Source organism: Pseudomonas sp. yb_9 (genome assembly GCF_043103635.1).
GTDB classification, from domain to species: Bacteria; Pseudomonadota; Gammaproteobacteria; order Pseudomonadales; family Pseudomonadaceae; genus Aquipseudomonas; species Aquipseudomonas monteilii.
In genome coordinates this window covers 1-115,343 of sequence record NZ_JBICKA010000006.1, presented here as the reverse complement: position 1 = coordinate 115,343, position 115,343 = coordinate 1, and the positions used below count along the sequence as shown (strand labels likewise).

Annotated in this window: 83 protein-coding genes, 1 tRNA gene and 3 pseudogenes (1 of these 87 running past the window's edge); 18 read left to right on the top strand and 69 right to left on the bottom strand. The window is 58.1% G+C overall.

The window, feature by feature from the left end; all coding sequences use genetic code 11:
• A protein-coding gene (gene mobH, locus ACF8MI_RS00780) for a MobH family relaxase (protein ID WP_012205994.1) crosses the window boundary here: on the top strand, positions 1-360 show its 3' portion. The gene continues 1,494 nt to the left of window position 1, outside the view; only the last 360 of its 1,854 coding nucleotides appear in the window; its start codon lies beyond the left edge, outside the window; its stop codon occupies positions 358-360.
• 30 nt (positions 361-390) lie between these two features.
• Here mobH and ACF8MI_RS00775 read toward each other — a convergent pair whose 3' ends face one another.
• The 20 genes from ACF8MI_RS00775 to ACF8MI_RS00680 all read right to left on the bottom strand — a co-directional run bounded on the left by ACF8MI_RS00775 (position 391) and on the right by ACF8MI_RS00680 (position 33,405).
• The gene (locus tag ACF8MI_RS00775) at positions 391-3,726 is read right to left on the bottom strand and encodes a cold shock domain-containing protein (RefSeq protein WP_012205995.1); all 3,336 of its coding nucleotides are present in this window, start codon (positions 3,724-3,726) and stop codon (positions 391-393) included.
• On the bottom strand, positions 3,723-6,359 hold the full coding sequence (locus ACF8MI_RS00770) for a chromosome segregation ATPase (protein ID WP_008265595.1): 2,637 nt from the start codon (positions 6,357-6,359) through the stop codon (positions 3,723-3,725). Before ACF8MI_RS00770 ends, ACF8MI_RS00775 begins: the two co-directional genes overlap by 4 nt.
• 2 nt (positions 6,360-6,361) lie before the next feature.
• Entirely contained in the window at positions 6,362-8,302 is a 1,941-nt protein-coding gene (locus ACF8MI_RS00765; RefSeq protein WP_392517305.1) for a hypothetical protein, read from the bottom strand.
• On the bottom strand, positions 8,296-11,676 hold the full coding sequence (locus tag ACF8MI_RS00760; RefSeq protein WP_012251131.1) for a DEAD/DEAH box helicase: 3,381 nt from the start codon (positions 11,674-11,676) through the stop codon (positions 8,296-8,298). The genes ACF8MI_RS00765 and ACF8MI_RS00760 overlap by 7 nt, the downstream gene beginning before the upstream one ends.
• Positions 11,673-13,016 carry a serine/threonine protein kinase gene (locus ACF8MI_RS00755; protein ID WP_012205999.1) on the bottom strand — a complete coding sequence of 448 codons (1,344 nt, stop codon included), beginning with the start codon at positions 13,014-13,016 and terminating at the stop codon, positions 11,673-11,675. Before ACF8MI_RS00755 ends, ACF8MI_RS00760 begins: the two co-directional genes overlap by 4 nt.
• On the bottom strand, positions 13,009-13,725 hold the full coding sequence (locus ACF8MI_RS00750; protein WP_012206000.1) for a PP2C family serine/threonine-protein phosphatase: 717 nt from the start codon (positions 13,723-13,725) through the stop codon (positions 13,009-13,011). Before ACF8MI_RS00750 ends, ACF8MI_RS00755 begins: the two co-directional genes overlap by 8 nt.
• Positions 13,722-14,210 (bottom strand): hypothetical protein, encoded by a 489-nt coding sequence (locus ACF8MI_RS00745; RefSeq protein WP_012206001.1) that lies wholly within the window; start codon positions 14,208-14,210, stop codon positions 13,722-13,724. The genes ACF8MI_RS00750 and ACF8MI_RS00745 overlap by 4 nt, the downstream gene beginning before the upstream one ends.
• On the bottom strand, positions 14,207-15,970 hold the full coding sequence (locus tag ACF8MI_RS00740; protein WP_392517304.1) for a Card1-like endonuclease domain-containing protein: 1,764 nt from the start codon (positions 15,968-15,970) through the stop codon (positions 14,207-14,209). Before ACF8MI_RS00740 ends, ACF8MI_RS00745 begins: the two co-directional genes overlap by 4 nt.
• Positions 15,967-18,642 (bottom strand): FtsK/SpoIIIE domain-containing protein, encoded by a 2,676-nt coding sequence (locus tag ACF8MI_RS00735; RefSeq protein ID WP_153425799.1) that lies wholly within the window; start codon positions 18,640-18,642, stop codon positions 15,967-15,969. Before ACF8MI_RS00735 ends, ACF8MI_RS00740 begins: the two co-directional genes overlap by 4 nt.
• Positions 18,639-18,869 (bottom strand): hypothetical protein, encoded by a 231-nt coding sequence (locus ACF8MI_RS00730; RefSeq protein WP_223919892.1) that lies wholly within the window; start codon positions 18,867-18,869, stop codon positions 18,639-18,641. The genes ACF8MI_RS00735 and ACF8MI_RS00730 overlap by 4 nt, the downstream gene beginning before the upstream one ends.
• Entirely contained in the window at positions 18,862-19,206 is a 345-nt protein-coding gene (locus ACF8MI_RS00725; protein WP_012251128.1) for a hypothetical protein, read from the bottom strand. The genes ACF8MI_RS00730 and ACF8MI_RS00725 overlap by 8 nt, the downstream gene beginning before the upstream one ends.
• Positions 19,203-20,513, bottom strand: a complete 1,311-nt coding sequence (locus ACF8MI_RS00720; RefSeq protein ID WP_223919893.1) for a hypothetical protein — start codon at positions 20,511-20,513, stop codon at positions 19,203-19,205. Before ACF8MI_RS00720 ends, ACF8MI_RS00725 begins: the two co-directional genes overlap by 4 nt.
• Before the next feature lie 16 nt (positions 20,514-20,529).
• Positions 20,530-20,799 carry a WXG100 family type VII secretion target gene (locus ACF8MI_RS00715; RefSeq protein ID WP_012206006.1) on the bottom strand — a complete coding sequence of 90 codons (270 nt, stop codon included), beginning with the start codon at positions 20,797-20,799 and terminating at the stop codon, positions 20,530-20,532.
• Positions 20,799-21,533 carry a VWA domain-containing protein gene (locus ACF8MI_RS00710; protein ID WP_012206007.1) on the bottom strand — a complete coding sequence of 245 codons (735 nt, stop codon included), beginning with the start codon at positions 21,531-21,533 and terminating at the stop codon, positions 20,799-20,801. Before ACF8MI_RS00710 ends, ACF8MI_RS00715 begins: the two co-directional genes overlap by 1 nt.
• Before the next feature lie 80 nt (positions 21,534-21,613).
• Positions 21,614-24,619, bottom strand: coding sequence for a type III restriction-modification system endonuclease (locus tag ACF8MI_RS00705; RefSeq protein WP_008266576.1), 3,006 nt, complete (start codon positions 24,617-24,619; stop codon positions 21,614-21,616).
• An 11-nt stretch (positions 24,620-24,630) separates the two neighbouring features.
• Positions 24,631-26,616 (bottom strand): site-specific DNA-methyltransferase, encoded by a 1,986-nt coding sequence (locus ACF8MI_RS00700; protein ID WP_392517303.1) that lies wholly within the window; start codon positions 26,614-26,616, stop codon positions 24,631-24,633.
• A gap of 26 nt (positions 26,617-26,642) precedes the next feature.
• Positions 26,643-27,452 (bottom strand): DUF4391 domain-containing protein, encoded by an 810-nt coding sequence (locus tag ACF8MI_RS00695; RefSeq protein WP_223920386.1) that lies wholly within the window; start codon positions 27,450-27,452, stop codon positions 26,643-26,645.
• Positions 27,449-29,236: a DUF262 domain-containing protein gene (locus tag ACF8MI_RS00690; RefSeq protein ID WP_034079881.1), complete on the bottom strand. Its 1,788-nt coding sequence runs from the start codon at positions 29,234-29,236 to the stop codon at positions 27,449-27,451. The genes ACF8MI_RS00695 and ACF8MI_RS00690 overlap by 4 nt, the downstream gene beginning before the upstream one ends.
• A gap of 14 nt (positions 29,237-29,250) precedes the next feature.
• Positions 29,251-32,484 (bottom strand): helicase-related protein, encoded by a 3,234-nt coding sequence (locus ACF8MI_RS00685; protein ID WP_392517302.1) that lies wholly within the window; start codon positions 32,482-32,484, stop codon positions 29,251-29,253.
• Between the two features lie 12 nt (positions 32,485-32,496).
• A complete protein-coding gene (locus tag ACF8MI_RS00680; RefSeq protein WP_008267281.1) occupies positions 32,497-33,405 on the bottom strand; it encodes a WYL domain-containing protein in 909 nt (302 codons plus the stop codon).
• Positions 33,406-33,683: 278 nt separating this feature from the next.
• Here ACF8MI_RS00680 and ACF8MI_RS00675 point away from each other — a divergent pair, with 278 nt between their 5' ends.
• Positions 33,684-34,574 (top strand): LysR family transcriptional regulator, encoded by an 891-nt coding sequence (locus ACF8MI_RS00675; RefSeq protein ID WP_392517301.1) that lies wholly within the window; start codon positions 33,684-33,686, stop codon positions 34,572-34,574.
• A 37-nt stretch (positions 34,575-34,611) separates the two neighbouring features.
• Here ACF8MI_RS00675 and ACF8MI_RS00670 read toward each other — a convergent pair whose 3' ends face one another.
• Positions 34,612-34,917: a helix-turn-helix domain-containing protein gene (locus ACF8MI_RS00670; RefSeq protein ID WP_012251119.1), complete on the bottom strand. Its 306-nt coding sequence runs from the start codon at positions 34,915-34,917 to the stop codon at positions 34,612-34,614.
• 121 nt (positions 34,918-35,038) lie between these two features.
• Here ACF8MI_RS00670 and ACF8MI_RS00665 point away from each other — a divergent pair, with 121 nt between their 5' ends.
• The gene (locus ACF8MI_RS00665; protein WP_392517300.1) at positions 35,039-35,680 is read left to right on the top strand and encodes a substrate-binding domain-containing protein; all 642 of its coding nucleotides are present in this window, start codon (positions 35,039-35,041) and stop codon (positions 35,678-35,680) included.
• Between the two features lie 606 nt (positions 35,681-36,286).
• Here the strand turns inward: ACF8MI_RS00665 and ACF8MI_RS00660 are convergent.
• From ACF8MI_RS00660 to ACF8MI_RS00645, 4 genes and pseudogenes are all read right to left on the bottom strand, one after another.
• Positions 36,287-36,460 carry a hypothetical protein gene (locus ACF8MI_RS00660; protein ID WP_392517299.1) on the bottom strand — a complete coding sequence of 58 codons (174 nt, stop codon included), beginning with the start codon at positions 36,458-36,460 and terminating at the stop codon, positions 36,287-36,289.
• A gap of 251 nt (positions 36,461-36,711) precedes the next feature.
• Positions 36,712-37,200: pseudogene (locus tag ACF8MI_RS00655) on the bottom strand (DUF3732 domain-containing protein); the annotation flags it as partial.
• 496 nt (positions 37,201-37,696) lie between these two features.
• Positions 37,697-38,050, bottom strand: coding sequence for a hypothetical protein (locus ACF8MI_RS00650; protein ID WP_264309589.1), 354 nt, complete (start codon positions 38,048-38,050; stop codon positions 37,697-37,699).
• A gap of 178 nt (positions 38,051-38,228) precedes the next feature.
• Positions 38,229-38,717 carry a hypothetical protein gene (locus tag ACF8MI_RS00645; RefSeq protein WP_392517298.1) on the bottom strand — a complete coding sequence of 163 codons (489 nt, stop codon included), beginning with the start codon at positions 38,715-38,717 and terminating at the stop codon, positions 38,229-38,231.
• 245 nt (positions 38,718-38,962) lie between these two features.
• Between ACF8MI_RS00645 and ACF8MI_RS00640 the strand changes: the two genes are divergently transcribed.
• A complete protein-coding gene (locus tag ACF8MI_RS00640) occupies positions 38,963-39,439 on the top strand; it encodes a helix-turn-helix domain-containing protein (protein ID WP_392517297.1) in 477 nt (158 codons plus the stop codon).
• 748 nt (positions 39,440-40,187) lie between these two features.
• Here ACF8MI_RS00640 and ACF8MI_RS00635 read toward each other — a convergent pair.
• On the bottom strand, positions 40,188-41,738 hold the full coding sequence (locus ACF8MI_RS00635) for a sensor histidine kinase (protein ID WP_392517296.1): 1,551 nt from the start codon (positions 41,736-41,738) through the stop codon (positions 40,188-40,190).
• 177 nt (positions 41,739-41,915) lie between these two features.
• Between ACF8MI_RS00635 and ACF8MI_RS00630 the strand changes: the two genes are divergently transcribed.
• Entirely contained in the window at positions 41,916-42,275 is a 360-nt protein-coding gene (locus ACF8MI_RS00630; RefSeq protein ID WP_392517295.1) for a response regulator, read from the top strand.
• A 236-nt stretch (positions 42,276-42,511) separates the two neighbouring features.
• Here the strand turns inward: ACF8MI_RS00630 and ACF8MI_RS00625 are convergent, their stop codons facing one another.
• The 3 genes from ACF8MI_RS00625 to ACF8MI_RS00615 form a co-directional block, all read right to left on the bottom strand.
• Entirely contained in the window at positions 42,512-42,976 is a 465-nt protein-coding gene (locus ACF8MI_RS00625) for a DUF6957 family protein (protein WP_392517294.1), read from the bottom strand.
• 17 nt (positions 42,977-42,993) lie between these two features.
• Entirely contained in the window at positions 42,994-43,257 is a 264-nt protein-coding gene (locus ACF8MI_RS00620; RefSeq protein ID WP_392517293.1) for a hypothetical protein, read from the bottom strand.
• A 175-nt stretch (positions 43,258-43,432) separates the two neighbouring features.
• On the bottom strand, positions 43,433-44,161 hold the full coding sequence (locus ACF8MI_RS00615) for a metallophosphoesterase family protein (RefSeq protein WP_392517292.1): 729 nt from the start codon (positions 44,159-44,161) through the stop codon (positions 43,433-43,435).
• 160 nt (positions 44,162-44,321) lie between these two features.
• On the opposite strand from ACF8MI_RS00615, the gene ACF8MI_RS00610 reads away from it, so the two are divergent.
• Complete coding sequence (locus tag ACF8MI_RS00610) at positions 44,322-44,861, top strand: helix-turn-helix domain-containing protein (RefSeq protein ID WP_392517291.1); 540 nt, start codon at positions 44,322-44,324, stop codon at positions 44,859-44,861.
• Between the two features lie 233 nt (positions 44,862-45,094).
• On the opposite strand, the gene ACF8MI_RS00605 is transcribed toward ACF8MI_RS00610, so the two are convergent.
• From ACF8MI_RS00605 to ACF8MI_RS00580, 6 genes are all read right to left on the bottom strand, one after another.
• Entirely contained in the window at positions 45,095-46,042 is a 948-nt protein-coding gene (locus tag ACF8MI_RS00605; RefSeq protein WP_392517290.1) for an aliphatic sulfonate ABC transporter substrate-binding protein, read from the bottom strand.
• Positions 46,035-46,925, bottom strand: a complete 891-nt coding sequence (locus ACF8MI_RS00600) for an ABC transporter substrate-binding protein (RefSeq protein WP_392517289.1) — start codon at positions 46,923-46,925, stop codon at positions 46,035-46,037. Before ACF8MI_RS00600 ends, ACF8MI_RS00605 begins: the two co-directional genes overlap by 8 nt.
• A complete protein-coding gene (locus ACF8MI_RS00595) occupies positions 46,925-48,067 on the bottom strand; it encodes an LLM class flavin-dependent oxidoreductase (protein WP_392517288.1) in 1,143 nt (380 codons plus the stop codon). The genes ACF8MI_RS00600 and ACF8MI_RS00595 overlap by 1 nt, the downstream gene beginning before the upstream one ends.
• Positions 48,068-48,087: 20 nt before the next feature.
• Complete coding sequence (locus ACF8MI_RS00590; protein ID WP_392517287.1) at positions 48,088-50,607, bottom strand: TonB-dependent receptor domain-containing protein; 2,520 nt, start codon at positions 50,605-50,607, stop codon at positions 48,088-48,090.
• An 86-nt stretch (positions 50,608-50,693) separates the two neighbouring features.
• Positions 50,694-51,641: a FecR family protein gene (locus ACF8MI_RS00585; protein ID WP_392517286.1), complete on the bottom strand. Its 948-nt coding sequence runs from the start codon at positions 51,639-51,641 to the stop codon at positions 50,694-50,696.
• The gene (locus tag ACF8MI_RS00580; protein ID WP_392517285.1) at positions 51,634-52,134 is read right to left on the bottom strand and encodes a sigma-70 family RNA polymerase sigma factor; all 501 of its coding nucleotides are present in this window, start codon (positions 52,132-52,134) and stop codon (positions 51,634-51,636) included. Before ACF8MI_RS00580 ends, ACF8MI_RS00585 begins: the two co-directional genes overlap by 8 nt.
• 480 nt (positions 52,135-52,614) lie before the next feature.
• Between ACF8MI_RS00580 and ACF8MI_RS00575 the strand changes: the two genes are divergently transcribed.
• Positions 52,615-52,902 (top strand): hypothetical protein, encoded by a 288-nt coding sequence (locus ACF8MI_RS00575; RefSeq protein WP_392517284.1) that lies wholly within the window; start codon positions 52,615-52,617, stop codon positions 52,900-52,902.
• Positions 52,903-53,391: 489 nt separating this feature from the next.
• Positions 53,392-55,410: a hypothetical protein gene (locus ACF8MI_RS00570; RefSeq protein WP_392517283.1), complete on the top strand. Its 2,019-nt coding sequence runs from the start codon at positions 53,392-53,394 to the stop codon at positions 55,408-55,410.
• Positions 55,411-55,571: 161 nt separating this feature from the next.
• Here ACF8MI_RS00570 and ACF8MI_RS00565 read toward each other — a convergent pair whose 3' ends face one another.
• The 11 genes and pseudogenes from ACF8MI_RS00565 to ACF8MI_RS00515 form a co-directional block, all read right to left on the bottom strand.
• Positions 55,572-56,144 (bottom strand): hypothetical protein, encoded by a 573-nt coding sequence (locus ACF8MI_RS00565; protein WP_392517282.1) that lies wholly within the window; start codon positions 56,142-56,144, stop codon positions 55,572-55,574.
• 461 nt (positions 56,145-56,605) lie between these two features.
• A pseudogene (gene tmk / locus ACF8MI_RS00560) lies at positions 56,606-56,947 on the bottom strand (dTMP kinase); the annotation flags it as partial.
• Between the two features lie 9 nt (positions 56,948-56,956).
• Complete coding sequence (mltG, locus tag ACF8MI_RS00555; RefSeq protein ID WP_060498758.1) at positions 56,957-58,147, bottom strand: endolytic transglycosylase MltG; 1,191 nt, start codon at positions 58,145-58,147, stop codon at positions 56,957-56,959.
• Positions 58,148-58,151: 4 nt separating this feature from the next.
• A complete protein-coding gene (pabC, locus tag ACF8MI_RS00550) occupies positions 58,152-58,967 on the bottom strand; it encodes an aminodeoxychorismate lyase (protein WP_060498757.1) in 816 nt (271 codons plus the stop codon).
• A complete protein-coding gene (gene fabF / locus ACF8MI_RS00545) occupies positions 58,967-60,211 on the bottom strand; it encodes a beta-ketoacyl-ACP synthase II (protein WP_060498756.1) in 1,245 nt (414 codons plus the stop codon). The genes pabC and fabF overlap by 1 nt, the downstream gene beginning before the upstream one ends.
• 187 nt (positions 60,212-60,398) lie before the next feature.
• A complete protein-coding gene (gene acpP / locus ACF8MI_RS00540; RefSeq protein ID WP_016715141.1) occupies positions 60,399-60,635 on the bottom strand; it encodes an acyl carrier protein in 237 nt (78 codons plus the stop codon).
• Positions 60,636-60,837: 202 nt separating this feature from the next.
• Complete coding sequence (gene fabG / locus ACF8MI_RS00535) at positions 60,838-61,578, bottom strand: 3-oxoacyl-ACP reductase FabG (protein ID WP_016715140.1); 741 nt, start codon at positions 61,576-61,578, stop codon at positions 60,838-60,840.
• 15 nt (positions 61,579-61,593) lie between these two features.
• Positions 61,594-62,532, bottom strand: a complete 939-nt coding sequence (fabD, locus tag ACF8MI_RS00530; protein WP_082426376.1) for an ACP S-malonyltransferase — start codon at positions 62,530-62,532, stop codon at positions 61,594-61,596.
• 127 nt (positions 62,533-62,659) lie between these two features.
• Positions 62,660-63,670, bottom strand: coding sequence for a phosphate acyltransferase PlsX (gene plsX, locus ACF8MI_RS00525; RefSeq protein WP_016715138.1), 1,011 nt, complete (start codon positions 63,668-63,670; stop codon positions 62,660-62,662).
• Positions 63,671-63,673: 3 nt separating this feature from the next.
• Positions 63,674-63,856: a 50S ribosomal protein L32 gene (gene rpmF, locus ACF8MI_RS00520; RefSeq protein ID WP_003247154.1), complete on the bottom strand. Its 183-nt coding sequence runs from the start codon at positions 63,854-63,856 to the stop codon at positions 63,674-63,676.
• Positions 63,857-63,869: 13 nt separating this feature from the next.
• Complete coding sequence (locus ACF8MI_RS00515; RefSeq protein WP_012313431.1) at positions 63,870-64,397, bottom strand: YceD family protein; 528 nt, start codon at positions 64,395-64,397, stop codon at positions 63,870-63,872.
• A 96-nt stretch (positions 64,398-64,493) separates the two neighbouring features.
• On the opposite strand from ACF8MI_RS00515, the gene ACF8MI_RS00510 reads away from it, so the two are divergent.
• A complete protein-coding gene (locus ACF8MI_RS00510) occupies positions 64,494-65,072 on the top strand; it encodes a nucleoside triphosphate pyrophosphatase (RefSeq protein ID WP_060498753.1) in 579 nt (192 codons plus the stop codon).
• 128 nt (positions 65,073-65,200) lie between these two features.
• On the opposite strand, the gene ACF8MI_RS00505 is transcribed toward ACF8MI_RS00510, so the two are convergent.
• Genes ACF8MI_RS00505 through rluC form a run of 3 tightly spaced genes read right to left on the bottom strand, consistent with a single transcriptional unit; the run spans position 65,201 to position 67,831 of the window.
• Positions 65,201-66,190 (bottom strand): S49 family peptidase, encoded by a 990-nt coding sequence (locus ACF8MI_RS00505; RefSeq protein WP_060498752.1) that lies wholly within the window; start codon positions 66,188-66,190, stop codon positions 65,201-65,203.
• 6 nt (positions 66,191-66,196) lie between these two features.
• Positions 66,197-66,871, bottom strand: a complete 675-nt coding sequence (locus tag ACF8MI_RS00500; RefSeq protein WP_060498751.1) for an HAD family hydrolase — start codon at positions 66,869-66,871, stop codon at positions 66,197-66,199.
• Between the two features lie 3 nt (positions 66,872-66,874).
• The gene (rluC, locus tag ACF8MI_RS00495) at positions 66,875-67,831 is read right to left on the bottom strand and encodes a 23S rRNA pseudouridine(955/2504/2580) synthase RluC (protein ID WP_025754829.1); all 957 of its coding nucleotides are present in this window, start codon (positions 67,829-67,831) and stop codon (positions 66,875-66,877) included.
• A gap of 796 nt (positions 67,832-68,627) precedes the next feature.
• Here rluC and rne point away from each other — a divergent pair.
• Positions 68,628-71,846 carry a ribonuclease E gene (gene rne, locus ACF8MI_RS00490; protein ID WP_392517281.1) on the top strand — a complete coding sequence of 1,073 codons (3,219 nt, stop codon included), beginning with the start codon at positions 68,628-68,630 and terminating at the stop codon, positions 71,844-71,846.
• A 122-nt stretch (positions 71,847-71,968) separates the two neighbouring features.
• On the opposite strand, the gene murB is transcribed toward rne, so the two are convergent.
• The 8 genes from murB to ACF8MI_RS00450 all read right to left on the bottom strand — a co-directional run bounded on the left by murB (position 71,969) and on the right by ACF8MI_RS00450 (position 79,110).
• Complete coding sequence (gene murB, locus ACF8MI_RS00485; RefSeq protein WP_060498749.1) at positions 71,969-72,988, bottom strand: UDP-N-acetylmuramate dehydrogenase; 1,020 nt, start codon at positions 72,986-72,988, stop codon at positions 71,969-71,971.
• Positions 72,985-73,449 (bottom strand): low molecular weight protein-tyrosine-phosphatase, encoded by a 465-nt coding sequence (locus tag ACF8MI_RS00480; protein WP_104835338.1) that lies wholly within the window; start codon positions 73,447-73,449, stop codon positions 72,985-72,987. The genes murB and ACF8MI_RS00480 overlap by 4 nt, the downstream gene beginning before the upstream one ends.
• A complete protein-coding gene (kdsB, locus tag ACF8MI_RS00475; RefSeq protein ID WP_060498747.1) occupies positions 73,449-74,213 on the bottom strand; it encodes a 3-deoxy-manno-octulosonate cytidylyltransferase in 765 nt (254 codons plus the stop codon). Before kdsB ends, ACF8MI_RS00480 begins: the two co-directional genes overlap by 1 nt.
• Positions 74,210-74,395, bottom strand: coding sequence for a Trm112 family protein (locus ACF8MI_RS00470; protein WP_003247142.1), 186 nt, complete (start codon positions 74,393-74,395; stop codon positions 74,210-74,212). The genes kdsB and ACF8MI_RS00470 overlap by 4 nt, the downstream gene beginning before the upstream one ends.
• Positions 74,396-74,439: 44 nt before the next feature.
• Positions 74,440-75,441 carry a tetraacyldisaccharide 4'-kinase gene (gene lpxK / locus ACF8MI_RS00465; protein ID WP_060498746.1) on the bottom strand — a complete coding sequence of 334 codons (1,002 nt, stop codon included), beginning with the start codon at positions 75,439-75,441 and terminating at the stop codon, positions 74,440-74,442.
• Complete coding sequence (locus tag ACF8MI_RS00460; RefSeq protein ID WP_104835340.1) at positions 75,441-75,875, bottom strand: biopolymer transporter ExbD; 435 nt, start codon at positions 75,873-75,875, stop codon at positions 75,441-75,443. Before ACF8MI_RS00460 ends, lpxK begins: the two co-directional genes overlap by 1 nt.
• Positions 75,872-76,507, bottom strand: a complete 636-nt coding sequence (locus ACF8MI_RS00455) for a MotA/TolQ/ExbB proton channel family protein (protein ID WP_016391244.1) — start codon at positions 76,505-76,507, stop codon at positions 75,872-75,874. Before ACF8MI_RS00455 ends, ACF8MI_RS00460 begins: the two co-directional genes overlap by 4 nt.
• A 389-nt stretch (positions 76,508-76,896) precedes the next feature.
• Positions 76,897-79,110: a DNA internalization-related competence protein ComEC/Rec2 gene (locus ACF8MI_RS00450; RefSeq protein WP_060498743.1), complete on the bottom strand. Its 2,214-nt coding sequence runs from the start codon at positions 79,108-79,110 to the stop codon at positions 76,897-76,899.
• 142 nt (positions 79,111-79,252) lie between these two features.
• Here ACF8MI_RS00450 and ACF8MI_RS00445 point away from each other — a divergent pair.
• Positions 79,253-79,759: pseudogene (locus ACF8MI_RS00445) on the top strand (DUF2062 domain-containing protein); the annotation flags it as partial.
• Between the two features lie 9 nt (positions 79,760-79,768).
• Here ACF8MI_RS00445 and ACF8MI_RS00440 read toward each other — a convergent pair.
• The 4 genes from ACF8MI_RS00440 to ACF8MI_RS00425 form a co-directional block, all read right to left on the bottom strand.
• A complete protein-coding gene (locus tag ACF8MI_RS00440) occupies positions 79,769-80,548 on the bottom strand; it encodes an ABC transporter permease (RefSeq protein ID WP_060498742.1) in 780 nt (259 codons plus the stop codon).
• Positions 80,545-81,477 (bottom strand): ABC transporter ATP-binding protein, encoded by a 933-nt coding sequence (locus ACF8MI_RS00435; RefSeq protein WP_016715124.1) that lies wholly within the window; start codon positions 81,475-81,477, stop codon positions 80,545-80,547. Before ACF8MI_RS00435 ends, ACF8MI_RS00440 begins: the two co-directional genes overlap by 4 nt.
• A gap of 133 nt (positions 81,478-81,610) precedes the next feature.
• Entirely contained in the window at positions 81,611-82,234 is a 624-nt protein-coding gene (locus tag ACF8MI_RS00430; RefSeq protein ID WP_104835342.1) for a glutathione S-transferase, read from the bottom strand.
• Positions 82,235-82,385: 151 nt separating this feature from the next.
• Entirely contained in the window at positions 82,386-82,796 is a 411-nt protein-coding gene (locus ACF8MI_RS00425) for a hypothetical protein (protein ID WP_200929183.1), read from the bottom strand.
• 213 nt (positions 82,797-83,009) lie between these two features.
• On the opposite strand from ACF8MI_RS00425, the gene ACF8MI_RS00420 reads away from it, so the two are divergent.
• The 4 genes from ACF8MI_RS00420 to ACF8MI_RS00405 all read left to right on the top strand — a co-directional run bounded on the left by ACF8MI_RS00420 (position 83,010) and on the right by ACF8MI_RS00405 (position 87,506).
• Positions 83,010-85,457 (top strand): acyl-CoA dehydrogenase, encoded by a 2,448-nt coding sequence (locus ACF8MI_RS00420; RefSeq protein WP_060498739.1) that lies wholly within the window; start codon positions 83,010-83,012, stop codon positions 85,455-85,457.
• A 97-nt stretch (positions 85,458-85,554) separates the two neighbouring features.
• Positions 85,555-85,965, top strand: coding sequence for a PA2817 family protein (locus ACF8MI_RS00415; RefSeq protein ID WP_060498738.1), 411 nt, complete (start codon positions 85,555-85,557; stop codon positions 85,963-85,965).
• Positions 85,966-86,162: 197 nt separating this feature from the next.
• Positions 86,163-86,702, top strand: coding sequence for a fimbrial protein (locus tag ACF8MI_RS00410; protein WP_060498737.1), 540 nt, complete (start codon positions 86,163-86,165; stop codon positions 86,700-86,702).
• Positions 86,703-86,768: 66 nt separating this feature from the next.
• Positions 86,769-87,506, top strand: coding sequence for a molecular chaperone (locus ACF8MI_RS00405; protein ID WP_082426373.1), 738 nt, complete (start codon positions 86,769-86,771; stop codon positions 87,504-87,506).
• A gap of 6 nt (positions 87,507-87,512) precedes the next feature.
• Here the strand turns inward: ACF8MI_RS00405 and ACF8MI_RS00400 are convergent, their stop codons facing one another.
• The 7 genes from ACF8MI_RS00400 to ACF8MI_RS00370 all read right to left on the bottom strand — a co-directional run bounded on the left by ACF8MI_RS00400 (position 87,513) and on the right by ACF8MI_RS00370 (position 105,065).
• Positions 87,513-89,036 (bottom strand): hypothetical protein, encoded by a 1,524-nt coding sequence (locus ACF8MI_RS00400; protein WP_125474450.1) that lies wholly within the window; start codon positions 89,034-89,036, stop codon positions 87,513-87,515.
• A gap of 51 nt (positions 89,037-89,087) precedes the next feature.
• Positions 89,088-91,277, bottom strand: coding sequence for an autotransporter outer membrane beta-barrel domain-containing protein (locus ACF8MI_RS00395; protein WP_200929182.1), 2,190 nt, complete (start codon positions 91,275-91,277; stop codon positions 89,088-89,090).
• A gap of 143 nt (positions 91,278-91,420) precedes the next feature.
• Entirely contained in the window at positions 91,421-93,430 is a 2,010-nt protein-coding gene (locus ACF8MI_RS00390; RefSeq protein ID WP_200929181.1) for a hypothetical protein, read from the bottom strand.
• 402 nt (positions 93,431-93,832) lie between these two features.
• Positions 93,833-97,621 carry a sugar-binding protein gene (locus ACF8MI_RS00385; RefSeq protein ID WP_223624223.1) on the bottom strand — a complete coding sequence of 1,263 codons (3,789 nt, stop codon included), beginning with the start codon at positions 97,619-97,621 and terminating at the stop codon, positions 93,833-93,835.
• A 93-nt stretch (positions 97,622-97,714) separates the two neighbouring features.
• The gene (locus tag ACF8MI_RS00380; RefSeq protein ID WP_200929180.1) at positions 97,715-100,660 is read right to left on the bottom strand and encodes a hypothetical protein; all 2,946 of its coding nucleotides are present in this window, start codon (positions 100,658-100,660) and stop codon (positions 97,715-97,717) included.
• 2 nt (positions 100,661-100,662) lie between these two features.
• Positions 100,663-103,161, bottom strand: coding sequence for a hypothetical protein (locus ACF8MI_RS00375; protein WP_200929179.1), 2,499 nt, complete (start codon positions 103,159-103,161; stop codon positions 100,663-100,665).
• Positions 103,162-103,232: 71 nt separating this feature from the next.
• Complete coding sequence (locus tag ACF8MI_RS00370) at positions 103,233-105,065, bottom strand: hypothetical protein (protein WP_156342122.1); 1,833 nt, start codon at positions 105,063-105,065, stop codon at positions 103,233-103,235.
• A 376-nt stretch (positions 105,066-105,441) separates the two neighbouring features.
• Between ACF8MI_RS00370 and ACF8MI_RS00365 the strand changes: the two genes are divergently transcribed.
• From ACF8MI_RS00365 to ACF8MI_RS00355, 3 genes are all read left to right on the top strand, one after another.
• On the top strand, positions 105,442-110,547 hold the full coding sequence (locus tag ACF8MI_RS00365) for an RHS repeat-associated core domain-containing protein (RefSeq protein ID WP_392517278.1): 5,106 nt from the start codon (positions 105,442-105,444) through the stop codon (positions 110,545-110,547).
• A gap of 250 nt (positions 110,548-110,797) precedes the next feature.
• Positions 110,798-113,371, top strand: a complete 2,574-nt coding sequence (locus tag ACF8MI_RS00360) for a fimbria/pilus outer membrane usher protein (protein ID WP_200929178.1) — start codon at positions 110,798-110,800, stop codon at positions 113,369-113,371.
• On the top strand, positions 113,371-114,453 hold the full coding sequence (locus tag ACF8MI_RS00355; protein WP_104835350.1) for a fimbrial protein: 1,083 nt from the start codon (positions 113,371-113,373) through the stop codon (positions 114,451-114,453). The genes ACF8MI_RS00360 and ACF8MI_RS00355 overlap by 1 nt, the downstream gene beginning before the upstream one ends.
• A 733-nt stretch (positions 114,454-115,186) precedes the next feature.
• Here ACF8MI_RS00355 and ACF8MI_RS00350 read toward each other — a convergent pair.
• A tRNA-Gly gene (locus ACF8MI_RS00350) sits at positions 115,187-115,262 on the bottom strand.
• Positions 115,263-115,343: the final 81 nt, after the last annotated feature.

Sequence of the window (115,343 nt, the reverse complement as noted above, 5' to 3'; positions counted from 1 at the left end):
GGCATCGCCACGCGGCGGCTCATTATCAACGATGCGAAAGCGCTGGTGCATACCGTGAGCGACACCGCCTACCTGGTCAGCCCTGGCGTGTTCCAGCGCTATGCGCAGGAACACCCGCAGGTAGGCAAACTGGCCAAACAGGAGAACCTGCAGGATTGGCAGTGGGTGCAGAAGCGCTTCGAGCGACTGCAATTGCATCGCAAGCAACCAAGTGGCCTGAACATCTGGACTTGCGAAGTCACAGGCGCCAGAAAATCGAGGAAGCTACATGGCTATTTACTTATCAAACCAGAAATGGTTTTCGAATTTACGCCTCCAAATAACCCATATCTATTTTCAATGAAATTTCCCGGCCTATGAAGATCAAGATATGAAAATCATCTATCAAAATTAAATGGTCTCATCAGTATTTCCATCAGAAACACTAGATATGTGAATAGCGTTCGCACCATCGTCACCAGTGAGGTACAGGCGCAGCGCGTAGAGCAGATCGGGGGTGCGGTCGCCTGAGGGTTTCTGGATGTTGATTTTCACACGGGAGAAGAGCTTGATGTTGGACAGTGTGACAATTTCTGTCACTCGCTCGATTTTCTTGGCCAATTCCTTGGTGATTTTTTGATGCGGCTGAAGGAGAATCTTGATTTCGGGGGTGGATGATGCACGGGTGCGAAGCAGGCCGAGCAGAAGTTCAAGCGGTTCTGTCGTGGCGCGAATCCAGTTGCGAGCAGTCCACTCGTCTTTCCGGGGCGGATATTGCTTGATGTTGAGCATGATGTTCAGAGCATTCAGAATGGACTGCAAGTTGGCGAGGCTGAATTTCTCAACAAACTGCTGCTCTCGCCAGATGGCATAGGCCAAAATACTGAGCGCATCATTTGACGGATTCGCAACGAGCTGGGATAGCAAATCTTTCTGCCATTGCTGCGAAACATCACCAAGCGCGAAGCCGACGGCTCGCAGGTCACGAATTTTCTGACCCTCAACCTGCCCGGTTATCCACTGAACGCAATTTTCAGGCGCATCCTTGTGCATACAGGCCATTAGAAATCGAATTTCATTCTTTACTTGCTCAGGAATGCCACTCTCGTTCAGCAGGGCAACGAGGTGTTCTCCTCTGGCCTTCATTGCGTCGGCAAACCCTTTCGGACATTCACGGTCTCCAGTCGAGCGCCCATCGCGCCAAACCTGAATGACAGGAAAGTAAAGTCTCTTGCGTATACTGGCAACCAGATTTTTTGCTGATTCTTCGTCAAAGTTTTTCAGACGCACTTCATCTTTGTATCTCGGCCCTGCCACTTTCCAGCCAGAGAATTTCCCATCGCGCTCCTGAAGCTCGAATGAAATTTCTGCCCCCTCAGTGAAGTCGGCGTAGCTCAGTTCATGAACAAAACTGTTCTGATGAATGAATACAGACTCATCGGTGGATTTACATGTAGCAAAGGTAAACTGCCCGCCTATTTTGTCGGTCAGCCACTTTCTGTTTACCGTGCCAGTCGTCCTCTGTTTGGGGCGGATGTAAAAATCACGGTCAAGCTGTTCAATTGCCCTTTCCACCCAGTCCAACAGATCAGAGGTTTTATTACTGTCTTGCTTCGGAAACCGCTGCAACTCCGCCCAAGTCATTGGCTGCGGATATTCCGGCGCAGGGGCATCGGTAATTTCTTCCGTGCGTCGCCAGGTAGCGCGGATGGGTGGGAAAGATTTGTCGCGCGGTGTGAAGACGAGTTTATAGGGATCATCCGCGCCGTATTCAAAGGTCAGGTTCAACTCGCAGTCAACCTTGTTTTCCAATGGGAAGGCGGGTGAATCGAGACGAGCAGAGAAACCGAAGTCGTCACCCTTATCGCCGACATAGAGCGGAAACGAGTAATGCGGCCTGCCAGCGGGCAGTGTGAAGAATTCATCAACCGGGATGGTGACGGGTTTACCCCGAATGGGTTTGACTGTCGTTCCGCGCAAAACCAGGTGGAATCGTTGCTGATGTCCATCCTTCATCACTTTGACTGAAAGCTCAGGAATCTGGTCGCGCCAAAGTGGAATATCAGCCACCTGTTGTTGTAAAGCATGTAGATGGATTCCGCCCATAACGGGGCTTTCCATCAAATTGATGCAGAACGCGAAATTCCCGATGTTTGGAATACGCTTCAGGTGTGCTGCCTCAATGAATGGGGGCTTTGCCGGGCGGATCGCATCGTGCCACCGCCCGTTGGCATCCAGCGTGATGATGTCGTAGCCGCTGCCACCTAGCCTTTCTGCTTCCTCGCCAGGGATAACAACCGGCGGGCAACGCTCCCAATAAAAGCCTTTGGTGATGGGAAGACGTTTCGCCAGGTCTTTGTCGCGCTTGGCGATGAGCTTGGTGGCGGTCGTCTTGCCGCCAATGGAATCAACGACGATGATGGCGTAACCCTCGCCCGTGATTTTGGCCGGGTCAGCTTGAGCGAACACGGCCGCCACACTTCGCGGCAACGGCTCGGCATTCGGGAAACGCGCGTTGAGGTTGCGACGGATGACTTCAAGCTCGAAATCGTTGAGAAAGTCAGGCGCAAGCCAGATGAGTGTATCGTTCTTGAACTCTTCGCGTAGCCGAGTAGTGAACGCGCGGGCGGCGGGGTCAAAAAGCTCAGTGGCGTTGTCTTTGGCGAAAAACAGATCTGGCGCAGAAATGGTGGTCGCATCGGGATTCAGCCAAACGGCATCGGAACCAAAGAGTTCGATGTCAACGGTTTCATTTTCGCGCTGCCACCTCTGCCAAAGAAAGGGGGCCGCCAGCGACTGCGCTCCTTTTCCGTCACCACTGGCATAGCGGGGATGCAGGGCTGTGATATCAACACAAATTGGTTCGGCACTCGCGCTTTGTCGCAAATGCCGGGGCATCTTGTACTTCACTTCCTTGAACAAAGGTGGCTTGGAAGTCCACGGAAGAATCTCAAACTTTTCATAATCGAATAGTAACGGTATCTCAGCAAAAAGATGCTTTCCATCAAGCCACATTTGCGCGCATTGCTGCCAAAGGCGCATGGTTTTCTCGCGGACATCCAGTTGAGAAAGGTCGCTGGTGATGTCCTCATCGAGGGTTTGCAGCCAGCGCCATGCATCCCACACGTGACGGTAATCTCGGTGTGCTAGTAGCGTGTTGTTAGGTGGCAGATTTTCCCAATTGCCGATGGCTTGCGCCTCATCAGAACGCAACCATAAGTAGATTTTTGATAGAAGCTCATCCTCTTGACCGAGACAATCACCGCGTAAATCAAGCATTTCCGCAAGGCGAATGGCAAAGGCTTTCAGCAAGCGATTTTCCGGCAGGTCGACGGATTGAAAACGACGCACAGCCTGTATGTAGGGGTTACCTGCCAGTTTTTCCCGAATGGTACGACCCGGACGATTACTCAGCTTAATAAAACTGTTGGCATCCAGTTCACGCACAGCATGAACAGGCAGTAGAGCGTGTTCGCGGCGAGGACTTTCGTTGAGAGAATGAAATAATCGCTCGACAGAAGCGCGGCAGTGTTCCGTTATGCGCCAAAGGCGGTCACGGGTTATCTCACTCGCTTCTGGCTGTGCGACTTTGGCGAGGAACCCTGACAAGGATTTCGGCAGAGCCGCGCCGGTCTTAGGATCGAAATCCGTGATTGAACCAAACCAATTCATTTGCTCAAGCAGTTTTTTGGCAAGTTTTTCTTTGGCACGGAAGTCGGTATAGATTTTTTCCAGAGTAATACTCATTGCTTGGCGTGAATCCTTCCTGCTCTGGCATTTTCTTCAAGTTTCACGCGCAGCTCATCTCGTTGCTCTGGTGTCTTTAAGTTCCACATTTTATGACGCTTGTCTGAATCTGGTTCATCTTTCATAAAAAGGGAGTGTGGCAATTCAGCATTGTCCGAGTCTCGACTGGCCGTGGATCTATCATTGGTTTCCGTGTCACCGACGTTTAGGTAATTTGCCGACTGCCAAATAAACTGACCATAGCCAAGATCACAGGCAAGGTCGAAATCCTCTGTCAGATTGAATGAGTTACTGCCGATTCCTGTAACGAGTTGTCCACGAATCCTGTCCAGGCACTCTGTCTTGCTCTTGCCGCGTGTATCAATACCCCGCAATTTGGGCATGACCTTCTGCACGAGTTGATCCTCGAAGGCGACATGCATAGCTCTGGCAAGCGCATCTTTATCGCGTGCAGCACGGACATCCGGGTAATTGGCCATGTAGTATTCAATGGATTGCCAAACGCGGTGACCGAGGGCACGGCCTGTAACCGCTAAAGAAGCATTGATTGCTTCAATGAATTTTTTGAACGGGCTGACTTGATCGTCGGAGAAGTTGCTGCCCTGTGCTAGCCAACTCTGCCACGACGTTTTGTGTAGCGCCGGGCCTCGATTTTTGTCATCAAGTGGAGCAAGCTTCAGGCGGCGTTTGAGTTCCGTCGGGCGCGGAAAGTTGATGATGATGGAACGGTCAAGCACCTTGTCCGAAAGGGACTTGGTGGTTTCGTCCTGGTTCATCGTCCCTGTCCAGAGTACATTACGACCGAGGGGAAGCTTATAGGGTTCCATGCCGGCGCCAATTTTCACCGGTATGAACGGAACATCATCACCCTTTCTGCCACGCCGCAGTTCTAGCTTGCTCAAAAACTCTGCAAAATAAAGCTCAGGGTGTGCCAGATTCATCTCATCAAGCAGAACAAGACACACTGCGTCCTGCAATCCTGGATAATCTGCTTGTTTCAACGCTTCAATCAGCTCTTTGTCCTTCTCAGGGTCAAGTGCTATTTGCTGATCTGGCGACATACTCTGCCAACGTCTAATGCGCTGTTCATATTGTTCGCGGCCTGATATCTGACTTTGCGCGAGAAAACGCAGCACCGGCTGTGCATCGAATTTATTGTCTATGGAATTGAAAAAGCCCAGCATGGATTCCTGCGAATCCCAATTAGGCTGGACAGACAGCGGCTCGAAATAAATTCCGCCAAAGTGCGAGTAGAGGCGCGGCAGTTCGGATTTTCCGGTTCCGGAAACCCCTGCCAGGACAGTGAGCGGCGACCATTCCGCTGTTTTGAGAGCTGTATGAAAAGCTTTCAAAATACGTGGATTGAAATGTAGTCCGTATGTATCGCAAGCATTACCAATCCCAGTGAGCCAAGTTAGCTCATCGATCTCGTGCTGCACCGGCTGCTTGACCTTATCCACACTGATGTGCGGCATCTCAATTTCTTTGTAGCGAGCGGTAACTTCAGCAGGGCGCTCATAAGCTGCACGCAAACGCTTGAGTTCGGCTTGCGCTTCGTTGGCTGCTCCCTCGAAGATGGATGCCCTTTGCGCCAGAGATTTGTTTTCGGCGTTGAGCTCCGAGCCTTGACGGCGCAGCTCGCCAATTTCAGCGACCGCAGCCTCATTGGTGGAAAGTTGCCGTTCTAACTGGTCTGCCCGTGTTTTCTGATTTTTGGCTTCTGATTCAAGGGCTTGATACCGCTCGCGCATTTCCTCAGTAGGTCGGGTAGCAAGCTCCTCTCGTAGGCGTTTGAGTTCGTCGGCCTGGCTGTTCAGCGCACGCAGAATTTCAGCAGGGTCTTTGCCACCAAGTTGCAACTTTAACTGTTCGAACGCGCCGAGAAGTTCGTCTTGAGTTTTAAACGCCTCGCGCAGTCGAATGTTTTCCTCTTTGGCAGATTGCAGAGCAGCCTCTAGCGATTTTCGGCGATCCTCAACACGCCTCTCAACCTCATCGTCCAGTTGCTCGCTGCGCCTCTGGTTCTGCTGTTCCAGCCGTTGTTCTTTGCGTTCGAGTGTCCGCTCTGAAGTCTCAAGCTCTGCCTGTCTTCCTTCGACTTCGCTTTGCAAGGCGGAGAGTGCGCCTTTTTGTTTCTCAAATTCCGTGCGCTCTGCATTCAACTGCTTTCGAGCGTCACCCTGTTGTTTTGTCCATGCATCGCGCTCTTGGGCGATTTCTGTCCGAATGCGCTCCCGTTCGGCGTTTTCGGCATGGGCAACCGCACCCAGTCGCTTTGCTTTCAGCTCGGAAATTTCAACCTCCAACGCTGAAAGGTTTTTCTCTCGCATCTCGGCAATTGCTCTTTCGCCCTGGGCGCGCTTTTCACGCAGCTCATCATTCAGCGCGGCTCGTTCATCGGCAAAACCTGCATCACACTTTTGCTCAGCCTGCGTGACGGCCTGCTCGCGCTGCGCCAGCTTGGCCTTGTCTTGCTCGATGACTTGACGCTCTGCAGTCGCATCCCTTTCACGTGTAGCCACGGCGGTTTCACGGCTGGCGATTTCGCTTTCCTTGGTGTTTATCCAGCTCTCACGCGCGTTCAAATCGGCAAGCCGCTGGGCTTCGGTGTCGGGTTGGACGGGGCTGTTCATTTTCAAGATTCCATAAGTGTTCTGATAGTTGTGAAAGCAGCTTTGCGAAGCTGTGCGATGTTCTCTTTGGGCAATGGCAGCGGCTCGTTGCCATGCCCACGCCGAGCGATAAGGTTTGCCATATCGCCGATCAAGGACGGCTGCGTGTCATGAATTGCGGCAAGTTCATCAGCATCGCTCACCAGCAGCCATGCAAGAACGCAAGCCCCGAGCGTTTGGCTGCCGCCTTGCAATGCCTGGCGCACAGCCGATGTTTTGACGGTTCGCAGGCTCTCCGACAAGCCTTCGCAGAAACCAGCCTCAACAGCCTTGCGTTCAGCCGTGTCTTTGAGCTGCGCGTCACTGGTATCGGACGGCAGCCTGCCTGTCAAAGCTCTCTCAAATGATGACTGGATTGCGGCATAAAGGTCGCGGACATAGGCCAAAGCGTCATCCCCGTCATGGCAAGACTGGAAAAAACGTTCCGCGTGAACCAGCCGGTCTTGCAAGTTTGCGCCCAGGCGGTTGAACAACTGGTGGCCGAACTCCTCCTGAATGCTAGTGCGGGCATCCAGCAGTGCATCACCCTGCTCGTCCTTGTCCGGCGCGGTAGGAGGCGTGTCGGTAAACACGATGCCTGGCACAAGCGCATGAACGACTTCGCGCATGAACGAATCGTCAGTTAGTGCCTGCTGCGGTGCGTCTGCGCCGCCCTTGCCGTGGCCCTTCTCGTTGCGTTTGGCGTTGATAGCGAACAGGCGAGTGATGAGGTCTGAATACGCGGCCGCAACACGGCGCAAGGGATGCAAAGCGTCGTCTTGCGCTTGAAGCAAAGCTATGGCAAGAACCGTCTCTTGGAACGCGCCGCCGTCCTCAAATTCCCGCAGCTTACCTTCCCGAATCGGCCTGAAGCCAATCGGCGGCTGCTCAAGACAGAGGGCTTTCGCGGCCTGCTCAAGCAGGGCTGCGTGTTGGTCTTGCGTAGTGAATTTCAGCCTTGCAATAACGGAATCAACCGGTCTGCGGCAGCAGGTATAGAACAGCGCCCATTCGATTGCGGCATGGATTTGGGCGATGGAGCGGAACGGGCTATTCCGCAAGGGGCGCAAATTGGCGACGAGCTTCGGGTAGCGTTGCCGGTTGGCATCGTTGTCGAACGGCTCTTTTGGCGTGGCATCCTGCTTTTCTGGACGAGGAGTGCTTAATGACTGTTTCCAACCATGCAGCCACTTGCTGAGGCTTTCATCCTGCTCCAAAAGTTTCTCGAACGCATTTTCGAGAATCAAGGAGAAACCGTTGCCGAACGGGTCAGCTATACGGAACTCGCCATCGCTTTTCTGGATGGCGATAGGGCAGTCAAGGTGAAGCAGCTCGGGCTCGGCGACTATCGTGATCTGTTGGACTGCGGGCATCTTGCTGTCCTGGCCGAACGCAGACGAACGCTTTTTCATGGCGCGCAAAGTTCTGATTACATCACGCGGCGCTGGTATCGCTTTTCTGCGGTCACCATCCCAGCGGATTACCCGGAAGTCTTTGTCCTCGCATTCCTTTTTCCGCATGGGGTTTGTGTCGTCCAGCCGATGCAGAAAAGGCAGAATTCTCCCGGTGGCGAGTTCGCGAAAGACCAGCGCAGTGACAAACACCGGCGCGCGCTCATCTTCACGCTCCCGCTCAATGACGGCATTGTGTTCGTCAATCAAGTCCTTGTCTTGCAAACGAAGCAGAACGCTCTTGACCAAATCGAGTGGGATGCGGGTTTCAGCCGCCAGCGCATCGGCATCCATACGACCGGCAGCGTCGAGTAGTTTCAGGATGACACGCTCAAATGCGTTCAAGCCATTGCCATCGTCAAGAACTCTGGGCAAGGTCACGCGGTATGCGTTCAGCGGCCACGCAAGGTGGCGCGGCCTACCGATGGTCTCACCGAAGGGGGCAGGTTTGCCGTAATCAAGGAGCCTCAACATGGCAGCATCACCCCTTGCTCGCGGCATATCTGAAGGAAATCCACCAGTCCAGGCACGAACTCCTTCGCGAGTTCACTTTGCAGCAACCCCGTATCTCCAACGACCACCAGCAGCTTCTTCTGACGGCTCATGGCGACATTCAGACGGTTGTAAAGACAGAGATGGCCAAACAGCGCTCTAGCTTGTTTGTCGCGGTCATCATCCTTTGGCTGCCAGTTTTGCGGCAAGGTTCGCACCATTGAGAGGAAGACGACATCGAATTCCATGCCTTGGAAAGAGTCCACCGTTCCAACACGCAGTTGCTTGTCATCGTTCACGATCCCGCCGAATTTCCTTTTGAGTTGTTCCCTGATGCTGTCGGCCTGCGCCTTATAAAATGAAATAACACCGAAGGAGAGATCTTTCCCTGCATCCGAACTCATCCACGCCTGTAACTGGCGAGCGATGACAGTGACTTCTGCGGGGCGCGTCCAACTGGTTCCGTCCTTTTGATGTTTTCCTCTTTGTGCTGGTACATCCATCCAAACGGCAGACTTGCCGTTCGTGCCTGGCAGATCATGGGCGAAATCGCTTGCTGGTCGCCCGGAGCCAAATTGCTCCTCCGGGTCGAAGCGTTCATAGAAATTTCTACTGATAAAGCTGCCCAGCAGCGGATGCATGCGGTATTGCTTGTCCAGCGTGATGCAACGTGGTGTAACGCGGCCAGTGGTGCTGTCGATAATTGGGAAGTTCTTGTCCAGTGTTTTTAAACGCTCGGAGAACAAATACTGAAACATGGATTTTTTTAGCCAGTCATTTTCGTCCTCACCCGTTTCGCCTTCCTCCATCTGGCGAGCCACCTCTTCGTCAATGATGTGCGGCAATTGTCGATGGTCGCCGACCAGAATAATGCGCTTGCCTTGCGCCATAGCCACCATCAAATCACGAGGCGAGACACGGGCGGCTTCGTCCACGATGACATATTCGTATTCCATGCCTTTCTGGTTTTGATTGACATCGCGCCCGACAAGCCCTTTGCGTTTTTGCATTGCACGATTGACGCTCTGCTGGCTGGTGGCGGCAAAGGCAAAACTGTATTCGGACAGGGCATCTACCATGCCATAGGGGTTGCCTTCCAGTTCGGCTAGAAACTCGGCCAGCGCAGCAGATTTTTTATCCTTAGCCGAATACTCGGCGTTTTTGATGCGTTGTATGGCGAATTCTGCCAATGCAAGCACTGCGTCGTTCTGCTTTTCCACGCGAAGAATCGGTGGAGCGGTGAACCGGGCGAGGAGCCTCTTTTTCAACGCGACCAGGTTGTCCAAAAATGGCGCTGGGCCATCTTCATTGCGCCACAGACTGGCTTTGTCCAGCAGTTTGCGTTCGTCTTCTTCAAGCACATCACGCAGGTCATCCAGTGCGTCCATCGCCCTTTCTGGCCCGTCGTCAGAAAAGCTTTCATGGCGAACGCGCAGACGGCGCGCTGCATCAAGCCATTGGGTGGAGCCATCGTTGAGGTTTTCCTCGTGCGCGAGCTTTTTCGCCAAATTCGTCGACCGTCGAGCGCCGTCTTCGCCAAGAATTACACTGCCGAGCGCTGCGATTTTCCTAGCAAGGCTGGCGGCCAGCACGCGTGACGGGGCTTGGACATATTGCAGGCACAGGTTTTTTATTTCCCGTTCCTGCTCAACTTCGGCAATCTGTGGGTTTCGTTCACGTAGTTCGGCGGCCAACTTTGAACACCAATCCTCAAGATTGCGCTCGAAGGTGCTGAGATCGTCTTCCGTCGCGCCAGACCGTTTGCCGAATTTCGGCACGGGCAGGCTATTGAGCGAGAGCCGCTCGATCATGTTTTCCACCGCATCGTGCTGAAAGCCTGTCAACAGAATTTGGCCTTTGATGCTCGCGCCGCGCTTGTCGGCCATCTCGTTCAGGCGCTCCAGAATGGCAGCGATGACGGTGGTCTTGCCGGTACCGGGCGGGCCTTGGATCAACGCTATATCTGGCGTTTTTAGGGCGGCCTCGATGGCCTTTTCCTGCATGACGGTGGGCGGATTGCGAAAGACCTTGTTGCGAACGAAGGCCGTGAGCGGTTGAACTTTTTGCGATGGCCGGATCTGTGTGATTCGCCCCTGCGCCTCAATCAACAGCCCAAGCTGGGGGTTGGCGGCACGGCCTTCCAGAATGGCTTGACGGGCGGCCATGCGGCGCTTGATCTGAGCAGATTCGCCCGCCAGCGACAGGATGAGCGTGCCGAATTCCTTGGGTAGAGCCTCGGCTTTAAGCGTGAGTACGCGAGTTTCCTCGTCAAACTCTGCGACACTGAAATAGGTATTTTTCTCGCGCAGCTCGCGTTTTTCACCGAGCTTGCTGTGTTCCCCCTCCTTTTTTTCGATCCCTCTCGCAAAATCCGTGAAGCTCAGGTTTTCATCCTGCAAGTAGTCCGGCAACTCGTCCACCAGTTCAACTTCAGGTACTGCGCCTTGTCTCAGTGCGCCCCACGCAGAATCTGATGCCTGCGCAATACGAACTCCGACAGTTCCATCCCGTTTCGGCACCATCTCCGTGAATTGCAAAGCACCCACTTCGCGTGCTTGCTTGAGCAGCAGTTCACCTTCAACCTCACCAAACTCGTCCCACTTTTTCAGATAGCTTCCATCGTCCTGAGTGAGTGCTGTCATTTGCGCTTTGGCAAGAATTTGCACTTGTCCCGCCTGTGTCCAGTCCACAAAACGCAGCCGACCTTTGGCCAGGCGTAAGGTGCGGTCAGGTTCCTTCTTTGGCTTGGTTAGACGGGTGGCGATGTAGATAGTTTGGCCGCCTGGCATTGCTTTTTCGGTGGCAATGAAGCGGATACCTTCGCCAGTAACACAGAAAGCGTTTATTCGGGTCGGCTCCGCAGCTGCATCGCGTGGCGTGTCCTCGCCGACAGGTTTCAGTTCTTCATCAATCGCCGGGCCAGCAGTCAGGAAGAAAAATGCGTCGTTTCCCTGTTGGAAGCAGCAAAGTTCGCCCAGCCTCTTGTAAAGTGCCTCACCCTTCGTCCGCATCTTTTCTTGCACATACTCATCCACACCGATTTCAACATCGCCCATTTCCAGGCAGACGCCGGTGAAAAAACCGATCTTCAGCTCGATGCTGCCATCGGCGGCAGGGTTTTCAAGTTGTGCAAGCAGGGAACGCCCACTGGCAAGTTCAGCGTTGAGGCGGCGGATGTCAACAGCCGCGACGGGGCGAACGAAAACAACCGCGTCTCTCAGGCGGATTTCAAATTCATCTGCGCGGGATAGGCTGGCCTCTACCGAGAATACTGGCTGCTCTTGCAGGGCTTCGACATTGTCAGACCGCTTGATGCGGACAGTTATGATGTTGACAGGAATGTCCTGAAACTTCATTTGCAGCCCTCCACGAACTCAAAGGTGAGGTTGTCCGGGAAAGGCAGCGTGCCCCGCACGGGGACTGCGGTTTTGGCCGCGCAGTTCAGCATGGCTTCGTATGCTGTGTTATCGAAATACTCGAATGAAAACGGGTGAAAAAGCCGCTGCGGCAATCTGAACTCCGTGGCACCACCAGGAATCAGGATTTCCCAACGTGGCGTTTTGACGCGAATGAAAGCCGGGCGCGCCGCGCCACAATACGGGCATTGCGCGTATTCATCGGCGAAATGGCTCATGCCACATTCGAGGCAATCCAGCGACTGATCCGCCGCCCTCGCAAGCTCCAATGTCCAGAACGCCATTGTCGGGCGGCGGTGCGGCAGTTCACGTCCTGCACCGAAAGTTTCCTGAAACAGGCGGCGTAATCCTTCTGTTGCGACTAATACACGGGGCAGGCCTCCAACTCCTTCGTTGGAATCGTCATCTTCGTCATCCACGAAAGGCAAGAAACCAGCGAATGCCTGTTCGTTCAGATCGGTGGCAGTGCCATTGGGCGCAGGGTCGGCATCCCAGCCGTCTTCTTCATCTTCGGGCTCCAGTACTTTCTTGCCAATGAAAGGGTGGCAAAGCGCCAGTAGCTTGAATGTCATCACAGCGAAAGCCCAGCAGTCGGTTCGCGGGCGGGATTGGTCACGGCCCTGCACTACCTCCGGTGCACCGTAGCCCGGCGTATAGACGGACACACCGCCGCTGGGTAACTCCAGGCGCATATTGTCGGCATCTATGAGCCAGACATCGGTGGTGTCGTCTTCGCCAATGAAAGCGTTGTTGGTGGAAATGTCGCCATAGACCAGTCCAGCGCTGTGCAGGCGGGCGAGGATGGCAGCGCACTTGGCAAGCGCGAGCGAACGGCGGCGGGTGGAGCCAGTTTGTGCGTAATGCAGTAGTCGCAGCGCCAGGTCCTTGTCAGGAATCTTCGTCAGCCATTGGGGCAAGGCTTGGCTTTGATCTTCCAGCTTCTTTTTGCTTCTGCCGTCCAAATCGAAACTGGCGAAGGGCTTCATGCCGTTCAACAGACGCATCACATAGCCCGGCTCGTCGCGCAGGATGGCGAGTGGCAGGGAAACGGGGATGCGCCGTGGTATGGGCAACAGGCGGACGTGCTGGAAGCGCTCGCGCAGATTGGCGTTTTTGTCCGGCTGGCCGGCAGCGTCCAGCGGCTGCTTGACGGCCAAATCCGCATCCTTGGTGCGATAGACCACGCCTTGTCCACCGCGCGCAAGCTCATCGGCCATCTGATGAACATTGTTGTATTCATCCACAAGTGGCTTCAGAGCCTGGTGTTCGGCGTTACTCATCTGCAACCTCCTCACTGCACAGGCAGGCGAGGGTTTTATCGTCGCTGTGCTTGGGCGTGGGCCAGTTTTCGAGCATCTCGTGGATGCGCCGGTTGGCACTTACCGGTGCGAGGGTTCGATGCGTTTCGGCGAAACTGCTCACAAACCCGTCAGCGTTATCCAAATCGTCAGCCACCCCATCGGTGCAGAGCAATACTGCGATGCACTGCTCCCCCGGCAGCGACAAATACTGCCAGTCTTTGGCGGAGACCTTGGAGGACAGCGCAGTAGTGATATTGGAGAAGCCTTGCGTCTTGTTTTCCGACAGCGAAACCACTGATCCATCGGACTTGGCAATAGCGGCAAGTCCGTCGCCAAGCATCCCTAGGTGGATTACGCCATCCAGGTGTAGTGCGAAGAGACAGGTGGCCGCGCAATCGCGAGGTTCCAGCGGAGCGACAAGCCTCAGCCAGTTAGCTTGGATGTTGCTAAACAGCGCGTTGTGTTCGATTTCACCACCGGTGCAACAAGCCCGGGCTGCGAACTCGACGGCGAGACAGGCAGCATGGCTGCCGAAGCTGGAGAAGGGCTTGGAGCCAACTCCGTCGGACACGACGATGCCATCACCCCAAACATGGTGAAACTTCGCCCATGCATCCTGATTTGGCAAACCTTCGGCGATATGGCTCGGGCCGCGAACGCTTGCCCCAAAACTTTTCCAAAGCGTCATGCCCATTCCTCATCCGCCTGCAGCCAGTTATCGAGTACGGCGAGCACTTCTTCTGCGGCAAACACCTTTGCGCCTTTGAGCCCCTTGGAAAGATGTGGGTTGGCATCCGCGCCGATTTGGATGACGCGCAGCGTGTCCGGCGGTAGACCTTCCTGCCAGCGGCTCAGGGTCTTCACGTCGTCTCTTGTCCAGAATCCATCCGTGAGGATCAGAACCTTTCCATCCGGCTCGTTACCCAGCAGTTGAACCAGCGCCTGGCCATTGGTGCTTCCATGGCAAACCAGCATTTCGACCGGGAGATCGTCCGTGACGCTCCAGTCCGGGATGCTGCGTGCCTCGCTGCTCCAAGCACAAAGGCGGATTTCCGCCTTTCCATACCCTTGCCGCACCCATTGCGCCACGGTCGTGGCCAAGGTTCGCAGGATGAAGGGCTTGCCTCCTTCACTCATGCTGCCGGAGATGTCGCAAACCAAATGGAGCATCATGGCGTTGCCTCACTCGCTTCAGCCCGCTCAGTGATGCTGTTCATCATTGCCGTTATCTGCTCAGAAAGTGATGCACCACTCCAAAGCATCAGTCTGGCATCTTTTATTTTTTTCTTGGCCGACTCAGTATTTGGGGGAACACAGCAGGCAACGATACCGCGACCTTCAATTCCTCCGTAGAAGCGCACAAGGTTCTGCAGCTTCATAATCTGCTCTTGCGTTACATTGCCCGCCTTGCATTCCACGATATAAAGCGAATAACCGTCGGTGAATGTGATGTCCAGCTCGTTGTATTCAACACCGAAGCTCGAATAGCCTTTTGACTCTTCTAAATTCAAGTTCAGCTTGACATTGATGCGCAAGTCTTGAATGACGCCAGCATCCTCGTAGGGTTTGCACTGCAAATAAACAAACTCCTCGAACCAGCCGCCAGATAGGTATTTGGCGAAATCAGGCCATTTCTCAAATCTCAGATCCAATCCGTAGCCCTGGACGGATACTGCCTCCATGTCATCCAGCTTGAAATTGAAGCCGTCACGACAAATCTCGAATGGCCTGAATGCATTGTTATAGTCGGTAAGTTCTCTATAAAATCTACGCACCTTGTCACGATGCAACCAAAGAGCCTTGGTCAGAAGTTGGCGACTTGGCGATATATCCTTCATAAAGGAACTGCCTGCAATCTCCAATCCGTCGCTATTCAGGCGCAAAAATGTTTCGATTGAATCAATCTGCCTGATTTTTTCGCGCCGAACACTGTCAATGAATGTGACGTGACGATTCTTGCTATCAAAATAAAACGGAACAGCGCCCAGTTGACGCGCAGCAGAGAGCGCGCCAGCAAACATCAGTTTTGTGCCGCCAGTTAAATTGATTCCAATTTGTGTTTTTTCTGGAAATTGCTTTGCCAGCTTGGTGATTTGTTCGTGAACAGCGCGATCATCCCAGGGGTCAACGGTAAGTTCATGCAGGTCCCGAGAGCCAATAAAGGTTCGCATACATGCAGCAGGGAAGTCTTTTGAGTTGACAAAAATGTGATGCGCCGACTCAAATTGCCGGATGCTCAACAAGGCAGGCATCCGTTGCTCACCAAAAAGATGGAATGTCACATCGAACCCGTTGGAGATGCCTCGGATCGCAGCCTGTTTTGAGCTGTGTCGCTCAAGCCACTCGGCAGGCAACGCTATGACTTCGGGTGCTTTGCCAATGATGGACGATGCTATGAGTCTTTTTTTGAGTTCAGGGTAGCTCAGCGCCGCGAGCGCCCAGACAAAGGCCATCACCGGAGTTCCTGGGCTGAGATAGAGCGTGACGAGCTTTTCACCTGGCTCCTGTTCAACCCCATCCAGCGCCCGCATTGCACTAGCGTAAATACCTTCGGTGTCGTTGAGCTGGTAAAGTTTCTCGCTATTTAAACGGATCCTTGCGTTGCAGCCCAGGGCGGCGGTTTTCTTTTTCAGCCAGGCTTCAAAATGTTCATGTGCGACAGAGGTATTAGCGAACCTGGAGACAAACTGATTAGTAAGCTTCCAGTCTTTCTCTTGCCCCATGCTTCGTATTGACGCCAATTCAAGCGTGAACGTCTTCTGCGCCTCGATCAATTCGCAGGCATCATTATCCGTCCGGGTGTAACCCAGGATAATGATGTCCGAGTAGGACGCACCCGCAAGGGCGCTCGCAATAGGGCCGTCGGTATTCTCAAACCCCAGAGACGCGCGAAAATCGGTGATTCCATACCACGTGAGCAGAAACCTCTTCATTGAGTGCTTTCCTGAACATATGGCCGGAACCATGTGATGTCATTCGTCATTTTGTTTACGAATACAGCTCGGCTCGGTTTTTCAATACCTTTGAACTTACCAACACCGCCACTCACAAGCGATCCGGCATCGTCTTCGTTCATGCAGTACGCCACGCGCAATTCGAAAAAGGAGAAAAGGTCTTTGCTGGCACTGGCACAGCGCTGCCAACGGTCAACAAAAATAAATACAAACGTCCCCTTTCTTGGGCCGTCCTCGGCGAGACGCTTTAACAAGTCAGCCGGGGTAGGTGGTTCGCCAGGCTTGAGCGATCTAAACGCTGGGGCTGGCTGTAGTGCTTTCTCGGAATCCAGGCCATCGATAATCAATGCTACGCGGCGATTCCCAATATCGTCTGATATCGCTTGAAGTGGTAGCTCGGATATATCGTCGAATATCTTGAGGCGTGCACCGAGCATCTGCGCTGCGGCTGAGAATCCTCCTCCTGGGGGGACCCCGCGCGCGTTGAAGTACACGATTTCATCAAAGCCATCGACGAAAGTCAGACTAAAAAGCGTAGCGGACAGGAGTCCATCGTGAATGTGGTCATTGTAGCCGCTGAATAGAACATTGAACGCGGATCGACGAGGAAGTGGTACCGTCAACGGTTTTGAATCGAATGCGAGGTTTTCGCCCAAAAGAAGAGCTTCTTCATGCGCACAAGCTGTCTGATATTCAAAGGGAGACGGTATCTGCGGAAGGAATGCACCGCTGAAGATTTTGGTTTTTTCAGCCACCCCAGAAAGAGATGTACGCGCTATCAACTTCGTCAACAAATCACGTCGATGCTCACTTTCTCCGGCGAATGGAATCATGAACTTCACATTGCCGGATTTGGCACCATTAGCATTGTTGATGATGCCTTCAGGTGGGCTGCGCAGCTCTGCGGCTGCCCAATTCCCGCCCCCGAGGATCATTGCGGAGTCTTCCTGCCCACAAGCCAGTGCAATACGGCATCCCAACTGGGTGATGATGCTTCCGATTGACTGTGCGTTGATGCCTTTCAAAGTCTGAGTAGCCAGGAGGATGTGAATACCGAACGAGCGCCCCTGTTTCAAGAGCTTCGACAGCAGCTGCTCAGCAGCTTCTGCCACCTGGCGACTTTCTGAGAACAGAATTTGGAACTCATCTATGACTAGCAGAACGCGGGGCAACCGTACCCCGCTTGATTTACGGTATTCGCTGAAATCGTTGACATTTTTTGACTTGAATATGCGTGCACGCGTTTCCAGTTCATCCACAAGATGCCTTAATACAGTGACGCCATATTCAGGGTCACTTTCCGTAGCGACAAGGCGGGCCTGTGGGACTGGGGGCGTTGCGTAAATATTGAACTCAGTCGATTCCTTGTAATCCAGTAGATAAAGATCAAGCTCCTCGGTCGGATATTTCTCGCATAACGTGTGAATCAAAACATGGAGCAGATTGGATTTTCCCGAGCCTGTCTTCCCCGCAAGCAGTACATGATGCTCGGAGTCCGTCGCGCCCAGTCTCAGGGTCGCGAAGTCGCCTGCGGTCGTCCAGCCAATGGGAATATCAAAGCCACCAAGAGTCGTCTCCCCCTTGCCGAAGCTCGTCCAGAGATCAGGCATCGTTTTCTTGAAGCGCGTCTTGGCAGCACAATCTTCAACGAGCTTTGCGAGAAAGCCATCCAGCACATCCTGTCGCGGCCATTGCTCCGGCTGGTATGTGAATGACAGCTCGCCAGCCCCAGCGCGTTGCAACAGATCATTCAGTTGCGTGGTTGAGTTTTTCAGCGTGGCGTTGAGCTTTTCATATCGCCGGTCTTCCATGCGCTGCTCATCAATTGCAATGATGGGCAGCACACCGCAGCGTGGACCGTTTTCGCAAATGCGTCCAAGGAACCAAAGAGATTTTTCCGATATTTGCTCTGGCACATCAAAGAGCAGTACTACCTTGTAAGGCAACGGGGCATCGGGTTGAACTGCGTTGTATTGTGACCAGTTGGATGCCTTGTCATTGAACCGCTGCTGGATCAACTCCTCGATTTCGTCCGTCAGCTTGCCGAGCGCGGCTTCGATTTCGTCCGAACGAGTAAGAACATGACCTTGCGGCACCAATTGCTCAACCTTCAGCAATGGCAGGAATGGCTCGACCGATTGCCCCTGCTGCAGGGGGTCAATCAGTGTCAACTCTATTTGACCTACTGGCAAAGCCTGCAGCAACCGTAACAAGAGACAATGCACGAGGTGTTTCTGCTCTGCATCGCCTTGTGGAAAAATAAGAGCGCTGGAGAAGGGAAATGAGATGACTTTTGAGGCATGACAAGAGAGCTTCTCAAAAGAGACTTGCTCCGAGCCAAGCACAAGACCTGCTGGAATTTCCGATGCCATCAATGGCTTGTCTACGACAAAATCCACGAAGGCAGGCTGATGTTGTCTAAGCTGCGAACTTGCGTTCGCTATAGCAGTTGCATTTCTTTCCCACTCTTTGGCAAAGCCTGCCTGCCAATTCGACTTCCTTATGCTCCGATTGCGCTCCTGATCTTCGTTTAATGCTTTTTTAGTGGTATCGAATTCGCGGTCGATGCGCGCACAACCTTCTTGATAGTCCGCAATTGCCTTGTGTAGCTTGGAAATTACGCTCTGAATATCCTTCGCGCTTCGACTCATTGATTCCACCCACTGTCTTTGAACTGCAGCTCGCGCGCATCATTCAAGGTTCGATCAATGGCGAACGCTTGCTGCTTGAAAGCAGCATTGAGAATGCGGAGTGAATCGACTTCCTTGAGAATCGGATCAAGTACATCGGCAACAATGGATGCGCCGAACGTATCACGCACTCCCTCGCGAAATTTTCCAGTACACATCGCAGCCATTCCAAAGGCCTCATCAAACATTAGCTTCCTCCTCTTCCATATCACCATCGATTGGAAGTTCGAGAACATAGTCGTCAGCTACCGAGAGGTTTGGAAACAGGGGCGCGCAAATAGTCCCAGGCAACAAGTAGCTCGACTCGAACTCAGGGTTCTTGGCCCTGATTTCGCTTAGAAATGCGCGCCACTCTTCCTCGGACAACTCAATCGATCTGCAATCAACTGTCAGCTCCAAGAGGCGTGCGGTGGACGCATCCACGCCATCCATATCTCCGACATTGACTGCATGCAGGAGGACATCAACTTCAGCCCGGACTTGTGCGAGAAGGTCATGGCTAATAATTGCGAAACGTATTTTCATGGTTGCTCCTCCTCGTTTTGGCGGATGAAATCAAGACAGGACTGATCTATTTCATTTTTCCTTGGCAACATTCCCACCATTGGTGAGCCAGCTTCGCGCAAGGCATCGCGCAGTTCTTTCTGTTTTTCTTCTGGCAAATCGTGGATGTCTCGCGAGCAAAGAGTGCACTGCGCATCGGCTTGCTTGTGCCCTTCGGCCTGAAAAATCATGTGATCTTTCTGCGAATAGAGGTATTCCGCCTTGCCGCATTTCACTTCGAATGCCATCGAGCCGCCCACCGGAGCCCCCATGCCCTCACCACGCCCCAGAATGACCGGAACCCGCAAGTCAGTGACTATCAAATCTGTTTTTGTGTAGCGTCCGTTGTCGCCCACAAAGGTTCGCCCTTGCGTCTCGATCCGGCCGCCAAGTGGCGCAAGTGCGTGCCGAACTATCTGTTCGCCGAATTCACCACTCAGGTGTATCCGTGCCTTACGTGCGACGATGTTTCGCTCTGCATCACCCTTGGCGGCTACCCATTGGTTACGAAATTTATCGACCTGCTTGCGATACGCTGGATCACGGTCGTAAAGATATTCCTGAAGCAATCGTCTCTGCTCTGACGATAGGTTCATGCGGTCTCGCAATATATCTGGCGTCACGGGACGGCCATCTTTGGTTGGATCCCATTTCAACCAAGCATGGAATTGCGCAGCGGACGGGTTTGTCGCGAGATAAGCATCCAGTGCTTGTTGCGCGGATATCAAGCGTGCAGTGCCAGCTTCAATCGCCTGATCGACAGTTGCCAAGTGCGCATTGCATGCTTGTAGGGTCTGCTCCAGGGTATGTTCCGCCATCGCCTCGGCCTGATTCGCAAGATCCACGCGCTGCTCCATGGATATGCGATCTCCTTTCGCCACCTCAAGCTCTGCTCTTGCTTGCTCCAGCATGCTCTGAGCCTGCTCAACAGCGGCTTCTGCTTCAGCCACGGCAGAGTCCTCGCCGGAGCAGTCCGGGCAACGTCCATCGTCATCGTGCGGCTGAGCAAGGCAAGCAGATAGCGCAGACTCGGCGGAAGAAAGCGAGCTCTGACTGCTATCGAGCGCTTGCTCAGCGCCGTCAACATTTTGCGTGGCGGCTTGCTCCTGCTGGATGGCGCTTTCCAACATGCTTGCGCTGTTCTGCGCTTCTTCACGAGCCTCTGCGCATTTCTGCTCCGCAACAGCAATTTGTTCGCGGCATGCGGCCTCTAGCGCCTCGCGCACTGACTGCAGATCGCGCACGAGGTCTTCCAAATTCTCCACTTGCCCAATTGAAACTTGTGCCATTGCGACCTCGCTGCCCTTAGCTTTGCAAATAATCCCGCAGCCGCGCCGCGAGCGCTGCCAGATATGGAACCTGCTCGGACGCGTTGTCGTTGAAGTGTTGCAACTGCTGAACGAGCGCGTTGTAATCCTCCTCAAATCGCGCCCGCTTTTCGTCTTGCCAGGTGTCTCCGAGTGAAGCAAAGGCACCGTTAAGATTGCCGACAGCATCGTTGAGCGAATCAATAAATTGTTGTAACGAATATGCGAAGCGCTCAAGTTCTTCTGGATCGCCGATTGCTTGTGCCATTACCAATACCCTCCATCTTCTGTCGAAGAACTTTGTGTCACAGAGTTCTGTTTATCCTGGCGTGCTTCGATTGTGGCCGGCTGGATGTCAATGGTGCTCGCTTCAGGTACATTATTTGGCGTCTGTGACTTCGTGCGAATGGTCACCGACATGGTGACAAACTTGAAGAAGTCACGTAGCTGCTTGGCGTTCTCTGCGTAGAAGAGGCGATTAGAGGTGCCTTCGATAAATTTCCCAAGTACCGCCTCGTCAGCATCAGCGCCTATCGCCATTGCCAAACGGTCACATTTTGCAGAGCGTCCGTCGCTAATAAACGCGTTCAGAGGTTTTTCCCACGCATCATTAGGCCCACCATCAGAGACCAATACGACCGTTGGACGATACGCACGCGAAGGAATGACATCTTTGTCTTCGATCATCGCTTTGGCCATTTGCAATGCCGTGCCAAGCGGAGTCATGCCGCCAGCTGAAAGGTCCTGCCAATGAATATCGCTGGCGCTGGCAAGCGGCTGATGCAGCGCTACCTGAGAACCGAAAGTGATGATCGCAACATGGATTTCAGTTTCACCGTTCTCGGTGTCGCTGAACGTATCCAACATATCGCGAACGGCATCATTCACATTGCGGATTTTCTCTCCGCTCATGCTGCCGCTGACATCGAGAAGAAGCACGACGGGTAGAGGCTTCGCTTTCGGTGCCGTGAATTTCGACGGGTCGAATGGGATATTGCTCATATAAAAACTCCTTTATTCAAAGCTACGGTGTCCGCTCGTGTGCATGACGAAAACTTATCGTGCCGTCGCGACGGCAGAACCTACCCCTTTGCCGCCTCGGTCAAAAGATCACCAACCGAGCGCGCAACCACATACCGGGCTGGGTTCTCGCCGCCCTCCAGCGCAGTGAAATGCGCCTTGCCGCATTCGATCTTGGCGCTTTCCTTGTCGCGCATATCGTCGGTGAACAGGCTGCTCTTGGTTTCCACCACAAAATACAGGTGCTGAGTGCCGTCTTCTTCCACCAACACGGCCCAGTCGGGGTTGTAGGTGCCCAGCGGCGTGGGCACTTTGAACCAGCCTGGCAACTTGGCGTAGAGCTTGATGGCGTCGTTCTTCTCCAGCCCATCGGCGAAATCCCGCTCAGTGGTCGAGTCGTACACCACGTGCTCGTAGATCGACTTCTGGGTATCCAGCAGCATGTTCTTGAGATAGCCGGTGAGCTCTTCCTTCTCGAACAGCTCCTGCGCATAGACATGCTGGTCACCCAGCTTCTGGTACTTGATGCCATCGACCAGGGCCAAGCGCTTGCAGCGGTTGATGGTTTCGGCAGTCAATTCGATGAACTGCTGCGGATTGCGTTTGAAGTCGTTCAGGCGACCGCTTCCCGTCAGGATGCTGACGATGGTGCGCCGGGTGAGCTGGGTGCGATCCTGAAGGTCGGTCAGCAAATCCGGCAGCTCAATATCCGCCTCGTCCAGCACCACGGTCGCCGCGCCCGCTTTCTCCGTCGCGGCGACACCCGCCTTGCCGATAGAGATGTCGGCCTTGCGCCATTGCAGTCGTGCTTTGGCAATCACCGGGGCCTTCTGCAACGCTGCGATGCAATCCGTCACCAACTTGGCGTTATCGAACTGCACGCGGTACGTTGTTTGGTGCTTGATGCGGTCCCACAGTGCCTTGAACTCGTCACTCAGATAAACGGCCTTGCCATCCTTGCCCTTGCGCAGCGGCACTTGCCTGCGTTCATCGGCATTTTTGATATCGAGCCGGCCCGACACCTTGCGCAGCACTTCAGCAATCTGGGCCTTTTGCGCATCAAACTCGTCCGGCAGTTCCAAGGTGCCGTTCTTCAGCGCCGTTTTCAGTGAATCCTGCACCTTGCCTTTGGCATCTATATGGCCGGCGGCTTTCAGGTGCTCCCACAGTGCCTTTGATTGCTCGATGCCCAGCGGTGCGGCGTGCCCATCAGCGCCAGTCACGGCAATGGCGGCAAATTGGTGCTGCTCCACGATGCCAAAGCGGATGCCTGTGTCTTTCTCGATTTCCTTCTGCAGGTTTTCGGCAAACTGTTCGTAGTTTTCCGTGGCCACCACGGTCAGGGTGTTGACCTCAAAGCCGCGTACCCGCTCGCCATCCTGGTTGACGCACAGACGCAGGCCACGGCCAATGGTCTGGCGGCGCTCGCGCTCGGTCTGGATGTCGCGCAAGGTGCAAATCTGGAACACGTTGGGGTTGTCCCAGCCTTCCTTGAGGGCGGAGTGGGAGAAGATGAACTTCAGCGGCGTACCGAAGGACAGCAGCTTCTCCTTCTCCTTCATGATCAGGTTGTAGGCGCGTTCGGCATTCTCCCGGTTACCCGCATTGTTCTCGGCGGTGTCAGTCCAGCCGCCTTTCTTGTCGATGGAGAAATAACCGTTGTGCACTTCTTCGGCGGCGGACTCCAGGTCGATCTCGGCAAACAAACTCTGGTAAGCCGGCAACTTGGCGGCACGGCGATATTCCTCCTCGAACATCTGCGCATACACACCCTTGACCGGCTGGCCGTCCGCATCGTACTGACGATATTTGTCCACCGCGTCGATGAAGAACAGGCTCAACACCTTGATGCCCAGCGGGCGCAGGTGCTTCTCCTTGTCCAGGTGTTCCTTGATCGTGCGGCGGATCATCTCGCGTTGCACGGCAAGCGCATCCACATCACCGTGGGCTTGGCCAGGTTGCAAAAACACCTCGCCACCGGGGTAGCGCAGCTCCATGAACGCTTCGCCCTTGGCCGTGTTGATCTCGCCGACGCGAAAATCGGCATAGATCGCGCGGCCATCGGCGCTCTGCTGGAGGTCGTCGCCGTCGCTGACCGTCACTTCAGCCCGCTGCACACCAGTGGCGGTCTGTTTATCTAGCTCGACCTTGGCGCTGATGCGGCCGCGCTTGTTTTCCACCTTCACCAGGCGCACAAAGGGCCTGTTGTGCGCGTCCTCTACCGTGGCCGACGCCACCTCGATCTGCTTGACCAGTTTGCGCTCGTAGGCATCGACGGCATCGAGGCGAAATACCATGTGGTGCTTGTCCACATGGGTAGCGGAGTAGCGCAGCGTGCAGAGCGGGTTCATGGCGTCCAGTGCTTCCTTGCCACGGCCTTCCATGCCGCCGTCCACGCTTTGCGGCTCATCCACGATGATTATCGGCCGGGTTGCCTTGATCAGGTCGATGGGCTTCTCGCCGCCGGTTTTCTCGCTCTCTTTGTAGAGGTTGTTCACATCCTTCTTGTTGATGGCGCCCACCGTCACCACCATGATCTGGATGTTGGAGCTCGTGGCGAAATTGCGCACCGGCCCCGGCTTACCGGAGTCGTATAGGAAGTAATCGAAGGGTACGCCCGCGTAGAGCCCCTTGAAGTGTTCCTCGGTGATCTGCAGGGTTTTATAAACACCCTCCTTGATCGCCACTGAAGGCACCACGATCACGAACTTGGTGAAGCCGTAGCGTTTGTTCAGCTCGAAAATCGAGCGCAGATACACATAGGTCTTGCCGGTGCCGGTCTCCATTTCCACAGTGAAGTCGCCCGAAGTCAGCGAACTGGAAGGCGGCAAGCCACCGCGCAACTGGATGTCAGCCAGATTCTTGAGCAGCTCGTCATCGAGCAGGGTCAAGCGGTTGCCAACGCCAAGGTCGGACTGCGCCACGCCCAGTGACATCTGCACGTCATCGGGCAATTTCATGGTCACCGTGAATTCGGTGCGGCAGACCTCCTGACCACGGAAAAGATCGCATACAGCCTCGATGGCCTGCATCTGGTAGTCGAGGTTGGGCTCGAAGTGCAGTTTCATGGCAAGCCCCCTTACAAGCTGCGCACGTTCTGGATGCCGTGTTGCTCCAGAATGGCTGCGAGATTGGTTTTGGCCACGTCATCGGCAAAGGCGCTGTCGCGGAACACGCAGGTGGTGTCACCGGCAGGGGCCAACGCCTTGTGCCAGCCGATGATGCCCTGGGCGAGCGGCTCTACCTGTTCGCGGGTGATGGTCTCAGCCAGGCACGCCAGCAGCACGCCGCCGCCAATGGCATGGACGTGAAGGCCTTCGATATTGCGCTGTTCGATGGGCACACACAGATCCAGCCCCAACTTGAGCAGCAGTTCGTAAAGCACATCAGCCTCGCTGCGACCTTCGAGCAGATGATCCTGATGGTCGAATAGTGTGGCTTCCAGATCGTCTGGTTTGGGATTCCAGACGCGGATATTGGAGGTGTCGAGCTTGAAGACGCGGAAGCCGGTGTCGCCCTGCCAGCCAGAGCTTTCAGCCTTAATCTTGGTGCCTGCGCGGCGTAAGCGCTCTTTAGTGAGTTCTGCGATAGAACGAGGCTTGGTGATCTGGTCGCAGAATTCGGCTGCATTTTTCTGCCCCTTATCCTCCGGATCGAGATACTGGGGGAGTTGAACAAGAATAAATCTACGGTTTCCTTCATCTAAGAAATTCTGTGCCATTACTGCATGACCAGTTGTTCCAGTTCCAGCAAAGAAATCAAGAATGATGTCCTGAGGAGACGTACCAATTGTTACAAAGTCACGAATTAATGAGCGAGGTTTTGGAGGGCTATCGAACACATTGCTTCCCAGCAACGATGAAATTTCGGCCGTTCCATTACTACTACTGTACTCAGGCTTGTAGAGAATCGATTTGGGCTTGCTGGTTGGGAGGTCGCCGAGAGTGGCTCGTTGTTTTTTGTAGATATTCTTTCCTGACCTACCTTCAACAACAATCAAGTTAAAGTTTTCATCGTTTATTTTCTTTTTGCTCCACGTCCAAGAGAGCTCTTCGCCTGCCTCTGAAACTGGCCATAGAGTTAAATCTGAACCTGAGCGAGGCTCATCATCAAGCGTCGCGTAGACTTCACCCTTTTCGTCAATAAAGACTGGAAACCACCCGTTAGGACGGCGCTCCCTCGATGCATCCTGCCCTGTCCGCCTTAAAGTGTCAGCGCGCTTGTAGAGGCCACGCTCATCTTCCAGCCAATCATCTAGCGATTCCTCTGACACTGGAAGTTGAAAAACCACACATTTTTCTTTATTCCGAGCATAAACAACTGTAAATTCATGAGTATCCGCGAAAGCGAAGGCATCGTTATTGCCTTTCAGATTCATGATAGTCGGCAGTAAGCCGATGAAGTTCTCTTGACCAAAAACTTCGTCCATAATTAGCCGCAAGTTAGTGGCTTCAGAAGAGTCAATGGAGATAATTATTAATCCACTATCGAGAAGAAGATTTTTTGCCAGCTTAAGTCGTGGATACATCATATTCAGCCAGTCGGTATGGAAACGCCCGCTGGCTTCGGTATTGCTGCTGATCTTCTGCCCGCCTTCCACCTGTCCGGTCAGTTCCAGATAGTTCTTGATGTTGTCCTGGAAGTTGTCCGGGTACACAAAGTCCTTGCCGGTGTTGTAAGGCGGATCGATATAGATCAGCTTGACCTTGCCGGCATAGCTCTTTTGCAGCAGCTTGAGTACCTCAAGGTTGTCGCCCTCGATCATCAGGTTTTGGGTGGTGTCCCAATCCACACTGTCTTCCGGGCAGGGGCGCAGGGTGCCGGTGCTGGGCGTGAGCGCCAGTTGCCGCGCGCGGCGTTTGCCGTGCCAGTTAAGGCCGTACTTCTCGTCGGCATCGGTGACGGTGGCATCGCCCACCAAAGCTTTCAGCACGTCCACATTCACGGCCACGCCGTTCGCGCCCTCGGTGATCAGTTCCGGGAACAGCGCCTTGAGTTGTTCGATATTGCCCGCTACCAGGTCGGCGGATTGGGCTTCTGGGCTGGCTGCCGTGAGTTTTTCCATGGTCTTCCCCGTCATTCGTTTAATCTTCAAAGCTGTTGTTGTGCTGCGGCCAGTTCGGACTGGATGCGCTTGAGCGTCAGGTTCAGCTCCACCTGACGCGCCAATTGTTTTTCTTTGGTCGCCTCGGCCCGCAGGCGACTGATTTCGCCTTCCAGCCGCTGGCAATCGGCCAATGCTTGCCGGCGTGCCGCAGCCTGTTCCGGCGTTGCGGCGGCTTGATAGCTTCCTGTGCGTCGCGCTGCGTGCAGGGACTGCACGCATTCGATCCAGCCTTGATAAAGGGCATGAAGCGAGGCCTGGGGCTGACGCGCAATTGCGAGGGATTGCACGAAGGCATGTTCGGCTTCGGGACGTGCCTTCGTATCAGCCTCGGTTGTGCCACTGGCCGTGCGGGATAAAGAGGCCGACACCAGATCGCCGTCGAGCACGATTTTTTCTGCCTCGTTCTGCGCCCAGCGTTTATGCGCCAGCGAGAGGGTCAGCGTGGGCCCTTCAGCCCGCTTTTCATCCAGCAGCAACAGCACCGGGTAAGGCACGGCCCGATGCACCAATTGGGCAAGGCGTGAAAGGCTGGCTGGCTTAATGGCTCCGCGCAAGGTGACGGCCAGCACCGCGACCTCCAGGTATTCGCGCTGCGTATCGCGGTACTCGGGCACGCCGATGGTGTTGGGCTTGAGGGCGGCCAGCCACTGAATGTCTTCAATTGCATCGGTGATCAAGCGCTTGTCAGACGCGGTGGGCGCACCGTTCTCCAGCAACAGCTTTTTGGGCACGCGCTGGTCCACCCGTGCGCTATCCGGGAGATTCAGGGCACTGACGACATCCGACCTGTTCATGACGAGAGTGCCGCCCCAAATGCCTTGACCGTTTCTTCGCTGTCGCGCCCGGCGATGGTTTTGCCCATGGCCTGCTCGATCAGCTTCAACAGTGCGGCGGCGCGTTGGCGGATAAACGCATCGAAGTCGTCAGAGCGCAGCGCGGTCACCGGGATCACGTGGGAGAGCAGAAACTCGTCCAGGCTATCGGGGGCCACCTGCTTGGCTTTCTGGATGCGGGCGAGGTACATGCTGGGCGCATCCCCGCTGATGAAACGGTTGGTGCCAGCGGCCAGAGGGGCCTTGTTGACCACGCTGTTCCATTTCTCCTTGGGCAATTTCTGCTTTTCGCACCAGGCACGGGGGAACACATGGTGGATGTCGATGGCGTTGTTGAAGTAGGTGTTGAGGTCAATCGGCGTGCCGCTGACGAAATCCCGACCACCGTGTTTCATGAGCAAGGCGGCCAGCCCCTTGTAGGCGGCTGCGAGGCGGCTTTGCAGAGACAGCAGGCGCGTCGGCGCGAAGTTGGCGTCGCGCACCGTGCGCGGTTCGCTGCCGCTTTCGACCCAGGCGACCACATCCTGGATGTCCATGCCAAAACGGGTTTCGTTGGCGCCACCGTACAGTTCACCCAGAACACCGCTCCAGTACCAGCGCAGCAGCTTTTGTTTGACGCCATGTTGCGTGGTGCGGTCTGCCAAATGAGCGCAGATGGCCGACAACGGAATGAGTTGCGTGGCATAAGGCAGGCTTCGGTCGTCGAAGATTTTTTCCTCCGCCAGCAACTCGGCTGCCCGCTTGAAGCCTTTCTCCAAATCAGATTCCAGCGCCTTGAAGTCCGCCAGCGGCAACTTCAGCACGTCGGCACGCTTGCAACTGACGGATGTGCCATGCGTTTTGTGTCGACGGTAGCTGGCCAACAGGGTCACTGCGGTGAGAAAGCTGGTGCCGTCCACCGCCGTGAGCACGTCGTGCTTGGCCGTCAGTCGCTCCTGCCGAGCTTCCCAGTCATCGCGCAGGTTGAATTCATCGGCCGCGAAGGTTGCCGTCATTAGCTCGAAGACGGTGAGCGTCACGCCACCGGTATTGACCTTCTCGAAGACTTGGCACACGGCTTCGCGCGGCGTGTCCTGGGTCAGTTCGATGGCGGGCACCTTGAACTGTTGGAAGCGCAGCCAGATTTCGTTGCGAAACCGCTGCATGAACTGCATGGCTTCCGCTGCGAACTGATGGTGTGCGCTGAAGCCGCTTTCCCAGGCCATGAACCCTTGGATGTCGAACAACAATGCCACGGGAAAGAGCCGCTGGCTGTACTGCTGGTCAGGCGTACTGACGTCCAAATCGACCTTTCGGCCGAAATCCGACGTGACTTGCAGCGTCTCTGGCACCGAGAGTACGGCATCTTCACGGTCCGCCGATTCATCCAGGCATTTGCTCATGTCGAGGAAATAAAGACGACGAATATCCGCGCCTTTCTCCGTGCGTGTCTGCACTGGCTGGCCGCTGCGCAGCGCCAGGTACATGGAGGTCAGGCGTTGCTGACCATCAAGCACGAGGGTCTTAGGAGCAGGCGCAGGCTGCAGGTTTACACCGGCAAACAAGCGGGGCTTGAATGGCACGCCGCCTGCTTCCAGAAACATGACTGCGCCAATCGGGTAGGAGAGCGAGAGGCTTGCGATCAATGACCGAATATGGTTGTCATCCCACACCCAACCGCGTTGGAAGTCAGGAAGCTGGATTTGTCCCGATGCAATTCCATCGAGGACATCTTTCAATGCGGGTTCGGCGGTGCGAAAGCTCATGCTGGTCCTTGTAATCAAATACTTGGCTGATCGGGCAACACAACGAGGAATGCCACCACCTCAAAGTCGCCGCTGCCGGCGAACTCGCCTTTCATGGCGTGCGTGCCACCGGGCGTGAAAAGGCTGGCCACGGCCCGTTCCTCTTGCTTCCCGGCGACGGAGGCCACCGCCGCAGCGAGCAGCTTCTGGGCGTGGCGCATGTCTTCGCCGCCTTTGGTTGCCTTGTCGAAACGTGCGCAGGCACTGTCATCTGGCCGTTCGCGCCCGAGCGCCAGGCGCTTGAGGCGATCCAGGATGCGCTTGGCCTGCGGGTACGGCAGCAACACGGTGCTGTCATCGCCGACATGCACCAGGTAGTGCGGCGCCAGCGGGTAGTCGGACGTTGTTGCGGACTTTGCTGCCGGGCCGCAGGCTTGCAGGCAGAAGATCACGCCGGGCGGAATGTCGGCATCCAGCGTGGTGGTGACCGCATAAGCACCCAGCGGCTGGGTGTCCAGCTTGCCAGGGTGTGCTTTCAGGAACTGCGCCAGGTCGATGCGGAAGTCGGTCAGGGTGAGGTCGGTGATCGCCACGCCAGTCGACAGGTCTTCCATGTCGATCACCGTGTCCTGCAACTTGAGCAGTTGCTTGCGCCGGTACTCCAGGTCGTTCATGGCGTTGCCGGACTGTTGCTCGATCAGGTTCTCTTCGCCGGTGGCCGAGACATCGAGCAGCACCATGCGGCCGCTGACGCGCTGTTCCAGGTTGATGTATTCCTCCAGCTCCATGTTGGGCCAGAAGTTCACCAACTGGATGCGCTGGTTGGGCGAGCCGATGCGATCGATACGCCCGAAGCGTTGGATGATGCGCACCGGGTTCCAGTGAATGTCGTAGTTGATCAGCCAGTCGCAGTCTTGCAGATTCTGCCCTTCGGAGATGCAATCGGTGGCGATCAGCAAGTCGATCTCGCCTTCACCCGCCATGTCTTGCGGGCGCTCCTTGGCGCGCGGGGCGAAGGCCGAAAGCACATTGCCCATGCTTTTGCGCAGGCCCGGCAACGTGACCTGGATGCCGGCGCTGCCGGTGACGACCGCCGCATGCATGCCCAGCGTATCCCTGGCCCAGGGGGCGAGCTGGGCGTAGAGGTAGTGCGCCGTGTCCGAGAAGGCGGTGAACACGATGATCTTGCGGTTGGCTTTGCCATCGTGGCTGTTGATGGGCTGGGCGCATTTGCGGGCAATCATGTCGCGCAAGGCTGCCAGCTTGGCATCGCGAGCGGCATCCACTTGGCGCGCTGCCGCCAGCAGGGTCGCCAGACGGTTGCGGTCTTCCAGCAGGTCCTGCTTCCAGCGAATCAGATCCACATCGCCCAGCAGCACCTTGACCTTGCGCCCGACCAACAAGGTCTCGAATGCCGGGTCGTCGATATCGACGTCGGCAATGTCGATTTCCTCCAGCGCTTCGGCATGGGATTCGATGCGTGTCAGGGTGTTCTCTACATCCTTGAGTTGGCGCTGTACGGTCAGGGTGAAGGACGAAACACAGCTTTCCATGCGTTTGAGCACGTTCACACGCAGCAGGTGGATCAGGCTTTCTTCGCGATCCGCCTGACGGAAGAAACTTTCGCCGCCACGCACCTGGGTGCTGTACTTGGCGTCGTAGGCGGCCTGCTTGTGGGGCAGCACATAGCGCAGCGGCGCGTAGCTGGCGAGCGTGAGTCGGCGGATTTCTTGGTTGATGTCGCGGATGGCACGGAATTCGCCCGCAAGGTCCACGTCGGCCTTGATGTTGATGGGCGGCAGTCGGTCGGGGAAGCGGCCGGTCTCGCTGGTGCCGTAGTACTTCTCCACATGCCGCCTGGAGCGGGCAATGGTGAGATGATCCAACAGGGTGAAGTAGTCAAACCCCAGCATTTCAACCAACCGGGTGGGGGTCTTTTCAGCTTCGTCCAACGCCAGCCAGCGATTGAATTGCGCCTGCGCCTTGCGGGTCGTGGCCTCGATACTGGCGATGCCATGCTCCAGCAGAGCGGCGTCATCGCCTTCGGTGGCAAAGGCAATCTGGTTGCGCAGGTCGGCCAAGCGATTGTTCACCGGTGTGGCGGAGAGCATCAGCACGCGGGTCTTGACGCCTTCACGGATGATGCGTCGCATCAGGCGGTCGTAGCGCGATTCCTTGCCCTTGTGTGTGGCCTTGTTGCGGAAGTTGTGCGACTCGTCGATCACTACCAGGTCGTAGTTGCCCCAGTTCACATGTGACAGGTCGATGTCACCAGACACCCCGCCATCGCGCGACAGGTCGGTGTGGTTGAGCACGTCGTAGTTGAACCGATCAGCCGCAAGGATGTTGCGCTTGTCGTTGGCCTTGTAGAGCGTCCAGTTGTCGCGCAGGCGCTTGGGCGCCAGCACCAGCACGCGGTCGTTGCGCAGTTCGTGATACTTGATGATGGCCAGGGCTTCGAAGGTTTTGCCCAGACCCACGCTGTCGGCGATGATGCAGCCGCCAAAGCGGTTCAGCTTGTCGATGGCACCCACCACACCGTCGCGCTGGAACTTGAAGAGCTTTTTCCACACCACGGTATTGCGGATGCCGGTGGCGGACTTGACGATGCGCTCCTCGTCCATCTCGTCACCGCTGTCCTGAAACAGGCGGTGCAGCATCAAGGTGTAGATGGTGAAGGGGTCACGGTGCTCGCCCAGGGCCTGCAGTGCTTCAAGAACGGATTCGCTCTCGTTGCTGTAGTCCTTGGAGTCGGTGGCAGCAGCACCCTGCAGGCCTGACCACTGTTGATCGAACCATTGGGCGAGTTGCGCGGCTTCATCGGCCGTTTCTGATGCCTGGATCAGGTTCAGCGGGTTGCCCGGCGTCAGGCCAAGGCCAGACGTACTGAAGGCGAACGAGCCCAGGACCACTTGTGCAGGGGCCCCGTCCGGACCGCGCATGACGGCGGCCCCCTGCGGCACCGATCCTGATGCTCGCCGAAGCGCCACTTTCTCATTGATCCATTTCGCGCACTGATTGGCCAGCCAACGTGCCTGCAGACGATTGCGTGAAGCGCGGTCGCCTGCCGAGCCCAGGAGCGCAAGTGCCTCGTTATCGGGAGGCACGATCAATTGGACTCGATCCAGAGCGGACAACGCCTCCCGGATTTCTGCAAAGGCGTAGAGAGAGAACGAAGGCGTTACACAGTCGAGTCGGTTGCCGTGCTTGAGGTGGGGCTGCATCAAGTCGATGACGCGCTGTGTTCCGGTGTTTTGGATCAGCTTCATGGTCGTTTCCGTTCAGTCAGCAATCGACGTTTCTGCACTCGGCGATGCATACCCCGGCGCCAGCACTGCATTGCGCACGCCGTAGATGGCGAGGTGGTCCTTCAACCAAAGCCGGTACTCAGGGCCGCGCAGGCTATGGTCGGGGGAGCAGTCCACACTCCATTTGCGCAGGATGTAGCCAGCGGTGGCGGCGCGCAGCTTCATGTGCAGCACGCCGCCTCGCATGCCGTAGTCCATTTCAGTGATTTCTGGCCGGGGCTGATCCGGGTGAGGAACCAGCTCCAGCTCGACGATCCGTGTCCATTGAATGTCCTGATCGCTCATCTCGTGGGGCGCCACGGGCTGCCCCTTGCGCACCACAGGACGCTTGATCCGGGTGATGACGAAATCCCGGAATTCCTGCGATTTGCGGTCGAAGGCACGGACGTGCCAGCGCAGGCCGTTGTCAATCAACGCGAACGGGACGATCTCCCGCACGGTGCGGCCACTGGAGATGGAGTGGTACTCGATCCCCATCGGGCATTCATAGTGGATGGCACGGGTCACGCTCGCCAGGATGTCCAGGTCAGGGTGGGTGAGCCGGGACGGGCTCTCGCTGGCCACCCAGGCCTTGATGTGCATCGGCTCACCGTCGCCAAACCCCTGTGTCAGCCACGACAACACTCGCTCGGGCGGGAAATCGAAGATCGGCTGGAAGCTCGGACCGAGGACGTAGAACTTGCCTTTGCCGTCGTAGTCGATGTTGCCGGGGGCGAGTTCCTTGTACAGCGCCAGGTCCCTGGACGCAGCAGCGGACTGGATACCAAACCGCGCGACCAAGTCCTGGCGGCGCATCTCCCCAATGAAGCGCACGCGCAACTCCACGAACGCGAGCCGGTCACGCTGTGGCTGGGTTAGATCGGCAAGCTGTTCGTGGGGCATCCTGGTTGGCTCGTTCGGGTTAGCGAATGCTTATGCAGATTTCTGCAGAAAGTATATGAGCTGCTTGAAAAGACGTCTATGAATCCAAGCGAGTTTGCTAGTACGCTGCATTATGATAACCATTTTTTGAGGCGCAAATGAATGATCTGTCACGGACGAGTAGGCGATCAGCCCAGCGGAGCGCACCAGGAACGGCGTGGAATGGGGTGCATCCAGCAGGCCATCGCGGACGAAAACTGATGCGAATAGATCCTTGATATGGAACAGGAGCACGGCCCATGGAACTGCGACACCTTCGCTGCTTTGTGGCTCTCGCAGAGGAGCTGCACTTCACACGGGCCGCCGAGCGCCTGCATATCGAACAACCACCCTTGTCCCGCGCCATCAAGGAGCTTGAGGACGACCTGGGCGCGGTGCTCTTCGTGCGCAACCGCCGGGGTACGGCGCTTACCGAGGCGGGCGCAACGTTCCTGCAAGACGTGCACAGGGTGTTGGCCGCGCTGAAATTGGCTCAGGAAAATGTCCGGGCGGTCGCGTCGGGCCTGAGCGGAAGCCTTCGAATCGCCATCTCCGACGGCGCAATCGATCCCCGGCTGTCAGGCCTCCTGGCCCGTTGTCGCGAGGAAGAGCCAGAGATCGAAATTCGCCTGTCCGAAGTGCCGCTGGCCGAGCAGTTGCGCGGGCTACGCTCGGGCGACTTCTCGATCGGCTTCGCGCACACTGCGGAGGTCGGCGATGACATCCTGACTGAGCCACTCTGGCACGACTCGCTGGTGGTCGCGGTGCCCGCCCGGCACCCCTTGCTTTCACACAAGGCCGTTCCGCTGCATCAGCTTGCGAGCTACCCACTGGTCTTATGCGACCCACAGGTATACGAAGGCTACTACCGTGAACTGGCGCGGCTCCTGCGACCGCTGGAGCGTGATCCCGACATCGCCGAGCACGTGTCCTCGCTGGACATGATGCTCACCCTGGTCGGTGCAGGCTACGGCGTTGGCTTCATCAGGGCAACCAGGATCGCGGCGAGCCTGCGCCCCGATGTGGTGATCCGCCCCCTGGCCATGGATTCCGCAGTCATCACAACCTACTTGCTGCGGCCCGTCAGCGAGGATTTGCCGGTGTCGGCGGAGCGGTTCATTGCGCGCCTGCGCGAGCACTCGGGCGATTGATGCGGCGGCAAGGGCCGTAACTGAAGTTCGCGGCCGCTTATGGCGAGCCTTGCAGCTCACTGCCAGAGTTGAGGTTTTTTTCAGTCGCCGCCATCAACTCGCTGGCGCTGATCCCGAGCGCGGTAGCAATTTTCAGTATCAGGGGAAGCGTAGGCACATGCTCCCCGCGCTCGATCTTGCCCATGTGCGAACGCGATATTCCAGCCTGAAATGCAAAGTCGTCTTGAGCGACGCCTTGCGCGACGCGAGCGGCACGCACGGCCCGCCCGAAAGCTAATGCTGGTTCGGATTCATAGGTGGGTGTGCCAGGTGGACGACCTGGCTGAATAGTAAGCTTCTGCATCGACAGAAGCGTCAAACAAACCTCTTAAATTAACCACGTTAAACATATAGACGTTAAAGTTCTCTCTTTACTATGATGCTGGTTTTCCCTTGACCCGCTTCGTCGCTTCTGTGGGTTCTCCATGGACAACCTCACCAGCCAACCCGCCCACCTCAGGCTTGCGATAGCGCCAGGCGTATCGTCATCGCAGCTTTCGGTGCTACTCGCGCTGCAACGTGCCGAAGAACCCGAGGTCAGCATCGCGTTCTTTGAGGTTGCTGGTGACGAGTTGCTTGATGGACTCCGTGAAGGCCGCTATGACGTAGGGCTGTCGCTTCAAGGGTCGAGCGATCCGGCCATCCAAACCCAGCCCTTGTGGATTGAGCACATGGCCGTTGCGATGCCGCTGCGGTTTCCCTTGCTGGATCAGGCATCGCTCACCATCGCCGATCTACAGGACTACCCGATCTTTCGCTGGCGGGCTGAGACGTGTTCACTGCTGGATCATCGGCTGCTCTCGCACCTGCCTGCTGACCAGCAAAATCTTCAGCACGTGACTTCCTTCGAGCTGATGGCGCTATGGGTTTCTGCCGGCTACGGTGTCGGGCTATCCGCGCAATCGCGCATCAAGCACGCCCATGGATGGGGAATCAGCATGCGAGCGCTGGACGACGGCCCCTACGAGATCGTGACGCACCTGCATAGACCCCAGGGACAAGCGAACTCTGTTTCCGAGCGATTCGAGCGAAGGGCACTGCAGATCGCAAAATCGGTCACTTCCTGATCGCAGTGGCTGTCGGTAGCCGCCAGCAGACGGCGGTGGATGTACGCCTTTCATCAAGAGGGCCGAGGTGGTAAGCTTAGAGGCCATTTCTGGCTTGGGTAACCAGAAAAAATCTTTATTAATCAATTGGTTGGTTGCCGTGGGTGATTCCCTCTACCCGCTCCAACCCTCGTTCTAGAGCCTCTCGCCCCCCAAAGATTTACATTTTTCTTGCCCTACTCTTTTCCCGGGTGCGAACAGTTCACCCGGAAGTCGCTGACAAACATGCCTGAAGTCAGGATAAAATTCAGCGTTTCCTTTGCTCACCAAACAGCAGCAGAGCCACGCAGCAGGCTGACGGCCCTACCTTCACGCGCTCATCCACTGCAAACTGTTAAGCATCCCTTCCTACCAACCGTGGCGGCGCGCACCACGCTTGCCCTCGCCGCACCTTGCATTCGGTTTCACTGATACTCATCAAAAGCCTCAGCCCCCTCCTAACGCTATACAGTTGCCAGCCATGAAACCCGGTATTTAGGCGACCGACCTCCGCCAGGTTCAAGCCTTTCATATGATCACCGAACATCACGCCCAACACCTGATTGATGGTTGAAACGTTGTGGAAGGTCAGGTCGGCCAAGTCCCCAGCGCGATGGATTCCACCAGTTGGGGCTGTTCTGCGATTTCCTTCAGCGTCACTGTGATCCCCCTCAACTTCTGGTAACCAGCAGCAAGCGACATCAACAGGGCTTCGTCGCTCACAATCAGCTTGCGTACCACCGAGCTGATCAGCGCCTCCATCAACGTCACGTTGTGCGCGTAGGCCAGTTCGTAAACAGCAGGTGGAGCTTCGCGACGCGCATTTTTTCGGGGAGCACTGTCCAGGCAGCATTGTTTCACGACAGTCGTTCGCAATCGTGGAATGGGTATAACGAAACCTTAAATGGCCTGGCCATATTTCCATTAAGCTTATTAAGCTGTCCTATCGCCCCCGTTAAAACGCTAAAGGCGATCGGCTACCGTCCATGGCTGCCGACTGCCCCAGTGATCAATCAGTCCGCAATAAACCCACGGTGTCGCCATTTCGCCCGCACGAAATCCTTGAAGTCGTAGCCGAGGCCCAGATCGAGTCCATCGGCGTGATCGCAGACGATGATCTGTGGCATCGCGCCGGTCTCACGCGCCGTGTCATCGTAGAATTTCGCCAGCTGCGTGAACAGGTTTGACACGGCATCAATGTCGTCCTGCAGCTCGACACCCCGGGTGTCCTCGGCGCGAAAATTCTCGGCCTCGAACTCTTCCCCCTCGTCCTTGGACGGGAAGTACACCTGGGTAGGTTGATCCAGGAAGAGGATGGGTGGGATTGCGCATTTGTCAGCCCGGGCGGCGAACTGTTAATGCAGCGCCATGAACAAGGTGAGATGTGAGTACACCCAGTTGGCGCCACTGCCCATCGAGCGCAGGAACCCTTTCTTGTGCGCCTCTTTCTCGTGCCACAGGTCGAACGTGTTCACATCGAAGCGCAGAGATCCCACCGTCCAGGGGAAATTACCGAGATTTCTTGAAGCAGCGAGGCTCTCCATCGAAGGCTGTCCTCTAGGGCTCCAACCCTCAAAAAAAGCCGGAATTTTGTGACAACCATCACAGATTTGAGCAGAATTTCAAATTCTGCCCTATAAAAATTTTTTGCGGGACGGAGTTCTTATATTTGAGAGCCAAAAAAAAGCGGGGATCTGCGTCGCATCCATTTCTCGATTTTTCCTAGGTATTCGCCACTCGCTTTTCCCAGCCTTTCAGCACTCGGTGATTCGGAAAGTATCCCGAGTCGGACTGCCCACACGGTCTAGCCCCCACCGGGGGCTTGAGCAGGTCGTCTGGTTCGGCCTTTAGGCCGGCTGCTTTTCACTTTGGGATCAAATACAAGGCGCAATGCGCAACAGCGGGAGTCTATTTGGCGTGATCGAGAATTTCCGGCCAGTGCCGGACAACGCCTAGCTGTCTCTACCGGCTATGGAGTGGTTGTCGGAGAGGCAGTTTTCACACGCCAATATCGTGAGCGAGAAGGTCTTCACTCATGATCTGTGTAGCCCTCCCGGTCTGCACCAGTAAGCGTTGCAAACTCCGGCTGAGATACTCAAACAGCCAGGTACGAAGCTCGATGTGCCAACCGTAATCGTAGTAGCTGACATGCCGGCGTGACTTGATCTGGAGGGCGGCGAGAAGCGCCCTATAGGCTTCTTCGCCAATGCAATCAGCGGTGATCCGGATAGGTTCATCCTTTCCAGACTCGCGTACGTAATCATTCAGTAACTGATCCAGGGCCACTGTAAATCGGGCGCCATAGCAGACCGAGGCAGCCCTCCAGACGTCACTGACAATCGTCCTCTCCATGCCACTCGCCCTAGCGCCCCTTCTTCAAGGCAAAAGGCCAGCAATATACTCCATAAACAGCCTATGCCATGTCAGGTGCTCGACCGACACGATATCCATGGCACAGAAGCAGTGAGCAGATGCTAAATGGCTGAGTGAAGCCGACTCGCAGCTGCTCATGGTCATGCAGCTGCCTTGGCTACACCGTGAACCCGTGTCCTGCGAGTTGCGCTCGCAGATAGCTGTCTTTGAGCACCTTGGGAAATCCGATAATCAGCTTCCACATCAGGTACACAAAAACGATCGGCACCACGATCCCCAGGTAGCCCCCGAACAGCAAAGCCACCAGGCTGAGCGGAATGAACAGCAAGGCCAATACGCCGCCGCTGATTCTCATTTTCCTGATCCAGCTGTTGAACCCATCCGCCTCGTACAGTTTCTCACCAGTTACCGTTTTGATGGCGTACAGGATGAACCCCAGCCGGCCCAGCTTCACAAAGTGAAATTCACCCTCCAGGCCAGGCTTCAGATATGACGCGATGTAGTGCCCCACTCCCACTTTCTTCACCATCCTCACGGCGCCAGACGGTTCCTTGAATCGCAAGTAGGTGAATTCGGTGCCCTCAGGCAGATTGCTCTGAGGGCCCACGACTTCAAGCACACCTTTCATGACACTCGCATCCGACATAGTTATCTCTCCTTTCGTGCTCGCAAGCGGCTGCAAGCTGATTTGTCCGTACGGACTGCGATTCACTGCGGTGCTAACACCCCAGCGGTTAGAGCAGACCCACCCTCACCTTGAAGCGGGCGATGGACGCGCTGGTCTGCCCTGGCTGTCTCGCGATATCAATATGACATCCCAATAAAGGCACTATATTGCATAGCGTGGGACTGATCAACGTGGCTTCATCCTCGTTTTTGCGAGGAGAGATCATGGCATTGATGCCGGCGCTGGCAGCCTTGATACGAGGGATCAGGCACGCCAAGGCGCTCTCGCAAGAAGAGATGTCTGGCACGGTGGAAGCCCGCCATTTGCACAATATTGAAAATGCGCGCTCGAGTATCACCATCAACAAGCTTGAGGCCGTAGCCGGAAGGCTCGAAATCGACCCTGCCGCACTCGTCGTGCTGGCATCCGCGCTCTCGAATGGATTGTCCGATGACGAGGTGCTTGAGCACCTGCGCCTGGAGCTCAAGAAGCTTGAGGTGCTGGGCTCAAGAGAAAGTCTTACCAAGTACTTTGATCAGGGAACGGTCACCCGGGTGAAGCCGGGTCGTCAAATTGATCATGTAAAGCTTGAGGCTATTCGCCAGGCGAAGGCGGCTGGCGAAACTCAGAAGTCGGTCAGTATCAGGCTTGGTATTCCCAAGTCTACGGTGGGCCGGCTGTGGCACTCCCTTGAAGATTGATGCGCCCCGCTTGAGGGCGCTCTCCACTATCCGCACCTAAATCATCGACTCAATAATTTATGACGCTTTGGGGCTAATGAGTTTCTCGTCATGCTCATTCACCATTACGTCCAAAATCAGCCACTGCCACACCACGCAGGACTGTCGAACCTCAACCTCCTCTCGTATCGCGGTTGGAGGGCCACCGCCCTTGCCTGATCACCCATCGGCTGGATGCCGGATTCAGGTTCAGACTCTCGGGATGGATGGGCACTGCGTAATCTCGCTTTCATAATGGCCACAACCGGGATACCAAGATTGAGTTGCGGATCAAAAAAATCGACTCCGACGAGCCCCACGCGCGGGACAAAGAACAAGCAAGACAGACGATCCTGAAGAGCTCAAACTTGAGAAATCGAGACCTTCAAAAAGCTCGCCAAGCTCGAAGGCGCAGCATGAGGGTGTCGAGATAAGTCCCATCTTCAAGAGAGCGTGCGGGACGCTGCCCGCTCTAATCTCACTGGAAGGCAAGCTGCCTGAGTCTGTCGCGCACACCAGAAACAAACTCTACGTGGCGTTCTCACGCGCACGAGGAGTTGAGTGTCGCTGGTTCTGGATTCAATAACTCGCCGGCCTTTGAATGAGACCAACGAACGTCGAGCTGCTCAGGTGAGAGCCAGTAATCATCGGCAACGGGTGACAGCGCTGAAATCAGAATAACCATGCGCTCAGATATTGGAGCTGTGCCGTGACATCGGACATCTCGGCACTAAAGCTTGAACCGCACGTGGATCGTACTTTTCTTCACCAGGCGATCCACGGTGATAGCCGCAGCTCCATATCCCGAATAGCTCTTGATCAGGCGCATCCCTAAACCAGTGCCGCTGGGCTTAGGGTAAGACTCGGGAAAGCCGTCCCCTTCATCTTCGACCGTAATCAGGGCGTGATCTTGAACACCCTTCACGCTGACGGTGATTGTGCCCTTTCCGTACTTCAAGGAGTTGGTGATCAGTTCCGAAATGACGAGACCAAGCGGCGCCATCCTCTCCGGTGGCAGAATGAAGTTGTCGGCCTTGAGAGTGATTTTGCGGTCAGACAATGCCTTGGTCAAATCACAGAGCAGAGCAGCCAGGTAATCGGAAACACGCACATCTTGCGTACCAGTGCTTTGATAGAGCCGCTCATGAACGCTGGCGATCGTGACCACCCGCCCCGCCGCCGTCTCCAACTGTAGCCTTACCGCCTCATCTGCTGTCAGGTTGGCCTGCAAAAGCAGCAGCGTATTGACGAGGTGAAGGCTGTTCTTGACCCGATGATGGATCTCTTCCAGGTGAAGGTCTGTGGTCGTCTGGCGACTGTTCTGAGCTTCGATCAGGGACAACAACTGAGCTTCGTAGCTATGTCGCTCGGTAATATCTCGGGAAACTGCGATCAGTTTATCCACGTTGCCATCTGTGCCCAGGATAGGTGCGACGGTGACATCCCACCATTTCGGCTCGGCGTTAGCCGTGGGGCAATATGCCTCGAAGCGTATGGACTCCCCGTTTGTACCTTTAGCCACGGCGTTCTGAACAAGTCCTTTAGACTCGTCCGGCCACAATTGCAACCACGACAAGCCACGTACCTGTGCAAGATGACCGATTTGCATGAGGCATATGCCGGCGTCATTCATGAACTCAATTTCGCCATTAGCGGTTAGGATCTTGACGCAGTCCGGACTGGCGTTAAGCATGCTTTCCGAATAGGGGTTAACTGCTGGCACATTGGCCAACTCACTCAAGCGCTCAACCGCCATCGAGATGACGTTGGAAATTCCCTCAAGGAAAACCAGATCGCTCTCAATGAAGTCGTCGCCATCACTACTGTCCGCCTCCAATACACCAAACGGCCCCAGAATGCCTCGGATCGGCACATTGATCGCACGCTCGATACCGTATTTCTTCAGCAGTTCAGGTGTTCGAAAACGGAATTCCTGACCCAGATGGTTCGACAAGACCGGCCTGTACGTAGCAATGGCGTAGCCGGCAGGGCTGGCCACATCACCACCTACCGTGGCGTGACCGATATCCGCGTCATCCCAACCGACGCCGTGGGACAGTAGAAAGTCATCGCTCTCAGGAATCGGCGTCAGCACCTTGGCAAAACGCGTTTCCATACCCCTCGCCACAGCAGCGCAGGCTTGAGTGAGCAGTGCATCAAGATCTGTCGACTTGAGCGACATGACACCATATTCAACGACGATCCCATGCTGCCGGTGGAGCCGGGCGTGCGACTTCTGCAATGCAGCACGAATTGTTTCGTCAGGAGGTACCTGTTGCATGGGTTGATCCCGCGATTCGATAACCAGGCAAGCTGGTGTATAGAGTAGAGCCCTCCCCTGATAAAGCTTCATCAGCAATTGGGCACTTTGTCGTACCGTTTACCACCGCTCGTCACCCGGACGCAACGACGAAATCTGTCTAAGCCCTAAGGAGGACAGGCAGAGAGTTGGCACAACATGCTCAGCAATATTCTAGTGGTCGAAGATGACACCACCCTCCGAGAAATCACGACGGATGGCTTAGCTTCCCTCCCGGATGTCGCTGTCACGTCGTGTGCGAACGCCGATGAAGCATTCTGCCTGCTGAATAACGGGTTCAAGGCATGTCTGGTGTTCACCGATATCCACATGCCTGGAACGCTGGACGGCCTCGACTTGGCCAGGGAGATCTGGAAACGGTGGCCTCATCTGCCCGTGATACTGACGTCCGGAGACGCAGTCATCGCCATTGACACATTACCCGCCAACGCCGAGTTCATGCCGAAGCCTTGGACACTTACAGATCTCCTGACCACTATCGGCAAGCATCTGAGCTGATAGTAGAGCAGCGGATGCTCTCGGTACGCGGCTAGCCCCTGTCTGAGCGCCAGGTTTGGGGCTCGCCACAGCTGAAGCACTCGGTCAGAGATCTAAGTAAGAATTGGGAACGGGCACAGTGATGAAAAACCCTGGACACCCTACTACGGCCCCAAGCTGATACCGCGATCGGCTTATCCATTTTCATGGGTTTGTAATGACCGCTGCGGGAGTCATGGATCTGACACAGGGGGTAGCTAACCCCCTGTAATATCCCTATCCAGCCTGAGCCAGCTTTCGTGCTGGCTCAGGCCTTTGCGCAGCAACCTGCACATTCTTGAAAGCTCCGTGAGCGCAGGCATTGAGACATGCTTGCGGGCACCGCGCCCACCCAGCACGTAAACCATTTCTTCGGCCTCAAAAAAGCAGTCTTCAACGTGCCTCATGAAGCCGGAGAGCATTGCTGCACCCTGCCTTACGCCTCTGCTGTCATAGAGCACTCGCCCGGCGAAAAGTGTGACCGGCTGTAATTCCCTGGCATGAATGAGCGTCTCATCTCGCTCGCTCACCATGACATCCAAGATCATCCAGTCACGCACCACACGATACTCCCGACCCTCAAATTCCTCCCTGGCCGCTGCCAACAAGGCATCATCGGTGAGGGCCGAGCCCATCAACACTTGAGCAGGCCCGTAAAGCACATCTTCCAACAACTCATTCACCACTCACTACCTCAACTTCAGCGCTCAGCATCCTGGATGCCATTGACCTTTCGAATGCTTTGCCGCAGCACGTCACACAACACAGCCTCTGCTTCCTCAAATGTCTTGCCCCTCTGCAACGACCTCAGCAAGTGCCTAACCATCAAGTCCACCAGTTCATCCAGCGCTGCTTCGTCAATCACCCGCCGGTCTCCGCCTGAACCATTCACGAGTTCAGCAGCAGCTGCCCTTGCCGAGAGGTAACCAGGTCGATCGAGCACCTCCTTGGGATCGACAGACACACGTCCGTTCTCGTAGCGCAATGTCCGAAGAGCTCTCAGAGACGCGGATATTTCCTGCTCTTCCAGGCTCAGCGGCTCACCAGCGAGCCACCTCAGTAATCGGCTACGCGTCCTGCTGCAGAAGCGCCGACATCCATCAACCCACATCGCGGCTCATCCTGACTTCACCCTCACTTCAGATATCGACGACGTAGTCGGGAACAAAACCGGTCGGCTCGCCTGGGTAACCTCTAGGGTTCGAGATGATCCGACAGCCACTCACCACCACATCAACCCGGCGATGGGTGTGGCCAAAGATCCAGACATCCGCCTGCGCGACCAGGTCATGCCATTCATTGAAGTAGGCCGCCCCCAGATGACCTTCATTGTTATGCCCATTGACATCTGGGATCGGGCAATGATGAGTCACCACGACCGTCTTGCCAGCAAAGCCCTTGGCGAGCTCTGTGACCAGAAACTCACGAGTAGCGATGTTTCGAGCGATGAGATCAGCAGGACGTAGCTTTCTGTACTCATCCCCGATTCGGATACTCCTGAAGTCATTCATCCACTCCCCGCACAACTGCATCGCAACCCGGTAGTCACCGGTTGACGTGAAATCTGTCCACGCGGTGGCTACCAAAAATCGGGTGTCGCCGATAATCAGGGACTGGTTTTCCAGGACGTGCACATGATCTGCGGCGGCCTCTCGCATCTTGTCCAGCGTTCGATCGAGGTGGCCTCGATAAAACTCGTGGTTGCCGCAGACGTAGAGAACCGGCGACGTGAACACCTCATTAGCCCAAGTCACTCCCCTGCTGAGCAGGTTGATGTCTCCGGCCAAGACCACCAGATCCACATCAACCCGACAGGGCTGGAACTCCTTAAATTCCAAGTGCAAGTCGGAGTAAATCAGGGCTTTCATTAATCGCTTTGACTCCAAATTGAATCAGCACCACTACGCCCAGTGCGCGCAGCGAAACGCCCGTTCCTAGGCCATCCGAGACAGGGCCATGTCGAATTATCGGTATATTGAAATGGCCGCTTTAGGGCGACATGCATCGCCGCCTGCGGGACAACAGACCATGACCTTACACGATCATGACTATAGGCATTTGCGTGTAAGGACGCAAATTCGACATATCGTTCCGTTTGCGGAACCACTTTCCATGGCCCTACGTACAGCCTTTGCAGCCGCGTTGAGATTTCTCAGGGCTCGCCGTGACCTTTCTCAAGGTGACCTTGCGCTACATCGAGATCAGTCTCATGTCAGCCGGCTTGAGGCAGGTCAGCGTGGTGTGACCTTGCAGGTCAGCGACGACTTGGCAAAAGCGTTGGGGGTTGATCCGATGACGCTGCTAGCAATCGCTTACGCAGCTGAGCACCAGACATCGCCGCGTGAGATTCTGAGCCGCCTTGAGGCCGATCTAAGCAAGTTGAACCTGCTCGACGACTGCATTCCGCTGGATGCAACTGCTCAGGCGCATCCTGTCGCAGCGGTGGCAGGGACATTGAGATCGCAGATTGAGGAGCTGAAGGCACAGGGTCTGACGCAGGCCGAGATTGCCAGGCGACTAGGTGTGTCAGAGGCGACAGTGAGCAGGCACCTGCGCAAGGCGGAGTGAGGACTGCTCAAGGGCCGAGCCCGGTGTTTTTGGCATTTAACACCGGCTCAGCAAACTCGACCAGATTACGACCATCCCTCTGCCCTGCCGATTGAAGTGGAAGCCGGTCATAACGATCGCCCTCGGCCCGTCTCGATCACACTGCATCCACCTCAAGAAGATGGACTTGCTGGATATGCAGGGAGACGCGCGCGATGTACATCAGGCATGCAGCGTGGGTGATCAATCTAGAACTACTGTGAGAAGTCGATCACTGATTTTTCGACGTCCGGCTTGCTCCTGATGATTTTCTTCTCCGCATACCAAGCCGCCACGCTCTCAATATGCCTGGCTTGATCCGCCCCGACAGCAACCAACTCTGAGGTGTTGGTTTCACCCAGCTGGCGAGCGACCTCCTCATTCTGGTCACCCATCTGTTTAGCCCAGATGCGACCCGCTTCCTGGGGATGCTGACGAGCCCAGGCATTGGTCGACTTGAGCACATCAAATACCGACCTGACCACGGTCGGATGATCAGCGAGGAACTGCCTGCTGATGAAGTAGCCTGCGGCATTCTCCGATCCGAGCTCCTTCCCATTGACCAATATCCTACCGTTGTAATTCTTCACAGCAATCGAGAGATACGGATCCCAGGTCGCCCAAGCGTCAATGTGTCCAGAAGAAAAAGCAGAACCGCTGTCCGTTGGCGTGAGGTACTGCTTGCTTACCGCCTTCTCATCCACGCCAGCTGTCTGAAGCGCCCGGGATAACAGATACTCCCCGGTACCACCCCGATTGGCTGCGACGGTCTTCCCTTTCAGGTCGCTTACCGTCCGAATGGAGGAATCGTTATGTACGACGATGCCCTCCCCTCCTGCTGGCATGGGCTGATAGCCGAACATCACCATCGGAGTACCTCCTGCGATCGCTGTCACGAAAGCAGTTGAACTCCCACTGGTCATATCCAGTGATCCACCATTGAGCGCCTCGTAGGCGGGCGCGGCAGCAGGGAATGGGCCCAACCAGGTAACTTTAACGCCCTGCTTGGCAAGGGCTCGATCGAGTTCGCCGCTTTCACGGACAAGTGAAAGATCTGATGGCCCCCTGAGATAGCCGATCCGAAGCTCGACGTCTTGGGCATTCGCGATATGGGTGTTGAGCAGCACAGCGAGAAGGGACGCGCACATCGTAAGTTTACGCATGGTCACCTCCTGAAATCAGATCTACTCCTACCGGTTGCTCAGGATTTCTACTCAGCCACCCTGCCTCGAACAGCGTTCTTGCTTGGCTGTATTGCTCCTCCAGAATTGAGCTGTTAGCCGGCAGAATCTGCCACGGGCGCTTTGACAAAACAGTCGCCCATTCACGATCGGCTATCCCTGCTTCATGGTCTCTCGCGATGATGGCAGCGGCCTCATCAACGTGCGATGCAATCCACTCATCGTTCGCTTGCAGAACCTTGAAGATCGTAGCCGCTTGGTCTGTTGAGTTCGCAAGCCAGCGCTGTAGAGTCCAGTACATCGACCGATTGGGAATGAAGCTGCCCACCTCTGCGATGCTGCGCACATCCCCTTGCTTCAGTTGCTCGGTCAGGAGTGGGTCAAGCGCAGCCCATACATCAACCTCATTAGCCAACAACGCGGCCTGCCCTCTGCGACCAGGTAGGTCGACACTCTGGATGTCCTTGAGCGACAGACCTGCGCCGAGCAGCACCTTTGCGAGAAAATGATCCGTGTATGAGCCTGCCGTACTGGCAACGCGAACCCCCTTGAGTTGCTTCGCTTCGTTGATGACAGAGTCGTTTTTGACCAGCAATGCACTACCCTGCGGGCGTGAGGATGTAGCCCCTACATACGCTACCTCCAGACCAGCATTCTGTGCATAGATGGGTGGCGTAGAGCCGGTACCGACCCAATCAACCTTCCCCTCTGCCAGTAACCGGGCACTGTCTCTCCCCTCGGTATAATCCACCCACTCGACGTCCCAGCCATGCAGCGCCGCCATTGGCTCAAGCATCTCTCGCCTTTGTAAGATGAACAATGAGAAATTCATTGGGTGGCTACCCACTCGAATGACTTGGGCCATCAGTTACTCTCCCGCTCGGCAATCGGGCGATCCCAAATTGTGCCCCAGGTAAATCGCTGATCCGTGGAGGCTTCTTTCGACGGGGCATGCCGGGTGATTGGAAGGCGAGGTAACACTTGCTCCCCGAATCGATAGGCCTCTTCAAGCAGCGGTAGTCCGGACAGAATGAAGACATCAATCCCTGCAGCTGCATATTCACGCATGACCGCTTCGACCGTGTCTGGACTTCCTACAATAGCCGTCCCCGGCCCTGGACGAACCAGCCCAATGCCTGCCCAAAGATTGGGGTAGATTTCAAGATCACGAGCACGCTCAGGGCGGCGATCGCCATGCAGTGCCGTCATTCTCGCCTGGCCTACCGAATCAGAGCGTTGGGCAAGCGCTTTACGGCTTTCAATCGCGGTGTCATCCATGCTCGCATAGAGCTCTTCCACTGCTTCCCAGGCCTTCTCGTCTGTATCACGCATGATGACGTACAAACGTATGCCGTAGCGCAGCGTACGACCATGCACTGCAGCTCGGGCCCGAACCTGTGCAATTTTCTCAGCCGCTTGAGTCGGGGTTTCACCCCATGTCAGGTAGGTATCGACATGTTTGGCAGCCACTTCTTGGGCAACTTCTGAGGAGCCACCGAACCATAGCGCAGGTGCGCCATCCGCCCTTCCAGGCATCGCAATCTTTGCATTGCGGATGTCGTAGTATTTACCCTTGAAGTCGACAGTTTCACCTTGGAGCAGTGGTTTTAGAACACTGAGGAACTCGTCGCCGAGCTCATACCGCTCATCATGAGACATGTTCAAGCCATAGGCGCCGAGGGAGTTCGCATCACCGCTGACCACGTTGAGCAGGACACGCCCTTTGGAAAGTTGGCTGAATGTGAGGGCCATCTTTGCTAACAGCGTGGGCGAGATCAACCCGGGCTGGATCGCCACAAGGAAGCGGAAATCCTCCGTGAAGGGAATCAGCGAAGCACCCAAAATCCAAGGGTCATGGGCGCCTGTAGCCAGCAGCGCGCCCGTGAACCCCAAGTGGTCAACTGCGCGAGCAACCTGCTGCAGATACGGGTAGGTCATAGGGCGCGAGCCCAAGATCGTCCAAGGCTGTGGGCCATCAGGTGCGGTCAGATACCAGTAAACTTCCACGTGTTTTCTCCTGTTAACTATTACCAGCGGGTGGTCACGGAAAGACCGAACGTACGCGGCTCCCCGAAGAAGATCGCGTTGCCACCAAAGGTGGTGGGTAACGAGTGATTCACGTATTTGCGATCAGTGATGTTCTGCGAGTAGAGCGAGACGCGGAGCTTTTCGTCGGATGATTCCCAGGCGAGGCTAGCGTTACCCAAGGTGTACCCTCCTTCTTGCAACACCGAATCGGTCTGGTTGTTGGCGAAGAAGTACTGCCGGCTTCGGTAGCTCCAGTCCGTTTGAGGAATGAGGTAGCCACCAATCTCCAGGGGATAGCGGTACTCAATGTTGAACGTGGCGCTGACGCTTGGCGCTCGGACGAAGTGGTTTCCTGAGTAGTCGTCCGAACCTGATTGGTAATCTGTGAATTCAGTGTGCAGAAGGCCCACCCCGGCCTGGAGATGAAGGCCCTCGATAGGCGCCGCTTCGACCTCCAGTTCAGCGCCTCTTACCTTGCCGCTGCCCCCATTGGTCAAGGTGGATACTGAGCCAGTATTGGTACCCACAACCGCGTTCAGCTGAATGTCTTTGTAGTCGTAGTAGAAGACGCTACCGTTGACATTCAGACGGTTGTCAAACCACTCCGACTTGAACCCCAACTCATACGAAGATAGGTATTCTGGCGAAACGGTGGCGACCGTAGCCTGAGTCGTGGCGCCAGTGTTGAAACCGCCCGAGCGGAAGCCGCGCGCGTATCGGAAGTAGACTCGAGCGTTGTCTGAGATTTGGTATTCCGGGGTGACATCCCAGGTGAAGTCGTTCCAGGTCTTACGTTCGTTCTGCACCGCTGTAACGACCAAAGGATTCGACACACTGCTACGTGACCACCAGTGGTCATTGGTGAACTGCGCACTCCCCACCGCCGCTACCCGATCAAGGTCGATGTCCTTAGTCTCAGTTGTCCAGCGCAGTCCTGTCGTCAAGCTCAACGGCTCTGAAATCTGCCACGTCGTGCTGCCAAATACGGCAAAGCTAGTGGAGTCCTGATCAGTCTGAGTGCTGTTGAAATACGGGTTGACGTAGGTACCGTCAACTACAGCTCGCGATTCGTTGTACTCAAGCTGCTCCTTAAAATAATGCAGGCCGGTGACCCAGCTGACAGTCTGATCTTTGGGAGAAGCCAGCCGGAATTCTTGCGACCATTGCTTACTGTGAAGATCGCGATACCCTCTGGAGAGGTCGAGCGGTGTGTAGTCGCTGTCGCCTCGAATGGTACGCGTGATGTTTTCGAAGGCGCTGATAGATGTCAGCGCGAGGTCGCCCAGCTGCCAGTTCAGAGTGGCAGATGCTCCAGAGTGTTCGAGTTCGTCTCGACCATCAACGTTGTAATCAACGTTGGTGCGAGAGAGACGCGGAACGTAGCCATAAGCGTTGGCACCGTTTGCGCCTCTTGCAAGGACGCCTCCCGTACTACCATCCAACCCGTTTCCATCACTGTCGAATTTCCGGTAATGCAGGTTGAAGGCACCATCAACGTTGTCACTGAAGTTGACGGCTAGCTGACCGCGAAAGGCGTCGTCTTGAGTGTCACCGCTACGGCCTCCCAGCGTATTGTTATCAGCCAGACCATCACGCTCGTTGTGCCTAAACGAGATACGCCCCGCGATCTTGTCGTCCACCAAAACACCACCGCCGGCACCTTCTACCGTGCGATTATTTTGGCTACCGGCATCAAGCTTTAGATAGCCAGGGTTCGAAGCGAAGTCAGGCCTGCGGGAAAGGAAATTGATTGCCCCGGCAGTCGTATTTTTACCCCACAGTGTTCCTTGAGGGCCCTTGAGCACCTCAACCCGATCCATGTCGAATAGAGGGAAACTGGTGGCGTCAACGTTGTTGATGTACACGTCGTCAAAGTAGATCCCGACTGGGCTGACGGTGTTTGCTCGCTGATCCCCGGTACCAATTCCTCGAATCCACCACCGTGGTCGCTGATTATCGATCGTCGCGGACGAGGTGTTCGGGATGAAGCGCGTGACCTGAGTAGCGCTGTTTCCAGCGTTCAAATCATCGATACTGCGTCCGCTCACTACGCTGATAGGCACAGGCACCTTCTGGGCGCTGTCTTCCCGCTTCTCAGCAGTTACAACCACGTTCGCCAGGCGCGGTGCCTGCGGCTGACTAACGGATGCAACAGTCGCTGGGGCAGTGGCCGCTTGGGCAGCAGCGTCGCCGTTCAAGACTGTGACGGCGCCTTCCGAATCGCGCACCAGGCGCAGACTCGTGCCCTTGAGTGCACGAGACAATGCTTGGTCTACGCTCAACTCCCCTTCAACAGCGGGACTGGTCAGCCCTTGAGTGATCCGTTGATCAAAGATGATCAATTGGCCGCTTTGCCTGGAGATTGCAAGCAAGACTGAATTGAGTGGCCCCGAGGGAATGGAGTACCGAGCCACCTGGGTAGCCGCCTCGGTCGTAGTAGCAACAAAGAGTGCGGGTGTACTAGCCAGTGCAATGGCCAGCGTCAATCGATTCAAGGCTTGGGTAAAGGGCGGATACATATCTGACCGTCTCATGTTGTGTATGCCTTGAGGACGGCCAGCGAAAATCTATTTCCAGCTCTTCGATAGAACGGTTTTGCATGACCTTATGCCGCGTCAATTTTTACCCAAACGTTCCAAACGCTGGTCACCTTGATAGGCGCAATCCGAGACAGCATCGACAATGCGTGGTCAGTGTTATCGAGGGGTAAGATGCCACTGATTGGAACATTGGCCACGTCAGCCGAGAGCTGGATGACACCTCGGCGGTACGGCCTGATGCGCTCGATAACGTCGATCAGAGGCAGGCTGTTGACCTCCAACAGGCCCTTCAGCCAGAGTGTTTCGTCAGCTGAGGCAACCCCAGTACGCAGCTCCCCTGCATCATTGAATCTCGCCCATCGACCCTGTGCCACCCGACCTCGTGCCTGACCATTCCTGAGTTCCAAGTCTCCGTCCAACGCTACGAGGTAACCTCCGTCACGCTCACATCGGACAAGTACTCGTTTTTGATTAGCACTCAATTGCCAGCCCGCAGCATTGACCAGGAAAGGTGTGTGACCAGGGCGAACATCCAGAATGAGTTCACCGTGATGGAGTGCAATCGAGCGCTCACGCTGGGTCACACTTGAACTGACACGGGTAGCAGAATTGAGAGTCAGCCGGCTTCCGTCGGCCAGGTCATAGGACTCGCGCTCTCCTATACCGGTGTAGAGATCACCGGGCCAAGCGAAACCAGTACTTCCAACCCGGGACAGTATGGTTGCTGAAACGGCGCAAGCCGTGATGGCGAACATCCCATTGATGAATTGCCGTCTGGATGAGGGCGCATTCAAGCTGCGGGAAATCTGCTGTGAACTCAGCTTGCTTAGCGGTGAGTCTCGGATGGCCCCAAGCTTGCGAACTAACTCATCCATGCAGCGTGCATGCTCATCGGAAGCGTCTCGCCACGCCATAAAGGCCGTCGCCTGCGATGACGTGACTGAACCTGAGTTCATAATTGCCAGCCATCTGACAGCTTCTGAAACCACGCCTTGAGAGTGTGCCTCACTCATGCGGCATCACCTGGAACGCTGCCATGTAAGCCTTCTCCATGTGCTGGTGCACCCGGCTCTTGGATATGCCGAGCGCCCGTCCAATTTGTTCATAGGTAAGCCCATCGAAGAGACTGAGCACGAACGCCTGCTTTGCCTGTCGAGAGACCGCCGACAGCGCCTTGTCCAGCGCGACGATGTATTGCATCACCTGGGCGTGCTCCTCCGGATCAACGACAGTGTTATGAGGCTCAGCTGCGAGCGAAGCGAGGAACGCTCGCTCAATGTCCTCACGCCTCCAGCTGTCGATGATCAGCCGCTTGGCAATAGTACTCAGTAATGTCTTGGGTTCTCGGATGCTGCTGAGATCATCCATACGTAACACCCGGACGAAGGTGTCTGCTGCAACATCATCAGCACGGAACCTGCACCCAAGCGTGCGACTGACCCGGCTGCGCAACCACTGGTAGTGCTGCGCGAACATCGCCGTGAACAATTGATTTGGAGTAGACATGGTATTTCGGGGGCGAAGTGGGATAGCCCACTATCACACGTCACAAAAAATCAAAAAAGGAATTTAAAATACATCATTTATTCATTTTTAGAATATGAAGGTTTTTTCGCACGCGTACGGGTGTCGAAGCTCCTTTCAATCGAGCTTTTCCGCTATGCCTGTAAGACCGGCCTCCTTAACCTTGTCGATGATCAATGGAACCGTGAAGCTCGCAATGGCGAACCTGATGCTTGAAAGCGAATCGTTTGAGCGTGCCATGATAAAACCTTCGTGGCGATAAACGGCTTACGATCACGTGCCGGTGAGCAAGCTTGTGCTTAGGAGCTTGCTCAAGCTTTTAAGGTGACTGAGGCGCTTAGCACCCGCCCAGCAAACTCGACCAGATCAGCAACATCACCTCTGCGCTGCCGATTGAGGTGGAAGCCGGTCATACCGATCGCCGCCGGCCCGTCTCGATCACACCGCACCGAGTCACCCACCATGGCAACCTCAGGGTATGGCGGGTTCACGTCACCGCTGGGATACACCCTCATCTGGGCGATGGGCCATTCGTCAGATATGCATGTATTGGAGAACCTGCCTAAGCAGTTCTCGGATGGCGCCTTGATCGCCGCCAAAAGCGGCAAGCCGCCTATCGCAGCGGCCAAGATTGAGGCGGTGCTTGGCTGTAAAGCTGAAGGCCTGACTCAGAAAGCGACATCGATAAAGCTCGGGATGCCGGCCTCTACGGTGCACAAGATTTGGCACCTGCCGAAAGAGACTCAATAGGTCATGCGAAGGGCGTCGGAACTGCGGCCAACCATGAGAATCGGCTGTTTCAACGCGCGGTGCTGCTTAGGTTTGAGGCTGCTGCTCCCGCGCCACATACCACATGGATAGGCGCCGAGCAGAGTCCCCTCTTGCTTGGGACTACAACGAAATCGAGGCGGCGAGAGTGATGTGAGTCAAGGTGTTACTCAAACGTTACAAGCATATTATCGCCTTATTTACTGCATATCCAACACGCAAACCTAGATCACCATGCACAACGTAAGTATCGTATTGGCATGCAGGTTTCACCAAATAAAATCATTGAATAGCAATTCACCCCTCTCCCTTTTCGCCTTAGCCGGCGTCGTTTAATTTTTCGTTTTATCGAAATTTAAGTAAGAACATTAGAACGCAGGGATGGGCTTCCAAGCCACCGCCAAGCACAGTGGTGTGAGTCATCTCAAAGTGCTATATTCGTCACGAAATTTTTCAAGGACTGAAACAGCCATGGATCACAACAATTTCATAGCAGTGTGTGACAGCCATTTTCGCAGTTACGAAATAGCAGAGCATCGAACCAGAGATGGTTATGAAAAGGTATACGAGAGAGGCAGGCTTCAGATTAGCGATGCCGAGCAGGTAATATCGACAGTCTCTTACCTTCGACAAAAGCTTGTTATCTTGCACCATCAAAAACGACTGGATTACTCTACATACACTCCAGTATTGGACTCTATTCGCGAAGCAGCCAGACGACAATTACCCTCCGACTCAATCCCACCAACGGAAACCAACTGGGACGAATTAATTAGGTTAATTATTGAAAACCGAAAAGAGCTACATTTTTTTGAGAGCCAAATATCTCTTTTCCCCGAAGCCAAACATCATGCGTTCGCACACGCTTACCTTAGACTCAACAATGCAGGTATTGAATTCACCGAAAACAACAACAGCATCTATATTTCGGAGAATAGCCACCAGCTCATCAATACAGAGATTGAGCGAATGTGCCGCGAGTATGGAGGCGAAGATTTATTAGATGCGCTTGCATATCGGCTTGGTCGCACATACAACCCCACCACCGGTCGCTTCATGGAGTATCGACATGTTTCCATGGGCACAACTGAAGTACACACCGCAATACCATTTGGGTATCTGCTCGCGATAGCATCAAAATATGCGGACACACGTGGAAGCAAGAATGCAGCAACCTTAGATGAACTAATGCTGTTTGTCACAGATATCATTGTCATTTATGAAATACAACCTTATAGCCAGTACGAGGCAATATATTTACGTAATGACAGGCTTATCGAATTCATAAGAACCAATATTCTTTACGACAATTTTGTGGGCGTGACACAGACGAGAGCGAGCTATGCATCGACTTTGATAAAACTACTGCTATCCAAATTTCACGAGACTCGCTACGAATCATTCGGCGTACCTGTAAAGGATGTCGCAAGAGTTGCCCTTGCCCTGATATCCAAAGCTGAAACGAAAAAATTCACGACAGTAAGCATCAAAGATCTTGCTTCAAAAACAAGAATGCCCGAATTCAAAGTCACAGCAGCGATGGATAAATTGCTGAGTAAGGTTTCCGCAGCCGTGAATTCAAACCTGCAATTCCCACCTTCAAGCCTGGACATCGATCATCACTTCAAGCCCGCAATAAAAGTAGGGAAAGGGTATAAGATTTTCCCAAAAAGTATCGCTTCACTAGGCTGCGTGAACACAGTGTGCACTGCAATCGCCATTCCGAATGGAAAATGGAAAAACAGCACCGATAGCGAGTTAGGCTACGCTATCGAAGACTATCTTCGAACAGCATTCGCAGCGAAGGGCATCAATGTGTTCTACGGGGATCGCTTTGGTGGCGGTATTGATCTTGAGGTAGATCTGCTCTGCGAGACAGATGAGGACATCTATATATTCGAGATGAAGAAAAAGGGTCTCACCCGCCAAGCGCAATCCGGAAATGAAATCATGATCCTAACGGATCTCGCCGATAGCGTTCTGGCTTCACACTTTCAAGCCATGCGCATTGAAAGAGAACTAAAAAGCAGTGGCCATCTTCATCTCTCCAACAAAGATGGCAAGCAATCCATTTATCTCAAGAACCGAAACATTCAGCGAATCTCTGTAAGCCATCCTGACTTCGGCGCCCTGCAAGATCAAACAGTACTCCAAAGACTGTTAGTCATTGCGCTACAAAGCCACTTTAGTCATCCGGATAAAAACGAGGACAAGAAACTTAAAAAATGGCGGGATTATTCTGCAAAACTCAAAGAGCTAGCCTTAGCTAATGGAGAGTTCAAAGACAATGGAATGCCATTTTACAACTCACTTTTCATGAGCATCCCGCAAATCATAATGATCCTGGAAAACTCTGAAGATGCAACAGACTTTTTCAAGTATATCAGGAGCTTTATTGGGATGACTACTGGCAGTAGAGATACATACACAGAATTTGTTAGTCGCTTGCCGTTTGTAAGCAGATGCGAGGCTGAGGGCTTGTCTGATTGATACCATTCGGAGTCTTTTAAGTAACCTGTACCCCCTGCTCCGCGAGCATCTGCGGCGCAGGGAAGCCCATTTTTACGCATGCGAGCGTGCGGATCCGCGAGATATGATTCCCTTAGCGTTTCATGGCAAGCTTCTTCCCACTTCATTCCTTCTGGGCAGTCTCAGCGTTCCGAGGCATCGCGCCCCTGTTCGACCTCATTGTCGTATACCCAGTTAAGGGCATTATCCAGCGTGAGGTACGCCATCCGCTTCGCCGCTTCCAGGCCGACCTGCCACCGAGGATAGCGCGGGCTGTAACCGTCCTTGTGCATCACAATTACCAGCCAGCGTCCGCCCGGCTTCGGCTTCAAAGTCATTCTGCAATCGTCCGCCTCGGCGGTATGAGAACCGTCACCCAGCTTCGTCCAAGGCAGGTCTCCATACGCGCGCAGCAAACGACGTTGCAACCAGACTGTCTGCTTCACCAGGGCCAATAACTCTCCGGAAGGCCTGGTCTCCCCTTCAAGTGCCCGGTTAATGCTGCGCAGGATCGTCTGAGGCTTGCGATAGTCGCCAATATCACGCATGCGATCTGCTAACACAGCAGGCGTCCAGCCGAGCTCTACCAGGCCTTCCTGGAACTGCTCGATGAGATACGGAGTCGTGAGTTCTTCGGTTTTATTTTCAGCTCGGTTTTCGGCTTGGCCTGATGTGAGGTTCTGGCTCTCGCTTGGAAGGTCACGTTCAACAGTCATTTTTGCCCCTGCAATATGTCATCCATTAAGTGACAATATGTCACTTTACCAACGACATTTCTAGAAGGTGTTTTCAATGACGCGCAGCCGTACAACCCGTCTCGGGTGATTCGCTGAAGATGAGTTTGTCGGCATTCATATACCTGGGCAGGCCATCGGTTAGCCTTCGAAGAACGCAGCCCAAAGGCGAGAAAACGAAAAACGTAAACCCACAGAGGGCCCGTATTTACGGGGCTTGAGGGGAGAGCGCGTTTAACGGAGGGTGCGTGAAGAGCTAGAAATGAAGCGCCAAAGGCAATTTGGGTTTACGTTTTGCCTTCGAGCATTTTTTTTGAGATAGGTGTTTACTTTTTCCAAAAGGCGTGTGCTAGAATGGAGGTACGAAACAAGACATCTCTCTCCAGAACCCTTGCATTACGGGGTATCTAGGCAGCTAGGCAGGTTTCGAGAGGTTGAAAAGGTAAGTGGGCTTTAGGTTTACCTTTACTACCAACCGAAACTAACCGATCCGTGAAGCGGTCACACAACACGACGGCCCCGCGGGCCAATGCCGGACGAATGACCTGTGCCAGGTGCTGGGCGCGCGCAGCAAATACCAGCAGCAGCTCGGTGTCAGCTGCCATGGTTTCATCGCTGGGAGCCAGCAACAGTTCGCGCACTTTTTCGGCCAGGGGCGTACCGCCAGGCTCCCGGGTCAATACCACATCCAGGCCCTGCTCGCGCAGGCGCGCGGCCAGGTAGTCACGATTGGTGCTCTTGCCCGCGCCTTCGGGGCCTTCCAGCGTAATAAACAAGCCGCTCACAGGCAGTCCTTAATGTTGTTCGTCAGGCGTCGGCCGTTCGGCCGCTTGCGCGCCACCGGCAGGGGCGTCCTGCACAGGGGGCTCATCGGGTGCCGGCTGCGCTGCCGGCTCATCCGGCGCAGGCACCTCGGGCTGGGCGTCTTCAGCAGCCGGTTGTGCCTCTTGCTGCGGGGCAGGGCTGGAGCGGTAGTCTGCACGGCGCTTGAGCTGGAACTCGCGCACCGCCGAGTTGTGGTCATCGAGGTCGTCGGAGAACACGTGGCTACCGTCGCCACGGGCGACGAAGTACAGGCTGGTACCGTTCGACGGGTTGAGCGCCGCATGAATCGCTTCGCGACCGACCATGGCAATCGGGGTCGGCGGCAACCCGGTGATGGTATAGGTGTTGTAGGGCGTCGGTTCGCGCAGGTCGGCGCGGGTAATCTTGCCGTTGTAGCGCTCACCCATGCCGTAGATCACCGTCGGGTCGGTCTGCAGCATCATGCCCAGGCGCAGGCGCCGCACGAACACGCCGGCTATCTGCCCACGTTCCTGGGGGATACCGGTTTCCTTTTCCACCAGCGAAGCCATGATCAGCGCCTGGTACGGGTCGCGGTATGGCAGGTCGGTGGTGCGCTCGGCCCATTCCTTGGCCAGCACTTCGTCCAGACGCATGTAGGCCTGCTGCAGCAACTCGACATCGCTCATGCCGCGCACAAAGCGGTAGGTGTCCGGGAAGAAGCGCCCTTCCGGGAACACGCCGGTATGGCCGAGCTTCTCCATTACCTCGGAGTCCGACAGGCCGTCCAGGGTGTGCTTGATCTTTTCATGCTTGGCCACGGCCGAGCGTACCTGGCGGAAGGTCCAGCCTTCGACCAGCGTGAGGTTGTACTGCACCACATCAGCCCGTCGCCAGGCATCGAACAGCTGCTCGACGGTCATGCCCGGGGTAAGGCGGTACTCGCCAGTGTGCAGGGGGGTGCCAGCCATGTTGAAGCGCCAGTACAAGCGCAGCCACACGGCGTCGTCGAGCAATCCTTCGCTCTGCATGCGGTAGAACATGCGGTTGGGGGTGGTGCCATTGGGCACATCGAGCAGGCGCTCCTGCGTGACGTGCAGGGGCTGCTCCAGGACGGCGTTGACCTTCCAGGCCGACCAGCCAAGCGCCAGGCCGGCGAGGATCAAGCCCATTTCCAGCAGCAGCAGGAATTTACGTCTCACGAATTCAGGTTTCCAGTAACGTACGGGCAACGGCCTGCAGTTTACGGGTGAGCGGGCCAGGCGACCAGTTTAGCGCGGCTACGCCACGCACGGGCCAAATGCCGTAAACGCTATTGCAAACAAATACTTCATCTGCGTGCTCCAGCGCCTCGAACGGCAAGTCACAGACCTGCGCCGGGATGCCCAGCAGTACGGCCTGCTCCAGCAACGCCGCACGCATCACACCGGCCACACCACAACGGCTGAGGTCGGCGGTAAGCAGCACGCCGTCGCGCACCAGGAACAGATTGCTGTATACCCCTTCGATTACCCTGCCCTCCCCGTCACGCATCAGGCCTTCGGCGTGTTCGCTGTCCTGCCATTCAGCACGGGCCAGCACCTGCTCCAGGCGGTTGAGGTGTTTGAGCCCGGCCAGCAGCGGTTGTTCCCCAAGCCGGGTCTGGCAAGCGAACAACCGCACGCCTTGCTCGGCATGCTCAAGGGGATAGCCGGGCAACGGACTGCCCTGCAGGATGCGCCGTGGCGCGGCACCGGCTACCGGGGCATAGCCACGCTGGCTGTCGCCACGGGTGAGGATAAGTTTGGCTACGCCTTCACCGAGCTGGCTGGCATAGCGCAGCAGTTCGTCGCGCACCAGCGCCAGGTCGGCGTTGATCGCCAAGCGCTGGCAACCCAGCGCCAGGCGTGCGAGGTGGCCGTCCAGCAAGCTGGGGCGACCGCCGCGCACAGCAATGGTCTCGAACAGGCCATCGCCGTAGGCCAGGCCACGGTTCTGCAAGTTGAGTGCAGCCGCCGGCTGGCCATCGATCCAGCTGTGCATCAACCGGCGAACCGGCGGAACACCAGCGAGCCGTTGGTGCCGCCAAAGCCGAACGAGTTGGACAACACCACGTCGATCGGCATGCTGCGCGCCAGGTGCGGCACAAAGTCAAGGTCGCAACCTTCGTCTGGCTCGTCCAGGTTGATGGTGGGCGGCGCCATCTGGCTGTTGATGGCCAGCACGCTGAAGATCGCCTCCACCGCGCCGGCAGCCCCCAGCAGGTGACCGGTCATCGACTTGGTCGAGCTGACCGCCAGTTTGTAGGCATGCTCACCGAACACGCGCTTGATCGCAGCCACTTCGGCCACGTCGCCCGCAGGGGTCGAAGTGCCGTGGGCGTTGATGTAGCTGACTTCTTCCGGCTTGATGCCGGCATCGCGCAGGGCGTTGGCCATGCAACGGGCAGCGCCTTCGCCCGTGTCGGGCGGCGAGGTCATGTGGTAGGCGTCGCCACTCATGCCAAAGCCAACCAGCTCGGCATAGATGGTCGCACCACGCGCCTGGGCGTGCTCCAGCTCTTCGAGCACCAAGGCACCGGCACCGTCGGACAACACGAAGCCGTCACGGCCCTTGTCCCACGGGCGGCTGGCCCGGCTTGGCTCGTCGTTGCGGGTGGACAGCGCGCGCGAAGCACCGAAACCGCCCATGCCCAGGCCGCAAGCGGCCATTTCGGCGCCACCGGCGATCATCACGTCGGCCTCACCGTAGGCGATATTGCGTGCGGCCATGCCGATGCAATGGGTGCCGGTGGTGCAGGCGGTGGCAATGGCGTAGTTCGGCCCTTGCAGACCCAGGTGGATCGACAGGAACCCGGAGATCATGTTGATGATCGAGCCCGGCACGAAGAACGGCGAAATGCGGCGCGGCCCCGAGTCGTGCAGGGTGCGGCTGGTTTCTTCGATGTTGGTCAGGCCACCGATACCCGAGCCCATGGCCACGCCAATACGCTCGCGATTGGCGTCGGTGACCTCCAGGCCGGCATTACGCACCGCCTGGAAACCGGCCGCCAGGCCGTACTGGATGAACAGGTCGAGCTTGCGGGCCTCTTTGGCCGACAGGTATTGCTCGACTTCGAAGCCTTTCACCGAGCCGCCAAAACGGGTGGAGTAGGCAGACAGGTCCGTGTGTTCGATCGGACCAATGCCACTGCGGCCAGCCAGAATGCCCTGCCAGGTGCTCGGTACATCGGTACCCAGTGGCGACAGCATACCCATACCGGTGACCACGACGCGTCTACGCGACACAGTACTCTCCTTTTCTAATAACAGAGTCTCTTGCCATTGCATTCAAGCGCAGGAATGGAATGGCAACAGGCTCTTGGTGCGCGGTGAACGAAGCAGCCTTGAAAATGCGGGGCGCTCGCAAAGAAAAAACCGCACGCCAGCGAAGGCAGTGCGGTTTTCCCCGACAAGAAGCGTCGACTAAAGCGTCTTAGGCCTGGTGGGCTTTGACGTAGTCTACAGCAGCTTGAACGGTAGTGATCTTCTCGGCTTCTTCGTCAGGGATTTCGGTCTCGAATTCCTCTTCCAGAGCCATCACCAGCTCAACGGTGTCAAGCGAATCGGCACCCAGGTCATCAACGAAGGACTTCTCGAGAGTCACTTCTTCTTCCTTGACGCCCAGTTGCTCGGCGACGATTTTCTTGACGCGTTCTTCGATGTTGCTCATACCTAGGTTTACTCCTAATGGATATATGTCAGGCAGCTGGCCGGTGGCTAATTTTATAGAAAGACGTTCGCTTTTCAAGCGAAACGCACCTTCAAGCTAGCCACCCCACCCGCTGCCTGGAATCTGGTTGCAGCTTTATAACGGATTTTAGGCTCGCAGTATGACTCTTTTTTTACGAAATCCGTCACATTGAGTTGCAGTGTTACATGTACATCCCGCCGTTGACCGGCACGGTAGCGCCGGTCACGTAGCCAGCGCCGTCGGATGCCAGGAACGAAACCACCTTGGCGATTTCGTCGGCCTGGCCCAGGCGGCCCAGCGGAATCTGGGTCTGCAGGGCTTCGCGCTGCGCTTCTGGCAGCTCGCGGGTCATGTCGGTGTCGATGAAGCCCGGGGTCACCGAGTTGACGGTGATGCCACGCGAGCCCACTTCACGCGCCAGGGCGCGGCTGAAGCCTTCCAGGCCAGCCTTGGCGGCCGCATAGTTGGCCTGACCGGCGTTACCCATGGCACCCACAACCGAGCCGATGCTGATGATACGGCCCCAACGTGCCTTGGTCATGCCACGCAGCACGCCCTTGGACAGACGGTAGAGGCTGTTCAGGTTGGTGTCGATCACGTCGAACCACTCGTCGTCTTTCATGCGCAGCATCAGGTTGTCGCGGGTGATGCCGGCGTTGTTGACCAAAATGGCCGGTGCGCCGAACTGCTCACCGATGGCGGCCAGTACCGCTTCAACGGACTCGGCGCTGGTCACGTTCAGCTCCATGCCGGTACCGGTGATGCCGTGCTCTTTCAGGGTGGCAGCGATGCGCTCGGCGCCGGACGCCGAAGTGGCGGTGCCGATCACGGTCGCGCCCTGGCGGCCCAGCTCGAGGGCGATGGCCTGGCCAATGCCACGGCTGGCGCCGGTGACCAGTGCAACTTTACCTTGCAGGCTCATGCAAGCTTCTCCAAATCAGGCCAGTGCCGCGCGGGTGGCGGCAACGGCATCAGGGGTGTTGAGGTTGTAAGTGGTCACGCCATCGGCGCAACGCTTGTTCAGGCCAGCCAGGACCTTGCCCGGGCCACACTCGACCAGGTTGACCGCACCGTTGGCGGCCAGGGTCTGCACACACTCCACCCAACGCACAGGCTGGTAAAGCTGCGCCAGCAGGTCGTGCTTGAGTGCATCGAGGTCGGCAGCAACAGCAGCCGTGACGTTCTGCACCACTGGAATTTGCGGGGCCTTCCACTCGATGGCGTTGACCGCCTCGGCAAAGCGCTCGGCCGCCGGCTTCATCAGGGCACAGTGCGACGGCACGCTGACCGCCAACGGCAGGGCACGCTTGGCGCCCTTGGCCTTGCACAGCTCCATGGCGCGATCCACGGCAGCTTTATTGCCAGCGATGACCACCTGGCCCGGCGAGTTGAAGTTGACGGCGCTGACCACTTGGTCTTCAGCGGCTTCGCCGCAGATTTCAACGACTACAGCGTCGTCCAGGCCGAGGATGGCAGCCATGGCACCATGCCCCGCCGGTACGGCCTCCTGCATCAGCTGACCGCGGCGCTCGACCAGGCGAACAGCGTCTTTCAGGGTGATACTGCCCGCAGCGACCAGGGCGCTGTATTCGCCCAGGCTGTGGCCGGAAACGAAGGCTGGCTGCGCGCCGCCCTCTTCCAGCCACAGGCGCCACAGCGCGATGGACGCGGTGAGGATGGCCGGCTGGGTCTTGTCGGTCTGGTTGAGTTGCTCTTCAGGGCCTTCCTGGACCAGCTTCCACAGGTCGTAACCCAGTGCTTCGGACGCTTCTTTGAAGGTTTCGATGATCACTGGCTTCTCGGCGCCGAGCTCGGCGAGCATGCCCAGCGACTGGGAACCTTGACCGGGAAAGACGAATGCGAGAGATGCAGACATTGAACAAGCCCTTATGATCTTGTCGTCGGATAGGGTGCGCCAGGCCCTGGGCCAGGCGCGGAATCTGAAAACTTGGATGGATACACAGACCAAGCGGTCACATTTAAGCACTTCATGGGCAAAATGCCTAAGGCAACAGGTCTTCGAGGCGCCCATGCAAGCGCTGCGGCAGGTTTTCCTGTATCTCGATCAACGCCCGCTGGATGGCACTCTGGAAGCCCTGCACGCCCGCCGAGCCATGGCTCTTGATGACAATGCCCTGCAACCCCAGAAAACTGGCACCATTGTGCCGCGCCGGCGCCAGGTCGGCCTGCAGACGCTTGAGCAGCGGCATGGCCACCGCCCCGGCCGCCCGCGACAACACGCCGCCCTTGAACAACTGCTCGATGCGCGCTGCAATCATCGTCGCCAACCCCTCGCTGGACTTGAGCAGGATATTGCCGACAAACCCATCGCACACCACCACATCGGCCTCACCACGATACAGCCCGTCACCTTCGACAAAGCCCACGTAGTTAAGCCCACGGGCATTCTGCAACAGGCTGGCAGCCAGCTTGACCTGCTGATTGCCCTTGATGTCCTCGGTGCCGATGTTCAGCAGCGCCACCCGTGGGCGATGCACACCCAGGGCCTGAGCAGCCACCGAGCCCATCACGGCAAACTGGTAGAGGTTTTCGGCACTGCAATCGACATTGGCACCCAGGTCGAGCAACTGGCAGTAACCCGCCTGAGTCGGAATCGCCGCCACCATGGCGGGCCGGTCGATACCTGGCAAGGTCTTGAGCACGAAACGGGACAGCGCCATCAGCGCGCCGGTATTGCCGGCACTGACGCAGGCCTGGGCCTTGCCGTCACGCACCAGTTCGAGGGCGATACGCATCGACGAATCCGGCTTGCCCCGCAATGCCTGGGAGGGCCGCTCATCCATGCCGACCACCTCACTGGCGGCGACAATCTGCAGGCGCGCGCGATCCGCAGCCGCAAGGCCGCTGACAAGATCTTCCAGAAGGGAGGGTTGACCGACGAGGGTCAGGTGCAGCGAGGGGGTAGCAGAAAGGCAGGCAATGCTAGCCTGGACAATGCTGCGGGGACCGAAGTCCCCGCCCATTGCGTCGATCGCGATGATCTGAGCGGACAAGGATTACTCGTCAGCGCCCTTGTCGACCACTTTGCGACCACGGTATACGCCTTCTGGCGAAACGTGGTGGCGCAGGTGAACTTCACCGGTGGTTTTCTCTACCGACAGCGCGTTTTCCGACAGGGCGTCGTGCGAACGGCGCATGTCACGGGCAGAGCGGGATTTTTTGTTCTGCTGAACAGCCATAATTGATTAACTCCTAAACGTTTGGGTCACGCTTTAACTGCGCCAAAACACTGAACGGGTTGGACCGCGATACCTCGTCCTTGCTCGATTCGGGCTCGTCTGCGCCCGCCGGCTGCTGGCATTCTTCCGGATGATGAGCAGGCACGATTGGCAAGGCGAGCAGAAGCTCCTCCTCGATCAATGCCTGCAGATCCAAAGGATCTTCGCCCAGTTCCAGCACGTCATAGCCTTTCGGCAACGACTGGGTATTCGCACCCTCCTTCACCACGGCGTAAGTACATTCGCTGTGGATCGGCAGGGTGACCAGCTCAAGACAACGCTGGCAAACCATCTTGACCTCGACGTCCAGCTCGCTGTGGATAACCACCACGTGCTGTTCATCTCGTTCAAAATCGAACTTCGCCTGCACCGTACCGACATTGTCGGAAAGCGGGTCGCAGAGTCTTTCCAAATCAGCGAGTTGCAGCGAACCGTTAAGGGTTACGCCACGATCGGCTAATTTGCGCGGGTCAACGTGAGGTGGAATCGGGTCATTCAACATAGGCGCAGCATAATAGGGATGCCCCCCGCCCCTGTCAAAGGAAATTAGGCGGCATCGTGCGTGATAGAATTTGTTCAACTGATTCAGGAGTCTACCATGCTTCCTTTGCTACTGGCTTCCAGCTCTGCCTATCGCCGCGAACTGCTCGCACGCCTGCGCCTGCCCTTCACCTGGGCAAGCCCCGATATAGACGAGCAGCGCCTGACTGATGAGCCGGCGGTAGAACTGGTTCGCCGCCTGGCCAGGCAAAAGGCCGAGGCCCTGGCGGGCAGCCACCCGGGGCACCTGATTATCGGCTCGGACCAGGTGGCCGTGCTGGGCGAACAAGTGCTGGGCAAGCCACACACCTTCGAGCGGGCCTGCGAGCAATTGCTGGAATGCAGCGGGCAGCAGGTGAGCTTTTTGACCGGACTGGCACTACTGAACAGCGCCACCGGGCAATGCCAGGTGGATTGCGTGCCGTTTACCGTAACGATGCGCGAATTGAGCCGTGAGCGCGTGGAGCGCTATGTTGCGGCGGAACAGCCGCTGGATTGCGCAGGGAGCTTCAAAGCAGAAGGATTGGGGGTGAGCCTGTTCCAGAGCACCCACGGGTGCGATGCAACGAGCCTGATCGGGCTGCCACTGATTCGGCTGGTGGATATGCTGACCAAAGAAGGGGTAGTTATCCCTTGAGATTTTAGGGCCGCTCTGCGGCCCATCGCAGCCAAGCCAGCTCCCACAGGTACCGCACAACCCCTGAAAGCAACACGATCGAGGTGGGAGCTGGCTTGCCGCGCTGGCGATAGGGCCGGAACAGGCACTCAGCGCAACTGCGGCCCCTGGAACCCCATCCACATCGCCAGGTGCTCAGCCACGCTAGCCCCTACGCGCTTGGAGAAGCGGTCGAACGGCGACTCCTGAACAGTGAAGTCCACCAACTCTTTCTCACCAACGACCTCACGCGCCACATAGCTGGCACTGCCCAGCCCGTCCACCAACCCCAGCGCCTTGGCCTGCTCACCCGACCAGATCAGGCCGCTGAACAGCTCCGGATGCTCTTTGTCCTTCAGACGCTCGCCACGGCCCTGCCTGACCATAGCAATGAACTGGTTGTGCGTGGTGTCCAGCACGCCCTGCCAGAACCGGGTTTCATCAGGCTTTTCCGGTGAGAACGGGTCAAGAAACGCCTTATGCTCACCCGACGTGTAAGAACGCCGCTCCACGCCCAGCTTCTCCATGGTACCGACAAACCCATAGCCGGCCGCCGTCACACCAATGGAACCGACTAGGCTGGCTTTATCGGCATAGATTTCATCCGCCGCACTGGCGATGTAATAGGCACCGGAAGCACCAAGATCCGCAATGACCGCATACAGCTTGATAGCCGGGTAATCAGCACGCAAGCGGCGGATTTCGTCATACACGTAACCAGCCTGCACCGGGCTGCCACCCGGGCTGTTGATGCGCATTACCACAGCCTTGGTCTTGCTGTCCTTGAACGCCTCGCGCAGGCTCTTGACGATATTATCGGCACTGGCGGCTTCCTGGTCGGCAATCACCCCGCGCACCTCGACCAGCGCGGTATGACTGACACTGCGAGACGCGGCCTTGTCCATGTCCATAAGCGGTGTGAACAACGCCAGGATGCCGAACAGGTAGACGAAGGTCAGCAGCTTGAAGAAGATACCCCAGCGCCGCGACCGACGCTGCTCCTGCACGCTGGCCAGCAGGGTCTTCTCCAGCAGCTTCCAGCTTTTGCGCTCTTCACGCGCCTCGGGCTCGGCCTCGGGGGCTTTCCATTCGTCTGCCATGTTTACCTACCTTGGAAGTGGAATTGCGGAACCAGCCAGCCACTCGCGCAGCTGGGAAAAGTGGTCGATGCACACCTGCGGGCCGAATTCGGCCAGCGCCTGCAGCGACATGGCACCATAGCCCACCGCCACCGAATGCATACCGGCATTGCTGGCCATCTGCAGGTCGAACGCCGAATCTCCGACCATCAGCGCACGCTCGGGTTCGACGCCGCAATGACCGAGGATTTCCTCAAGCATCAAAGGATGCGGCTTGCCACGGGTTTCGTCGGCGGCGCGAGTGATATCGAAGAACGCCTCCCAACCGTTGGCCTTGAGCACCCGGTCCAGGCCGCGACGCGCCTTGCCGGTAGCCACCGCCAGGCGGTAACCCTCGGCACGGAAGGCGTCCAGCGACTCGACAACGCCGTCGAACAACGGCGAAGGCTGCTGGTCCAGCGCCATGTAGATATCGGCATAGTGCTGACGGAAGGTTTCGACCTGCTCAGGTGCCAGGTGCGGGTACAGGGTATGAATCGCCTCGCCCAAGGCCAGGCCGATGATCCCCTTGACCGCCTCGTCACTGCTTTGCGCCTCGCCGGCACGATCGGCAGCGGCGTTCATGGCCTCAACGATGCGCCCGATGGAATCGGCCAACGTGCCGTCCCAGTCGAAGATCAGTAGCTCATAGCCTTTTTTCATAGATCAGGACGCACTCAGACGCTCAACGGTTTTCGCCCACACTTCATCCACGGGCGCTTCAAGCTTGAGCTCACCACCGTCCGGCAGGGGCACGGTCAGCGCGTAGGCGTGCAGGAACAGGCGCTTGCCACCCAGCTCGCGGATTTCGCGACTGAAGTCTTCGTCACCGTACTTGCTGTCGCCGGCAATCATGTGCCCGGCATGCAAGGTGTGCACGCGGATCTGGTGGGTGCGGCCGGTGATCGGGCGCGCCTCGACAATGGTGGCGAACTCGCCAAAGCGGCGCAGCACGCGGAACAGGGTCAGCGCCTCCTTGCCCTCTTCGTTCACTTCGACCATGCGCTCGCCGGAGCGCAGGTTGCTCTTGAGCAAGGGCGCATTGACCTGTTTCTTCGAGGTGGGCCAGTGGCCGCGCACCAGCGCCATGTAGCGTTTGTCGACACCGTCACCGCGCAGTGCGGCATGCAGGTGGCGCAGCATGCTGCGTTTTTTGGCGATCATCAGCAGGCCGGAGGTGTCGCGGTCCAGGCGATGCACCAGCTCCAGCTCCTTGGCGTCCGGGCGCAGTTGGCGCAGCGCCTCGATCACGCCAAAGCTCAGGCCGCTGCCGCCGTGCACGGCAATGCCAGCCGGTTTGTTCATCACGATCAGCGCCTTGTCTTCGTAGACAATGGCGGCCTCCAGGCGCTGCAGCAGGCCCTGGGCCACCGGCGCCGGCTCGTCGCGCTCCGGCAGGCGGACGGGCGGCACCCGCACGATGTCGCCAGCCTGGATCTTGTACTCCGGCTTGACACGCCCCTTGTTCACCCGCACTTCACCCTTGCGCAGGATGCGGTAGACCAAGGTTTTGGGCACGCCCTTAAGGGCCGTGATGAGGAAGTTGTCGATGCGTTGGCCGGCAAGCTCCGGCGCGACTTCGATCAGCTGAACGCCGGAAGTCGGAGGGGTATTGGTCGTCATGGCGGGATCATAACAATTTTTTATGGAATTGAAGCACTTAATCATTGCTGCTATAGTCGCGAACGCCGCCAAAAGCGGCAGGCCAGCGGCACCAGGCTCTTTGCCGGCCCTGACCAACGCAATTCTCCAGGACGCGAGGCCGTCCTACGGGGTTTTCGCCAGTTTACCGAATTGCCTGGAATCGCCACCAGCGCTGTGTAGAGAAGACCGAAAAAAAACGACAAGTGCGGTGTTTCACCTGCTTACCCGATTCTTTTCGCTGCACCTCTGCCCGCCCCGTCGCTTCCACGCAACGCACGGCGAATGCTTCGGAAATACCTGCCTTGGACATGAATGGCGCCAGTGCAGTACCTGCAGTGGCGAAAAATGCAACCCGTTGCGGATTCAGCGCGCGGCAGCACCCGAATTATCAGGGATACGTGCAGGGTGGAGATGCACAGCCCTCGGACCGTGTAGCACCGCGTCCGGCCACCAGCCCACTGACGGCTGGCGAGCGGATAAGGTCCTGAACAGATGCCCCCGGGCGTCCACGGCTGACGGTTGATTCCTCCTCCTGACTGAGTGCACAAGGCCCGCTTGGTTGATTCGGATTCCTATTCGAAGCCACCGGGGCCTTGTTGGCACCGCAGCAAACAGGACGCGTCGTCGCGACAACGGCAGGCTGGGTAACCGGCTGGTGCCGAACGTCGCTCGACACGGGGGTGGCCCGGCCACCCTTTGCGCACCTTGGCACCGACCATGAGACGTCGTGTGTGCCGAACGCCGTTTCCGGCAGCCCGGAAACCGACGGTACAACATGAAAAGAATGCTGATTAACGCGACTCAACCCGAAGAGTTGCGTGTAGCCCTGGTGGACGGCCAACGTCTCTACGACCTGGACATCGAGTCCGGTGCGCGCGAGCAGAAAAAGGCCAACATCTACAAAGGCAAGATCACCCGCATCGAACCCAGCCTCGAAGCCGCCTTCGTCGACTTCGGCTCCGAACGTCACGGCTTCCTGCCGCTGAAAGAAATCTCCCGCGAATACTTCAAGAAGGCCCCCGAAGGCCGCGTCAACATCAAGGAAGTGCTCAGCGAAGGCCAGGAAGTCATCGTCCAGGTCGAGAAGGAAGAGCGCGGCAACAAAGGCGCCGCCCTCACCACCTTCATCAGCCTGGCCGGCCGCTATCTGGTACTGATGCCCAACAACCCGCGTGCCGGAGGCATCTCCCGCCGCATCGAAGGCGAAGAGCGCAACGAACTGCGCGAAGCCCTGAACGGCCTGACCGTGCCGGGCGACATGGGCCTGATCGTGCGCACTGCCGGCCTCGGCCGCAGCAGCGAAGAGATGCAGTGGGACCTCGACTACCTGCTGCAACTGTGGACCGCCATCAAGGAAGCGTCCCTGGACCGCGCCGCGCCGTTCCTGATCTACCAGGAAAGCAACGTCATCATCCGCGCCATCCGCGACTACCTGCGCCAGGACATCGGTGAAGTGCTGATCGACAGCATCGACGCCCAGGAAGAAGCCCTGACCTTCATCCGCCAGGTGATGCCGCAGTACGCCAGCAAAGTGAAGCTGTACGAAGACAGCGTGCCGCTGTTCAACCGCTTCCAGATCGAAAGCCAGATCGAAACCGCGTTCCAGCGCGTGGTTGACCTGCCGTCCGGTGGTTCGATCGTGATCGACCCGACCGAAGCCCTAGTGTCCATCGACATCAACTCGGCGCGCGCCACCAAAGGCAGCGACATCGAAGAAACCGCCCTGCAGACCAACCTGGAAGCGGCCGAAGAAATCGCCCGCCAGCTGCGCCTGCGTGACATCGGCGGCCTGATCGTCATCGACTTCATCGACATGACCCCGGCGAAGAACCAGCGCGCCGTGGAAGAGCGCGTTCGCGAATGCCTGGAAGCCGACCGCGCCCGCGTGCAGGTTGGCCGCATTTCGCGCTTCGGCCTGCTGGAAATGTCCCGTCAGCGCCTGCGCCCGTCGCTGGGCGAAAGCAGCGGCATCGTCTGCCCGCGCTGCTCCGGCACCGGCATCATCCGTGACGTCGAGTCACTGTCGCTGGCGATCCTGCGCCTGATCGAAGAAGAAGCCCTGAAGGACCGCACCGCCGAAGTCCGCGCCCAGGTCCCGATCCCGGTAGCCGCGTTCCTGCTCAACGAGAAGCGCAACTCGATCACCAAGATCGAACTGCGCACCCGTGCACGCATCATCATCCTGCCGAACGACCACCTCGAAACCCCGCACTTCGAAGTCCAGCGCCTGCGCGACGACAACCCGGAAGTGCTGAACAACCAGTCCAGCTACGAAATCGCCGCCTCCGAAGCCGAAGAAGCGCCGCAGCCGACCGCCACCCGCACCCTGGTACGCCAGGAAGCTGCAGTGAAGACCGCCCCGGCCCGCGCCAATGCGCCAGTACCCGCCGCCGCTGAAGAGCAGCAGCCTGCCGCACCGGTCGCCCCTGCCCCGAGCGCTCCGGAGCCAAGCCTGTTCAAGGGCCTGGTGAAGTCGCTGGTCAGCCTGTTCGCCGGCAAAGACGAGCCTGCTGCCGCACCGGTCGTGACTACCGCCGCCGAAAAACCGGCTGCCGAACGCAGCCCGCGCAACGAAGAGCGCCGCAACGGCCGCCAGCAAAGCCGCAACCGCAACGGCCGTCGCGACGAAGAGCGCAAGCCGCGCGAAGAGCGTGCCGAGCGCGCGCCACGCGAAGAACGCCAGCCACGCGAGGAACGCGCTCCGCGCGAAGAGCGTGCGCCACGTGAAGAACGCACCCCACGCGAAGAGCGTGCACCGCGTGAAGAACGCACCCCACGCGAAGAGCGTGCACCGCGTGAAGAACGCGCCCCACGCCAGCCGCGCGAAGACCGCCGCAGCAACCGTGGCGAAGAGCGCGTGCGCGAACTGCGCGAGCCGCTGGATGCCACTCCGCCAGCCGAACGTGAAGAGCGTCAGCCACGCGAAGAACGTGTAGCCCGTGAAGAGCGCGCGCCACGTGAAGAACGTGCACCGCGTGAAGAACGTGCGCCGCGTGAAGAGCGCGCCCCACGCGAAGAACGTGCACCGCGTGAAGAACGTGCGCCGCGTGAAGAGCGTGCCCCACGCGAGGAGCGTGCTCCACGCCCACCACGCGAAGAGCGTCAGCCACGGGCAGCCGAAGAAGCAGCTGAGCAGGCTGCCGAACTGGCCGAAGAGCAACTGCCAAACGAAGAACTGCTGCAAGACGAGCAGGAAGGCACCGATGGCGAGCGCCCGCGCCGCCGCTCCCGTGGCCAGCGTCGTCGCAGCAACCGTCGCGAGCGTCAGCGCAACGCCAATGGCGAGCTGATCGACGGCGAAGAAGAAGGCAGCGAAGAGCAGCCACAACAGCACCAAGCCACCGAGCTGGGTGCCGAACTGGCCGCTGGCCTGGCGGTAACTGCCGCTGTCGCCAGCAGCAACATCAGCGCCGACGCCGAGGCCCAGGCCAACCAGCAGGCCGAGCGTGCTACCGCTGAAGTTGCCGTCGCTGCAGAGACCGACAACAGCGAAGCCGCCCAGCCGGCTGAACAGGCTGAAAAAGTGGAACAGGCCAAAGCGGTCGCCAAGGCCGAGGAAGTTGCCGTGGCCCCAGTGGTCGAGCAGCCTGTCAGCGAGCCGGTGGTCGTGGCCGAAGTCACTGCCGCGCCAGTGGTCGAAGTCGCCCCGCAGCCAGCCGTTGAGGCAGCCCCTGTCGCCGAGCCGGTCGTGGTTGCCGAGGCGCCAGTGGAGGCCCCGGCCGTGGTCGAAGCCGTTCCGGTTGTCGAGCAGCCCGCAGCGGTTGTTGAGGCCCAGCCGGAAGTTGTGGTCGAGCCGGCACCGGTCGAAGCCCCGGTAGCGGTAGAGCCTGCCACTGTCATGCTGGCCAACGGCCGTGCGCCGAACGACCCGCGTGAAGTGCGCCGCCGCAAGCGTGAGGCCGAGGCTGCCGCCAAAGCTGCACAGGAAGCGGCTGCCGCAAGCGAAGAGCCAGCCCTGGAAGCCGCCGATGAGCACAAGCCTCATCACGGTTGATAGCCAAGGCTGAAGAAAAAGCCCCGCCAGTGCGAACTGGCGGGGCTTTTTCTTGGCCTTGTGTTTTGCCTGTACCGGCCTTTCGCGGCTTTAGCCGCGAAAGGCCCAGCACTGGCAATGCGTCAATACAGGTTAGGCTCCATCTCCAGCTTAACCCCGAACCGCTCCAGGATGTCGGCCTGGATGCGTTGAGCCAGCGCATGCATCTGCGCCCCGCTCGCCTGGCCGTAGTTGACCAACACCAGCGACTGCAAGCGATGAACACCGGCATCACCCTCGCGATGCCCCTTCCAGCCCGCCTGCTCGATCAACCAGCCCGCCGCCAGCTTCACCTGGCCTTCGGCCTGAGGATAAGCCACCACGCCAGGGTAATGCGCACGAATACGCTCGACCTGCGCGGCCGACACCACCGGGTTCTTGAAGAAGCTCCCGGCATTACCCAACTCCGCAGGGTCTGGCAGCTTCTCGCGGCGAATGCTGCAAATGGCATCACTGATCGCCTGGGCAGTCGGCTCGGTCGCGCCCTGCTCCGTCAGCCGCTGGCGCACCGGGCCGTAATCGAGATGGGCCTGCAGGCGATGGCTCAAGGCGAAGCGCACACGCAAGATCAACCAGCGGCCAGGGTTGCGCTTGAATACGCTGTCGCGATAACCGAAAGCACAGTCCGCCAAACCAAACTCACGCAGCTCACCTGTCTCGCGGTCCAGCGCCGTCAGGCCGGCAAACACGTCCTTGATCTCTACCCCATAGGCGCCCACGTTCTGCATCGGCGCGGCGCCCACGGTGCCAGGGATCAGGCTGAGGTTTTCAAGCCCGCAATAGCCCTGCGCCAGCGTCCACTGCACGAACGGGTGCCAAGGCTCACCCGCCTCGGCCTCGACCACGATACGTTCGCCATCGTCGCTGAGCACACGACGGCCACGGCTGGCCATGTGCAGCACCAGTGCATCGATGTCACGGGTCAGCAGCAGGTTGCTGCCGCCGCCGATCACCAGCACCGGCAGGCCCTGCTGATGCGCCTGGCTCAGCGCCTGACGTACCTGCTGGTCATCCTGCGCCTGGCTGAAATAGCGGGCCTTCACATCGATGCCGAAGGTGTTGTACGGCTTGAGCGATACCTGCTCCTGCCACAGCACTGTCATAGCCGCCCCTTGATTTCCAGCACCAGCGCCTGGCACGCCGCCTCGACCAGGTCCAGCACCTGTTCGAAGCCGTCTGCGCCGCCGTAATACGGGTCTGGCACTTCATCCAGCGCAGCACCATAGCGGCGCAGGAACAAGTCAAGCTCGCCCACTGCGTTGTGCGGGCGCAGGGCGCGCAGGTCGCGCAGGTTGCTCTCATCCATCGCCAAGACCAGGTCATATTCGGCAAAGTGCGCCGCCTTGACCTGCTGGGCACGCTGCTGCGAAAGGTCGTAACCACGCGCCAGCGCCGCCTTGCAGGTACGGCTGTCAGGCGCCTTGCCCACATGCCAGTCCCCCGTGCCGGCTGACGCCACCCGCACCTTGTCGGCCAGCCCGGCGGCCTGCAATTGATGGCGCAGCACGCCTTCGGCAGTGGGCGAACGGCAGATGTTGCCCAGGCACACGAACAGAACGCGCATCAGGCCTCCAGCAAGCGCCGTACGCGCTCCAGGTCTTCAGGGGTATCCACACCCACAGCGGGCGCCTCGATGGCGTCCTCGACATGTATGCGCACGCCATGCCACAGGGCACGCAGCTGCTCCAGCGCTTCGGTCTGTTCGAGCCAGCATGGCCCCCAGCCGACGAAGTCCTGCAGGAAGCCAACGCGGTAGGCGTACATGCCGATGTGGCGGCGATACGGCACGCTCTCCGGCAGCACAGTGCGGTCCTTGGAAAAGGCATCGCGAGCCCAGGGCAGCGGTGCACGACTGAAGGTCAGAGCCAGGCCGTTCTTGTCACTGACCACCTTGACCGCGTTGGGGTTGAACACGGTTTCCGGCTCATGGATCGGCTCGGCCAGTGTGGCGATGCCAGCCTCTGGATGCGCCGCCAGGTTGGCGGCCACCTGGTCGATGATGACCGGCGGAATCAGCGGCTCGTCGCCCTGCACGTTGACCACGATGGCGTCAGCCGCCAGGCCCAGCTGTGCGGCCACTTCGGCCAGGCGGTCAGTGCCCGACTCGTGGTCGGCGCGGGTCATCAGCACTTCAGCACCAAAGCCTTGGCACGCTTCGAGGATGCTGGCGTCGTCGGTGGCGATGACCACACGGCTGGCGGCGCTTTTACGCGCCTGCTCCCACACATGCTGCACCATCGGCTTGCCGGCGATCGCCAGCAGCGGCTTGCCCGGCAGGCGCGTGGAGCGCAGCCGGGCGGGAATCACTACCGTGAAGTCCAGGCTCATTTGTCCAGACGCTCGTCGTCGGTCAGGGTGCGCGCCTCGCTTTCCAGCATGACCGGGATGCCGTCGCGGATCGGGTAGGCCAGACCGGCGCCCTTGCTGATCAGCTCGGTCTTGTCGGCGCTGAGCTTGAGCGGGCCCTTGGTGATCGGGCAGGCCAGGATATCGAGCAGTTTGGTGTCCATTGGAGGCTTCCTTTAGGCCAGTCGGCCGGAAATTGAAAACGGGCTCAGGGCTTGCGCAGCAGGCGCTGCAGCTGGCTGTCGAACCAGGCGCTGAACGCCGAGGTGGGCTGCGCTTCGACGGCCAGGTACCACCAGTCGTCAGCGGCGAAGGCCCGGCATTTCACCGCATCCTTCTCGGTCATGACCAACGGCAGCGGCGGGCTGAACGCCAGGCTCTGGGCGCTGAACTGCGCATGGTCGGCGAAGGGGTGCGGCACCGGCTGCCAGTTTAGCCCCAGCAGGGTATTGAAGAAACGTTGCGGGTTACCGATACCGGCTACAGCGTGCAGACGCTGGCCGGCGGGGAAGTGATCAAGCGCCCGGCGTTCGCCACTGCGCAGGTTGACCAGCGCGGACGGTTGCAGGCAAAAGCCAAAACCTTCGGCGCGGTCTGTGCTGGCACCATTGAACAGCACTGCGTCGGCGTCGTTCAGGCGTTCTGCGGGCTCGCGCAAGGGGCCGGCCGGCAGGCAACGGCGATTGCCCAGGCCCCGTGCGGCATCGATCAGTACCAGTTCCAGATCACGGGCAAGGCGGTAGTGCTGCATGCCATCGTCGCACAGGATCAGGTCGAGCGGTTCGCTGGCCAACAACGCCTGCACGGCGCGGGAACGGTCGGGGTCGATCATCAGTGGCACGCCAGTGCGCTGCACGATCAGCAGCGGCTCATCACCGGCCTGCTCGGCAGCTTGATCGGCCTGCACGCGCCAAGGCAACTGCGGCGGCTTGGCGCCATAGCCACGGCTGACCACACCCACCTTCAGCCCCTGCTGGCGGCAGTGTTCGATCAGCCAGAGAATCATCGGCGTCTTGCCGGTGCCACCGACGGTGATGTTGCCCACCACGATAACCGGCACCGGCGCCCGGTAGCTGGCACTTTCACCGCTGAGAAAACGCGCCCGTTTACGTGTGACCACGCGGCGATACAGCGCCTCTAGCGGGCGCAGCAACGCCAGGGCCGGATGCCCTGCGTACCAGGCAGTAAGCAAACGGTCGGCGAAAGCCATCAGGGCGTACCCTGGGCCGCCTCGACAGTGGTCATGCGCAACTGGCTGAAACCGAGCTTGCCGGCGGCATCCATTGCAGTGACCACAGCCTGGTGCGGGGTCCTGCCGTCGGCGCTGATGGCCAGCGGCAGCTTGTTGTCGCCGCCCGATTCACGCTCGATGGCTTCGCTCAAGGTGGCCAGGTCGCTCTTAGGCAGCAGATGATTGTTCACTGAATACACGCCCTCGGCGCTGATGGTGATTTCCACCAACTTGCCCTGATCGGCCGGCGCCTGCTCGGCGCTGGCAGCCTCGGGCAGCTCGACACGCAGCTGGGTCTCGCGGGTAAAGGTGGTAGTAACCACGAAGAACAGCAGCAGGACGAACACCACGTCGATCAGCGACGCCAGGTTGATGTCGACGTTCTCCCGCTGGCGATTGCGCCGGAACTTCACGCCTTGCCTCCGGCCACTTCCACTTCACGGTCGCCCTGGATCACTTCCACCAGTTTGATCGCTTCCTGCTCCATGCCGACCACCAGTTCATCGATGCGGCGCAGCAGGAAACGGTGGAAGAACACGGCCGGGATACCGACCATCAGGCCTGCAGCGGTGGTCACCAGGGCCTTGGAGATCCCCCCGGCCAGTACGGCCGCGTTGGCGGTCATCTGCGAGCCCATGAAGGCACTGAAGATGTCGATCATGCCCAGCACGGTGCCCAGCAGGCCCAACAGCGGGGCCATGGCGGCAATGGTGCCGAGGGTGCTGATGTAGCGCTCCAGTTCGTGGATGACGCGCGAGGCGGCTTCCTCGATGCACTCTTTCATGATTTCGCGGCCATGGCGCGAGTTGGCCAGGCCAGCGGCGAGGATTTCGCCCAGCGGCGAATCGGCGCGCAGGGCCTTGAGCTTGTCACTGGTCAGTTGCTTGTCCTTGATCCACATCCACACCTGGCCCAGCAGGTGCGGCGGGGTGACGCGACTGGCCCGCAGGGTCCACAGGCGCTCGACGACGATAGCCATGGCAGCGATGGAACTCAGAATGATCGGCAGCATCATCCAACCACCGGACTTGACCAATTCCCACACAGTAAACGCCCCTTCGGAAAAAGGCCGCCACTCTACCATAGGCGCGGCGAGGGCTCATCTGCCGGAGGTCAGGGAATTGGGGTTGGGGCTGACAGGTGCTTGCCATTGCATGTTCAGCGCCTATGAGATCGAGCGCCGCCCGCGCGGCGCATCGCGAGCTGCGCTCGCTCCTACGCTTGTTTAGGGCCAATTATTCCTGTGCCATTTGCGCGCGAACCCTTTGCGCATGGCGCGATTTCATGTCGTACAAACAAGGCCGTCGCGCGCGGCTGCCACAGGCATTACTGGCCCGAGACAAACGTAGGAGCGAGCGCAGCTTGCGATGCGCCGCGCGGGCGGCGCTCGATCTCGTGGACGCTAAACATGTATCGGCGTAGACCTGCCCCCCCCTAGTCCAGTTGAGCCCGCCAAAACCGCCGCTGCCCCCGAACACCTTCAACCTCCCCCTGCCGCCCCAGCACCAACCGCAACGCCCCCTCCACCGCCGTATCATGTATCGTCACCCCATACCGCCGATAGCGCTCGACCACCTGTACATGCGGGTGCCCGAAGCTATTGTTGCGCCCCCGCGAAATCAGCACCCCGCGCGGCGCCGTGGCACGGATGAAGGCCTCGCTGGACGAGCTGCGGCTGCCATGGTGTGGCGACTGCAACCAGTCGACCCTCGGCGTCTCGGCTGCCGCCAGCCAGGCCCGTTCGGCACCGGCCTCCATATCCCCTGCCAGCAGCAAGCGCTCGCCCTGCGCCTCGACCATCAGCACGCACGAGCGGTCATTGCTGCTCTGTCCGTCGGCCCAACGCCATAGCGAAAATCGCACGCCATCCCAGTCCCATCGCTCGCCGCTGACACAAGGTTGCAACGGAACATCGTTCAGCGCTTCCCCACCGATTGTCCGCCGCACCGGCAGACCTCGCTGGATGGCGGCAGCGCCGCCCGCATGATCAGCATGGGCGTGGCTGACCAGCATCACGTCAAGGCCCGCCACCCCCAGCTTGCGCAGGGTCGGCAGCACCACCCGCTCGCCCAGGTCACTGTCACCCTTGGCCGGACCGGCATCGTAAAGCAGGTTGTGGTGGCGCGTGCGCAACAGCACTGCCAGCCCTTGACCGACGTCCAGTTGCCAGACTTCGACCTGCCCAAGCGGCACCGGCTCCCTCGGCACCCACAGGGCCAACAGCATCACGCCCCCCAACCCACGCAACGGCACGCCCCGAGGCAGCAGCACCAACAGCGCCCCCACGCAAACCAGTAACCAGGCCCACACTGGCAATACCGCCGGCATCCACGCCGGGCGCTGTTGCGCCACCAACGCCAACCCTCGGAACAACAGGTCCAGCAGCCCGCCCGCCAGCCATAACAACGCCTCCCCTACCACGGGCAATGGCAGCAGCACCGTGCCCAGCAGCGCCAACGGCAACACCACCAGGCTGATCCACGGCACCGCTACCAGATTGGCCAACGGCGCACTCAAGCTCACCGGCAGGCCAGTGGCCAACAACACTGGCAGCAAACCGATAGCGATTACCCATTGCGCCCGCGTCCAGGCTTGCCAGGGCCGCCAGCCCCCTAGCCGGGCACTGAAGCAATAGAGAAGCGTGGCGACTGCGGTAAACGACAGCCAGAACCCCGGCAACAATGCCGCCAGCGGTTCGACTAGCAACACCACGACCAGCGCCAACAACAGCGGCAACAATGCACCGAGGTGACGAAAACGCAGACGCCAGAGCAGCACCACGGCCAGCATCAGGCAGGCACGCTGCACCGGCACGCCCCCACCGGCCAGCCAAGCGTAGGCCAGTGCTGCGGTCATGGCCAAGCCACACGCCCAGGGCAACCAGGGCAGCCGTGCAGGCCACCAACCCCAACGTGCCAGCCCGGCAACCAGGCCATACAGCAAACCGGCGACCAAGCCGATGTGCTGGCCAGAAATCACCAGCAGGTGCACCGTGCCGGTGGCCTGCAACGTCTGCCAGTCCTCCCGGGCCAGGCCCGCCCCATCACCTAGCACCAGCGCCACCAACGCCGCCGTTCGGCCATTGGCCTCGACTGCGAGCAAGCGCTGACGCAGCGCATCGCGCCAACCACCGGTTACTGGCGCCAGCAGCTGCCCCGCCTTGACTGTGCCCGTGGCACCCACCCGCCGTGCCAGCAGTTGCGCCTCGCGGTCTGGCCCATGCGGGTTCGACAGCCCGGCCGGGCGCTGCAGGGTCACGGCCAGCCGCCACTGCTCGCCCGCCCGCAGGGGCGGCCCACCGAACCAGCTCAGTTGCAGGCGCTGCGGCAGTTCGGCCCGCCGCGAGCGTGCCGCGTCCAGCTCGAAACGCACGCCTTGTGCCGTTCGGACCGGCAAGCCAACCACCCGCCCTTCCAGCCACACGGTGCGGCCATCCAGGCCGGCAGCCAGGCGATCATCAAGGGCCAGCTGAGCAGACCCGCAAGCCCAGCACAGGCCCAGCAGAAAGCAGCCCAACGGCCACACGCGGGTGAACAGACTGGCGACAGCGCAGGCCGCCAGCGCGATCAACCATCCGACCGATGGCAATGCGGGGAGAAAGCCCAGGCACAACAGCCCGAGCGCGAGCGCAAACATCCCTGTGCGCATGAGGTAGAGCTCCAGAAGGCAAATCACCCTCTGAGGCATAGCCCAATTGCCGGCAACCCTTGCTCAACAATTGTCACAAACTCTAAACGAGGCTGAATCAGAATCAGGGCATACTGCCTGGATAAACGCTCCGGGAGCCTACATGCCGCGCCGACTTTTCAAACGCTACATGCCGGACCCGACCAGCATTCGGGAACACAAGTCCTTACGTTTTTTCGGCAAGCTGCTGCACGACCCGAACCTTTGGCACCTGAACCGCCATTCGGTGGCACGGGCCATGGGTGTGGGCCTGTTTGCGGCGTTGATCCCGATGCCGGCGCAAATGCTGCTGGCCGCCGCGCTGGCCATTCCGGTGCGCGGTAACCTGCCGATTGCTGTCAGCCTGGTGTGGCTGACCAACCCGCTGACCATGCCGCCGGTGTTCTTCGTCACCTACATGACCGGCGCCTGGCTGATGCAGGTGCCGCCGCGCACCCTGCCCGACGAGCTGACCTTCCAATGGATCACCGACCAGCTGTCGACGCTGTGGCAACCCTTCCTGCTCGGCTCGGTGGTGTGCGGCGTGGTGCTGGGCATCGCCGGCTACTTCGCCACCATGCTGTACTGGCGCTGGTGGGTGGGCCGGCAGTGGCGCCGTCGCCAATGCCGGTGCAAGGCCTCAGGCCCGCATCCCGCGGCCGCTGACCAGCAAGCGAACGCACACCCCATAGAGCACTGCAGTGGCGACCAGCATGAAGGTGATCGCCGTGCCAATGCTGATATCCGACACCCCTAGAATGCCGTAGCGGAACGAGTTGACCATGTGCAGCACCGGGTTGGCCAGTGACACGGTCTGCCAGAATGGCGGCAGCAGGTTGATCGAGTAGAACACCCCGCCCAGGTAGGTCAGCGGCGTCAGCACGAAGGTGGGGATGATCGAAATATCGTCGAAGTTGCGCGCAAACACCGCGTTGACGAAGCCCAGCAGCGAGAAGATGGTCGCCGTCAGCAGCACCACAACCATGGTCACGCCCAGGTGATGCACTTGCAGGTCGGTGAAGAACATCGACAGGAGGGTCACGATCACCCCCACCGCCAGCCCGCGCAGCACGCCACCCAGCACGTAGCCCACGAGGATGGTGTGCGGCGATACCGGCGACACCATCAGTTCCTCGATCGAGCGCTGGAACTTGCTGCCGAAGAAGCTCGACACCACGTTGCCGTAGGAGTTGGTGATCACCGACATCATGATCAGCCCCGGCACGATGTACTGCATGTAGGTAAAGCCGCCCATGTCGCCGATCTGCCGGCCGATCAGGTTACCGAAGATGACGAAGTACAGCACCATGGTGATGGCTGGCGGCAGCAAGGTTTGCGGCCAGATGCGCAGGAACCGCCGCACTTCGCGGTAGACGATGGTGTTCAGGGCGACCCAGTTGGTGCGCAGTTCCACACTCATACGGCCACCTTCGACAGGTTTTTCTCTACCAGGGACACAAACAGCTCCTCGAGTCGGTTGGTCTTGTTGCGCAGGCTCTGCACCTCGATGTTCTGCAAAGCCAACTGGCCGAACAGCGCGGTAATGCCGATGTCCTTTTCCACTTGCACCTCAAGGGTGTGCGGGGTCAGCAGCCGGCACGGGTAGCCTTGCAGCACCGGCGCGCTGGCCAGGTCCTGCTTGAGGTCGAGCACGAAGGTTTCGACATGCAGCTTGCCCAGCAACTGGCGCATGCTGGTGTTCTCGACGATGGTGCCGTGGTCGATGATGCCGATGTTACGGCACAGCTGCTCAGCCTCTTCCAGATAGTGGGTGGTGAGGATGATAGTGATGCCTTTCTGGTTAAGCTCGGTGAGGAAGCTCCACATCGAGCGGCGCAGTTCGATGTCCACACCTGCAGTCGGCTCGTCGAGGATCAGCAGGCGCGGCTCGTGGATCAGCGCGCGGGCAATCATCAAGCGGCGCTTCATGCCACCCGACAGCGAACGCGACTGCACATCCCGCTTGTCCCACAGCCCCAGCTGGGTCAGATACTGTTCGGCGCGTTCTTTGGCCACCTTGGGCGGGATGCCGTAGTAACCGGCCTGGGTCACGACGATGTCGAAGGTTTTCTCGAACTGGTTGAAGTTGAATTCCTGCGGCACCACGCCCAGGCAGCGCTTGAGCGCCGAAGGCTCGCGGTCCAGGTCATGGCCGAACACATTGACCGTGCCGCTAGTTTTGTTCACCAAAGTGGACAGGATGCCGATGGTGGTGGATTTACCGGCGCCGTTAGGGCCGAGCAAGGCGAAGAAGTCGCCTTCGGCAACATCAAGGTCGATACCTTTGAGGGCCTGGAAGCCGTTACCGTAGGTCTTGGTGAGCTGTCGGATGGACAGGGCGGAACTCATAGCGGGTCACTTACCGAGGAAAAAGGTGCAGGACACGCCAGGTAAAGTCACTGGCGCAGTGAGTGCGGCCATGGTGCAAGGCCAGGCCGCACAAGTACAGTCACATCTATTGATAATGACTATCGAAGCAGGGTCAGGTGAGCGCGGTCATCACCGCAGCCTGGTAAGCCGGGCGCTGCTTGAGGCGTTCATACCAGGCTTCCAGGTGATACATGGCCGGGCGCTCGATGGGCATTTCGAACCAGGCGTAGATGAAGCTACCCAGTGGGATGTCGCCCATGCCGATCTGGTCACCGGACAGGTAAGGCTGATTGGCCAGGGTTTCGTCGGCGATGGCCAGCAACTGAGCGCACTGCTTGTGCGCGGCGTTGATCGCCACCCAGTCGCGCTGGTCTTCCGGGGTGCGCAGCAGGCCCCAGAACAGCGGGCGGAACGGTGCGGCGAACGACGAGGTGGTCCAGTCCATCCACTTGTCAGCCAGGGCGCGCTGGCGTGGATCTTCCAGATACCAGCCCTGCTCGGCGCCATACTCGGCGCACAGGTAGCGGACGATGGTGTTGGACTCCCACAGGGTCAGGTCGCCGTCCTCAAGCATGGGCACCAGGCCATTGGGGTTGCGGGCGCGGTAATGCGGCTCGTTGACCACGCCGAAGGCGCCGCCGGCGTCGATGGATTCGAAGTCCAGACCCAGCTCCTGGGCAACCCACAGCGCCTTGCGCACATTGCTCGAATTCTTGCGGCCCCAGATTTTCAGCATGGCAACGTCCTTATGAAATGCGGAGGCTGCACAGTCTAACCCAGAGTTTTGTCGTCCGTACGGCCCTTTCGCGGGCACGCCCGCTCCCACAGGAATTGCGCATTTTTCGGGCTTGGCGCACTACCTGTGGGGGCAAAAAGAAGAAAGCGGCTCAGGCGGCCGGGGGGGCCTTGGAAAGCTGGACATGGCAATCGATACCGGCGCGCGAGGCTTTACCCTCTTTTTCCACAAGCGTGAGGCCCAGCCCTTCGCTGATGAAGTCGCCAACGGTGTAGGAATCCATCAGGTACTGAAATTCGGTACGGTCAAGCGAGGCGGGTTGATGGGTGGCTTTCAGTTTGATGTAGACCTTGCCCGAGCCCGTTCCCTGGCTCAACGTGATGGTGGTTGCAGAGGGAATATCGCTCATGGCGATTTTGCTAAATTCGCCGCTGACACTTTTGTCGACTGCCTCGCCGCTTCCCCAGTCTGGCAACGTCAGGCTTTGGCTTTCTCCAGTGTTGTTGACTTGCTTCCAGAAAATGACGGCGCCGTTCTGATACGGGGTGTTGTCGTTTTGCATGATGCGCACCTTAGATTGAAGCGTTATGTGGGTTTGAATTTAAAACAGCGAAAGCGCCTGCGCACCTAGCAGAATTGCCAGGTCGGGCCACGCGCAAACCTGCGGTGAAACTCCCGGCGCCACACCCTGTCACTGTTCTGACCCGGTCGCTTACAGCACAGCGTCTAAGCTCTGTGAGACGGCTCAAGCCCCTGGTTCCAAGGAGGACCGATTATGTTGCTGTTGTGGTTGGTGGTGCTGGTGATCGGCGCGGCATACCTCACGCACCGGCGCCTGGCGCCCTTGCAGATTCTGGGAATCACGGCAGCCTATGTGCTGCTGATGGGCATTTTCAGCCACGCCCCCGGCTGGCTGCTGACGCTGATAGGGCTCGTGCTGGCGCTTAAATTTGTCCTGGTGGCACTGCCTGAGTGGCGGCGCAAGGTGCTCACGGGCCCGGTGTTCAAGTGGTTCCAGCGCACCCTGCCGCCCATGTCACAAACCGAGCGCGAAGCCATTGATGCGGGCACCGTGTGGTGGGACGGCGAACTGTTCAGCGGCCGCCCCGACTGGCGCACCCTGCTTTCCTACCCGGCACCGAAGCTGACCGAAGAAGAGCAGGCCTTCATCGATGGCCCGACGGAAGAACTGTGCGCCATGGTCAGCGACTGGCAAATTGGCCAGGACATGGACCTCCCGCCTGAAGCGTGGGCGCACATCAAGCAGAATGGCTTCTTCGCGTTGATCATTCCCAAGCAATATGGCGGCAAAGGCTTCTCCGCCTACGCCCATTCACAGGTGGCCATGAAACTGGCCACCCGCAGCGGCGACCTGGCCTCCACGGTGATGGTGCCCAACTCGCTCGGCCCGGCCGAACTGCTGCTGCACTATGGCACCGATGAACAACGCGACCACTACCTGCCACGTTTGGCCCGTGGCGAAGACATCCCCTGCTTCGCCCTCACAGGCCCGTTGGCTGGCTCCGACGCAGGGGCCATGCCGGACACCGGGGTAATCTGCAAAGGGCAATGGAACGGCGAAGAGGTCATCGGTTTACGCCTTGACTGGGAAAAGCGCTACATCACCCTGGGGCCGGTCGCTACCTTGCTGGGCCTGGCCTTCAAGGCCTATGACCCCGACCACCTGCTGGGCGAGAAAGAAGAACTGGGCATCAGCCTGGCACTGATCCCCACCGATACCCCGGGGGTAGACATCGGCAAACGCCACCTGCCGCTGGGCGCCGCCTTCATGAATGGCCCCAACAGCGGCAAGGACGTGTTCGTGCCGCTGGACTTCCTGATCGGCGGGCAGGCCATGCTCGGCAAGGGCTGGATGATGCTGATGAACTGCCTGTCGGTCGGCCGTTCCATCTCCCTGCCAGCGGTAGGCACCGGTGCTGCCAAGTACACCAGCCTGGTTACCGGGCAGTACGCCAACATTCGTGAGCAGTTCAACGTCCCGCTGGCAGCCTTCGAAGGCATCCAGGAATCGCTGGGACGTATTGGCGGCAATGCCTGGCTGATGGACAGCGCACGCCTGCTGACGGCCAAGGCTGTCGACCTGGGCGAGAAACCTTCGGTGCTGTCGGCGATCCTCAAGTACCACCTTACCGAGCGCGGTCGCGAATGCATCCAGCACGCCATGGACGTACACGGCGGCAAGGGCATCATCATGGGCCCGAACAATTACCTGGGGCGTAACTGGCAAGGGGCGCCGATTTTCATCACCGTCGAGGGTGCGAACATACTCTCGCGCAACCTGATGATCTTCGGCCAGGGCGCCATTCGCTGCCACCCGTTCGTGCTCAAGGAAATGGCCCTGGCCGGCCGCGAGGACCGCGACCAGGCGCTGCGGGAGTTCGATGAGCTGTTGATGAAACACATCATGTTCACCGCCAGCAATGCGGCCAGCACGCTGGTGCTCAACCTGGGGCTGGGTCGCCTGGAAAACATGCCCGGCGATGCCCTGAGCCAAAGCTACTTCCGCGCCCTGAACCGCCAGGCTGCTGCCTTTGCCTTGCTGGCAGACCTGTCAATGATGCTGCTGGGCGGTGCCCTCAAGCGCCGTGAACGCCTGAGTGCCCGGCTAGGCGACGTGCTGAGCCACTTGTACTTGTCCAGCGCAGCGCTCAAGCGTTATCACGACCTGGGTTCAGCCGAGCATATGCAGCCACTGCTGCGCTGGGCCATGGAAGAAAGCCTGGCCCAGGCGGAAAAAGCCCTGGACCAGTTGCTCGACAACTTCCCGAACCGTTTCGTTGGCGGCGCGCTGCGGCTGCTGGTGTTCCCGTTCGGCCGCCGCCATACCGGGCCGAGCGATGAGCTGGATGCAGAAGTGGCGGCATTGATTGGCCGCAGCAAGGGTGACCCCGCGCTTGAAGAGCTGCTCGCCGGCTGCTTCAGGCCACAGGCCGATGGCGACCCGGTGGCAGCACTGCAACGGGCCTGCGACCTGCTGGAAGCAGCAGCACCTTTGCACAAGGTACTGCACCAGGCGATCAAAGAAGGCAAAGTGCACCCGGCACCTGGGCAGTCGGCAATCGAAGCGGCTGTGCAAAACGGCGTTTTACAGCCTGGCGAAGGGCAACGGCTGCAGGCGGCGGAGCAGGCACGCCGGGCAGTGATCGATGTAGATGCCTTCAACAAAGCGCAGTTGCTGCCAGTACAAGGCAAGGTACGCTGACCGTTGGTGGGGAGTGTGGCGCCATCGCCACCTTCCCCACCCGCTCGCCAACCGGCGTATACTCCGCCCCCGTTTCAATCACCCTGAGGACCGCCCCATGGCCAACCCCCACCTGGAATACCACCTGCAACTGCTGAACCACCTGCGCACCATCCTGGTGGCCCTGGGTGAAGCCGAGCAGGTACCGGAGGAAAGCCACACCCTGTTTCTCGAACGCTTCGACGAACTACTGGCCCTGCTTTCACAAAGCCCGCTGGAAAGCCAGTACCTGGGCCAGGACCTGATCTGCCAGCTGATCCAGCGCTACCCGCAAATTGCTCACCTGGTACCCCGTGACCTGTTGTGGTTCTTCGCTGGAGACTGCCTGCATTTCATGCCCGACGAAGAGCTGGAGCTGTACCAGCAGCTGGAAGAGCGCCGTTACGAGGCTGAGCAGAAAGGCGAAGCGTTTGACTGGCATGCGCACAAAGCACAACTCGGTGCACCAAAGACCGAGCAGCGGCACTGACCTCATCGATGCCTGCGCGGCGCCCCTCTCTTTGAACAGTGTCGCAAAGCACACCTAAATCTCCGGTTTTTCCTACATCGCGATAGTTTCCAAGAAATTAGTATGCCCGACGCTCCCTCCCGTCCCCAAGGTGCCAGGCCAAGGGGGAGCGCTGCTCTGAACGCCTCGACGTTCGCAACTAAACCAAGGATATAGCGATGAAAAAAACATTCATGCTGCTTGCACTGGGCATTGCCAGTAACACCGCTTTCGCTGCCCCTGAAACCGGGCAAATCAGCTTTTACGGCACTGTCTATGCCGGTGGCACTTGCCCTATCGAAGTCGTCAACCCAGGTGGCTCGGTCATTCCACGCGTAACGCTGGGCAACTACACCACCAAATACTTTGCCGCTGCCGGTACTGCCACACCAGAGGTTGCGTTTGCCCTGCGCGTAACACCTGACGCCACCTGCACCATTCCTCCAAACAGCACTGCAAACGTTACCTTCAGCCCACTACACGGGCCGATCGGTTCCGATCTGTACGGGATCCAACGCGGCAGCGCAGACGGCCTGGGCCTGGCGATCAAAGACCGCACTCACGCCAAAATCGCGCCAGGCACCGCTTCGCTTGATTACGACCTGTACGAAACCGCCCCAACCGACATGATCTTCTACGCCAACTATGAATCTCACCTCCCTACCGTAAAGGAAGGTGTCGCAGAAGCTGAAGTCAGCTTTGTGGTAGCCCTGCCGTAATTGATGTACCAGGTGCGTTTGCGCATCTGGTGCAGCCTTAGATCTGCATGCCTTCGGTGTAACATCATGCCACTCTTTACCCGCTCCCTCATCACGCTGTACAGCTGTGCAATAGTGTTCGCTTGTAGCACCTCCCTCGCACAGGCAGCGCTGACCATCAGCCAAACCCGAATCATTCACGAAAGTGCCAAGCGCAGCTCATCGGTCGTCGCCGCCAACCCATCCAAGGCCACCTATGCCGCACAGGCGTGGGTGAACACCGAAGCCGACGACACCACAACGGCCGTACCGCTGATTGCCTCACCTAACCTGTTCCGGCTCGAACCCGCTAACGAACAGACGATACAGATCAACGCCATACCCAACGATCTGCCACAGGACCGCGAGTCCTTGTTCTACTTCAACCTGCAAGAAATTCCACAAGTCCAGGAAGGCGCCGCACAAAATGCGCTGACCTTTGCCCTGCGCACTCGCATCAAGGTCTTCTACCGTCCTTCCCAGCTCAAGGGGCGCCCGCACGACCACCTGCAAAACCTGGCCTGGTCGGTGCAAACACTGGAAGGCAAACCGCACCTGGTGGTAGACAACCCCTCCCCTTACTACTTCACCTTCAACCAGCTGACCCTGCGCAGCGCCAAGGGCAGCGAGAGAATCGATGCCAGAAAGATGGCCATCCCCATGGGCAGGCAAACCTACCCCCTCAAAACCTCAACCGTGCAGGAAGGTCTCAGGGTCGAGTTCACAACCATCAATGATCATGGCGGCCTGACGCCAGAGTTGTCCCGCCCGGTAAAACGCCTGTGACTGCACTCAAGCCCTGAGGGTCGGGCTATACCGGGGGAAATCGACCCATGTGCCACCACCGTCGAAGCTCACCTGTACCAGGAAGGTGAACGGCTCGTTACGCTTGAGGGTCGCAAGGTACGCCTTCGGCACGGTGACCTCTTTATTTGCGCCAATCCCCCGACTCACTTGCGCTGGGGTCAGCGGATGCGCGGTCAGCACAGCCTGAGGGGGAGCCTCCAGCCCACTCTGCAGCACCCCACCCACGCTGATATTGACCTGCTGCTCCACAGCAATGCCCCGCCATGTACCCAAGCTGACAGGCACACGTTCGGGTGCCGAACCCAGGCTGAAGCCGTTCGAATCGGCCCCCTCGAGCGCAAGCATGGGCAACCCGCTTTTACTGAACTCGGTCACTTTCAGATGGCTGACCGCGGAAGGAAACACATCGGCATCGTCTCTGACTTCATAGCGCACCACCAACGTCTTTTTCGCGTATGCCAACACATGCTTCTCGGGAATCGCATAAGCGCGCTCGGTCCCCGGATGGACCTCGGAGGTTGTGTAATAGCCATAATCTTCAGGCTCACCCCAAATGACTGTAACCGTTTCATCTGGAAACCACTGCGCCGACATCGGCACCGCGACCAACAACGGTTCAATGTAGTCATCCAGCTTCAGCGCAAGGTCACCGCTTGCTCCGGTTGCCTGGGCAATTTCCACCCAGTCGAACTGGCGCGGTGCCGGTTGCGCCCTGACGTCCAGCTCCAGCGACCTCGCCAGATTGCTCAGGTTGCCGGCCCGATCCTCGATTTCGTAATACGCGTAGCGCACCCCGTCACCTGACTGGCGAATCATTTCACCCTGGAAGTCGATATGAATCGGCAGCAACACGTCGTTCTGGGTCAATGTCAGGCTGCCCACCTGCTCGGAATCATCAGGTTTGTCCCCCCAATACACTGTAATGACATCGCCCACGGCAGGGCTGTCGTAAGTCGGTACCCGGGTGCGTAGCCGGTCAGCGTGCCGCTCCAGGTATCGGGCCGTAAGGCCATCGCGCTCAACTTCATCGGGGTCTTCGACAAGCTCAAGCCTGCCACGCCCCCCGCCCGGCACAGGCGCTGTCTTGTCGATAAGCACTGAAAGCTCATCAGAAACAGTGCTTTCCTCGTTACCCAGGGTCACCTGATACATCAGGGTGTGGCGCCCCTCCCCCAGCAGCGCCACGGGCACCTCCAGCTCAAGGTCCGCGGGTTGCACTGGCGTGGTCCACGTCTTGTCAACGAACGGCTGCCCATCCCACTTCACGACCAGTCGCTCAGGACCCTCATCACTGGGGTCCGAAACCAGCCACATGGGGATGCTGATGGGCAAAGGCCTGCGTGTCGCCCTCACGGGCAGCAGGTTGTGCTCACCGCCGTCGATATCGGGCAGCAGATCGGTCACCGTCACTGGCTTAAGCGCCTGCGGCGCTTCGCGCATTGCCCCCTCCTTCAATGGCCTGCTGAAAAAACCCAGGAAGCCGCGCAGAAATTTACCAGGCACCTGCATCTTCATTTCTCCAATAAAAAAGGAAGACCGAGGTCTTCCTTATTGGCATGCTCACCAGCTGTAACGCAGCCCCAGGTTTACCCCCCAAGGTTGGTCGATGTGTTCGCCAGCGCTGTAGTCGACATCGGCATGCACCTGCAGCCGCTCGGCCACCGAAACTGCCACCCCACCCCCCAGCTCGGCACGTGACCCGGACAAATCGTTATCGAATCGATGGCCATTGACCTTGACCTGGTTGTTGTTGATGAACTCATGGGCATAGGCTGCACGTACGTAGGGCTGAACCACCCGGGCATCACCCAGGTCAATGGTGCGCCCCAAGGTACTGCCGAGCTTGCCCAGCACGGAATGCACAGCGTCGCCCTCGGCTTGCAGGCCGTTGTCGAGCGTATAGGCCTTGCCTTCGAACCGCGCCACCGACCATTGGGTATACGGCTCGATGAAATAGCCGTCATCCAGGGCGATATGCCGCCCCAACTCGGCCGACACACCCACGCCAACATTGCTGTAGTCGCCTTTGGTGTGACCATCATCACTCAGGGCTACCTTGGCATCGTTTTCAAAGCGGTTCAGCTTGACCACACCATCGAAGTAATACCCGCTCTGCGGGTCAAGCCAGGTGGTGTACAGGCCCAGGTAGTAGCTGTCCACGTCACCGGAGGTGCCCTGCGACAGGTCCAGGTCGGACCGGCTGTAACCCGCCAGCGCACCCACCAGCCATTGCCCATCACCGATCGGCAACGGGGCATCGGCGCCGAACGACACACCCTGCTGCACCTGCTTGTAGGCCACGCCGGAACTGGCCGCCACATCGAACTTGTTGCCGTAAGCGCGCACCCAGGCACCGGGCTGGCCGTCTTGCAGACGCAACTCGCCCATCCGGCTGCGCAACGAAGCAAGCTCGCCATACCAGACAGTCGGCGCAGCGTTGAACAACGCCAGGGCCGACTGCGTACCTGGGCTGATCACCTTACGCGACCCATCGAGGTACCAGTCTTCACCGCGCTGAACCAGGCCATAGGAAAATGCCCCCAGGTCGAGCCGGCCATTGACCAGCGAGAAGGTGGCATCACCACTCGCGGCATGCACCACATGGAGCTGGTTCTCTACCTGCGGGTCCTGGCCTGAGCTGCCGATCAGCAAGCTGTGGTTGCCGGTAGCCTGGCCGGTAACATCCAGGAAGTCCGTATCGCCGGTCGAGAAGTCTGCATGCATCACGAAGCTGCCGCTGCCCGACAGGTTTTCCACGGTCAGCCGGTGGTAGGCATCCGGCTGGCCGAACTGGACGTTGCCATCATCGAGGGCCAGGCTGCCGACACTGGCATCCTGGGTCATCACCCAGGTTGACTGGCCGTTGATGCCAAGGCTCGAAACACCGTCCAGATGGCCAGTAAGGCTCGACCGGTTGTCCAGTGCCAACGCGGCACTGGAGCCGTCCTCCACTTTGACGTCGCCGACCAGGTGCGAATTATCGACCGACAGGGTGGCCGACGATGTGTTACGCACCTCAAGCAACGTGCCATCGCTGCCCACCAGGCGCGACCCGTTGCCGACCTTGATACTTGCAGCCGCTGGCCCCGCAGCACTGCCGGCCACGACGATTGCCGCGCCCGCCTGCCCTTCGACCAGGGTATTTTGCAGGTCAATGTTTGCCTGCCCTGCCACCGCAGCGTCAGCATTGACCAAGATACCTTCCTGGGCACCGATGATCCGGCTATTCGCCACGTCCAGACGGCCGTTGAACATGCGCACACCCGAGCTGCCCTCCCCGGTCCCCTGCACCAGGCTATCGCGGATACTCAGCCGTGAATTGCTGGCAAGCGCTGCCCCGCCCACTTGGCCCGTTACCGTGCTGCCTACCAACTCGACCGTGGACCCCACCGTACCGGTACGTGCCAGCACAATCCCGCGCCCCTGGCTGACAATGGTACTGTCCGTGACCCTGGCCACGGCAGCGCTGCCCACCAGCAACGCATCGCCGGTGGCATTGAGGGTGCTGGCGCTGAACACCAGTGCCGAGCTGGGTCGCAACTGGATTTGCTGGGTGGTGGCACCGTTGGCGGTCAGCGTGGCGCCCGCCAGTACCTGGTAACTGTCCAGCGGTACCGCGGCATCAATGGTTTGGTCCCGCGAGACCGTCGTCAATGCCAATGCGCCTTCGCTCACCAGCCAGAGCGGTGTCAACGCCAGTGCAAGGGCACGCTTGCCTGCTTTTCCGAGGGGGGTGGAGTGTTTTTTCATGTGCGATCCTCGCCCAAGTCGAAATTGGAGTGGCTCTGATGTCTCAGATATTTCCGACAAGACTACACAGCACCTTCCTATTGTGTTGTAGGAAAACCCCTACAACACAATAGGAAAATTCATCACCCGGCTATTGCCAGCTTTCATGAAAAATCACAGGCACCGCTAGGCTGATACATGGCCAGCACAATATCACCTCGCTTGGAAACAATGGTTTCGCTGCCGGCAGTGAAGCGATAAGTCACCCGCGCACGCGCTCGATAGAACAGCGGGTTATCAGGGTCGTAGGTGGGTGCAACGTGTTTATCGTAGGGGACTCGCCATATGAAACCCTCCAACGGCGCGTCCGGCCCAATACTTACCTTGAAGACTTCCCTCACGCCAGGCACTTCATCTTCACCTTGGCTTTCTTGCCCCCCCTTGACGGCCCACCAGGTAATTTCGACCTCGGTGATTGGCCCATATTTTTCATACTCACTCAGGTCAGGCACCACCAATTGCACTGCCCCGTTGTCAGCATGTGGCAGGCTGTTTTTGATCGACGTACAGTTCAGTTGGCCGTTGGCATTTTTCTCCAGAAAGTCCACCGGGTCCGCTGTAATTACAACGGCGCTTACCGCCACCGACGTGACGCCTGACTTGATAGGGTTATGCACGCCAGGTCGGCTAACCCAATAATGGATGGTCACCACCTTGTTGCCCTCGGCTTCTATAACGGACCAAGGCACAGGGAACTCAATTTCACCGTCGGTTTTGTTTTGTGCAGTAACGACATACGCCACTGCTTGCGCCTGGCTTCCCCAGTCGAGTGTCAAGATGTCGTCTTCTTCGATAAGGTCGCTCAAGACAATCTTGATGTCAGCGTCCAGGCCAGTATCGCCGCTGTCGAGTTCATCTTCATTACTGCTACTGCCGCGCCCATTGACATGGGCAAGTTCCAGGCCGGGGTGCACCTGCTCTGGCCAATCCGGGCCTGGCCAGCCGGGGTCGATGGAATCGAAGTTCACATAGACCTGTGTCTGCGCACCGCCAAGCTTGTGCGTACCTCGATACACGTCATAACGCACCGTGGTTTCTTCCGGCAGTGCCGTTCCGTCATACTCCTGCAGCAGTGTCGCACTGTCGACCTTAACCCTCACGTATTCAGCCGGTGCACTGCCCACCGGCTCCGCCAGCAGTTCGGCGGTTTTCCAGGTTACCCGTACCGTATCAGTGGCCTTCCAGTCTGCAAACAGCGGCACCCAGACCTCGACCCCCTCCAGGGCATCGCCCTGGTCAATCAGATAACTGTCCGCCGCTGTCGCCAACGGTACCACCGGGTCCCCGAAGACGGCAGGCAACTTGCCCAGCGCCACATCGATAGCAACATAGTCGGATATCTGGCTGATGTTGCCCGCCTTGTCCACCAGCACATAGACGGCAAACAGCCCACCATCGCCGGCTTGGCGAACAATGTCTTCCGGCACCTGCAATTGCTGCACTTGCCCAGTGGTAAGCGCGTTCGCGACTTCTTGAATATCGCCAATATCTTTTGGAACTTCTTTCAACCAGTACCATAGGACCCGGTCACCTGCCTGCCAATCCGGGTAGGCTGGCAACTCAAGGATGACATTGCCGCCCTGTGCAGCAAGGCTGTCGTCTGTCACCACCGGTACGGGAAGAAACTTGGCAGGCAATGTTCGGGCGTACGGGGGAACACGGTCAAAGCGCAGCGTCAGTGAGTCCGACCATTCTTCTTCCAGGCTATCGGACAGCACATAACTCCTGAGATAATGCACCCCTTCGGTACTCAGTGCGTCCAGTGAAATATCCAGCTTTACCGGATACGGGTTCTCAAGATCGTCATCAAAGTACCTGATGGTCTCCTCGTGGATGGTTTCGAACCCCACATTGTCACGCGAATGTTCAATCCTGAGAGTGTCCTCTTCCGTAAAAACCCAGGCAGGCACCTTGACAATGAAGTCAGGCCCGCCCGGCAAAATATAAACGTTCTTTACTGTCCCGTCGGCCTTGTCTGCAAATAGCTCGTCGTCAACGACGAGGTCTTTCAACTGACTGGGTTCCGTGTACGCACCCAATAGTTTTGCGCGATCAAGCCTGAATGCACCGCGTGCATCCCGCGAACACTTGCTCAGATCCTTCGAATGAGTCACACCCACCTCCAGGCATTAATGAAAGAACCGCGCCTTGGTCGCGCTACCGTTCATTCGACACCGCCTGAACGCAGCCGACAACTGGCATTTTTATCAGGTCACGCGTAATAAATACTGTTTCACATAGCCAGCCAGATCAGCGACCGTCATGCCATCTGCACCCGGTGCTCCCTTATTGCTGACCACATGCTGATACGCACGCTTGCCTCTGGCTAACACTCCCCCCTTGCCGGGTGTGTAGAGGACTTTCACCTCCAAGTCACTCGCTCGGCCACTACAGCCAAACGGGTTGCGCTACGCGCAACGCGCCATGCCTGGCGCACCCAAAAAAAGAGCCTGCACAAAGGCAGGCTCCAACACAGCTTCAATGTTCTAAATCAATCAGATAGCGCACTCAAACGGTCAAGCATCCTGCGACGCCAATCGGTCAAGGGGATCGTACCCATAGCTTGCCGTAATGCCTTGCGACGGCACATGCACCGTCTGCAGACGCCCCATCGGGTCGTAGGTCAATTCACGTTGCTGCTCATCCAGTATCAGGTTGCCATCAGGGTCGTATTTCAACTCGATCTCTTCCTGTCTGAGCACAACCTCTTGCTCTTCGCCGTCTGCTTCCGCCACCGCTACCCACTGCAGCGTAATGCCCATCAGTTGCACCGGATCGTGTTCGTTGGTGAATTGATACGTGGCATTCAGCCGGCCACCTTCGAAGTCAGTCCTGACCCGGGTAATGTTGTCTCGGCCATCGAAACGGAACAGCTGGCTGTCTATCTTGTTACCGTAGGGGTCAACGGGTACATACTCACTGACGCCCTCGCAGGTATACTTCGACAACCGCGCCCGGTCATCGTACTCGAAGGTTTCATGGCGTAATTTGTCGCCTTCCTGTTCTCCGGCCGTCAACGTCTTACTGTCAATGCCATCCACTTCGTTGTACGTCTGGGCCAACGTTTGTACTGCGTCACCAAAATCGAAACGCCGACGCACTTCGCGCTCGAAATCATCGTAGAACAGCTGCGTTTCCAGACAGCGCTGGCTGCCGTCCTCATCCACGGTTTCAGTGAGTATGCTGGCGGTCCTGCCCAGCTCGTCATAACGGAATGTACTGGTCACATTTTCCAGGCTGGTCTGATACAGCTGCCCAAGCGAGTTGTACTCATACGACTGGGTTTTGCCCAGTACATCGGTATACCCCAGCAAGCGGCCCTTCAAACTGTGTACATAGAACATCTCATGCGGTTGCGCCTCATCGTTGTGCTGGCGCCTTTCAACTTTCAGCTCGCCGGTACTGTAGTACTCACGCTCGAGCATTTCTTCATTCTCGGTACACTGCAACAGACGAGCATTGTGTTCGTCATAGGTATACGCCGCATTTTTGCCCAGGGTCTTGCGGCTTAATGGCTCCTCGCCCAACTGCGGCAGGTACTCATAGTCGATACGGTGGTCTGACGGTGTGATCACCGCTTCGGGCTGACGTTGCCCAATGCCGAACAGCATAGTGCGTTTACGCCCCCCAGTGACCGACTCGACCATGCGGTCCAGGCCATCGAAGGTTTGTGTACCCAGCACGTAATCGCCGCCATCGGTGCTATCGAGCACCTTGATCAAGGTTGGCAAATCAGCGGCGCTGTGCAGCGCATAATCACGGTGTACCACCGAACCATCAGCCAATGTCTGGTCCACCTGCCTGTCGAATTCGTCATAGGTGGTAGCCGTTTCAAAACCCCGCGCATCCACTTCCCGCACCGTGCGCCCCAAGCCATCGTAGAAGTAGCGGTGCAAACTCGCCCGGGCGCCTTTGCTGTCGAGGCGCTCGACATCGACAGGCGCATCGAACAGGTTCAGCCGAGTAATGGTGACGCCGGTAACTTGCCGACGGTCGATGGACTCTCGCCACTCCTTGTGTACCGGCCCCAGGCGATCCGGTAACCCCACCGGGTCGATCTCCGTGCACATGCGCACCTTGTCCGGGCCTATTTCCACGCGGCGCTGGCGCCAGTCGTCATACTCGTACAGGGTACGCAATGGCAAGTTCTTCAGCTCGAGCCAATCGTAATCGGTCTCCTCCACCAGGTTGCCCAGTTCGTCGTAGCGCGCGGTGTAACTGAGCCGTTCTTCTTCCCTGGCTTGTCGAGTACGGCCGAAGTCCGGATCCTGGCGCGTCACTCGTACCGCACGGTTCAGGCCGTCTACATAGCTCCAGCTTTTGACCCCCTTCACATCCGTCTGCATCTGCCAGGCCTGCTGGCCGTCGGACGACAAGTAGTAACTGTAGCTGCGCGATGCGCTGTATTTGCCTTTGGGGTCGACTGTTTCACGCGTGACGCGACGGAGTTCGTCATACGCGTAGGCAATCTGCACCTGGTTGTCGTCATAGTTGAGCAGTGGCTCGCCAATCAGTATCGAATGCTGCACGGTAATGACCTTTTGCGCATGTCGCTCGGCGTTGCCCTTGGCATTGATCAACTCACGCGCCGGCAGAGGCTCACCATGATCGAACCCCGTCACCGTTTCCTGAGTTTGTACGGCAGCGTGGCCGTCTACCGAAACTTCACTGTAGGCATATTCGGTAAGCGTTGCCTTGCCATTGAGCGTCAGGGTTTGCTCACGCGCACGGCCATGTTCAAGAGGGTTGAGTGGTTTGTCGTGGTAATGCGTCTCCAACGTCGACAGCACCGCACCGTCACGCACGCGAAGCTGCTCATGGCTACGCATTGACGCGCCGCGTGCATACCCGTCGTCATCCCGCGATGCAACCGTCTGATAGCGGTATTCACGCAGCAAGGTTTTGGCCCCGGCTTCGCCAGGCCCCGGGATGACCTCCTCGGTTTTGAGCAGGCGCACGAACGTGTCCGGGTCGTCCGCCGCCGGGTAGTACGACATCAGGGTCCGCTTGCCGTTGGCTTCGGTCTTCTCCACCAGGTTGCCATGGTGGTCGTAGCGGGTCATTTCCGACTGTTCCCGCGCCGTGCCGCCTGCCCCCTTGCGCCAGGAGGTCGTGGTCCTTTCGGCCAACTGGAAATTGTTGTCCAGGTCCTTGAATGGCCTGTTGCCCGTTGCCGGGTACTGCAAGGTCAGGGTTTCGATGCAGTCGTTCTGCGTGGTGACCTTATCGACCATCAAGTGGAAGCGGTTGAATGACGTCTTGACCGTGTAGACCGGGGTATCGCCTTTATAATGTGTGGCGGTACTGTCATAGAAATAGTCTGCGCCTGTGACTTTGTAGAGGTTGTCTTCACCGCTATCGTCAAAGGAAATACCCGTATTGTTGCCCAAGAAGTTATTCGAGCTGAATACGTAGTCGGTACGCATTTGTGGCTGGTTGGCCCCCGGGCTAACCAGGTGCCGCTCTACATGAGGCAGTGTCCTGCGCCCGGCGCCCGGCAGCGCGTGCCCCTCATCTTTGTAGAAAATTTCTTCGATGCCATTGACCGGTGTACGCATGCGTTCAATGCAGCGTACTTGGCCGATCTTTTTGTATTCGAATGCCCAACGACCTTTGTCGGCCGTCGGCAATACCACCTTGACCAGCTCACTGTTCTCGCGTTCCAGCGTATAGGTCACCTGCGCCGCCGAGCCAGGGTTGAGCGTAATCAGTACCCGGCTGAGGTTGGCGTAATTGATTTCCAGCAGTTTTCGCTTGCTGTCATCTTCGACTGATGCCAGGCACGGCACACGCTTGGCTGGAATACCCGGCATCGGAGAGGGCACATCCACCTGCTGATAAGTCAGGGTAATGCCATCCCCGGTCGGCGTCAGCACCCTGACAGGCAGTGCCACCTTCTTGCTGTTGGGTTGCCCCTGCTCGGTAACATCGTGCAAACCAAGAACTTCGATCATCAAAGACTTGTGCGCCACGCGATACAGCGTGGTGGCACCAGCAGAAATGTTCTCGAAGTGGAAACTGTCGATCTTGCGCTCCGGTATGACCGGCTGCGTACCTGGGCCATTGTCGAATACCTTGAAACGCTCACCGCTGTGCAAGCTTAGCATCTGGCTTTGCGGGTCATACTCGCTCAGGTTCAAGCGCCATCCAGCACCAAAGCCTGAGTCCTCAGGGTTCATCGGGTTGAAGCCGATGTGCAAAGGCAAGTTGGGGCCGCTTAACCGGTTGGCCACCAGTTCGGGCAGCGCGAGCGATACATTGTATTGCCCCGTTCGGGGGTCGACCCCCCCTTGAACGAAGCTCATGAAATTAAATGCATTGGAATGGACTAACGAATTTGTCGTCATTAGACTGCACCTGTCAGGAGAAGAGGGCTGCCCTTTGAAGGGCAGCCACCATTATTGGAACTTCCAGTGCAGGAAGTTTCGGGCATCTACCGGGCTGATCGAGTTATCGTCCAGTCTTCTACCCCAGTGGATGGACAGCGCCGCTTGCGTTCCGTAGTTATCGATCAAGGTAAACTTCAATGGCTGGCTCAGCTGTTCACGCCACTTGATGCCCTGCTGGTCGTACCAGAACTTCATGTCCGGGACCCGTTCAAGCGCCACGAGCAACGTGCCGGCGCTAAAGTGCCCCTGTACAAGGTCCCGCTTCAACGGTGTACCCGCGTGCTGCGACGCCAACAGTTCCATTTCGGCCTGATACTCGATACGCCGCTCAGCGGTTCGCCCCGGCAGCTCGCGCGGCACATAGGCAACACCCACATAACTGGTGAACGTTTCGTCGAGCAACTCGCTTTCATATTCCAAAACAGAAACATGATCGAAGCGCACATCGACGAAGCGTCGCTGCCCCCTGGCACGCAATGTCCAGTAGTGCGTGGTGAAGTGCCAGTAATTGTGGCCATCGATAACGCGCCCCCCCGAATCGAGCACATCGAACCCGTTTTTCTGGGCCACGCGCACGCCAGTGAACGGTTCCAGGTCGGCGATATCCAGTTGCTTGGGTGGCAGCCCACCCAGTTCTACCTCACCGTCGGCATTAGGGTTTTCTACGAAAGAGTCGTGCCAGGCATTACGGTGGCTTTGAAACTTGGCCCGAATCCAACGTACTTCCGCCTCGGTGGTTTGAAGGTAAACCGTGACAATGCGCAACGCCTCTTCCTTACCTTTTACTCCCGCCCCCTTCGACTGCTCTTTGCGCGCTTGCACGTCTTGCGCCTCTTGCGCAGGCACCCGTGCTTCGCCCGCCGGCAAGTAGTCGAAGCGGTTGCGAAACTTGCTGGCGGCCCATTTTTTTCCGCCCGGTACGATCGCCTCGGTGTCAGCGGGCAGCCATTCGATCAAGGTGCCATCCCGATGGGTAAGCTGCAGGGTGGCCAACTCTGCATCGCTTACCGGTTCATACGTGTCGCCATCCTCGCCGGTAAAAGGCTTGGTCTCGATATGAATATCGATAGCCACTTGTTGCCGGCCATTCGCCCAGGCCTTTTTCCTCGTCGTGTCGTTAAGAAAGAGCTTGAATTGACTCAAGGCCAACCAGCGCTGCGAACCGACAAAGTTGTTACGGTAGGCAGCGGCATTGTGTTCGACCACTGCAAGCCCCGCCCGGCCGCGAAACACACCCACCACCACACTGACCTGCCCGGTACTCGCCTCGGGCGCCATGTAATGCCCGTCTACCAGTTCGCCCTCCCCGTACAACTGCCACACGGTGTTCTGCACCGCAGGTCGGTCGCCCCAAGGCACATCCGGGGCCTGCTCGGCGAGTGATTCGGTCAGGGTAAACTGCTGGCCATCTGAAGCAGCCATGTTCGGCACATGGAAGGGTGCGAGCTGCAACGGTGCGGGCATGGACAGAATGATCACCGTCGCATATCCACTGTTGCCCTCCCAGTTGGTCACCTTGATCCGTTGCAGGCGAATGGGCGGGTTATTCGTAGGCTCAGTCGGTGTAAAGATAGCGTGCTGTGTTTCGGAATCACCTTCAGGGTCTCCCACGACGCTGCCGAACTCATCGCCCTCGAGCGCCCACTCCAGTGGGCCACCTTGCGACGCGGTTAGCCGAACGGGCCCATCGCCTTTGCCCCAGATGATCACCCGTGGTGAAATCATCAGGTCTTCGCTGCTTGCGACCACCAACGACGACTTGCTCGCCCCTTCCTGGGCATTGGCAAAATGCGCCTTGACGTTGACCAGGCGCTGCCGACGCCGGAACGTTTTCGCTGCAGGGGCATGGTATTGGCCGGCTTCGATGCTGCCAGAGTCGAGCGGGGTGTTCACATCGAGTGCGGTCCACGCTTTTACGGAGGGCGTCACGACCGTAAAGGCGGCGCTTTTGTCCGCAGCCACTTTGCCCAGGGGCGGTTGCGGCTGGCGAGAAGCGGCAGAAGCGGCGACGTCGCCGAAAACGATCATGTCATGCGGGTTGTGTTCCTCTTGCTCCAGCACCACCCGATAAGCATCGGGCAGCACCAGTTGCTCCAGTGCGACATTGGTGCGACCCTTTGCAATCGGTGCACGCTCTCGGCTGATCAGCAGCGCGCTGGCGTAGTTATCGTTGCCATTCTTGCGGGGCAGCAGGTAGGGCAAGGGGCTGCCAGGCTGGCCAACCTCCCGGCCACCCACCAGTTGCATCAGCACCAGCAGCGCCCCGTCGTCTTCTGGCGATGAGCCGCCACCGGCCCCCTCAGGGGCTTGCTGTGCCACTACCTGGATGCGCCGGGTAGCCAAGGCGTTATGGCCGGAAATGTCGAACTCCAGCACCGCCAAGGGGTTGCTCATTACCCACTCGGTCTTGAGCTGTTCGAGCAGGAATTCTCCCATCCTGACGGCGGCAGTGCTGTTGCCACCCAGCGTGCAACGGGGCTCACTGGCTTCGGTAAGGTCGAGCAAGACCTGGTACTTGTCGAGGTAAGCGTGCGGCTGCACTTTCAAACGACCATACACCTCGAAGCGATAGCCCATGCCCATTTCCAGCACGTGGCTCCTTCGAAATTGCTCGGTGTTACCTGGCAGCACCGTGGACGACACGCACTCCCCGGTGAGCAGTTCCATGCTGACCCTTACCTGCCCCGAAACGCCCAAAGCACCTTTGAAAGACAGCTGAGGCGGGCCTAGCGTCAGTTGCGTGAACGCCACCTTTTCGGTCCTTACGGCCGGCTCGATGAAATATTCACCGTCGATGGCAAGTAACCCGCCACGCTGGTCGAACTGTTCGACGAAAGTTCTCTGCAACCCCTCATTGAGAACATCACGGCCCAATGCCAGCACCGCGCCGCTACCGCGCGTGCTGTCGCCTTTTTTCAGTTCATCGAGGAGTGCCTGCTTGGTGTTAGTAGACATGATCAAGCCCCTGTCACGTTGAGGCTGCTGAAGGCTTTTTTCACGGCTTCCATCGACTCGATCTGCTCGGCGGTGTACTCGACCCGCTCGGCCTGGGTGGGCTGCAAGGCTTTGCTCATCTCTTCGAAGGCCAACGCATCTTCGAAGGTGTATGGCATAGGCACAACAACGTAATTCCACGCAAAGCTATCAAGGCCTACACCGGCAATGATGACCGAATTACCCTCGTCCGCCGCTGGATGGTAGGTACCCTTTGCTTCATCGAGCGTGCCTTTACCCTTGGCCACGAACCATTTGGTCTTTTCAGGTGGCAGATCCGTCGGGTCGCCGCCCCAGCCCTGCACAGCCAGCACCAGCTTCAGTGCCGTACCGTCCTTGGTCATTTTCAAGGTTGCTGCAGTCGGGGACCAAACTACGATGATATCGATGGTCTCCGTGCGACCAGCAGCGGAAACATGGACCTGGTCCAGCTGCATGAGCGATCCCAACACCGGCCCTTGTTCAGGATTCATTTTCGGGGCTACATACACTTTTACAATCTTGTCATCCGGAATATTCAGCTCCTTACGGTCGTCAGCCGTGGGGTCACGCAGTTCGCCTTTGAAGCCGTCACCCTTGGTCCAAGTCAAGCTCGCGCCAACGCTGCCGCCCTCCAGTACGTAGCGCTCTGGTTTGTTTTCACCAGAATAAAGCGCATTGAGCAACTGCGGCCTTACCGCTACAGGCTTGGGCACCACGGTGAACAATGCGCTGCTGCTGTTTTCGCCCACGGTTGCAGTAATGATGACCTGGCGGAACGTACCGGCGATTTTCTCTGCTTTGGGAGCCTTGTATACGCTGTTGACGACTTCGCCCAGGTTTTCAGGCCCCACAGGTTTTTCGGGATCATCCGGGCGCGCGCTCACCGCCCATGTTACCTCCTGCCCTGCCGGGGGGGCGGGCGTGAGCGTGAGCTCTTGTGTATTCTCCGCAGAGAGTGTTAATTCAATTGGGTCGATCGCGAAGGCGGTAAGGGCGGGAGCCAAATCACCCAGTAGCATGACCTCGCCGGGACACGAAAAAGTGTCGGGCATAGAGCGGTGACCGTTGCGGAAGAGCAGACTATTCAGGCGCCAGTAATCAATAGTTTCCACTTTCCCTGTAATGCTCCTCACAACATCCCCGACGTAATTTTTAAAGCTTTCTATAAAAGGCTCAAGACCTTCGTCCAAATATTGATCTTTCTCACCGGTTTGGACGTAAAAAATGGCATCGACTTTCACCTCCCCCTCAACGGCCAGCTCCAATGCACTACCTTCAATCATTTTTGCCGACAGGGCGAATTCTGCACCCCCTCTCATATTAAAAGTATATGAACCCCTGGACCAGTGCTCACCGGCTCTGACACCAAAACTCGCTGTACCCGCCACACCATCATACTCCCATTTACCCATTACCCCACGTTCACCAGCCGTAAACGAGAGCACCCCACCAGCAAAAAGAACATCTATCTGAAAGTAAAATCTAGGTTCATTTATAATACTGTACCCACCCTCAACCCTAAACCCTCCCCCCTTAGCACCAATCACAAACCCATCACTATCTTCAACATACGTGACAGGAGCTGGAACGTAGTAACCACTACGAATCTTGTAGAACAATTCTGTCAAAGCGCTTGCCGCATACGCGTAACTGCTCATTACAATCCCTGCCGAATATACCCCCCCCGACTCACGCGAGGGCAACAAATACGGCATTAGCTTATCTTCATCCGGAAAGTCTCCATTTTCAGCACCATTGAACGCTACCCCAACAATAATGGCACCCTCTTCCAACTCTGCCTGATTAGTACTGGGCACCGCTTTACCCGCTCTGGCCAAGGAGTGCGTGCGCAGCCTGAACGTTGTCGGACTCAGGTTTCCCTCCATCGGTTCCAACCTGCTCAACTCCCAAGTCTGCTCACCCCGCCCTGGGTCCTTAAACCTATCCTGTATAAGCTGCCCCAGTTTTGTATTCAGCTCTTTCCACTGGCTCACCTCAAAGTAATAGCTGTTACTTTGCGACAGGTCCAGATACACGCGACCATCTTCATCAACTACCCCGCCTGCACCATCGTTGAGCTTTATATTCATCTTGACGCGTGGCGCGGTCAGCGGGTCCAGATGCGATATACCGACCAGCGTCGGCAACTCCGCCCCGGGTACGCGGCTCCACTCGGTCAACTTGCCGCCGATCACAGGAATACTCAAGGCGGCCATGGAGCCCCCTATGTTCGAGTTCTCAAACGACAGCACCGGTGTACCAAAAGCAAAGTTTTCCAACCGTGAATACTTGCCGGTCTCGGTTTCCAACTCATCTGAAATGGGTTCGATCCAGGCTCCACTGTCCGACCGCAGGATATGTTCCTGCATCAGCAAAAGATTGGCTTTTTGACGGTCATAGATCAAAAATGCGCCCCAGCCGCGGGTGCGCGGAGCCTCTGCCATGTAAGTGTAAAGTTCAGAAAAAGTTGGTCTGGTCATGATCATTCTCCAGTAACGTGGGTGCACGGCCACCTAGGGCCCTGCAGATGAAAAAAAGTCAACAATGAAAATTACGGGTTGAGCGGATATGACTGCGACCTGAACTTCAAAAAGAACTCCCCGCCGTTGAAGCTCACCCGGGCATACAACGTAAAACGCTCGCCCACTTTCAACTTCATGAATTCCGACCTGGGCAGCATTTCACCCACACCGGTGCGTGCTTCGTCGGCCGTCACTGGCTTCGCATCCCTGACCGTAAAGCTCACAGGGTTGTTTTGCAGGTCTACCCCTTCCATCACAATCGTCAGCAGTTGCCCGGGTGCAATGAACATCCAGGTGCCCATCTGCAACCTGGCCCCCGCTGCTGGTAACTGACTGAGGTACACCGGGCCATCGGGCAAGTCGACGGTCGGCAATGTCGCGTTATCCAGTGGTTTGATACGCAACTTGTAAGGCGGCGAGTCGGTGTAGTTGTCTTCATCCCTCACCAGCCTGAAGAACACATTAAAACGAACACTGACATCTACAGGCGAACGCCCCATGTTGGCGGGTACATACGCGGGCGGAATCAGGAAGCGCAACGGCTTATCAGGGGAAACCGGTGCTTTCGCCACATATTCGCCAAGCGCGGTAGCGCCAGACCAGTGCACATGCAGCTCCTCACCCGGCAGCACATTACCGGCAGGCACATTGATATACACACCCGAAGTGGACAGATCAGCCAATATGTTGCCGCTGTCGGCTGCGCCGTCGCCCGTGGCGCCTTCTACCACGGGCACTGGCAGGTCGCGTGCACTTTGCACGTCAACTTGCAGCACTTGCGAACGCAACCCCTCGCCCTCGCGGCCATACAAGTAGGAAACACTTACCGTGGTGCCTTGGCTTTTACTCAGGGCTTCTCGGCCGATCAGGAACGCTATCGAGTCGACAGCCCGCATGCTCGGGTCGACACGCGCCGATGGCATATACTGCAGGCCCCCGGCGCCAGGGACCGACCATAGCAGGGTCAGGTAGTCGGAGTCCGCGATGCCGGGGTAGGCAGGCAGCTTGACCAGCAGACCATTCGGCGATTTGTCCGGGTCCAGCGGGTCACCTTCGTTATACCCATCAATGGCGGGCTTGCTGAGGTAGCCAGGCAAACTGCCTTTGGAGTCAACGTCCAGCCGCTGCACCGGTGATTTAAGGCGCCCACCCACTGCGAACTCGATCTCGTAGGAGGCCAGTACATAGCCTGGGTCGATCCAGTCAAAGTAACTTTTAGGGACCACATCACTGATAGCGTCTTGCACGAAGTGTTTTTCCCCGACGGTGACGACTTTTTTCCAGGTGTCGTCGAGCGTGCCGTCTGGCTCGTAGCACGCTACCGTCAAGGTAACCTTGTCGTTCACCTGCATGGCCTGGTAGCGGGGCACCATCACACTCATCCCGCTGCTTGGCAACTGGTTGGGCTGAATGATCAGGCCATGGGAGTGAACCACTTGCAGGACTGACAATGCTTCAACTTGGCCTCGGGGCCTGATGCCTATGTAACTAAAAGTTCGAAGCGATTGAGCTTCGGGCCTGGGGCCGTCCGCCACGCGGGTATATGAATAAAATGCCTCGCCGCCTGCGGCGCCTGTAATATAGCTATTACCAATAACTACTTTCATACCATCGATCAAATCAGGTGCCTTGACAGTGAACGTCCCGGTAAAATCATAACCTTCACCCGCAGCACCTCGCCCCAGCCAGCGCACCAACACTTCATCGTCAACAGCCATACCGGTATAGTTGACCCAGGTCTCCAGGTCCTGACTGCCAAGTTGATCAAGATCAATCTCATTGAATGCCGTCAAACCCTCGATGGTGGGCGCCTCCAGGGTTTCACCTTCTCTTATTCGCTCATTCATATATAAAACTTCCAAAAAATTGGCGAACGCCTGCCGCTTGCACAAAGAATCCCGTGCACCCGTCAATTAAATAGATGATCGCGTTATGCCAGTGCCTGTTGCCCAGCTCGGTGATCTGCCAGCACATTTTTAGAACAGCCAACCTGCCCCCGCAACTGGCAAAAATAACAGGTAGCCCATACACCGCCTGCGGTGCCGGACGCGCGTACACCTAGTAGTTTTGCCAGGTGCGTGGGAGGGGCTTTTTTTTTAGGCTTCGCGGTAGACAGCTTGTCGTGGATGTCCACTGACCACGGCCAAAGGGCTTATTACGCCCCTGACGACACCCCATACAGGGCCATGCGCTGAACACAGGCTATTCAACGGCTACCGCCCCCCAGGAACCCGCACCATGGCAACTACATCGAATGCTTTCAATTTTTCCAGTTTCATGCAGAGCAGCGTCGACCCTCGAACGGGCCTGTACACGTTGTCCATTGCCCTTCCGGCGTTGAATGCCAACGACCATTGCGGCCCGGACCTGCCCTTGCAATTGAGCTTCAGCCCAATGAGCAATGAAAACAACGGGTTTGGCATTGGCTGGAACCTGAAACTCAGTAGTTTCAATACCACCACCGGGATGCTCTCACTGCACACTGGCGAATCGTTCAAAGTTGCAGACAATGGGCCTGGCAACGCACCCGTCATCGAAGAGCGGAAACTGGACAGTTTTCGTTTCAGCAACATCAGCAAAGGCAACAGAACACGTATTCGCACTGCCCATAAAGGCGGCCTTGTTGAAATACTTGAGCCCCAGGCAAATGACGCGACTACCGCTGTACCTGTTCGGGTAATGGGCGCCGCGGGCCATGGCGTGACTCTCGGCTACGACACAACCCGCAGCAAGGCACGGCTGCAATCCATCGTCGATGACACTGGCCGCTTGCTGCTTGAAATAAAATACCCCACCGATTTCCGCGCAGAGTTCACGGTCAACCCAACCACACGCAACCCGGCCACATACCTGCTCGACCTGGAAAATAACCAACTCAAAAGAATCACATTGCCCACTTCCAGTGATGAATACTGGGAAATGAAGTACAAGATTTTCGACACACTGCCTTTTCTGATCAGTGTCGAAAACCCCGACAAAGGCATAGACACAATCAGTTACCACGAAGGCAACGCGGGCCATAAATACCCAGGTATTCAGCGGTACCTGCCTTCGGTCGATGAACACTGGGTCAAGCCTGATGTGCGCGATAGCAGCACGCACATACTGACCAAATACACGTACTCCACCAATAACTTTTTGGGCAACGGCACCGGCTTGGTTTACGGCAATGAAGACGGTACGGACCAACTCTACCGGTTTACCGGCCATACCTTTGAATACGCCTCTACCGCCGAGCATTACCGGGATGGCGAACGCTACCGAACGGTCGTGAGTACGTTCAACCGTTTCCATTTGATGACGTCCCAGGCCACCACGGACAACGGCTGCGTCGAAACCGTCACCACGAAGTACCACGAAAAGGAAAACTTGCCGTTCAAGGACCAGCCTGCGTACTTCCAGCTTCCTGCTACCGTGACCAAATCCTGGGCGATGGAGGGTGACCCAACGGTCGGCGACGAGGAAATCACGACGACCACCTACGACGACTATGGCAACTTGCTGACCGAGGTTAAACCTGACGGCACACGCATGGTACGTACCTACTACCCTGGTACGGATGACCCGGAAGGCTTCGAACGCAACCTCAAGTCCGTCACCATCTACCCTGCCGCCCCGTCCAGCCCGAACGAACCGCTGGCCCAGACCCTGAGCAGTGAATACACCTATGCCAGCCTGCCCCCGCTGCCACAAGACCCCGACTGGAAGATGCAGGCCTGGCTGTCCCTGGAGCAGGAGGACATGTTCGAGGGCGTGGGTACCGGGCGCAAGTTGCTGAACCGCAAAGTGCGCCGCTACCTGAATAAAACCGACAACCCGTTCCTGCACGGCCGGGTTGACCAACAAGAGTTGCAGGTCAACGGGTTCACGACCACCAGCAGATGGAAGTACGAAAAGGTCAATGATGACGCGGGCCAGCTCACCTGGAGCCGCAGCACCGAAACCTTCACTGACCATACCCGTACGCTGGAAAAGAAAACGGCCACCACCTACTCCCTGCATAACGGCCAGGTGGTGCTGGAGCACGATGCCAATGGCATATTCACGCGCTATGACCACGATGTGCTGGGCCGCGTCACCTCGGAAACCGCCAGCCCCGGCACCGCTTTCGCCACGACCCGTACTACCGCCTACAAGCTGCTTGACGATGACGGGCGTAAACGCGCCTGCGAAGAGGTTACCGACAGCAAGGGCGTGATCACCCGCACCGTATTCGATGGTAGCCGCCGCCCGGTCAGGCAGGAGCGTGAAGCCAAGGATGCGGTCACCGGGAAGATTGTCAAACGCACGGTTGCCGAGCTGAAATATGACTCGGCTGGCCGCCTGGAGCGTGAAACCAGCTATGACTACCTGCCGGCCAAAGACGATGCAGCAGAGCCCCGTGTGCTCAAATTGCAGTCATCCTACCGCTACGACAGCTGGGGCCAACGCTGCGAAACGGTGCGCCCCGATGGCATCCGGGAATGTGTCGAAACCTCGCCGCTGGAACCTGGTGGCCAGCGGGTGACCCGCTGGATCGAGAGCCCGAACAAGCCAGAGCAGAGGCTGCAACAGACTGTCAGCAAACTTAACCGCTTCTACAAGCCGGTTCATGAGTACCGTCTGCTGGAGGAGGAGGTAGACACCCCTGAGGGGGGCAAGAAACGCGTTGCCCGCCAGGCTGGCCGCACAGACTACACCTATGACGGCCTAGGCCGCTGCCTGAGCCGTACCGAGACGATTCAGGCCCCCGAAGGCAATAACCAGTCCATCCAGCGCACCAACCGGTTCACCTATGATGCCCTGGGGCGTATGGCCAGCAATGAGCGGCCAGACGGTGCCATCCTGTTGCGCACGTTCGCCCCTCACAGCATGGGCGAGCTGGTCACCGCACTGCATTTGAAAGCGCACAGCGATGCACCTGAACAGGTGCTGCACGAGCGCAAATTCGATGGGCTTGGCCGCGTCGAGCGCATGACCGTGGGTGCTCGGGTGGAGGCGTACACCTATCAAGGCACCACACACCTGGTCGACAAACGCACGCTCTTCAGCCTGGACACAACAACCAAAGGCACACGCAAGCGGATTATCGGTTATGAATACAAGCAGGAACTGACCGATCAGCCCAGCAAACTTGTTGCATCGCTCGAAGACGAGGACAGCCCCGCACACCTGAAGAGCCAACTGGTTGCAGACTTTGGCTATGACCCGAAAAGCGCGGAAATCACCGAAGCCAGTAATGCGCTGGGTAAACGCCGTTATGTATACACCGACCAGGGCGACCTGTGCGAAGAACACCTGACCGACACCGACGGTACGCCTTACAGCGCCACCTACCAGCAGTCCTGGCAAGGCCTGCCAACGCAGCACAAGCACAGCGATGGCCTGGCCCGTGATTACGATTATGACGAGCACGGCCGGCTCACGACGGTGACACAGGGCAAGGTGGTGTCGACACTGACCTACAACGAAGACACCGGTTTGCTGGAAACCACCGAGACCCGCGACACCACCCACCCCACCCCTGAGCAACAACCTGTCACCCTGTGCATTCAGGCCTACGATAGCCTGGGCAGGGAGACCCTCCGGACATTGAGCGTCAACGGCAAGGTGCGCACACTGGAACACGTGTGGCTGGACAACGACATGCTGCATTCGCGCACCCTTTGGCAAGGTGAGCAAAAACTGCGTGAGGAAACATTCGAGTATGACGACCTCGGTCGCCTGACCAAATACGATTGCCCCATCCAAACCGCGAGTGGCCGACAAATTACCAGCCAGCTGTTCAGGTTTGACGCTGTAGACAATATCGAGCGTTGCCGCACCACGTTCAGTGACGGCGAGCGGGACGACGCGAACTTCACCTACTGTGCTCACGACAGCTTCAGGCTGGAAAAGGTCACGCATACCCTGCCGCCTGAAGGTTGCCCGGCGGAGCAAACATTCAGCTACGACGAGCAGGGCAACATGCTCAACGATGAGCGTGGCAACGCGCTTTACTACGACAGCCTTGGCCGCCTGCACCAGGTACAGGATGCCAATGGCACGGTAACGGCGCAGTATGGCTATGACGGGCATGACCAGTTGCTGTATTCCGGTACTGGCGCGCACAAGGTACAGCGCCGCTATGAAGCGCATCGCCTGGACAGCCTTGTGGAAGACGGCCTGCTCACCGAGTACCTGCATGTTGGCGGCCAACCCCGGGCGCAGCAACAAGCCGGGGCCAGCACACTGCTGCTTACCGACCATGCCGGCAGCGTGAACACCGAGCACGATGCAGACGGCACCCGGCATGCCCACTATGCCCCTTATGGTGAACAACAGCCCGAGGACGCTGACCAGCAAATGCGCAGCCTGTTGGCGTTCAACGGCGAAGCCCGTGAGCGCGCCTTTGACTGGTACCTGCTGGGCAGTGGTTACCGGGCCTATAACCCAGGCTTGATGCGCTTCCACAGCCCCGACTCGTTACCGCCTGAAGAAGCCGGCCTCAACCCGTACACCTACGCCTTGGGCAACCCGGTTTACTGGCACGACCCAACTGGCCACCGCGCGGAGCCCGCAGCACGAGGCCGCCAGGCACCGCTGGAGCGCTTCAAGGAAGAAGAACAGCCCAAGGTGCCCTGGTATGCCTGGCTTGGCGTCGCCGTCGCCGCAGCCATTTTCGTTGCATCGGCGATAGCCATGCCATGGTCGGCACCGGCTAGTATCGGCTTGACCACCAGCTATGTCATTGGCGTGGTCGGCGTGGCGGCCAACGGTGTTGCCCTGGGCATGCAGGCAGCAGCGACAGCGGTCATGTACAGCGACCCGGAACAGTCCAACCTGCTGTATCAGCTCAGCAATGCTTTCGCGGTTATCGGCATGTTTGCCGCCGGGTACGGCGCCGCTGCCACGAAAGCGGCGGTGAGGGCAGCGAAATCCGCAGCGCAGGGCGCGCAAGCGGCACCTGCGGTGGCAAACGCAGGTGGGAAGGTCATAGTTCAGAACATTAACTCGGAGTCGACCAACACAACCATTATCAATCAAATCAAAAAATTTACCGTTGCCCGCTCACGTCGCACGGTACGCCCGAGTACCGGCTACGCTCGTGCTGAGGCAACCCCACACAGCTCACCAGCCTTAACATCAACATCAACATCAACATCAACATCAACATCAACAAGCACTAGCCCCACGGTGCTTGAGCCGACAATGGCCAATGGCCCTGGACAAGTCCGTGAAGCGATAACGACAGTGAGTGAGACCTCCAGGGTGATTAACCAGTCAACCGGTGCGCCAGCAAGCCCATGGGGTCATTTCATTGTGGGTCGAAACAAAGGGCGAGATTACGGACCTGTAGGCACAGGACAGTTTGGCCCTCTCTAGAAACGCCGATACCCGAAGCCCGCCGCTAGAAGGCAGCGGGCTTCTTCACTGCAGCATCTTTGAATACAAAGCACGCCATACACCAGAATTTTCCGACATACCAAGTCTCGCCCTCCCGCTTACCCTGCCCCCCGCCTGTAAACCGTGACCCGGCAGCCAAACCTGCCCTGACACCCATCCATTTCCAGCACCAGGCGCCTACCACGAGCCTACCTGTGCATCGTCCGTAGACGCCGCCCAGGAAACGCTCATGCCCCAGCTCGAACGGCGCAGACTTTTGCCGTTGCGCCTGCGCCTCGCCCCGCTGCCGCCACTGCTTGGCAGTTGCCTGGCGCTGACCCTTGCCCACCCAGCCCTGGCCAACCAGGCCGACATCGCCTTCCAGCCCGGCTTCATGCGCCAAGCCCCTGGCCAGCCAGCCGACGCCGGAGCCTTGGCCCTGCAAAACCTTGCCGCCCAGACCCGCCTGCCGCCAGGGCGCTACCGGGTGCAGCTCACCCTTAACCTCAGCCCCCTGCACGAACAGGACATCGACTTCATCGAAGGCCCAGATGGCCAGGGTTTGCAGCCCTGCCTGACCAGCACGCTACTGCGCACCCTCGACCTGCGCGAACAGGCCCTGGATGCCCCCCTGCCTGACGACGACACCTGCCTCGACCTGGCGCAACGGGTGCCACACGCCAGCGTCGACTTCGACCCCGCGCAGTTGCGCCTGTCGCTGTCGATCCCGCAGATCGCCCTGCGCCAGGACCGTTCGGGCAGCGTGCCCGAGGCGCAATGGAGTAACGGCATCAACGCTGCCTTCATCAGCTACCAGGCCTCGGCACAGCACAGCAGCCAGCGTGGCCGGGGCAACCAAAGCAGCCAGGACCTGTACCTGGACAGCGGCATCAACCTGGGCGCCTGGCGCCTGCGCAGCAAGCAGGCGCTGCGCGACGAGGCCGACGGGGCACGCCACTGGACCCGCAGCGACACCTATGCACAGCGCGACCTGCCAGGCCTGCAGGCCAACATCACCTTGGGCGAAACCTTCACCAACAGCGACATGTTCCGCAGCGTACGCTTCACCGGTGCACGCGTGGCATCCGACACGGGCATGCTGCCCGATGCCATGCAGCATTACGCCCCAGTGATCCGCGGCGTGGCCCAGAGCCGCGCCAAGGTAGAAATCCTGCACAATGGCTATCCTATCTATTCCAGCTACGTGGCCCCCGGGCCCTACGCCATCGATGACCTCAGCGTAGGCTCTGGCCATGGCGAGCTGGAGGTGGTCATCACCGAGGCCGATGGCCAGGTCCGCCGTTTCACCCAACCCTATTCCAGCATGGGCACTCTGCTACGCGACGGTGTATGGCGCTACAGCGCGACCGTGGGCCGCTACGACGGGGCCGAGCAGCTCGACGATCCGCTGTTCTGGCAAGCCACACTGGCCCGAGGCGGTGCCTGGGATACCACCCTCTACGGCGGCCTGCTTTCCAGCGAATACTACAAGGCCAGCGTGCTGGGCCTGGCCCGCGACGTCGGCAATTTGGGGGCATTGTCGTTCGATGTGACCCGCTCTTCCACCGACCTGGGCGGTACACTGGGCGAACCCCAGGGCCACAGCTTTGCCCTGCGCTATGGCAAGAGCTTCCCCACCCGCACCAACCTGCGCTTTGCCGGCTACCGCTACTCGACCGAGGGCTACCGCGACTTCGACGAAGCCGTGCAACAGCGCAGCCATGCCAGCAGCTACCTGGGCAACCGGCGCAGCCGCCTGGAAGCTTCGGTGTACCAAACCGTGGGTGAGCGCAGCACGCTGAACCTGACGTTTTCCCAGGACACCTACTGGCAAACCAGCAACCAGCGCCGCCAGTACCAGCTGCAATACACCACCCGCGTAGGCAAAGTGTCGGTCAACCTGTTCGCCTCCCAGGCATTGAACTCGCAAAACGACGACAGCCGCATGTTCGGCCTGAGCCTCAGCGTGCCACTGGACTTCGGCCGACAGCACCAAGCCAGCTTCGACCTGCGCAACGACGGTGGCAAAACCAGCGAACGCGCCAGTTTGAGCGGCGGCTTGTTGGACAACCAGCTCAGCTACAGTACCTCGCTGAGCAACGACGGCCAGGGGCGCAGCAGTGGTGGGATGTCGGTCAATTACCAAGGCAGCCTGGCCAATGTCGGCATGGGTTACAACCAAGGCAGCGATTACCGCACCCTTTCGGTGAATGCCAGCGGCGCCATCATGCTGCATGGCGATGGCGTGGCACTCGGCAGCCAACTGGGCGAAACCATGGCCCTGGTACATGTGCCCGACGTGGCCGGCGTCGGTGTGCAGAACACCCCTTCGGCGCGCACCAATGCACAGGGTTATGCGCTGGTGCCGTACCTGCGCCCCTATCGCCTGAATGCACTGGTGCTGCAAACCGACGACGTGTCGCCGGAAGTGGTGATTGGCAACGCCAGCCAGCACGTGGTGCCGCGCCGGGGTGCGGTGGTCAAGGCCAGCTACACCGCCGAGCATGTGGCACGCCTGGTGCTGACCTTGCGCCAGGCCAACGGCCAACCCGTGCCGTTTGGCGCCCAGGTACTCGATGCCAACGGCCAGAGCCTGGGGGTGGTCGGCCAGGCCGGGCAGGCGCTGGTGTCCACCCGCACCACAGGCCCACAGGCCATACGTGTGCTGTGGGGCGACGCCAGCGATAACGCCTGCCCACTGATTATCGACCCGCAAGCACTTGCGCAAAACGGTGGCTACCGCCTGCAAACCCTGCACTGCCAACCGCCTCAGGCCAGCGGCCAGACCCGCCTGCCCGGCGACAATATCCAGGAAACGCTGTGATGACCGTGTTTACATTCCCCCCCCGCCGCCGCATGCGGCTGGCCGCCTGCTGCCTGGCCCTGGGCCTTGGCGCTGGCAACGCGTACGCAAGCTGTAGCTTCTCGACGGGCGCCACCTACATGACCTTCGAGCGTGACATCGGGACATTCTGGGTACCCCGCGATGCTGCAGAGGGGACCGTGATCGGTACCAGTTCAATAACCAAAAGCAGCAATGAAGGCGCGATAGCCAGGTGCGTATGGGACCCCGCCAACCCCCCCAAGTCAACGCTCCCCAACACCGCGGCCATCTTCGCTGGAAGCTTGCCACCTATCGGTGGCAAGAACATCGATGGCCATGTCATGGAAACCAACATCCCCGGCATTGGGGTCTACATAGAGCTTGGTTCACCGTTTGACGGGGTGGCCAATAACTCCTTCGTTCCCGATTCCGGCAGCCGCCCCGTCATCCCTTACAGCGGCACCATGCGCGACCAGCCGTTCAACACCGAATTGTCGACCATCAGGGGGCAGGCCTGGCTCATCAAGACAGGGCCGATCGCCCCCGGTCCCCAGCGTATCAATGGCGAGCTGTTTCATGGCTATATGCATAACCTGGGTAAAATGATGGAGTTCCGCCTGAGCGCAACGGTGAACCAGGCGCAGTGCTCCCTGAAAGCCGACGCGGTAAGCGCCGACCCTGTGCAACTGGGCAGCCATCCGCTGGCAGATTTCAAAGGGGTGGGCAGTACCACCCCGGCGGTACCGTTCAATATCAGGCTCAGCGACTGCGAAGATGCCAGCGCCCCCAACCCCACCCCCGCCAACGTTCACCTGATACTGGACGGTGCGAACGGCTCGGTACCTACCGTTCCGGCCGAAGGACGCTTCAGCCTGGGCACGCTGTCCGATGCCGCCGGGATTGAAATCCAGCTGTTGCGCGGTGATGGCAGCCCCATGCCACTGCAATCCGACGAATCGGTCAAGCCGGTGAGTATCGGCATCACCCAGCTGGACTTTCAGGCACGCTATTACCAGAGCGCACCCACTGTAAAGCCAGGCGTCGCCGAAGGGGGCCTGACCTTTACCGTCACCTACAAATAACGCGCAAAAAAAGGTCGCAGGGAATACCCTGCGACCTGTGCAAAGTTGAAAATTAAACGAACAGAATCGAGTAGGAGGCGGGTCACACCCGCCGCCCTCTCACATCAGCGTGCTTACGGTTCCGTACACGGCGGTTAGCGGACGAAGCGATGGCCCCGCCGTTCTAGTATGCGGTCAAGTTCGTCGAGCAGGATATTCGACAGCAGCGACTACGGCTTCGGCTGACTTCTGCATGCTCATCCCGGCGCCTCACGACGCTCGGTAGCACAATGGCAAACGTACAGATCTCCCAGAGTAATTCGCGTGACCTTCCTGCTTATGCCTGTCGGATCTACGTCACAGCGTTCAGGTATTGGGCTTTGGCGATTGTTGCCGCCTAACCCCGCTGTGCCGCCTGATCCGCTTCATGTTCGTCAGGCCAGCATTTTGCCTCTGGCTAACACTTCCCCTTGCCGGGTGTGAACGGGCGCTTCCTGCTGCGACAACTCGAAGGGACAAAAGCTGAGATGTCGCCGGCCGTGACCGCTTACAACCTCAAGCGAGCGATCAGCGTCCTGGGTGCCAAGAAAATGATGCAGCTGATGGGCTGAAGAGCCTTTTTCAGCACAAAAACAAACGCCCCGAACAAGTCGGGGCGTTTGGTCTAAGACCTTTCAGTGTGTTTTCACACAGCCTGTCCGGCCTCTTTTTCTGGATAATCACAACGTTTCAAGGAAACCTGTGAATTTATGTTTGGAGCGGGAAACGAGACTCGAACTCGCGACCCCGACCTTGGCAAGGTCGTGCTCTACCAACTGAGCTATTCCCGCATTTTGAAGCTTTTAACGCTTTCGGCGTGAAGCACCATGAAGACCTTCACCACCACTGCACCGCATAGACGCCACAGTATT

Bases quoted from the DNA above. Each gene is read 5' to 3' on its own strand.
- ACF8MI_RS00775 (WP_012205995.1), bottom strand. From the start codon at position 3,726: ATGAGTATTACTCTGGAAAAAATCTATACCGACTTCCGTGCCAAAGAA.
- ACF8MI_RS00770 (WP_008265595.1), bottom strand. From the start codon at position 6,359: ATGAACAGCCCCGTCCAACCCGACACCGAAGCCCAGCGGCTTGCCGAT.
- ACF8MI_RS00765 (WP_392517305.1), bottom strand. From the start codon at position 8,302: ATGTTGAGGCTCCTTGATTACGGCAAACCTGCCCCCTTCGGTGAGACC.
- ACF8MI_RS00760 (WP_012251131.1), bottom strand. From the start codon at position 11,676: ATGAAGTTTCAGGACATTCCTGTCAACATCATAACTGTCCGCATCAAG.
- ACF8MI_RS00755 (WP_012205999.1), bottom strand. From the start codon at position 13,016: ATGAGTAACGCCGAACACCAGGCTCTGAAGCCACTTGTGGATGAATAC.
- ACF8MI_RS00750 (WP_012206000.1), bottom strand. From the start codon at position 13,725: ATGACGCTTTGGAAAAGTTTTGGGGCAAGCGTTCGCGGCCCGAGCCAT.
- ACF8MI_RS00745 (WP_012206001.1), bottom strand. From the start codon at position 14,210: ATGATGCTCCATTTGGTTTGCGACATCTCCGGCAGCATGAGTGAAGGA.
- ACF8MI_RS00740 (WP_392517304.1), bottom strand. From the start codon at position 15,970: ATGAAGAGGTTTCTGCTCACGTGGTATGGAATCACCGATTTTCGCGCG.
- ACF8MI_RS00735 (WP_153425799.1), bottom strand. From the start codon at position 18,642: ATGAGTCGAAGCGCGAAGGATATTCAGAGCGTAATTTCCAAGCTACAC.
- ACF8MI_RS00730 (WP_223919892.1), bottom strand. From the start codon at position 18,869: ATGTTTGATGAGGCCTTTGGAATGGCTGCGATGTGTACTGGAAAATTT.
- ACF8MI_RS00725 (WP_012251128.1), bottom strand. From the start codon at position 19,206: ATGAAAATACGTTTCGCAATTATTAGCCATGACCTTCTCGCACAAGTC.
- ACF8MI_RS00720 (WP_223919893.1), bottom strand. From the start codon at position 20,513: ATGGCACAAGTTTCAATTGGGCAAGTGGAGAATTTGGAAGACCTCGTG.
- ACF8MI_RS00715 (WP_012206006.1), bottom strand. From the start codon at position 20,799: ATGGCACAAGCAATCGGCGATCCAGAAGAACTTGAGCGCTTCGCATAT.
- ACF8MI_RS00710 (WP_012206007.1), bottom strand. From the start codon at position 21,533: ATGAGCAATATCCCATTCGACCCGTCGAAATTCACGGCACCGAAAGCG.
- ACF8MI_RS00705 (WP_008266576.1), bottom strand. From the start codon at position 24,619: ATGAAACTGCACTTCGAGCCCAACCTCGACTACCAGATGCAGGCCATC.
- ACF8MI_RS00700 (WP_392517303.1), bottom strand. From the start codon at position 26,616: ATGGAAAAACTCACGGCAGCCAGCCCAGAAGCCCAATCCGCCGACCTG.
- ACF8MI_RS00695 (WP_223920386.1), bottom strand. From the start codon at position 27,452: ATGAACAGGTCGGATGTCGTCAGTGCCCTGAATCTCCCGGATAGCGCA.
- ACF8MI_RS00690 (WP_034079881.1), bottom strand. From the start codon at position 29,236: ATGAGCTTTCGCACCGCCGAACCCGCATTGAAAGATGTCCTCGATGGA.
- ACF8MI_RS00685 (WP_392517302.1), bottom strand. From the start codon at position 32,484: ATGAAGCTGATCCAAAACACCGGAACACAGCGCGTCATCGACTTGATG.
- ACF8MI_RS00680 (WP_008267281.1), bottom strand. From the start codon at position 33,405: ATGCCCCACGAACAGCTTGCCGATCTAACCCAGCCACAGCGTGACCGG.
- ACF8MI_RS00675 (WP_392517301.1), top strand. From the start codon at position 33,684: ATGGAACTGCGACACCTTCGCTGCTTTGTGGCTCTCGCAGAGGAGCTG.
- ACF8MI_RS00670 (WP_012251119.1), bottom strand. From the start codon at position 34,917: ATGCAGAAGCTTACTATTCAGCCAGGTCGTCCACCTGGCACACCCACC.
- ACF8MI_RS00665 (WP_392517300.1), top strand. From the start codon at position 35,039: ATGGACAACCTCACCAGCCAACCCGCCCACCTCAGGCTTGCGATAGCG.
- ACF8MI_RS00660 (WP_392517299.1), bottom strand. From the start codon at position 36,460: ATGGAGGCGCTGATCAGCTCGGTGGTACGCAAGCTGATTGTGAGCGAC.
- ACF8MI_RS00650 (WP_264309589.1), bottom strand. From the start codon at position 38,050: ATGGAGAGGACGATTGTCAGTGACGTCTGGAGGGCTGCCTCGGTCTGC.
- ACF8MI_RS00645 (WP_392517298.1), bottom strand. From the start codon at position 38,717: ATGTCGGATGCGAGTGTCATGAAAGGTGTGCTTGAAGTCGTGGGCCCT.
- ACF8MI_RS00640 (WP_392517297.1), top strand. From the start codon at position 38,963: ATGGCATTGATGCCGGCGCTGGCAGCCTTGATACGAGGGATCAGGCAC.
- ACF8MI_RS00635 (WP_392517296.1), bottom strand. From the start codon at position 41,738: ATGCAACAGGTACCTCCTGACGAAACAATTCGTGCTGCATTGCAGAAG.
- ACF8MI_RS00630 (WP_392517295.1), top strand. From the start codon at position 41,916: ATGCTCAGCAATATTCTAGTGGTCGAAGATGACACCACCCTCCGAGAA.
- ACF8MI_RS00615 (WP_392517292.1), bottom strand. From the start codon at position 44,161: ATGAAAGCCCTGATTTACTCCGACTTGCACTTGGAATTTAAGGAGTTC.
- ACF8MI_RS00610 (WP_392517291.1), top strand. From the start codon at position 44,322: ATGACCTTACACGATCATGACTATAGGCATTTGCGTGTAAGGACGCAA.
- ACF8MI_RS00605 (WP_392517290.1), bottom strand. From the start codon at position 46,042: ATGCGTAAACTTACGATGTGCGCGTCCCTTCTCGCTGTGCTGCTCAAC.
- ACF8MI_RS00600 (WP_392517289.1), bottom strand. From the start codon at position 46,925: ATGGCCCAAGTCATTCGAGTGGGTAGCCACCCAATGAATTTCTCATTG.
- ACF8MI_RS00590 (WP_392517287.1), bottom strand. From the start codon at position 50,607: ATGTATCCGCCCTTTACCCAAGCCTTGAATCGATTGACGCTGGCCATT.
- ACF8MI_RS00585 (WP_392517286.1), bottom strand. From the start codon at position 51,641: ATGAGTGAGGCACACTCTCAAGGCGTGGTTTCAGAAGCTGTCAGATGG.
- ACF8MI_RS00580 (WP_392517285.1), bottom strand. From the start codon at position 52,134: ATGTCTACTCCAAATCAATTGTTCACGGCGATGTTCGCGCAGCACTAC.
- ACF8MI_RS00575 (WP_392517284.1), top strand. From the start codon at position 52,615: ATGGCAACCTCAGGGTATGGCGGGTTCACGTCACCGCTGGGATACACC.
- ACF8MI_RS00570 (WP_392517283.1), top strand. From the start codon at position 53,392: ATGGATCACAACAATTTCATAGCAGTGTGTGACAGCCATTTTCGCAGT.
- ACF8MI_RS00565 (WP_392517282.1), bottom strand. From the start codon at position 56,144: ATGACTGTTGAACGTGACCTTCCAAGCGAGAGCCAGAACCTCACATCA.
- pabC (WP_060498757.1), bottom strand. From the start codon at position 58,967: ATGCACAGCTGGATCGATGGCCAGCCGGCGGCTGCACTCAACTTGCAG.
- acpP (WP_016715141.1), bottom strand. From the start codon at position 60,635: ATGAGCAACATCGAAGAACGCGTCAAGAAAATCGTCGCCGAGCAACTG.
- fabG (WP_016715140.1), bottom strand. From the start codon at position 61,578: ATGAGCCTGCAAGGTAAAGTTGCACTGGTCACCGGCGCCAGCCGTGGC.
- fabD (WP_082426376.1), bottom strand. From the start codon at position 62,532: ATGTCTGCATCTCTCGCATTCGTCTTTCCCGGTCAAGGTTCCCAGTCG.
- rpmF (WP_003247154.1), bottom strand. From the start codon at position 63,856: ATGGCTGTTCAGCAGAACAAAAAATCCCGCTCTGCCCGTGACATGCGC.
- ACF8MI_RS00515 (WP_012313431.1), bottom strand. From the start codon at position 64,397: ATGTTGAATGACCCGATTCCACCTCACGTTGACCCGCGCAAATTAGCC.
- ACF8MI_RS00510 (WP_060498753.1), top strand. From the start codon at position 64,494: ATGCTTCCTTTGCTACTGGCTTCCAGCTCTGCCTATCGCCGCGAACTG.
- ACF8MI_RS00505 (WP_060498752.1), bottom strand. From the start codon at position 66,190: ATGGCAGACGAATGGAAAGCCCCCGAGGCCGAGCCCGAGGCGCGTGAA.
- ACF8MI_RS00500 (WP_060498751.1), bottom strand. From the start codon at position 66,871: ATGAAAAAAGGCTATGAGCTACTGATCTTCGACTGGGACGGCACGTTG.
- rluC (WP_025754829.1), bottom strand. From the start codon at position 67,831: ATGACGACCAATACCCCTCCGACTTCCGGCGTTCAGCTGATCGAAGTC.
- rne (WP_392517281.1), top strand. From the start codon at position 68,628: ATGAAAAGAATGCTGATTAACGCGACTCAACCCGAAGAGTTGCGTGTA.
- murB (WP_060498749.1), bottom strand. From the start codon at position 72,988: ATGACAGTGCTGTGGCAGGAGCAGGTATCGCTCAAGCCGTACAACACC.
- ACF8MI_RS00480 (WP_104835338.1), bottom strand. From the start codon at position 73,449: ATGCGCGTTCTGTTCGTGTGCCTGGGCAACATCTGCCGTTCGCCCACT.
- kdsB (WP_060498747.1), bottom strand. From the start codon at position 74,213: ATGAGCCTGGACTTCACGGTAGTGATTCCCGCCCGGCTGCGCTCCACG.
- ACF8MI_RS00470 (WP_003247142.1), bottom strand. From the start codon at position 74,395: ATGGACACCAAACTGCTCGATATCCTGGCCTGCCCGATCACCAAGGGC.
- lpxK (WP_060498746.1), bottom strand. From the start codon at position 75,441: ATGGCTTTCGCCGACCGTTTGCTTACTGCCTGGTACGCAGGGCATCCG.
- ACF8MI_RS00450 (WP_060498743.1), bottom strand. From the start codon at position 79,110: ATGCGCACAGGGATGTTTGCGCTCGCGCTCGGGCTGTTGTGCCTGGGC.
- ACF8MI_RS00440 (WP_060498742.1), bottom strand. From the start codon at position 80,548: ATGAGTGTGGAACTGCGCACCAACTGGGTCGCCCTGAACACCATCGTC.
- ACF8MI_RS00435 (WP_016715124.1), bottom strand. From the start codon at position 81,477: ATGAGTTCCGCCCTGTCCATCCGACAGCTCACCAAGACCTACGGTAAC.
- ACF8MI_RS00430 (WP_104835342.1), bottom strand. From the start codon at position 82,234: ATGCTGAAAATCTGGGGCCGCAAGAATTCGAGCAATGTGCGCAAGGCG.
- ACF8MI_RS00425 (WP_200929183.1), bottom strand. From the start codon at position 82,796: ATGCAAAACGACAACACCCCGTATCAGAACGGCGCCGTCATTTTCTGG.
- ACF8MI_RS00420 (WP_060498739.1), top strand. From the start codon at position 83,010: ATGTTGCTGTTGTGGTTGGTGGTGCTGGTGATCGGCGCGGCATACCTC.
- ACF8MI_RS00415 (WP_060498738.1), top strand. From the start codon at position 85,555: ATGGCCAACCCCCACCTGGAATACCACCTGCAACTGCTGAACCACCTG.
- ACF8MI_RS00410 (WP_060498737.1), top strand. From the start codon at position 86,163: ATGAAAAAAACATTCATGCTGCTTGCACTGGGCATTGCCAGTAACACC.
- ACF8MI_RS00405 (WP_082426373.1), top strand. From the start codon at position 86,769: ATGCCACTCTTTACCCGCTCCCTCATCACGCTGTACAGCTGTGCAATA.
- ACF8MI_RS00400 (WP_125474450.1), bottom strand. From the start codon at position 89,036: ATGCAGGTGCCTGGTAAATTTCTGCGCGGCTTCCTGGGTTTTTTCAGC.
- ACF8MI_RS00395 (WP_200929182.1), bottom strand. From the start codon at position 91,277: ATGAAAAAACACTCCACCCCCCTCGGAAAAGCAGGCAAGCGTGCCCTT.
- ACF8MI_RS00385 (WP_223624223.1), bottom strand. From the start codon at position 97,621: ATGAGCTTCGTTCAAGGGGGGGTCGACCCCCGAACGGGGCAATACAAT.
- ACF8MI_RS00380 (WP_200929180.1), bottom strand. From the start codon at position 100,660: ATGTCTACTAACACCAAGCAGGCACTCCTCGATGAACTGAAAAAAGGC.
- ACF8MI_RS00375 (WP_200929179.1), bottom strand. From the start codon at position 103,161: ATGACCAGACCAACTTTTTCTGAACTTTACACTTACATGGCAGAGGCT.
- ACF8MI_RS00365 (WP_392517278.1), top strand. From the start codon at position 105,442: ATGGCAACTACATCGAATGCTTTCAATTTTTCCAGTTTCATGCAGAGC.
- ACF8MI_RS00360 (WP_200929178.1), top strand. From the start codon at position 110,798: ATGCCCCAGCTCGAACGGCGCAGACTTTTGCCGTTGCGCCTGCGCCTC.
- ACF8MI_RS00355 (WP_104835350.1), top strand. From the start codon at position 113,371: ATGACCGTGTTTACATTCCCCCCCCGCCGCCGCATGCGGCTGGCCGCC.